This is a genomic window from Burkholderiales bacterium, assembly GCA_036262035.1.
GTDB lineage: Bacteria > Pseudomonadota > Gammaproteobacteria > Burkholderiales > SG8-41 > JAQGMV01.
In genome coordinates this window covers 395825-506144 of record DATAJS010000013.1, presented here as the reverse complement: position 1 = coordinate 506144, position 110320 = coordinate 395825, and the positions used below count along the sequence as shown (strand labels likewise).

Here is a 110320-nt window from a genome sequence, read left to right as displayed (position 1 = left end):
CGCCGCGAATCCCATGCTGGTGGCGATCCTCGCGCGGCAGACGCGCAAGGCGCGCATCCTGAGCCTCGGCACACTGGTCACGCTGCGTCCGGACCCGGTGCGCATCGCCGAGGAATACGCCACGGCCGATGTGATCAGCCGCGGGCGCCTCGAGATCGGCTTCGTGAAATCCGGCGGCAGCGAGTCGGCGTCGAGCAACGTGAGCATGATCGACAACGGCGAGCGCTATTGGGAAGCGATCGATCTCATCTCCAAAGCGCTGACCTCGCACGACGCGCCGTTCAGCTGGGAAGGCAGGCACTTCACCCACCGGCACGTGAACGTCTGGCCGCCGTGCTACCAGCGGCCGCTGCCGCGCATGTGGTCGGCCACGGGTGACGCGTCGACGTCCGCCGACGTGGGCCGCCGCGGCATGGTGCACACGCTGGTGCTGCGCGGGCCCGAAGGCACGCGCGCGGCGTTCGCGGCGAACCGCCGCGCGCGTGCGGAGGCCGGATTGCCGCCTTCGACGACCGACCGCTTCAGTTACGCGGCGCTGGTGGCGGTGGGCGAAACGGAAGACGAAGGGTTGCGCCTCGGCGACAAGCTCCTGTGGTTCCTCAACACCAGCATGAAGTCGGCGCCGCAGTTCAACAAGTTCCTGGCCGGCGTCGCACCGCCGCAGGCCGCGCCGATGATCTACCGCACCAAGCCAAAGGCCGACACGAACGCCGAAGCGCAGCAGGCGGCCAGCGCCATGAAGCCGTCGGTCGGGGGCGCGCTGATCGGCATGACCGCCGAACGAGCGATCGCGCAGGGCATCCTGTTCGCGGGCACGCCCGACAGCGTCTACAAACAGATCATGGATCTCTACGACTTCGTCGGCGGTTACGGCCACCTCGTGATGATCGGCCGCTCGGGCTTCATGACCCACGCCGAGACCGAAAAGAGCCTTGGGCTCTTCGCCCGCGAGGTGCTGCCGAGGCTGAAGGAGATTGCTGCGGTGCAGGCGGGTTTAGATCAGCGCTGGTCGCGCGGTCCTGTCAGGAAATAACCGAGCAGCCGGTCAATATCACAGCTATGATTCCTGAACGCGCCGTCCGAAGCGGTGCAAATGCTCCAGGCGTGTGCAGACCAACGTAGTCGCACAGCGAGGTCCTCATGGCGCAGGTCGTTCTGAGGGAGCTCAACAAGAAGTACGACGAGGTGCACGCCGTCCGGGACGTCAACCTGACGATCCGTGACAAGGAGTTCACCGTACTCGTCGGGCCGTCGGGCTGCGGCAAGACCACGACGCTGCGCATGGTCGCGGGTCTCGAGGAGATCACCTCCGGCGAGATCGTCATCGGCGACCGGGTCGTCAACGACCTGCCTCCCAAGGACCGGGACATCGCCATGGTGTTCCAGAATTACGCGCTCTACCCGCACATGAGCGTGGCCGACAACATGGCTTTCGGCCTGAAGATGCGCAAGTTTCCCAAGCCTGAGATCCACAAGCGCGTCCAGGAGGCCGCCGAGATCCTCGGCATCCAGGAGCTGCTCGCGCGCAAGCCTCGCCAGCTTTCCGGCGGGCAGCGCCAGCGCGTCGCCGTCGGCCGCGCCATCGTGCGACACCCGCAGGTGTTCCTGTTCGACGAGCCGCTGTCGAACCTCGACGCGAAGCTGCGCGTGCAGATGCGCGTCGAGCTGAAGCGCCTTCACCAGCGTCTCGAGACCACGGCGATCTACGTCACCCACGACCAGGTCGAGGCGATGACGCTCGGGAGTCGGGTCGTGGTCATGAAGGACGGCTTCGTGCAGCAGGTGGGCGAGCCCATGGACATCTACGCGAAGCCTCAGAACAGGTTCGTCGCGGGCTTCATCGGCTCGCCGGCCATGAACTTCATCCCGGTCACGCTGACCGACGGCACCGGCGAGCTCTTCGCCGACGCCGGCGGCATCCGGATCAAGGTGCCCGCCGCAAGCCGGCAGAGCCTGATGCCCTACACGAGCCGGACTGTCACGCTGGGCGTACGCCCGGAGGACCTTCGCGTCGGCGCGAGCTCCGATTCCTCGGAGCTCTCGTTCGAGAGCGTGGTCGAGGTCGTCGAGCCGCTCGGCTCCGAAATCCTGCTCGACACGAGGGCCGCCGGACAGCAGATCGTCGCCCGCGTCGAGCCCACGGTGAGGACGCAGCCGCACGAGAAGATCCGCCTGTCATTCATCCCCGACCGCATCCACTTCTTCGACGCCAGGACCGAAGCCGTCATCAAGTAGTTTCGACCCGAGGAGGAGCGCATGGACAAGATCAGTCGCCGCCGCTTCCTGACTACGACCGGCGGGCTCGTCGGCATACTCGCGACGGGCATCCCGCCCGCGTTCGGCCAGAAGCGCCAGATTTCCTACCTTTGCTGGAACAATTTCGCCCCCGCCTCGGACAAGAAGCTGGCGCAGATCGGCCAGCGCTTCACCAAGGACACCGGCATCGGGATTCGAATCGACCATATCGCGGCTCCGCAGCAGGCCGCGAAGTACGCGTCCGAGGTGCAGACACAGGCGGGACACGACGTCGTCGAGATGCGCATGCACTTCCCGTGGCTCTACGAGCCGCAGCTCGTGGACGTGTCCGACGTGGCGAGGGAGATGGAGAAGAAATACGGACCGGCGGTCGCGTCGGCCAAAGAGACCGCCATGGTCAAGGGGATCTGGCGCGCGGTGCCGCAGTATCGAACCTTCTTCGTGGCCGCCTATCGGGAGGATCTCTTCAAGAAGGCCGGGCTCAAGGTTCCCGACACCTGGGACGATCTCTACACGGTCGGCGTGCAGCTGAAGAAGATGGGGCACCCGGTCGGCATCCCCATCAGCCAGAACTACGACTCGATCTCCACGGCGGGACCCGTGCTCTGGTCTTTCGGGGGCAGGGAGGTCGAGAAGGACGGCAAGACCGTCGCCATCGACGGCGTGCACACGGTCAGGATGCTCGAGTGGTACAAGAAGATGTTTCGCGATTGCATGGAGCCCGAGGTGCTCTCGTGGGACGACGCCAGCAACAACCAGTCGCTCCAGCAAGGCAAGGCGGGATGGATCCACAACCCGGTCAGCGCCTACATCGTCGCCCGCAACTCCAAGCTCCCCAGTGCAGAGGGCATCAATCACCACAGGAGCCTGGCCGGGCCCGACGGCGTGCGTCACGAGACCGACGTGCCGCGCCACATCGGCATCTGGAAGTTCTCGAAGAACGTCGAGCCGGCCAAGGAATGGATCCGCTATCTGCTCGGCAAGCGCGAGGTCTACGACGAGTACATCATGTCGGGTGACGCGTTCAACCTTCCGGCGTACACGAACCTGCTCGATCATCCGGTGCTCAAGACCGATCCGAAGTTCGCCGCGCTCAGGCAGGAAGGCGTTCAGTTCCATTGCTACGGCTGGCCCGCGCCCGCGAGCGACAAGGTCCAGCTCATCACCAATTCGTTCATCCTGCCGAACATGGTCGCCAAGGCGGTCACCGGCACGTCCACCAGGGATGCCATCGCCTGGGGCGCGAACGAAATGAAGAAGATCCTGGAGAAGAAGTAAGGAGCGCAACCTCATGGCGAGCGCACACGCAGGCGTCATCGCCGCGACCCCCCGGCCGCGATTCGGATTGCGGGTGGGGGAGTGGCTCAATCGCGAGGGCGTCCTCGGCCCCATGTTCGTGGCGCCGGCCCTGCTGCTCCTGCTCGTGCTCGTCGCCTATCCGTTCTGCATGGCGGTCTACTTCTCGTTGTCCGACGCCTTCATCGGACGGCCCACCGAGTTCACCGGGATCAGGAACTTCGTGAACCTCTGGGAGAGCGATGCCTTCCGCCAGACTTTCCAGAACGCCTTTGTCTTTACCGGCATCTCGGTCGGTTTCAAGCTCGTGATGGGTATCGCGCTCGCCCTGCTGCTGAGCCAGCAGCTCTGGTTCAAGCGGTGGATCCGGGGCGCGGTGCTCCTGCCCTGGGTCATCCCCACGGCGCTGTCCACGCTCGGCTGGTGGTGGATGTTCAACTCGCTCTACAGCGTGGTGAACTGGACCGGCATCGCGCTCGACTTCATGGATGCGCCCGGACCGAACTGGCTCGGACAGAAGTACCACGCCATGGCGGCCGTGATCGTCGTGAACATCTGGCGCGGGCTTCCCTTCTTCGCGATCACGATCCTCGCGGGGTTGCTGGCGATTCCCAAGGAACTTTACGAGGCGGCGGAGGCTGACGGCGCCGGTCCGGTGAGGCGGTTCTGGCACATCACGCTGCCGCTGCTCAAGCCCGTGCTCGGCATCGTGATCCTGTTCTCGACGATCTTCACGTTCAGCGAGTTCAACATCGTCTACGTGCTCACCCACGGCGGCCCGATCAACTCGACCCATCTCTTCGCCACCCTCTCGCGCCAGGTGGGCCTGGAGACGGGGCGGATCGGCGAGGGCGCGGCCATCTCGCTCTATCTCTTCCCCGTGCTCATGTTCGTGGTGTGGGCGCAGTTGAGGTCAGTGCGGCGGGAGGTCCTGTAATGGCGAGCGTGGCGAAGCGGCGACACTGGAAGAAATTGGGCATCCATCTGCTGCTCGTGCCGTTCCTGCTGTTCGCGCTCTTTCCGTTCTATCACATGGCGACGACGTCGCTGAAGTCGGACCGCGAGCTGTACGACCGGACCGCGGTACCTCTCGTCATCCGGCAGGGGGTCACCTTCGATCACTACAAAAAGCTGCTGACCGAAAGCGAGTTCGTGACGTGGGCCAAGAACAGCCTGCTCGTCACTTTTCTGGCCACGACGCTGTCGCTCGTCATCGGGACGGTGGCTGCGTACGCGCTCGCGCGGCTCACGTTCATCGGCGTGGGCGGCCTCGGGACGGCGATTTTCGTCACCTATCTGGTGCCGACATCGCTCCTGTTCCTGCCCCTTGCGCAGGTGGTGAACTGGCTCGGGCTCGGCGACTCCAAGTGGGCGCTCGTGGTCACCTATCCGACTTTCCTCGTGCCGTTCTGCACCTGGCTCCTCATCGGCTACTTCCGCACCGTGCCGAAGGAAGTGGAGGAGTGCGCGCTCGTCGACGGCTGCACGCGCATCCAGGCGCTCTGGCACATCATCCTTCCCATCGCCGTGCCGGGGCTCGTGTGTGCGGCGCTGTTCGCCTTCACGCTATCCTGGAACGAGTTCATCTACGCGTTGACCTTCACCTCGTCCTCGGAGGAGATCACCGCGAGCGTCGGCGTGACCCAGGAGCTGATCCGCGGCGACATCTACTACTGGGGACAGCTCATGGCGGGGGCGATGCTCGGCTCCATTCCCATCGTCATCCTCTACGTCTTCTTCCTCGACTACTACGTCTCGGGGCTCACCGCCGGCGCGGTCAAAGGCTGACGGGCAGCGCACGGTTGGGCAGGCCCGTCTTTCAACGCCGAGGGATCGTCGAAGGATTCTTCGGCCCGCCGTGGAGCATGAGGCATCGCAGGGCGCTGTTCCGGTTTGGCGCGCAGCGGGGGATGAACACCTATCTCTACGCGCCCAAGGACGATCCGTATCACCGCGAGCGCTGGAGAGAGCCGTATCCGCGCGCCGAATGGCGATCGCTGCTGAAGCTCATCCGCGCCGCGCAGGACCATCGCATCGATTTCGTCTACGGATTCCATCCGGGCAAGGGCCTGCCGTTCTGCGCGTCGCAGCCCGTAGAGATCCTGCTCGACAAGGCGGCGCGCTTCTACGACGCAGGCGTCAGGACCTTCGCGGTTCTTTTCGACGACATCCCTTCACGTCTCGTGCACGCGGAAGATCGCAAGCATTACAAAGGGAGCCTCGCGCGGGCGCAGGGGCTGTGGCTGGCAAAGATCCTCGAGCGCCAGCCGGCATCGTGGAAAAACGTGGAGTGGTGGATCTGCCCCTCGCGCTACACCGACGATCCGCGGCTTGCGCGCGCGTTCGGAACCTTCGAGCCGTGCTTCTGGGAGACGCTCGGCAAGCACTTGCCTCGGGAGGTCTCATGTGTCTGGACCGGTCCGGCCATCGTGCCGCGCACGATCTCGCTCGCTCACGCGCGCGAGGCCGCGCGGCGGCTGCGGCATCCGCTGATCCTCTGGGACAACTACCCCGTCAACGATTGCGCGATGAGCGACGAGATGCACCTCGCGCCGCTGACCGGCCGAGACCCTAGGCTGCCCGAGGTCGTTTACGGCTATCTCAACAATCCGCTGGTGCAGGAGCGCTTGAGCCTGCTGCCGCTCGCCACCTGCTTCGACTATGCGGCGCGCCCGGCCGCATACGATCCCGACGCAAGTTGGGAGGAAGCGGCCGCTAGGCTGTTCGGCGCGAGCGCGGTGCCTCACTGGCGCGCGATCGTGGATTTCTGCGAGCGGATGATGCGCGCGAAGCGCAGCACACGCTCCGCGCCTTTGGCGCCGGGAAAGCTGCGCGCCCTGCAAGACGCGTATCGTTACCTGTTACGGCATCGGGGTCGCCGTTGGCTCGAAGAATTTCGCCCATGGCTCGCGCGACTCGAAGCCGAGCTTCGACTCACGGGAGGATGACGATGTATGCCTTGGTGGTTCCGCTCAGGGTAAAACCCGAAATGCGCGAGAAATTCCTGGCCGCCGCGCACGACGATTCGACGTGCTCGGTGCGCGACGAGCCGGGGTGCATGCGCTTCGACGTGCTGCAGGACAACAGCGATCCGAACCGGTTCTTCTTCTACGAGGTCTACCGCGACGAGGCCGCGGTGGAAGCGCATCGCGCGAGCGCGCATTACGCGCGCTGGCGCGCCGTCGCGTCGGAGGTCCTGGCCGAGCCGACCACCGCCAGCCGCTGCACCACGCTGTTCCCGAAGGACTACGAGTAGCCGCTTGGCCGGCAGCGGCGCTACGTTGCATCATAGCGGCAGGCAGTGCACCCCAGGGGAGGAGAGCACATGAGCCGAGTTCTTCTACGGGCCGGTTTCGCCGCCGCCGCGGCTTTGCTGGCCAGCGCATCGCCCGCGCAGACGTATCCGGCGAAGCCGGTGCGCGTGATCGTTCCGGCCTCACCCGGAGATAGTTGCGACATCCTCACGCGTCTCATCGGGCAGAAGGTTGCCGAGCGCCTGGGGCAGGCGTTCACCGCGGACAACCGTCCGGGCGCCAGCGGCATGCTCGGCCTGCAGCTCATCGCGCAGGCGCCGCCGGACGGTTACACCATCGGGTGCGGGCAGGGCGGCAACATGGTGATCGTGCCGCTCGCCTATGCGAAGGTACCCTACGACACGTTCAGGGATTTCGCGCCGATCCAGCTGACCGTATCGAACTTCCTGGCGCTGGTCGTGCACCCCAGCGTTCCGTTCAGGAACGTGAACGACCTCGTCGCGTATGCGAAAGCCAATCCGAAAAAGGTGGCGTTCGCGACCAACGGCGAAGGCGCGTTCATTCACTTTTCGGTCGAGCTGCTGCGCACGATGGGCGGATTCACCTACCTGCACGTGCCCTACAAGGCGGTGTCCGCGATCGCGACCGACATCATCAGCGGACAGGTCGATGCCACGATCTCGTCGTTCATCTCGCTGTACCCCTACGTCACGTCGGGACGGCTGCGTCTGCTTGCGATAGGGCGTGCCACGCGCTCGCCGAAATATCCCGATTACCCGACGATCTCGGAGACGCTGCCGGGCTACGAGAACGGCGGATGGTTCGGCTTCATCGCGCCGGCGAAGATGCCGAAAGAGCAGATCGCGCTCCTCAACCGCGAGATGAATCGCGCGATGAAGCTCCCCGACGTCGCCGAGAAGCTCGACACGCTCGGGCTCGAAGTGCACACCGAGTCTCCCGAGTACTTCAGCGACGTGCTCCGGCGCGACTTCGACAAATGGGGCAAGGTCGCGCGGGATATCGGGTTCAAACCGCGATAAAGGAGAAAGCCATGCGTGTGCTGAAGATCGACGATCTGCCGCAACAACCGATGGGCACGGCCACGGCGATCGACGGCTGGACGGGCGGCGAAGTGAAGCGCACGCGGCAGGAGCTCATCGCCGACGCGCAGTCGGACAACTTCCGCTGCAACGTGGTGAATTTCAGCGCCGGCGCGACGACCGGCTGGCACGCGCACGACTCGGACCAGATCCTCGTCGTGACCGCGGGCCGCGGCATCGTCGCCAACGAGACCGAGCAGCGCGAGATCACCGTCGGCGACGTAGTGCACATCAAGGCGGGAGAGCGCCACTGGCACGGCGCGAAGGCCGATACGACGCTCTCTCACATCACGGTGACAAGCTCGGGCGCGAGCTCGAAGCGCTGAGCACGCGGTCTACGCCGCCGGCAGCCTGAATCCCTGCCGCGCGACCAGCTTCCATCCGGCGTCCTGCTTTTGCCAGAGCTGCAGGGCGCCGATGCGCGTGGTCGACTGCTTGCCGTCGAGCTCCGATTCGCCCAGGTAGATGTGGCGCGCGATGGCAACGTTGCCGACGACGGCCACTTTCAGCTCGGGAAACGCGAGCGACTTCTGCGTCTGCTTGCGGTTCATCACGCCGTTGATGAATTGCTCCTTGGTCTCCACGCGTCCGTCCGAATGGCCGTAGCTGATCTGTGACGCGGCGACCTGGTCCAGCTTCGCCTTGTCCTGCTGCAGGATGCCCTGCCGCAGCGCTTCGATGCTCTGGGCGACAGCCGCTTCGTCCGAGCCCTGGGCGTCGGCGGGAGTTTTGAACAAGAGACCGGAAGCGCCGAAAGCCAATGCGCTTGCAACCGCGAAATCGCGACGAGAGACGTTCATGGTTCCCTCCTTGACGGGTTGAACGGCGGCGAACGTTATTGTGGGCGGGCGGCTCTACAATGCGCCGGAGTCGCACGGCCGGCAAGGCGCCGCGCGCTTCAATCGCCCTCGCCCAGCCGCGCGTAGATATCCCCCGAATTCGCTTCCATCGGCAGGCCGGCGAGCCAGCGTTCGATCGTCGCGGCGCCGACCCAGCCCGGGTATACGAACGTCTGGCTCTCGCCGAGCGCGGCGTTGAAGCGGCCGGCGCCGAGCGCCCGACACCGCGCGATGCACTCTGCGGCGACGTCGCGCTGGATCGTCGTGAATTCGAACGACAGCGCCGGCAGCGTCTGCGTCAGGCCTTGCAGCGTCTCGGCTTCGAAGCCTTCGACGTCGATCTTGGCGAACGCCGGGACCCCGTGCCGGGCGACGAGCTCATCGAGCGTGGTCATCGGCACCTCGACGGTTCGGGTCCACGCCTGTCCCTGCCAGCCGGGTGCGCCGTCGGCGGCGCGTATGAACGCGGCCGACGCGGTCGACACCGTCGGGTTGTCGAGGTTGAGGTTGAGCGTCACCGCGCCGGGCTCGCGCCCGAGCGCCACGGGTTCGATAGTCACCGCGGAATCGCGGCCGTACATGAGCCTCAACGTCGTGACCAGCGCCGGCTGTGGCTCGATCGCGACCACGCGCGCGCCCAGCCGGCGAAACGCGGCGACGCGGTCGCCGACGTGCGCGCCGGCGTCGAACACGAGGTCGCCGGGGCGCACGAAGCGTGCGTAGAGCCTGTCCATGGCGGCGTGGCGCGCTCGATCGCCGTAGTAGATGCGCAACGAGCGCAGCACTCCGCATGCGGTGCGCAGCCCCGCGATCACGCCTCGTCTCTCTGCATCGACAGGATCACTTCGCCTCGCGACAGGTTAGTATCGTAGCGCCATGACGTTACGACAGCTCCGCGCCCTCCAGGAAGTGGTGAAGCAGGGCCTGCGCATCTCCGCCGCGGCGGAGGCGCTGCACACTTCGCAGCCCGGCGTGAGCCGCCAGATTCTCGAGCTCGAGCAGGAGCTCGGCGTCAGCATCTTCGTGCGCAAGCGGGGACGGCTGGTATCGGTGACCGAGGCGGGCGTAGCGCTGCTCGGCGTCGCCGGGCGCATGCTCGACGACGCGGCGAGCCTGCGCACGATCGCGAGCGAATACAGCAGCAAGGACACCGGCCAGCTTTCGATCGCCACCACGCACACTCACGCGTGCTACACGCTGCCCCGGGTAATCCAGCAGTTCTCCGCGGCGTACCCGCGCGTGCAGCTGAGCCTGCGCGAAGGCACGCCCGCGCAGTGCTGCGAGATCGTCGCGACCGCCGGCGCCGACCTCGCCATCGTCACGCAGACGGCCGAAGCGTTCGAGAGCCTCGCCACGCTGCCTGCGTATCGGCTTCCGCGGTGCCTGGTGCTGCCGGTCCGGCACCCGCTGCTCGGGGACGAGAAGCTCACACTGGAAAAGATCGCGCGCTATCCGCTGATCACCTACGACAGCACGTTCAGCAGCCGGCGCAGCGTCGACCGCGCGTTCGCGGCCCGCCGCCTGACCCCCGACATCGTGCTGCGCGCGATCGACGCCGACGTGAGCAAGAAGTATGTCGCGCTGGGACTCGGCGTCGCGATCCTGCCCGCCATCGCCTATGACCCCAAGGTCGATACCGCGCTGCGCGCGCTCGACGTCGATCACCTCTTCGAGCAGGGCCTGGTCAATGTGTGCCTGCGCAAGGGGAGCTATGTGCGCGAGTTCATCTACGCCTTCATCACGATGTTCGCCCCGCACCTCACGCGGCGCGTGGTTTCGCGGAGCCTGCGGTCACTCGAGCCTGCCCTATCGTCCGCGCACGACGTGCCGGTCGCGGATTTCTCGGGAAAGCCGAAAGCGCGGCGCGCCGCCACGCGCACGAAGCGCTAGCCGCGTACGTGCCCGGGTGCTTCCCGCGCCTTTGCCCTAGCGCCCCTTGAACCGGGGTTTGCGCTTTTCCCTGAATGCGGTCACCGCCTCCTGGTGGTCGGCGCCGATGTTCGTGAGGGCTTCGTAGGCGAGCGACGCATCCATCATCGAATGCGCGAGCTGCCGCAGCGGGATGTTCATGGCGGTCTTCGTCCATTTGATCGCCTTGGTCGCGCCGCGCGCCAGCTTCTCGGCGAACGCGTTCACTTTCGCGTCGAGCTGATCGCGCGGCACCGCATAGTTGATGAGGCCGAGGCGCTCGGCTTCCTTTGCGTCCAGGAGATCGCCCGTCAGCAGGTATTCCCTGGCCTTGGCGTAGCCGATGAGCTGCGGCCAGATCACCGCGCCGCCGTCGCCGGCGACGTAGCCCATCTTCACGTGCGGATCGCTGAAGCGCGCGTCGTCGACCGCGATCATGATGTCGCACATGAGGGCGAGGGTGGCCGCGAGCCCGATGCAGTCGCCGTTGATGCGCGCGATGACGGGTTTCTCGAGCTCGAGCAGCCCGAAGATCATCTGCTTCATCTCGAGATTCTTGCGGTTGAAGAGCTCGGGGTCGTCGATGCGCTTCTGCATCATCGGGATGTCGCCGCCCGCCGAGAACGTGTCGCCCGCGCCGGTGAGGATGACGACGTCGGTCTCGTGGTCGACCTGCACCCGGTACCACAGCCGCGAGAGCTCCTCGTGCAGCTCGTAGTGGATCGGATTCATGGGCGGCCGATTGAGCGTGATCGTGAGTATTCGATCACGGCGCTCGAACAGCATGTGCTTGTACGACGAGTAATCCATGCGATCCCCTGTATTCGTTACCCGAGGGCGCCGCTCGCCCGGAGCGCGTCGAAACCGGCGCCGTCGAGACCCAGCACTTCCTCGAGCACTTCCTGCGTGTGCTGGCCGAGGGTCGGCGGCGCACGGTCGGACTGCATCGGCTCGTCGCCGAACCGGATCGGGTTCGCGATACCCGGGACGGCGCCGGCCAGCGGATGCGGCAGCTCGACGCGCATGCCGCGCGCGACGACCTGCGGGTCTTCGAACACCTGCGCGATGTCGTTGATCGGCGCGCACGGCACCTGTGCGGCGTCGAGCGCTGCGAGCCAGTCGCGTACCGGCCGCGCCTCGAGCTTCTCGCCGATGATCCGCGCGAGCGCGTCCGCGTGCTGCACGCGCGCCTCGTTCGTGCGAAAGCGCGGATCGTCCGCGAGATCGGGAAGACCGATCGTCGAGGCCAGGCGCCTGAACTGCTGATCGTTCCCCACGATCAGCATGACATAACCGTCTTCGCACCTGAACGTGTCGCTCGGATACACCGTCGGCAGACGATTCCCACGGCGGGTCGGCACCTTTCCCGAGACGAGGTAGTTCATCGCGACCGCCGACAGCGCCGAGACCTGCACGTCGAGCAGCGAGAGGTCGAGGTGCTCGCCGCGCCCCGAATGCTCGCGGCGCGACAAGGCCGCCTGCACCGCGATCGTCGCGTACAGCGCGGTCATCGTGTCGGTGAGGGCGATGCCCACCCTGACAGGACCGGCGCCGGGCGCGCCGTCGGGCTGGCCGGTGATGCTCATGAGCCCTCCCATCGCCTGCACGATCGTGTCGTAACCGGGTCGTGCACTGTAGGGACCCGTCTGGCCGAAGCCCGTGATCGAGCAATAGACGAGCTTCGGATTGATCGCCGACAGGTCCGCATAGCCGAGACCGTATTTCTCCAGCGTGCCGACCTTGTAGTTCTCGATCAGGACATCGCTGGCTGCGGCGAGCTTGCGGATGAGCTCGCGTCCGGCAGGCGTGGCGAGATCGACCGTCACCGAGCGCTTGCCGCGATTGCACGAGAGATAGAACGCGGACTCGCGCGTGGGCTCGCCCTCCTGATCCGGGAGAAACGGCGGGCCCCACGCGCGGCTGTCGTCGCCGCTCACCGGCCGCTCGATCTTGATCACGTCGGCGCCGAGGTCGGCGAGGAGCTGGCCGCACAACGGACCGGCGAGAACTCGCGACATGTCGAGCACGCGGATGTCGCTCAGCGCGGCGGTCTTTTCGGGGTTGCGGTTCACAGGGCCGGGTTTCGGGTGAGAATCCCCAGTGTGACACGGGTTCCGGTGCACCAGTGGACGTTCCGTTGACTGGAACGTCGATCAAGAGCGGAGATGTGGGTGATGCGCGGTGTCGATCGTACGCTGGCGGTTTTCGAATGCTTCTCGGCAGCCTCGCCGAAGCTTTCGTTGCAGGAGATCTCGAATCGCATCGGGCTCGCGAAATCGACGACGCATCGCGTGGTGAGCAGCCTCGAAGCGAGCGGCTATCTCGTTCGCCTGCGGGATCAGCGTTACTGCCTGTCGCTCAAGTTCGCGCGGCTCGGCGGGATCGCACAGGACACACTCGACGTGCGCCAGGCGGCCCGGCCGTTCATGGAGGCGCTGGCGGACGCTTCGGGCGAGAGCGTGACGCTGTTCAGTCTCGAGAAGCAGGAGTTCGTCTGTCTCGACGTGGTGACGACGCCGGCGCCGCTGATGAGTCTCAACCGCCCCGGAGACCGGGCGCCCCTCGGCCTCGGCGCAGCCTCGCTCGTGCTGCTCGCGCATCTGCCGCAGGCGGAGCTGAAGGCGGTGCTGCCGGCGGTCGCGCGGCGCGTGAAGCACACGCAGCGCGACCTCGTCTCCATCCTCGCCAACGTGCGGCGCCAGCGCTACGCCGTCTCGCACGGCGGCAACATCCCCGGCATCAGCTCGCTCGGCGCGCCGGTCTCCGGCGCCGACGACGCCGTCCGGCTGAGCCTCAATATCGTGATGCCGACCGCGCGCGTGCAGGGGCGCGTCGCGCCGCTGCTCAGGCTGTTGCGTGAAGCCGCGAGCCAGGTCTCCAGCGGTCTGGGCGCCAGCGCTCCTAGGAACCTTTGAACTTCGGCCTGCGCTTCTCCCGGAAAGCGTTCACCGCTTCCTGGTGGTCGTGCGAGACGTTGGTGATCGTCTGGTAGGCGATCGCCGCGTCGATGATCGCGGGCGCCGCCTGCCGCAGCGGAATGTTGATGCAGGTCTTGGACCAGCGGATGGCCCTGGCCGCACCGTTGACGAGCTTGTTCGCGAAGTAATCGACTTTCTCGTCGAGCCGGTCCGCGGGCACCGCGTAATTGATCAAACCGATCTCGACCGCGCGCTTCGCGTCGAGCAGGTCGCCGGTCAGCAGGTACTCCTTGGCGCGCGCGTAGCCCACGAGCTGCGGCCAGATCAGCGCCGAGCCGTCGCCCGTCACGTAGCCCATTTTCACGTGCGGGTCGCCGATCCGAGCGGTATCCACCGCGACGGTGATGTCGCAGAAGAGCGCCAGCGTCGCGCCGAAGCCGACCGCGTCGCCGTTCATGCGGCAGATGAGCGGCTTCTCCAGCTCGAGCAGGCTCGAGATGATGCGTTTCATCTCGGCGTTCTTCGGCGTCATCAGCTCCGGATCGTCGATGCGGCTCTGCATCAGCGGAATGTCTCCGCCGGCCGAAAACGTGTGGCCGCTGCCGGTGACGATCGCGACGTCGCACCCGGGGTCGCCCTGGACCTCGTAGAACACCGACGCCATCTCACGATGCAGCGTGCGGCTCATCGTGTTCATCGGCGGGTTGTTCAGCGTCAGCACGAGCAGCCGTCCGCGCCGCTCGACCTCGATCTGTTCGTAGTCGTACATCGCTAATCCAGCTTGAGGCCGATCGCGCTCACGAGCTTCTTGTAACGCGCGAGGTCCTTCCTGAAGATCGCCGCGAACTCCTCGGGGCTGGCGGTCGTGCTCTCGTCGGCGCCGATGGTGTCGGTCAGCTTCGATCTGAGCGCAGGATCGCGCAGCACGGCGGCGATCTCCGAATGCAGCCTCTGGACGATCGCCGGCGGCGTGTCGGCGGGCGCGAAAAGGCCGATCCATGTGGACATCTCGAAACCGGGCAGGCCCGCTTCGGCCGTAGTGGGCACTTCGCGTATGGCCGGGAATCGCCGGGGCGCCGCGACCGCGAGCGCCCGCAGCCTGCCGCTCCTCACATGCGTGATGATCGTGCCGGTCGTGTCGAAGCTGACCGAAGTCTGGCCGGCGAGGAGGTCCGGGATCGCCTGCCCGGCGCCCTTGTAGGGGACGTGCAGCATCCTGACCGACGTCGCCAGCATGAACATCTCGCCGGCGACGTGCGGGGTGCTGCCGTTGCCCGCGGAAGGAAACGAGAGCTTGCCCGGCATCTGCTTCGCGAGCGCGATCAGCTCGGACAGCGATTTCACCGGCAGCGAAGGATGCACCGCGATGAGATTCGGAATCGACGCGAGCAGGGTTACCGGTGCGAAAGCTTTTTCGGCGTCGTAGGGCAGGTTGCTGTACATGAACGGCGCGATCGCGTTCGTGCTCACCGCGCCGGCGAGCAGGGTGTAACCGTCGCCGGCCGAACGGGCCACGACGTTTGCCGCCAGGGTGCCGGTCGCACCCGGGCGATTCTCGACGATGACCGATTGGCCCCAGCGCTCGCTCAGCCGCGTCGCCACGACTCGCGCGACGACGTCGTTGCCGCCGCTCGGCGGGAAGCCGACGAGCATGCGCACCGGCTTGGCCGGATACGATTGCGCCGACGCTAGCGGCACAGCGCAGATCGTCGCCAGCAACGCCGTGAGGCCATAACGCCCACGCCTCTGCTCGTTCATGAATCCTCCTCGTTGTTATCGCACTCTCGAAGCGAGTGTGGCATGCGAAGAGGCCGCAGGCTCGGGGTTCCGCTCACTGGAATGCATGTGCGCGTATTACGCGTACGCATACCCCTATTCGAAAAGCTTCTTGGAGTTCCGCGCCGCGCATCTCCTATCATCGCCGCTGCGTGTCACGCACCGAACAGCGGGCCTTTGAGGAGTTATCCGTGCGCGTCAAAAAATCAACTGCGCCGATCGGCGCCGAAATCTTCGACATCGACCTGTCCAACGGCCTGGACGATGCCGCGTACGAGGCCGCCGCCGCGGCGCTGCACGAGCACGAAGTGATCGTCTTCCGCGGGCAGAAGCTCACCGCGGCGCAGCAGATCGCCTTCAGCCGCCGCTTCGGCGACCTCGACGTGAACGTCCGCTCGGAGTTCAACAAGGACGGGCATCCCGAGGTCCTGATACTTTCGAACATCCAGAAGGACGGGAAGCCCATCGGCGTGGTGGATGCCGGCCGCTACTGGCACACCGACCTGTGCTATCTCAAGCGCCCGGCGCGGACGACGGTGCTGCACGCGCTCGAAGTGCCGATGAACGGGAGCGAGCCGCTGGGCGACACGCTCTTCTGCAGCGAGACGCGCGCGTACGACGCCCTGCCGGACGCGATGAAAGCGCGCATCGCGGATCTCAAGGCGGTGCACAGCTATCGCTATACCTACGAACAGAAGGCCAGGGACTTCAAGCTGCGGCCGGGACTCGGCGAGCGCGGCACCGACTGGCTGCCGCCCGATGTCGTGCACGACGTGGTGCGCCGCCACCCGGTCACGGGCAGGAAGTGCCTGTACGTGAACGAGGGCTACACGACACGCATCGTGGGACTGCCGAAAGAGGAGAGCGACGCGCTGCTGGCGCAACTCAAGGCGCACGCGACACAGCCGCAGTTTCAGTACACGCACAAATGGCAGGTCGGCGATCTGCTCATGTGGGACAACTGCGCGGTACAGCACAAGGCCGTTCCGAACTACGCGCTGCCGCAGCGGCGGCTGATCGAGCGCACGACGGTGCTCGGGCCGGCCGAGATCGGCACGCTCGCATGAAGCTGCGCCGTGCGCTGGGCGTGCTGCTTTGCGCGGCCGGCGGTTCGTGGGTGAGCGCGCACGCGCAGACCGCTGCGACAGGCTCGGGACAGGCCTATCCGGTGAAGACCGTCCGCGTCGTCGTCCCGTTCGCCGCGGGCGGCGGCACCGACAGTCTCGCGAGGGTGGTGGGACAGAAGCTCCAGGAGTCGCTCGGGCAATCGTTCGTCGTCGACAATCGGCCCGGTGCGGGCGGCACGATCGGCAGCGAGATCGCCGCGAGAGCCGCGGCAGACGGTTACACGCTGCTCGCGGTGAACGCGGGTCACGTCATCAACCCGCATCTCTACAAGAGCCTGCCCTACGACACGATCGCCAGCTTTGCGCCGGTCGCGCTGTGGGGCACGGCGTCATACGTGCTCGTCGTGCATCCTTCGCTGCCGGCGAAGTCGGTCAAGGAGCTGATCGCGCTCGCCAGGGCGCGGTCCGATCTCACGTTCGCATCGTCGGGCAACGCGAGCACCACGCACCTCGCCGCGGAGCTGTTCAACCACATGGCGAAGACGAAGATGACGCACGTGCCGTACAAGGGCGGCGGCCCGGCCAATACCGCGCTCGTGGCGGGTGAGGTGTCGTGCTATTTCGGCAGCATCGGCGGCTCGCTGCCGCACATCCGGTCGGGGCGGCTGCGCACGCTCGCAGTGACCGGCGGCAAGCGCTCGTCCGCGCTGCCCGGCGTGCCGACGATCGCGGAGTCGGGCCTGCCGGGCTACGACATCACCGGCTGGTTCGGCATGCTCGCGCCGGCGGGCACCCCGCAGGATGTGGTCGGCGCGCTGAACCGCGAGACGAACCGGGCGCTGCAACAGCCCGATGTGAAAAAGCGCCTGCTCGAAGCCGAGGGCGCGGACCCGGCGCCGCTGTCGCCGCACGAGCTCGCGCAGTTCATCGGTGCGGAGCTGAAGAAATACGCGCAGGTCGTGCGGACCTCCGGCGCGCGCGTGGACTGACGCGATGCGCCTCGCGATGTACAGGCCGAAGCACGAACGCGACAGCGGTTGGCGTGTCGGCGCCGTGGTCGATGAGGCCATGCTCGACCTACACGCCGCGGCGGCAGACATGGGCGTCGCGCTGCCTGCCAGCGTCCTGGATCTGCTGCGCGGCGGCGACGAAGCGCTGGCGCACGCGCGCCGGGTGTACGAGCGGGCACGGGCCGGCGATGCGCACCGGTTGCCGCTCGGTGCGTGCGTGCTCGACGCGCCGCTGCGCCCCGGCAAGCTCATCACCCTGGCGCGCAACTATCACGAGCACGTGGCGGAGCACGGGCTCACGCATACCGGCAAGGTGCCCTCGGCCTCGATCAAGGCGACCTCCTCGCTGACCGGGCCGTACGACGACATCGCACGGCCGGCGGCGGAGCGGGAGCTCGACTACGAAACCGAGCTCGCGGTCGTGATCGGGCGCCGCTGCAAGAACGTTCCGCAGTCGCGCGCCTACGACGTCATCGCGGGTTATACCGTCCTGAGCGACATCGTCGCGCGGCAGGTGCTGAAGATCGAGCGCGCCGCCGGCAACCAGTTCCTCGGCAAGATGTTCGATTCGTTCGGTCCGCTGGGACCGTGGCTCGTCACGAAAGACGAGATCGAAGACCCGATGAACCTCACGATCTCGACCCGAGTCAACGGCGAGCTGCGCCAGCACGGCAACACCGGCAGGATGATCTGGAAGATCCCGCAGCTCGTCGCGTATTTCTCGCAGGCGACGCTCGAGCCCGGCGACATCATTTCCACGGGCACGCCCGCCGGCGTCGCCGCGGGCCGCAAGCCGCACGAATCGCGGTGGTTCCTGCGTCCCGGCGACGTGATCGAATGCGAAGTGGAAGGCGTGGGGCGGCTGCGCAATCGGATCGTCGAAGACGACAGCGGACCGGCGAGCTGGGACTGGACGGCATGAGCTTTCGAGCAGGCGGCATGGGAAAACTATTCTGCGGCGCGGTGGCGCTGGTCGTGCTCGGTTCGCACGTCGTTACGGCGCATGCGCAAGCCGGAGCGCAATATCCTTCGCGCGCCATTCGCATGGTCGTGCCGTTTCCGCCGGGCGGGTCGGATACGGTGGCGCGCCTCGTCGCGCGCCGCATGAGCGATACGCTCGGCCAGCAGATCGTCATCGACAACCGGCCCGGGGCCGCGGGCGTGATCGGCACGCAGATCGTGTCGCAGGCCGCGCCGGACGGCTACACGCTGGTCTTCATCACCGCGTCGCTCACGATCACGCCGGCGACGACGAAGCTTCCGTACGATCTCACCAGGGATTTCTCCGCCGTAGCCCCGGTGGCGACGGGGCCGCTGGTGCTGGTGGTCCATCCCTCCGTGCCCGCGAAGAGCGTCGCCGAGCTCGTCGCGCTTTCGAAAGCGAAGCCCGACGCGCTGAACTACGCGTCGAGCGGCACCGGCAGCATCACGCACCTCGCCGCCGAGCTTTTTCGCTCGATGACGGGCGCCGCCATGACGCACGTTCCCTACAAGGGCACCGGGCCCGCGCAGAACGAGCTGCTGGCCGGCCGCGTGCAGGCCATGTTCGGCGTGCTCGCGCCGGCGCTGCCGCACGTGCAGGCGGGAAAGCTCCGCGCGCTCGGTGTAACGAGTGCGACACGCTCGAAGCTCGCGCCCAATGTGCCGACGATCTCCGAATCCGGCGTGAAAGGCTACGAAGCCGCGACGTGGTACGGCATCCTCGCACCGGCCCGCACGCCGGCGCCCGTCGTGCAGACCGTGGCGAAGCACGTGGCGATGGCCGTTGCGGACCCGGAGGTCTCCGACCGGCTCACGACGATCGGTTTCGAGCCGCTCGGGCCGATGTCGCCCTCGGCGTTCAAAGGCTACGTCGCGGCCGAGATCGCGAAGTGGTCGAAGCTCATCAAGCAGGCGGGTATCGAACTGCAGCAGTAACCAGTCTTCGCATTCAAGGAGAGTCCCGATGAAGATCACGCCGCTGGGCAATGTCATGGGCGCCGAGGTGACCGGGGTCGACCTGACCCGTCCGCTCGACAAGGCGGACCGCGATCGGTTGTACGAGGCTTTCGTCGAGCACCTGCTGCTCTGCGTGCGCGACCAGCGCTTCGGCGACGTCGGTGCGTTCCTCGATGCCGCGCGCCATTTCGGCACGCCCAAGGTGCAGCACATGGAGTCCTACCGCTCGGACCGGTATCCCGAGGCCGGCGTGGTATCGAGCGAAGATCGCGACGTGAAAGACGGCAAGCGCATCATCCGCGGCACGATGTTCCACACCGACGAGAGCTTCATCGCGGAGCCGCCCAAGGCGACGGTGCTCTACGCGGTCGACATTCCCGGCAAGGGCGGCGCTACGCGCTACGTGAACATGCGCATGGCGTACGAAACACTGGACGCGGACACGAAGGCGCAGGTCGACAAGCTGACGGCGGTCCACTACTACGGCAAGCAGCGCCCGGGCCGCAAAGTTCCCTCGCTCACCGACGAGCAGATGAAGAACACGCCGCCGGTGCGGCACCCCGTCGTGCGCACGATCGACGAAACCGGCGCGAAGGCGCTGTATGTCCACGAGACGATGACCGACTACATCGTGGACATGGAGCCCGCCGCCAGCGAGGCGCTGCTGCGGCGGCTCTACGACCACAGCACCAGCAACCCCGCGCTCCAGTATCACCACCAGTGGCGCACCGGCGACTTCGTCATCTGGGACGATCGCGCCACGCTGCACGCCGCGACCGCCGATTACGCCGAAAACGAGAAGCGCCTGCTCTATCGCACGATGATCAAGGGCGACGCCACGCACTGAACGCTGCGGGAGCAGCGGACGCCTCCGGCGTCAGACGTCCCGGAAAAACGATACGATTGCGGCTTTCATCGTTACGTCCGCGCGCCGTTCGATCGGCGGCGCGACGCATCCGGAGAACGCGCATGAAGATCACCCGGGTAGAACCCGTCCTCGTCCGCACGCCGCTGAAGCTCGACGACGCCCAGCCGCACGCCGGCGGATTGCCGAAGAGCGACGTGCACACCGTGCTCGTCAGAGTGGACACCGACGAAGGCGTGACCGGCTGGGGCGAGGCTTTCTCCAACGCCGGCTGGCAATCGACGGTCACCGCCGTCGCGCAATTGATCGCACCGCGCGTCGTCGGCAAGGACCCGTCGCACATCGCGCAGATCCAGGCCGACCTGCATCGCGGCCTCTACAACACCGGCCGCAGCGGCCCGACGGTGTTCGCGATCTCGGGTCTCGACATCGCGCTGTGGGACATCGCCGCCAAGCGCGCGGGGCTGCCGCTCTACAAGATGCTCGGCGGCAGCGCGCGCGAGAAGCTGCCGGGGTATGCAAGCCTGCTGCGCTATGGCGATGCCAAGGTCGTGGCGCGCAAGACCAAAGAGGCGATCGATCGCGGTTACCGCTACATCAAGCTGCACGAGAACAAGACCGACATCGTGCGCGCCGCGAAGGAAGTGTGCGGCGAAAAGGTGCCGCTGATGATCGATTGCTCGTGCCCGTGGACGGTGGACGAGGCGATAGCGATCGCGCACGAGTGGTCCGGTATGAAGCTCGCGTGGATCGAGGAGCCGATCTACCCGCCCGACGATCACGCCGGCCTCGCGCGGCTGCGCAACGCGAGCGTCACGCCGATCGCGGCGGGCGAGAACATCTCGAACTTCATGGAGTTCAAGCGCCTGTTCGAAGCCGGCGGCGTGGGCATCGCGCAGCCGAGCATCACCAAGATCGGCGGCGTGACCGAGATGCGCAAGATCTTCGCGCTCGGTGAAGCGAACGGAGTCGTCGTGGTGCCGCATTCGCCGTACTTCGGCCCGGGCCTGCTGGCGTCGATACACGTGTGCGCGGCGAGCGCGCGCGAGATCCCGATCGAGCGCTATTACTGCGATTTCACCGACAATCCCTTCGGCGATCAGATCATCCCGAAGGACGGCGACTTCGCCGTGCCGCAAGTGCCGGGGCTGGGACAGGACCCCGACCCGGACCTGGTCGAACGCATGCGCGTGAAGTAGCGATGAGCGGGGCGACGGGCGCACCGGACGCGAAGGAGCAGAGCTTCGCGTTCGTGCTCGTCAGCATGCTGGCGGGCCAGGCGTTCGGCACGATCGCCACCATGACGCTGCCCGCGCTCGCGCCGGCGGCGAGCGCGGACCTCGGAATCTCTTCTGCGCTGATCGGCTATCAGATCAGCCTCCTCGCGGGCGCGATGCTCGTCTCGCTGCTGCTCGGGGGGAACCTGAGCGTGCGCTGGGGCGCGTGCCGCGTGACGCAGACCGGCCTCGCGCTGTTGGCTGCGGGATGCCTGATTGCGACCGGGCCGCATGCCGCGTTTTTCTTCGCCTCCGCGATCTTCCTCGGCCTCGGCTACGGGCTGCTGAGTCCCGCAGCCTCGCATCTGCTCATGCGCTACACGCCGGCGCACCGGCGCAACGTGCTGTTCTCGCTGAAGCAGACCGGCGTGCCGATCGGCGGCATCGGCGTCTCGCTCATCGCGCCCGCGGTGGCCACGCTGTTCGGCTGGCGCTGGGCGCTCGCCGTCAGCGCGGCGATGCTGGCCGCGCTCATCGTGGTGCTTCAAACGAAGCGCGCGCGCTGGGACGACGATCGCACGCCTGACGCACCGGTGGTCGTCAACCCGCTGGAAGGCCTCACCACGATCTGGCGCCAGCGCGCGCTGCGCAATCTGGCCGTCGCGGGCGCTTTCCTCGTGATCCCGCAGATCGGGCTCACGACCTTCACCGTCGTGCTGTTCGTCGAAGAGGCGGGCTATTCGCTCATCGCGGCAGGGCTGGTGCTGACGGCCTCGCAAGTCGGCGGCGCCGCGGGACGCGTGTTCTGGGGCTGGATGGCCGACGTGACGCGAAGCTGCTACAGCGCGCTCGCCATTCTTTGCGGCGTGATGATCGCGGCCGCGCTCGCCTGTTACCTGGTCACGCCGGCGTGGCCGCTGCCGCTCGCGTGCCTCGTCTTCTTCGTCTTCGGCTCGACCGCGAGCGGCTGGAACGGCGCCTTCATGGCGGAAGTCGCGCGGCTGGTCCCGTCGAAGCTCGTCAGCCGCACGACCGCCGGGGCGCTGTTTTATGTGAACATCGGCAAGATGGTGGGGCCGCTCGTCGTCGCCAACGCGTACGCCTGGTCGGGGCGCTATGCCGTCGCGTTCGCCGGCCTCTCGGTCGTAACCGCCGCGGCTCTGGCCTGCCTGCTCACCGCGCAGGCGCGCAGCGTAGTCATCGTAAGCACAACGAAATGAAAGGAAGCAGCACATGAATCTCGATCTCAAGGGGAAATCGGTATTGGTCACCGGCGGCAATCGCGGCGTCGGGCTCGGCATCGCGCTCGCGTTCGCGGAGGAAGGCGCGAACGTCGCCATCTGCGGCCGCGACAAGGCGGCGCTCGCCGAAGCCGAAGCGAAGATCGCCGCGAAGGGCGTGAAGGCGAAAGCGGTCGCGGTCGATCTCTTCACCGCCGAGGGCTGTCTCGCCGCGGTGCAGGCGGCGGTCGATGCGTTCGGCGGTCTCGACGTGCTCGTCAACAACGCGTCGACCTCGGTCAGCGGCAACATCGAGACGCTCGACGACAACGGCCTCATGGAACGGCTGCAAGGCAAGACGCTGGCGTACATGCGCTGCTGCCGCGCCGCGCTTCCGCACCTGCGCAAATCGGGCCGCGGCCGCGTGATCTGCATCGCCGGCACCGCCTCGCGCAATGCAGGCGCCACCGCGCTGCCCAGCGCGCTCGGGAACTCGTCGATCACGGCTTTCGTCAAGCAGTTCAGCACGACCGTGGCGTCGCAAGGCATCACGGCGAACACCGTGCACCCGCCGTTCACCAAGACCGATCGCTATCCGAAGCGCCTCGCGGCGCGCGCGAAGGAGCTCGGTGTGAGCGAAGCCGAGGCCGAGAAGAGCTTCGTCAAGCAGTTCCCCATCGGCCGCCTGATCGAGCCCAAGGACATCGCGCCGCTGGTGCTCTTCCTCGCCTCGCCGCATGCGGCGGCGATCACGGGACAGGTGATCGCGGTCGACGGCGGTTCCACGCCTGGGATCTATTACTGAGGCGAGTCGTGCCGTCCGCATCGTGGGAAGCGAGCTGACGCAGGTCCACGCGTATGTCATCCTAGCCCTGACAACGATGAGTCAACCGCAGGGTTGAACCCATTGCCCGGCTGTAAAGGTGCTAACAACAATCAGCAGGGAGGATCTGACGTGAAGCTCAGTCCGTTCCTGGCGGCGGCGACCGTCACTCTCGTCGTGACACTCGCCACCGACGCTTCGCAAGGCGCCGCGCAAGAGGAAGTCCTGATGCCGGAGGTCAACGTGCGCGGCCAGCCCGCGCTGCACCCGCACCACCCGCAGGACCCCACCTACTCGTCGCCGCCGATCGGCTGCGCCGAAGTCGTCACGCCCAGTGCCCCCGTCGCGGGGTTCGCCTTCGCGAATGCGGCGCGTGCGAAAGAAGGCACACCGGTCATCCCCGATTTGAACAACCCGTCGAGCGCGTCGGATTTCGGGAGAAGGCGCGCGTACGAACAACATCCCGCGACGCCTCCCGGTCGAGAAGGAAAACCCGGATGCGGCCTATGAGTCTGCAGGTCCGATCCCGAACCCCGATGAAGCGCATTGCGCTCGTTGCCGGAGCGACGATCGCCATCGGGATGACGTCAGCGCTCGCCGCGACCCGAGGCACGCCGCAGGAAGAGGTCCTGATGCCGGAGGTCAGCGTGCGTGGCCAGGCCGTGGACCGGCAGCACCCGCAGGACGGCATCTACGCGGAGCGTCCGCTCGGCTGCGTGGAAGTCGTGACGCCGAGCGGGACGACGGGCAGCGAAGTAGGCGGCTACTTCCTGGCGCGGAACGCTCCCGAAGGCATTCCGGTCATACCCAGCCTGAACGACCCGACCAGCGCGTCCGACAATCACCAGCGCGGCACGGCGGTCTATCACCAGTCGGAGAAGACGCCCGTCGGCCAGGAAGGAAAGCCCGGATGCAACCGGTAACCACGACGTCGCTTCCGCTGTAGTCCGGATTCACGCGGAGCCATGGCTGCGGTGTCCCGCGCGCGTTTCCCCACCGACTGGCGCACTGCCGGACGTTCGTCGAAATGGGCCAGCATAGCGATCGTCGTCGCGCTGCATATCGCGCTCGTCGCAGCGCTGCTGCAATTCGCGTCGGTGCGTACCGCGATCATCGCGGCAGCGCCGATCATGACCACGCTGATCACGCCGCCGAAGAAAGTGGAGCCGCCGCCGAAGCCGCCGCCTCCGCCGCCCAGGCCCCAGGTGCGGCACAAGCCGACGCCCGCGCCGCAGCCGCCGATCATCGCGGCGCAGCCCGAAGCACCGCCGACGACCTTTACCGCGCCGCCGCCACTGCCAGTGCCCGTGCCGCTGCCGCCGATCGAGGCGCCGGTGGCCCCGGTCGCCGTCGCCCCGCCGCCCGCTCCACCGGCCCCTGTGATTCCGCCCAGCTTCAACGCGGCCTATCTGAACAATCCGGGGCCGGAATATCCGCTGGTGTCCCGTCAGATGGGCGAGGAGGGCCGAGTCATCCTGCGCGTGTTCGTGAACGAGAATGGGTTGCCCGAGCAAGTGCAGGTGCGCACCTCCAGCGGTTTCACCCGTCTCGACACCACCGCGCAGGACACGGTGCGCCGCTGGAAATTCACGCCGGCGCGCCGCGGCGATACACCGGTCGGTGCGTGGGTTCTCGTGCCGATGACGTTCAAGCTGGGCAACTGAGCGCGGCCCGCGGAATCGCTAGCGCGTCACAATCTCTCTTGCCGCCGACCTCGCTCTCGCGGCGGCATCGCGCGCCATCGTGTCACAGAGACCGGTATACGCTTCGGGATCGATGAGCGCGTCGATCTCGGCGCGCGACAGGTGATCGGTCACGCGCTTGTCCGCTGCGAGCGTTGCGGAGAACGACTTGCCTTCGACGAACGCGGCTTGCGCGGCGTCGTAGACGCGTCGTGCGCGTGCTGCCGCCCGATCCTCTTGCCGAGCGTGAGCATCACCGCTTCGGCCATGATGAGACCGCCGGAGAGCTCCAGGTTGGCGCGCATGCGCTCGGGATGGAGCGTGAGGCCCTTCACGATCTCCGCGAGCCGCACGAGCATGTCGCCGGTTGCGATGCACGCGCGCGACTCCGCCGATTTCATGATCACGCTGCTGGTGCGGTCGGCCTCGTGCTCGGCCTGCATGCCTTCGAGCGCGAGCGGCACGATCGAGCGGATCTCGGCCGCGGCCGCAATGACGTCCTGGCACAGCTTGGGATTGCGCTTCTGCGGCATCGTCGAGCTGCCGACGGTGCCGGGCGGCACGGGCTCCTCGACTTCGCCGTACTCGGTCTTCATGAGCGTGTAGATCTCGCGCCCGATCTTGCCGCACGTCGCGGCGAGCAGGCCGAGGAGGCAGACGTTCTCGGCGATGTGGTCGTAGATCACGCGCGAAGGCACCGCCATCGGCTGCATCCCGAGCTGCTTCGCCATGCCCGCCGCCACCTTCTGCCCGTCTTCGCCGAACGACGCATACGTTCCCGCGCCGCCGCCGAGCATCGCGACGAAGATGCGCGGCGCGGCCTGCCGCATGCGCTCGACGTGGCGCAGCAGCTCGTCGATCCAGCCCGCGACCTTGAAGCCGAACGTCGCCGGCACTGCGTGCTGGCCGTGCGTGCGACCCGGCATCGCCATCTCCGCGCCGCGCTCGGCAAGATCCGCCATCGAGGCGAGCGTCTCGCCGATGAGGCGCAGGAAGATCGCGTGCGCCTGCCGCAGCACGACGAGATCGCCGGTCTGCGTGATGTTCTGCGTCGTCGCGCTCCAGTGCACCCAGCCGCCGTGCGGCTCGCCGACCACGCGCGACAGCTCCCAGACGAGCGGGACGATGGTATGACCGGTGCGCGCGAAGCCTTCCATGACGCGCGCGCGGTCCATGAGCTCGAACTTCGCGCTGCGCGTGATCGCTGCTGCGGCTTCCTTGGGGATGATGCCGAGCTCGGCTTGCGCGCGCGCGAGCGCCGCTTCGACGTCGAGCCACGATTGCCAGCGGTTCTCTTGTTTGTAGAGTGCGCGGATCCCCGGGTCGCGCACGCGCGCGGCGGTGGGGCTGTCGTCGTGGGAGGCGGTGGCCATGGGATGTTTTCTCCTTAGCGGCGAACGTCAGGATGGATTCCGGATCACCTCCGCCTGGCGGCGGGTCCGGAATGACGAATCAGCCGGTCTGCTTCATCGCGCCCGCCAATCGATCCAGCGTCGCGAGCGTCTTGTCCTTGTCCTCCGCGGCGATCGAGAAGACGACGCGCTCGATGCCGGCGTCGCGATAGCGTTGCAACGTATCGGGCTTCGCCGGCGGATTGAACGCGGTGATCGGAATCGACTCGCGACCTGCGGCTTTCGCCATCTCGCGAAACGCGGGCAAATGCATGAGGACGTCGTTCTCGCCGTACGCGGGACGCAGCGCGTGCGGCATCCACGCATCGCCGAACGCGAGGGCGCGCCGCGCGCCGTGCGGCCACTCGCCGCCGACGAGGACCGGCAGCGGCTTCTGCACCGGCTTGGGCCACGTCATCATCGGTCCGAACTTCACGTGCGCGCCGTCGAACTCGGGCTTGGTTTTGCTCCAGATCTCGCGCATCGCCTGGACGCGCTCTTCCATCAGCTTGAAGCGGCCTTTGAAATCGGTCGTGCCGTGGTTGGCCATCTCGTCTTCGTTCCAGCCGGCGCCGATGCCGAAGAGAAAACGGCCGTCGGAGATCCGGTCGAGGCTCGCCACCGACTTCGCGGTCTGGATGGGATCGCGCTGCACGACGAGGCAGATGCCCGTCCCCACCTTGAGCGTCTTCGTCGCCGTCGCGGCTGCGGCCAGCGTCACGAAAGGATCCATGACGTCGTAGTACTCCTTCGGCAGCTCGCCGCCTTTGGGATATGCCGACTTGCGGGTCAACGGAATGTGGCTGTGCTCCGGCGCCCACAGGCTTTCGAAGCCGCGCGCCTCGAGCGCCGTGCCCATGTCGACGGGCGAGATCGAATAGTCGGTGAAGAAGATCGCGACGCCGTATTTCATGTGGGTTCACCTCCGCCGGTTGCGCCATGTAACCTTACGATAAGTCGTGACGGGAGAAAAAGATGAGATTCCTCGCCGTGATCGTCCTCGGTCTCGTGCTCGCAGCGCCGGCCTTCGCCAACCCCGCGCTCCATGGCACCTGGTCCGCCGCGGTCGACGGCCAGCCGCTGACCGTCACCTTCGAGCCCAACGGCACCGGCACGGTCAACGGCAAGCCCATGAAGTGGCAGACCCTGATGAGGCTGCTGCTCGTCCAGCAGCAGGGCGCCGATGTCGTCAGCTATTCGTTCGATGCCAGGCCCGACAGCCTGACGGTCTCGGGCGGCGACCTCCCGGGCATCGTGACGATGACGCGCGGCACCGCGGCGGCCGAGGCGGCGGCCAAAATGGCCAAGGCGACACCTCAGGCTTCCGCCCAGGGCTCGTCCGGCGGCGGTGGCCAGGATCTCGTCGGGCGCTGGTGCAAGGGCAGCAACTTCACCGCCAACTCGGGCGGCGGCTCCTCGCGCATGACGTGCATCGACCTGCGCGCCGACGGCACCTACACCTACCAGAGCCAGGGCAGCATGAGCGCGAACGCGCCGGGCATGTGGGGCGGCACCAGCTCTCAGTCCGCCGACTCCGGCCGCTGGAGCGTCGCCGGCAACCGCATCACCGCCCAGTCGCGCAGCGGCCAGACGAACAGCTATACGCTCGAGAAGCGCAACAACCCCAAGAACAGGCGCGACCCGATGATCTGCCTCGACGGCGACTGCTATACGACGTACTACAACCGGCCGCCGTGGTGAGACCGCACAACGAATCCCGACACGGAGCTTCCGCCATGCTGCCTGCCGAGTACGACGTCACCGGAAAAGTGGTTTTGATCACCGGCGCGGGCCGGGGCATCGGGAAAGGCATCGCGCAGGTGCTCGCGCACGCCGGCGCCGATATCGCGCTGAACGCGCTCACGCCGAAATACGTCGAGCCGCTCACCGCCGAGATCGCCCGATCGTCGGGCCGGCGGGTCGAGCCGATCGTGGCCGACGTGACGAAGCCCGACACCGTGCGTGCCGCGGTCGACGCGGTTCTGGCGAAGTTCGGCCGCATCGACGTGCTGGTGAACGCGCTCGGCGATTCGATCCGCAAGCCGCTGGTGACGCTGCCCGACAAGAGCGAATCGCAGGCGGCTTCGGACGACGAGCTGAAGTTCGTCATCGATATCAACCTCACCGAAGCGATACTCTGCACGCGCGAAGTGGGAAAGCACATGCTCGAGCGGCGCAGCGGCAAGGTGATCAGCATCTCCTCGTGGACCGCGAGCAAAGGCGGCGGCGAGCTCGTCCTCTACACCGCCGCGAAGACCGCGCTGGTCGGTTTCACACGGGCGCAGGCGCTCGAATGGGCGCCGTACGGCGTGCAGGTCAACGCGATCGCGCCGGGACTCTTCCCGGACCCGGTGACCTCGGGCGAAAAGCGCGCGCAGGAAAGTGCCGAGCGCGCGAAGCGCACCGTGCCGCTGAAGCGTCACGGCGAACTGCGCGAAGTGGGATTGCTCGCGCTCTATCTCGCGTCGGGCGCGTCCGACTACATGACCGGCCAGACGATCGTGCTCGACGGCGGCCTGAGTCTTTGACGGCCGTCGCCAAACGACGTGTCATCGCGAGGCTCGCGAAGCGAGCCGTGGCGATCCCGTGGCGCACGGGTTAGGCCGAGCGCCCCGAGATTGCTTCGTCGCCGCGTGCGCGGCTCCTCGCAATGACCCGTACGTTCAATCGGGCGAGATGTTCAAGGGCCTGGCCGACGCTATCGCCGACGCGTTTCATCGCGGCGTGCTGCGGCGCCGCCTCGCCGGCGATCAAGCCGCTGCCGCTCGCGAACGGCGGCAGCACGCGAACGGGCTTCACCGGATACGGCGTCTGCGCCATGGCGGCGCCGGCGACGAGCAGACAGAACAACGCGGCGGGCGCCCTGATCACGTTCAGCTCACTTCCGCTGTTTGCGGGACGCTCTGCGCGGCGAAGATCGAGCGATAGCCGACCTGGTCCCAGCGCGGCGGCAATCGGGCTTCGTAAGGCTCCCAATGAACGTGCAGCGGCTCCTGCCCGCGCACCAGCACGCCGGTCTTCTTCGTCGGCGACGGCGCGGGTGTGATCGGCAGCGTGTCGGCCGAGGAATACACGTTGAGGAGCAGCGGGCGCAGGCGCGGCGAATGGTTGACCGCCGACGCGTGCACGACGCGGCAGTGGATCAGCACCACCGTGCCGGCGGGCCCGCACATTTCGGCCACGCGATCGGTCTTCAGCGCCGCGACGTCGCGCGCCGAAAGCTGGCCGGTCCAGCGGCCGTCGTCGTCGAACTGTTCGAAGAGCGGGCCGCGATGCGTGCCGGGGAGCGCCACGAGCGGCCCCTGCTCGGAGGTGGTGTCGTCGAGATAGACGCCGAAGGTGAGCACGCTGAAGCTGGTGTGCGGCCACGCCGGGATGTCCTGGTGCCACTGCACCGCGTCGCCGCCGTCGGACCACTTGAAGTTGAGCTTGGAGCTGTGGAAGCGCAGGTCTGGGCCGAGCAGGTCCGCCACGAGATCGACGACGCCGGGATCCTGCGCGAACGCCCAGAGCTCGGGATGCTGGTCGACCGCCTTGCGCAGGCGCCGGATGTTCGGCTTCTCTTTGCTGTGATCGGGCGCGAGATCGAACTGATCGTCGGAAGCCGACAGGGCGCGCGACTCCTCGATCTTGGCGTCGACCACCGCACGCAGCCGCGCCAGCCAGGCGGTGCCGACGTAACCGGGCACGACCAGGAAGCCGTCCTCGAAGTAGCGCTCGCGCGAGCGCTGGTCGAGAACCAGCGGGCGTCGCTCCAGCACGCGTTCGGCCTTCATCGCGAACCTCCCGTGCGTTTCCGCGCAGCATACGGCCGCCGGGCGTATCGTGCTAGTTTCACGCGTGCAGGAGCCGATCAACCCGGTAGACGCCCGCACTTCGAATCCCGGTCCCCCCATTCGAGGAGGCGAAATGAAATGCCCCATCGGCGTCGTCAGCGTGCTACCCCTGTGCGCGCTTCTTGCGCACGGCAGCGCGGCACTGGGTCAATCGTATCCGTCCAAACCGGTACGCTTCCTCTCCGGCCAGCCGCCGGGCGGAGCGACCGATTTCTTCGCGCGCATGGTGGCGCAAGAGCTGATGAAGACCTGGAAACAACCGGTCATCGTCGAGCATCGTCCCGGCGTGTCCGGTTCGCTCGCGGTGGATCAAACCGTCAAAGCGCCGCCGGACGGGTACACGCTCGTATTCGCCACCTCGGGACAGATCGCGATCAATCCGCATCTGCTGAAGCTCAACTACGACCCGCTCGTCGATCTCGCGCCGGCGGCGTTTCTCGTGCACACCTGCATGCTGCTGGTGACGCATCCTTCGGTTCCCGTCCGATCGGCGCGCGACTTGATCGCGCTCGCGAAAGCTCAGCCCGGGAAGCTCAACTTCGGTTCAGGCGGCAATGGCGCAGCCTCACACCTCGCCTCGGAGCTGTTCATGTCGCTCACGGGCACACGCATGACGCACATCCCGTTCAAAGGCGCGGGCCCGGCCGCCCTCGCGGTTTCCACCGGCGACGTCGATCTCTCGTTCGGGTCGGTACCCGCCACGATGGGCGCAGCGAAAGCGGGACGGGCACGCGCCCTCGCGGTATCGACCAAGAATCGGACACAGGCCTGGCCCGATCTGCCGACGCTCGCCGAATCCGGCGTGCCCGGGTACGACATGTCGAACTGGTACGCCTTCTTCGGGCCGCCCGCGCTGCCGAAGGAGATCGTCGTCCGCCTTCATACCGATATCGGGCGTATTGCCGCCCAACCGGAGTTTCAGGAACGCCTGGTACGCGAGGGTGGGGCGCACGAAGCGATGACGCTCGAACGCTTCGGCCAGTTCATGCGCAGCGAAAACGCCCGCTGGGGGAAAGTCATACGCGAGCGCAACATACGCGCGCAGTGACTATGCCTGCCGGCCGTTGCCGCCGACGATTGCAGTGCGCACCACGCTGGTAAGCCTTCCACGATGAACGATGTCGGATCTGGACTCGATCAGGGCGCCTTCGCAGGGAGCCATCAACCAGGCTGACACCGCGCTCGTCATCCAATCGGCGGACAACGCCGCTTCCGCCGTGGCCAGCCCGAGGCCCATCGTCACGCCGCCCTGTACGTGGCCGACGCGGTTGCTCACTTGCGGGCCGTTCTTCAGGCGGCCCGCCGCGCCGTCCGCATGCGCTTGGGCGTCGAGCCGATGCCGGGAACGCCGGACGCGCTGCGCGACCGGATCGTCTCGGAGACCGAGCGCTGGCGCAAGGTGATCAAGGCGGCGGGAATTACCGCGGAGGTCGCTCAGTAGCAACTGCTACCATAAGCGACACCAATAACCGCGGGGAGTAACGCATGATCACCGACGCACAGGTTCACATCTGGAACGCGAACACGCCCGAGGATCCGTGGGACCCGAAAGGGAATAACCACCTGCCCGATCCCATGCCCGCCGAGCGCATGCTCGGGCTGATGGACGACGCCGGCATCGACCGCGCGGTCATCTCGCCGGCCGGCGTCGCGCCCAATCGCAGCCCGGCGTGCGCGCAGGCCGCCGCCGCCAAATATCCCAAGCGCTTTCGGGTGATGGCGTGGTTCGTGCCCTCGCTGCCCGAGCAATTCAAGCTGCTGCCGCGCTGGCTGGAGCAGCCCGGCGTGTGCAGCCTGCGCCTGTCGATGAACGAAGCCGAGCACCAGAAGCTGTTCGCCGAAGGCGCGTTCGAGCCGGTGTGGAAAGCGTGCATCGACCAGGACATGGCGGTGGCCGTGTGGACCCGCGCGGGTCCCGCGCTGATGGAGCCGGTGCTGCAGAAGTATCCGAACCTCAGATTCATCGTCGACCACTTCGCGTGGGCCGTGCCGGGAGAGGCGCGCGAGAGCAAGGTGAAGGCGATGGAAGCGCTCGCGCGCTTTCCCAACGTGACCGTGAAAGTGTCGTCGCTGCCGCTGGTGTCGGGCAGCGCGCCGCCCGAATACGAGGACCTGCACCCGCTGATCAAGCGCGTGCACGCGGCGTACGGCGCCGAGCGCCTGATGTGGGCGTCCGACCAGACCCAGACGATGGGCAAGGCGCGCGGCACCTATACCGAGAACGCCGACATCATCCGCAAGTACGCCGCGGCGTACCTGCCGGCGGCCGACATACAGCAGATGATGCACGGCACGGCGAGCAGGGTGTTCAAGTGGCCGGTGGAGTAAGTTGATCGGTGTTTCACCCGGCGAGCTGCTCGTTCTCGCACTCGCCATCCTCGCGGGTGGCGTCGTCGCAGGACTGCTCGCCGGCCTGTTCGGAGTCGGCGGCGGTGTGGTGGTCGTGCCGGTGCTCTACGAGGTGTTCCGGCTGCTCGAGGTTCCGGACGCGGTGCACATGCAGCTTTGCATCGGCACCTCGCTCGCGATCATGGTGCCGACCAACATCCGCTCGTATCGCGCGCATCGCGCGAGCGGCGCGGTGCTCGAGCACGTCGTGCGGCAATGGACGCCGGGCGTCGTCGTCGGCATTGCGGTCGGCTCGGTCATCGCGACCGTGGCGCCGTCGTCGGTCTTCAAGATCGCGTTCACGGTCATGGCCGCGATCATCGCCGGCAAGCTCTTGTTCGGCCGCGAATCGTGGCGGCTCGGCGACGAGCTGCCGGCGCATCCGCTCGCGCGGCTCTACGGGCTCGCGGTCGGGCTGATGGCCTCGCTCACCGGCGTGAGCGGCGGCTCGCTGTGCACCATGGTGCTCACGCTGTACGGCAAGTCGATACACCAGGCCGTGGCGACCTCCGCCGGCATCGTGGTGCCGATCGCGATCGCCGGCACGCTCGGCTACATCGCCGCCGGCCTGCCGCACCAGTCGAGCCTGCCCCCGTTCTCGCTCGGCTTCGTGTCGCTGATCGGGTTCGCGCTGATGGCGCCGGTGGCGAGCTTCACCGCGTCATACGGCGCGAGGCTGGCGCACGTTGTGCCGCGACGCGGGCTCGAAGTCGCGTTCGGATTGTTCCTGCTCGCCGCATCGCTGCGGTTGTTGGCGAGCCTTCTCTGACGCCGTCGGTTACACTGTCCCCGCAGGTCATTCACACCGTGCGGCGCTCTTTCAGGGAGGTGCGTGATGCGGGGACGATGGCAGGCATTGTGCGGCGCAGTGGCTGCTGCGGCCGCAATCCACCCGGGCGGTTCGTTCGCCCAGACCTATCCCGGTAAACCCGTCCGCTACGTCATCCCGTTCGACGCCGGCTCCTCGCCGGACATCGTGGGCCGCACCATCGGCGAGCGCCTGACGCGGCTGTGGGGCCAGCAGGTCGTCGTCGACAACCGCGTCGGCGCCGCCGGAACGCTGGGCTCCGCGTTCGTCGCGAAAGCGGCGCCCGACGGCTACACGCTGCTCCAGGCCAACATCGCGTCGAACGCGATCTCGGTGTCGCTCTACGCGAAGATGCCTTACGACCAGTTGCGCGACTTCGCGCCGATCACGCGCATCGGCATGACGCCCAACGTCATCATGGTGCACCCGTCGACGCCGTTCAGGACGGTGCGGCAGATGGTCGATTACGCGAAGGCCCATCCCGGCAAGCTCAGCTACTCCGCCTCGCTGCCCGGCACTTCGCCGCACCTGACGATCGAGTTGCTGAAGCTGCAGCTGAAATTCGACATCGTCTACATCCCGTACAAGCTCGGCGCCCAGGCGGTGACCGACACCATCGGCGGCCAGGTGCCGATCAACATCTCGAACGGGCCGCTCTCTACGGGGCCGGTGCAGTCCGGCCGGCTGCGCGCGCTCGCGGTCACCAGCGCGCAACGTCTGCCGCTGCTGCCGGACGTGCCGACGATGAAGGAATCCGGGGTGCCCAACTTCGAGGTCACCTCGTGGTACGGCCTGATGGCGCCCGCGGGCACGCCCGCGGCGATCCTCGACAAGATCAACGCCGACATGCAGGTCGCGCTGCACTCGCCGGAGGTCGAGAAGCGCATGCAGGATGTCTCGATGCCGCCGTCGCCGACGACGCGGCAGGAGTTCGATCAGTTCGTGCGCAACGAGATCGCGCGCTGGGCGCGCGTGATCAAGGAGGCGGGGATACCGCAGCAGTGAGCGGGCGCGCACGAGGTCGTCACTCGCTCAGCCCCTTCGCGACCTTGTCGATGCCGGCCTGCGCGCACTTTTCGTCCGCCGCTCCGCCGCCCTTGGCGCCCGGCGTTCCCGAGATGCCGATCGCGCCGACGACCGTGTTGCCGGCCCTGATCGGCAGGCCGCCGGCCGCGGTCGTGATGTTCGGAAGATGCAGCGGGCCGGCGCTCGTGGGGCTCTTCGCGGCGCGGCTGCCGTATTCGGCCGACGGCATCCCGTAGGTCAGCGCGGTATAGGCTTTGCGAAAGCTGTGCTCGCTGCTGTGCAGGTTCGCTCCGTCGTCCCGCAGCACGACCTTCGTGCGGGCGGCATGATCGATCACGGTGATCGTCACGGGCACGCCGTGCGGGCGGCAAGCGGCGAGCGCCGCCGTCGCGATCTCCAGCGCGCCGTCGAGCGAGAGTGTGCGTTCGGTCACCAGGGTCGCGCCGTGAGCGCAAGGGACGAGCGCGAGACCCGCCAGGACCACGATCGATTTCAGGTGCTTCACAGTGCCTCCCCTGTGTTGGAAGTGCGCGGCTAGCTCCCGTGAAACGCGTCCCACTTCCTCGCGGCGACGGCGAGCGCGGGCTCGATATCCTCTTCGAGCAGATAGCGGTCGCGCACCAGCGTCTGCGCCGCGGCACGCACGCGCGCGAGGTAATCCTCTTTCGAGGCGTAGCGCTCGTCGATCGACTTGCGCGGATCGCCGCTCGCCTCGCGCTCCGCTCGCGTGCGCATGAAAGGCAGGGTGGTGCCGAACAACGGCGCGCCCGAAGTCATGAGACCGCCTTGCCCCATCTCTTCGTGGCGCACGTTCCATCCGGTGTAGGTCGCGAGCGGCACCGCGACGTCCGGTAAGCGGACGCCGGCGACTTCGTTGCAGTCCTCGTCCATCGCCGATACGAGCGTCGGATAGGCGCCGCTTTCCACCGGCGGATAGCGGACGACGCCGGCGCGCGCGTGCGGACCGAAATCCATGCGCAGCCGCATGGGCAGGTGAGAAAGCCACGCCGAGCCGGGGATCCGCGTGTACGAAGACTTCAGCGACTCGCGGCTCACCGCGGTACCGTCTGCGATCCGCGGCACGCGGCTGGGTGGCGCAACGACGCCTTCGCGCACCCACAGATCGAGGGCGGTGAGCGCTGCGCGCATCGCGGGCCGATAGTCCAGCGTGTTCAACGGCTGCTTCGCGAGGAACCCGTCGGGATTGCGGTTCGACAGCGGCAGCGCGCCGGGTCCGTGCTGCGCGCCCGAGAGATAATAGGTGCGAACGTCCTGCGGCGGCTCGATATCGCGTCGGCCGTCGACCGTGGTGTGTCCGAGCGATGCGCCGCTCCACCAGTATTCCATGCCCGAATTGGTCGCGATGAATTTTGGCATCGAGCCGTCGGCACGCGAGCGGTCGAGGAGACCGCGGTTGTCGTCGAGCGCTGCGTCAGGCGTCGCTTCGTACGCGAAAGGATAGGTATTCCCCGGCGCACGCAGGATGTTGGTGCTGGGCTGACCGAAACGGATGTTGAACTCGCCGCGGCGCGAGCTGCCGGTGTTGGCGAGCAGACCGTCGAAGGCGATGCGGCCCGCTTCGTCGCGATTCAGGCCCCAATAGAGAAACTCGCGCAGCCAGCGGCCGTTCATGCTCTGGCCATAGCCGTAGGCGTAATCGATGGCGCCCGCGAGCGGATTGCCTTCCGCCGTCGTGCCGTGCCTGAGAAAGCTCGCGGCGTCTCGATATGCGAGAAACGCCAGACCGACGATCGGCGCACCGAGCGCGGTGTAGGTGAGCTCGTAGACTTTGCCGGGCTCGAAACCGCCTTCGAGCCAGACGTGATCGGCGCTCGGCTCGACGCCTTCGCCGCCCCGCCTGGCGAAGCGCCAGCGCCTGCGCGCGATGACGGTCGGCTCGCCGTCCTGATGGTCGCGCACCGTGAGCACTGCGTTCGTGTCGCTGATGTCGGCCGTCGGGTAGGGCTTGTGACCCGCATCCGAGAGAAGCTGGTGCTGCACGCGCTTGTTGGGCCACCACTGCACGAAGCTCTGCCCGCGCACGCGCTGCCCGTTCTCGATCGCCTCGGGATACCACGCGCGCATGCGCTCGGGCGACTCCGGCGGATCCCACTGCACGCCGATCGACAGCACGCTGTAACCGTTGCGGAACAGGAATCCGTTGCCGACGTCGATGTCCGGATTGCCGTCGGTGCGGCGCGGCGCGCTGTTGAACGTCGGCACCGCGGTGAGGTTCCCGCGATTGATCGAGTCGATCAGCACACGGCCGCGCGGCTCGGGATCCGACGGCTTCAGCAGATGGAATTGCGCGCGGTGCTCGACGAGCCCGTCGCGGTTCGTCGGCGCGAGGTTCAGGTCGCAGATCGTCGCGTTACCCGGATGCTTCGGGTTCGAGGCGAAATGCAGCACGCCGGTGAGGTATTCGTAAGCGCCGCTCGCGCCGAACGATCGTCCTCCGGCAAGCGGCCCGCGGGCCTCGATCTCCACTCGTGTGACAGGCATGGGTTACTCCGGAACGCCGATGACGACGACGACGGCATAGTCCTGCTTCTCGCAGCCTTCGACCGGAGGCATCGCTCCGCCTGGGGCGACCGGGAACGCCGTCTCCGGTATGTTGGCCGGAAAGCACGAGGGATCGCTCATCGGCGTGTAGCGCGCCGCGCGGCAGGGCAGGTGCGTCACGTCGTGCAGCGTCGCATGATCGTCGAGCGTCCACCGGCTGTCTCCGTTAGCGTCGGCAGGATGTATGGTCAGCACGGCCGTCACGTCGCGGTCTCCCGTGACCAGGTACTTACCGGGAGGGACCGGAAACAGCGGCGGCTCCATGATCAGGCCGTGTTCCTCCACCCACCAGTGCGGCCCGTCGAGCTTCCATCCTGCCGGCGCGAGTCCGCCGGCCTGCTTCAACCGTTCGAAGCTGTGCAGGCGCACGCCTCTGGGACCCGGGTCGACGGGCCACAGACCCCACGTTTGCGCGCCGCTCCCCGAGCTCGCGTCCGGACTGCCCAGAGCCGCGATGAATTGCGGCGAAATGCGCTTGAACTTCATGCCCTATTTGACCACGCGCAGAGGTGCGTCGGGCGCTATGATGTCCTGCCCCACACGCGGGAGGTCGCCATGGCAGAGATCCTGGGCATCGGTGCAACGCACTATCCGCCGGGGATGGTCCCGGACGAACACAAGGCCTGGCCGCTCGCGCGCATGCTGCACACCGATCCGCGCATCCCGGAGCGTATGCGCGATCCGGCGAACTGGCCGGAGCCGATGCGCGCCGAGTGGGGCGACGACGAAGGCGTCACCTCGCACAAGGCGCACCGCGCGCGCGTGCTGAGCGCCTTCCGCAAGATCCGCGAGGAGATCGACGCGTTCCGTCCCGACTTCATCGTGATGTGGGGCGACGACCAGTACGAGAACTTCCGCGAGGACATCATCCCGCCGTTCTGCGTGCTCGCGTACGAAGAGCTCAAGTACCAGCCGTACAAGCGCCTGCGCGGGAAGCCCAATATCTGGGACGAGCCCGCCGACAAGACGTTCATCCAGCCCGGTCACCACAAGGCCGGACGCTATCTCGCGCGACGGCTGCTCGAGGAAGGCATCGACATGTCGTATGCCTACAAGCCGCTGCACGAGGACGGCCTGGGACACGCCTTCGCGAACACGCTGCTCTATCTCGACCTCGACCGTAAAGGTTTCGACGTCCCGGTCGTGCCGGTCGCGGTGAATTGCTACGGAAGCTCGGTCATTCGCAATCGCGGCGGCGGCGCGCGCTTTTCCGACGAGCCCGATCCGCCGTCCCCGTCGCCCAAGCGCTGCTTCGAGATGGGGCAGGCGACCGCGCGCGTGCTGAAAGACAGCCCGTGGCGCGTCGTGCTCATGGCCTCGTCGAGCTGGTCGCACGGCTTTCTCACCGAGAAGCACTACTTCATGTACCCCGATCTCGAAGCCGACCGCGTGATGCTCGACCACCTTCGCGCCGGCAAATATCTCGCGTGGCGCGATACGCCGCTCGCCCGCATGGAAGACGCCGGCCAGCAGGAGGTGCTCAACTGGACCTGCCTCGCCGGTGCGATGCACGAGCTCGATTACAAATCGCAGATCGTCGACTGGGTCGAGACGATGACGTTCAATGCACCCAAGTGCCTCGCGGTGTTCAGGCCGGGCCGCTGACCGGAGAGGATCTGAGCGGCTTTTCGACATCGCTCGTGCTGCTGGCGGCGCTGCTCGCGCTCGCGGCGGGCGCTGCGCCGGCGGCGGCGCCGGCCAAGCTTGCGCACGTCGACGACCTAAAGGACAAGCGCGTCGGCGCGCTGCTCGGCTCGGCCCACGTCGACTACGTCCGGAAGACCTGGCCGCGCGCGACGCTCCTCCAGTACAGCTCGCCCGCCGACCTCCTGCTCGCGGTGAAGACCGGCAAGGTCGACGCCGCGTTGAGCGATGCCGAAGCGCTGCGCGAGATCCTGCGGCAGGACGATACGCTCGGCACGCTCGGAGAAACCCTGTTCTCCTTTCCCGAAGGCGTGGGCTTCGCCAGGGAGAACGACGCCCTGCGGACCGAGTTCAACCGCTTCCTCGCGGAGCTGAAAGCGAGCGGCGTGCACGCCGACATGGTCGGGCGCTGGATGGAGGGCAACGTGACCGACATGCCGGTCCTTCGCAACGCCGGCACCGGCCGCGAGCTGGTGGTCGGCATCAGCGACGGCACGCTGCCTTACGCGGCAGTCAAGGACGGCCGCCTGATCGGCTTCGAGATCGAGCTCGCCGAGCGTTTCGGCGCGGCGCTCGGCCGAAAAGTCCGCTTCTCCATGATCGACTTCAGCGGGCTCATCGCAGCCGCCGCGACCCGCAAGGTGGACATGATCGTGAGCGCGCTCTTCATCACCGAGGAGCGCCGGCGGAACATCGCCTTCTCCGATCCGTACTACGAAGAAGGCACGAGAGTCTTCGCCCTCAGGACGAAGCTCGCGGCCTACGACGGGCCCGGCGCGAGCCCGCCCGCATCGTTCCTCGCGCGCGCGGCGGCGAGCTTCCGGAACAACGTCATCCACGAGCAGCGCTACCTCCTGTTGTGGGACGGGCTCAAGGCGACGGTGATCATCTCGGTCTTCGCGACGCTCTTCGGCACGCTGCTCGGGGCGCTGGTCTGCTGGATGCGTATGTCGAAGCAGCGTTTCATCTGCGTGCCGGCGCGCGCCTTCATCGGCGTCGTCCGCGGCACCCCGCTGCTCGTCCTGCTGATGCTCATCTTCTATGTCGCGTTCGCCGACATCGACATCGACCCGCTGCTCGTCGCCGTCATCGCCTTCGCGCTCAATTTCGGCGCTTATTCGGCCGAGATCTTCAGGAGCGGTGTCGAGGGCGTCGACCGGGGACAGACCGAAGCCGCCGTCGCGATGGGCTTCGCCAGGTGGGGGACGTTCCTCCACGTCGTGCTGCCGCAGACGGTGCGCCGCATCCTGCCGGTGTACAAGGGCGAGATCATCTCGCTCGTCAAGATGACCTCGATCGTGGGCTACATCGCGGTGCAGGATCTCACCAAGGCGAGCGACATCATCCGCAGCCGTACCTTCGACGCGTTCTTCCCGCTCGTCATGGTGGCGGTGCTCTACTTCGCGCTCGCGTGGCTGCTCGTGCTGGGGCTCGACTGGCTCGAGCGCGCCACCGACCGCCGCCAGCGGCGCAGACAGGCGGCGCCGGCGTGATCCGCGTCGAGCATCTGTCGAAGCGCTACGGCGATCTCACCGTGCTGAAGGACGTCACCACCGAGATTCGCAAAGGCGAAGTGGTCGCCATCATCGGTCCGTCGGGCACCGGCAAGAGCACCTTCCTGCGCTGCCTGAACGGCCTCGAACGCCCGAGCGGCGGCGCCATCCACGTGGACGGCGTCGATCTCCTCGACAAGAGGACCGACGCCGCGAAAGTGCGCCGGAAGATGAACATGGTGTTCCAGTCGTTCAACCTCTTCGCGCACCTGACTGCGCTGGAGAACCTCACGCTGGCGCCGGTGACGCTGAAAGGCATCGCGAAGCGCGAGGCCGAGGCGAAGGCGCTCGAGCTGCTGCGGCTGGTGGGCGTCGCGGAGAAAGCCGATCTCTACCCCGACGAGCTGTCGGGCGGCCAGCAGCAGCGCGTCGCCATCGCGCGCTGTCTCGCCATGGACCCAGAAGTGATCCTGTTCGACGAACCGACCTCCGCGCTCGATCCGACGATGGTGAGCGAAGTGCTGTCGGTGATCCGCCGGCTCGCCGGCGGCGGCATGACCATGGCGATCGTCACCCACGAGATGGCGTTCGCACGCGACGTGTCGAACCGCGTGCTCTATATGGACGAAGGGGAGATCTACGAGGAAGGCACGCCGGAACAGATCTTCGACAACCCGCGGCGCGAGAAGACGCGCGCGTTCGTGAATCGCATACGCACCTACAGATGCCGCATCGACTCGCCCGATTTCGACTTTTACTCGATGAATGCCCGTATCGACGCTTTTTGCGAGCGGCACATCCGGCGCACGACGCGGCACGACCTCCTGCTCGCCGTCGAGGAGCTCATCAACATCCACATGCCCGACCTGCGCGAGGTTCCGCTCGACCTGACCGTCTCGTATTCGGAGGAGACGCAGGAGCTCGACGTGATCTGCGAGCGTGACGGCGACCGGGGCAATCCCCTCGACAGCGACCGGCTGCCGGACGATCTAGGATCGACCATCGTGAAGCACCTCGCGAAGTCGATCGACTACGCTGCCGCGAACGGGAAGAGCCGCCTCTCGGTGCGCATCGGAAAACACAGCGATCGGAGGCGGACAGAGTGAACCGGAATCGTGCTAGCGTTACCTGATTCCCGTGAAAGGCTCATCTCATGAAAGGTGTCGTCGTCTGTCCCCAACCCCGTGCCGCGGATGTCGGCGCGGCCATCCTCGCCAAAGGCGGCAACGCTTTCGACGCCGCGATCGCCACCGCCTTCTCGCAGATGGTGAGCGATCCGTTCATGTGCGGCATCGGCGGCATGGGCACGTTGCATTACTACCGCGCCGATGAGGGTCGCAGCGGCATGGTCGACTTCTACAACCGCGCGGGATCGAAAGTCCGCCCGGACATGTGGCAGCACGATCTCAAGGGCCGCACCGAGATCTCGGGTTACAGCCTCTTCGACGATTACCGCAGCGAGATCGGCTACACCTCGATCATGACGCCCGGCACGCCCGCGGGCTTCGGCCTTTTCCACGAGAAGCATTGCAGCCTGCCGTGGGCCGACCTGCTCGCGCCGGCGATCGCGCAGGCCGAGGAAGGCATCACGGTGACGCCGCATTTCACCGGCGTGTGGACGCGCTATCGCCAGCCGGGAATCCCCGACGGCTACACGCGGCTCACCAAGACGAAGGAGTGCGCGCGCGTGTACCTGCATCCCGAAGATCGCTTCTACGAAGTCGGCGAAGTCATGCGCCTGCCCGATTACGCGCGCACGCTCGGGCGCATCGCGCGCGGCGGCTGGCGCGAGTTCCATCACGGTGCGCTCGGCGATGAGATCGCCGCGGACCTCCAGAAGAACGGCTCGTATGTGACGCGCGAAGACATCGCGGGCTTCGAGCCTGAATTCTCCGAGCCGCTCGAAGGCTCGTATCGCGGCTATACGGTGCGATCCAACCCGCCGCCGGGCAGCGGCGCGACGCTGATCCAGATGCTGCAGATCCTCGAGCACTTCGACCTCGGCAAGCTCGACCACGGCTCGGCGCGGCACATCGATCTCGTCGCGCGCGCGATGGCGGCCGCGCACGTCGATCGCAACGAATACCTGGGCGATCCGCGCTTCGCCGACGTGCCGACCGCGATGCTGATCTCGAAGGAGCGCGCCGCGTACTGGGCGGAAAAGATCAAGCGCGGCGAGTTCCTGGGCGACGAGAAGCAGGCGCCGCCGGGATGCACCACGCATATCTGCACCATGGACAGCGCCGGCAACGCGGTGACGCTCACGCACACCCTCGGCACCGCGTCGGGCGTCGTCACGCCCGGGCTGGGCTTCAACTACAACAACTCGATGAAGCTCTTCGACCCGATCCCGGGCCGCAAGAACTCGATGGCCCCCGGCAAGGCGCGCACCACCGGCATGGTGCCGACGATGCTGCTCAAAGACGGCAAGCCGGTGCTGATCGCGGGCGCGCCGGGCGGCAGCGTGATCATCAGCGCGACGCTGCAGGCGATCCTCAACGTGATCGATTTCGGGATGTCGCCGGTGGAAGCGGTGACGGTCCCGCGCATCCACTGCGAAGGGAAGGGCATCCAGGCCGAAGCGACGATCCAGGGCGCGGTCGTCGCTGGCTTGCGCGCGATGGGCCACAAGGTGGTGCACAGCCCGCACAGCTTCGAGCCGATGATGTCGCGCGCGCACGTGATCTCGACGCTCGGCGGAAAGATGCGCGGCGGCGCCGATCCGCGCGGTGGGGCGGGTGTCGGCTACGCGTGGTGACGCGCTGAATCGATTCTCAAGGCTCTCCGAAGGCGCTGACGGCGTTGTCCCATAGGATCTTGCGCATCAGCCCGGCGTTCACTTCTTTCCAGCCCAGGGCGAGGTCGACCGACTCGGGGAAGCGCGACTCGGGATGGGGATAGTCGGTGCTGAACATGAGCAGGTGATCGCCGAGGAACTCCGAGACCATCTTGACCATCCTGCCGCCTTCGTGAAGGACGATCGAGGCGAAGAAGCGCCCGCCGGTGGTGTACTCGAGCATGGTGTGTTTCAGCCCTTCGGCCACGAAACCCATGTACTTCGCCTGGTCCTCCATGCGCACCGCCCAGAAAGGGATCCAGCCGAAGCCTGACTCGAGCACGGCAAAGCGCAGGTTGGGATAGCGATCGAGTAGGCCGGCGCCGAAGAAGGCGCCCATCGCCCGCATCGCGCCCCAGGGATGCGAGGCGCTGCGGCCCAGGAACGGATTGCGCCACAGGTCGCGATAGCCCGGATAGCCTTCGGCGAAGCTGTGGTGGATGTAGCACAGCCCCTCTTCATCCATCGCGCGCCACAGCGGATGCAGATCGGGATGATCGAGCGGGTAGTCGATCGGCAGGTTCACGTACACGCCCACGGCCCACTTCGATCCGCTCCAGCGCTTCACCTCCTGCACCGCCTCTTCGACGTCTCTCGCGTTCACGCCGATCATCGACTTGAGACGCCGCGGGTACTTGCCGGTTCGCAGCGGCGAGGCCGCGTTCACCGAGAACACGATGGAGTCGTTGAAGAGCGAAGCGATCGGCGTGAAATCGGTGTAGTCGAACGGATTGGTGCCCAGGATGTGGCCGCTGAGCAGCGACGTCCCCGCCACCATCAGGGTGTGCCCGTCGCCCGGCCGCTGGCTGACGTAGCCGTAGGCGACACTGCCGCCGGCGCCGGCCTTGTTCACCACCGCGATCGGCACGTTCGTAAGCTTGTTCGCGACGAGGAGCCGCTCCACGGTGCGCGCGGTGAGGTCCTGGCTGCCGCCCGCCGCGAAACCGACGACGAGCTCGACACTGCGCCGGGGCATCCAGCCCTGGGCCGCGGTCGAGGCCGCGAAGCCGGACAGCGCCAGTGCAACCAGGGTGCGCCCGTGTCGCATGTCGTGGATGCTATCCGAGCGCGAAAAAGAAAAGCTCCCGCGGCTGACCGCGGGAGCTTCTGTGCCGGGCCCGGCTCGACGCCGGCGCTTTGGCTGCTTCCGGGCTACTTCTGCTGCTTGTCTTTCGCGTGGGACTTGCCTTCCTGCTCCGCCTTCTCCATCTCGCGCGCTTCCTGCTGGTTCTTCGGCTTCGCTTTCTGCGCCGCCTCGTCTACCTTGCCGGACTCGATGAAATTCTTCGTCCGCTCGTTGTAGTCGGCCGTCGCTTTGTAGTTGCCTTCGCCGTGTTCCTTGTCCTTCGGGTTCATTGCGCATCTCCTTGAGATCGACCGTGACTTCGCAGCAAACGGCATGCCGGTGGGCTGGAGCTGGTAACGTAGCGACTGCGCGTTCACGCAACCGAGCCGGAAAGGAGGCGCCATGCCGTTCTACGAGAGAGGTAACGTCCGCATCGCGTACGAGGAAGCCGGGAAGGGGTTCCCGCTGCTGGTCATCGCCGGCGGCGGACTGAACTCCACGATCGCGTGGGCGAAGAACAACGCGCCGTTCAACGCCATGACCGAGCTCAGCAACGAGTATCGCGTCATCGTCACGGACTTGCGCAATGCGGTCGGCGGGCAGTCGACCGGTCCGCTCGAAGTCGACCGGCCGTGGGACTCGTACGTCGACGACCTGCTCGGCCTGATGGATCACCTCGGCATCAAACGCTTCATGGCGCTGGGCTACTGCATCGGCGCGCCGTACATCTGGGGCATGGTGAAGCGCGCGCCGGACCGGATCGTCGCCGCCGTGCCGGCGCAGCCCGTCGGCTGGAACAAGGAACACCCGCTGTACATGCGCGAGCTCAGCATGAAGAGCTGGGCGCCCGAGCTCATGAAGCGCGACCCCAAGGTCACGCCCGACATGATCGAGAAGTTCCTGGTCAGGATGTTTCCCAATCCCGACTGGCTGTTCACCGTGGACAAAGACTTCGTCCGCAAATGCCAGACGCCGATGCTGGTCCTGCTCGACAGCAGCCCCGGGCACCCGTACGACGTGGCGTACGAAACCGCGATGCTCGCGCCGAGATCGGAGCTCGGTCCCTACCCGTGGAAGGAACCCAAAGAGCTGATCCCGATCGCGGTGCGCCAGGTGCGCTCGTTCCTGCGCGCGCATCGTCCGGAAGCGTAGAGATCATGGGATTCCTGTCCGCACGCGTCGCGCGCGCCCGACTGACCGCCTCTGCGGCGGCGACACAGCGCGTGCGCGAGCTGCGCGCGGCCGGCGTGGACATCGTGGCGCTCACGCAAGGCGAGCCCGACTTCAACACGCCCGATCACGTCATCGAAGCCGCGTATCGCGCGATGCACGCGGGCCAGACGCACTACACGCCGGTCGACGGAACGCCCGAGCTGAAGGCGGCGATCGTCGAGAAATTCCGCCGCGAGAACGGGATCGAATGCCGTCCGGAGAACGTCTCCGTCGGCGCCGGCGGCAAGCAGATCCTCTACAACGCGCTGATGTCGACCCTCGATCCCGGCGACGAAGTGCTGATCCCGGCGCCGTCGTGGATCGCGTATGCGGACCTCGCGCAATTCGCGGAGGGCGTGCCGCGCATCCTGCCCACGCGCCCCGAAGACGGTTTCAAGCTGCGTGCCGAGGATCTCGAGCGCGCGATCACCTCGCGCTCGAAGTGGCTGATGCTCAACTCGCCTTCGAACCCGACCGGGGCGGTCTACTCGGAAGCGGAGTATCGCGATCTCGCTGCGGTACTCGAGCGCCATCCCGGGATCTGGATCATCAGCGACGAGATCTACGAGCACATCCGCTACGACAGCGCGCCGTGCGTGTCGTTTGCCACGGTGGCGCCGCAGCTCGCGGCCCGCACGCTGACGGTGAACGGCCTCTCGAAGTCCTTCGCGATGACCGGCTGGCGGCTGGGATACGCGTGCGGCGCCGCCGAGCTGATCGGGGCGATGCGGCGCATGCAGGGGCAGAGCACGCTCAACCCGTCATCGGTCAGCCAGGCGGCGGGGGTGGCGGCGCTGACCGGCCCGATGGACATCGTGGTCGAGCGCTGCGCGGAGTTCCGGCGGCGACGCGACTTCATCGTGCCGCGCCTGTCCGCCATCCGCGGACTGCGCTGCACTGCGCCGCAAGGCGCGTTCTACGTCTACGTGTCCTGCGAGGACTGGCTCGGCCGGCGCACGCCCGAGGGACGCGTGCTCGAGAGCGATGGCGACGTCACCGATTACCTGCTGTCGCAGGGCATCGCGGTTCCCAACGGCGAGGGCTACGGACTCTCTCCCTACTTTCGGGTCTCGTTCGCCAGCGCGATGGGCAACCTGGAAGAAGCCTGCCGCCGGATCGAGGCGGCTGCGCAGCGGATCATGTAAGCGTCGCGCGCAGTCGCTGCTCGGACGATCCCGGCCCGCCGTCTTCGGGAACGAGCGGCGCGGTGAGCCTGCCGCCCTCGAGATACAGACCCATCGGACGGCCGCGCGCATCGAGCCCGGTGTAGTTGTCGAGCACCGGCGGCAGCGCGGGACCGTCGTCGCACGACAGCCACAGGCGCAGCAGGTGGCGCCTCGCCTCGGGCTGCGCATGATCCTCGTAGTGGGTGCGTGAATGAAAGAGGTAATGGTTGCAGACGAATTGAAGGTCGCCGACCTCGAGCTCCATATCGAGGTGAAGCTCCGGGCTTTCCGCCAGCGCATCGAGAAAGTCCATCGCCTCGGTGAGCGCCGCTGAGATGCGAGGCACTTCTTCGAAGCGTTGCGCCTTGCGTATGGCGCTGCGCACGTACGAAGCGATCATGAGGCCCTGGTGCGGGTTGAAGACCGGCAGCGTGTACCACGGTCCCTTGCCGGGCGGGATCTCGCCGCGGCGATCGCGATAGGTCACGCCCATCAATACGCGCACCAGGTCCGGGCGCCGTTCCAGCATCTCGTTGTAAAGGGTCGTCGAGCTCACCAGGCTGCTCAGGCCGCCCGACTTCGCGGTGCGCACACAGAGCAGGCCGACGAGATCGGCGCCGTCGGTGTGATAGGGCAGGCGGACGTTGGTCTGGTATCCGCGGGACGTCGGCTGGCTGTAATCGAAACCCAGGTCGGTGACGTGCCCCAGCGCGTGCCCGGCGGCATTCTGCGATACCGCCCGCCCGAGGTGCGCCCCGATGCCGAAATAGCCGATGGCGCGCTGGCGCGCGGTGAGCCCGTCCGAAGGGAAGCCGCGCAGCAGGCTGAAACCCCGTCCTCGCAGCAGATCTTCGCGGACGCGGCGCAGCGTGCCGCCGAGCCGCGGCAGCGGAAACGCTTCAGGCCCGATGTCGGTCACGTCCAGGCCGCGCGCCTCCACCGCCGCGATCGCGGCGAGCAGCTCCGCCGACTCGTCGGCTGACAACACGTATGTCCACTCTTCGGGGCGGCGCGCCAGTTCCGGGCCGTACCACGCCTGCGGCGTGCTCATTCGATGCAGCGGCCGGTCGGCGGGAACGGGCTCGATGGGGACGGACTCGAACGTTTGTTGCATCGCTGCTGACCTCGTGCGGGATGTGGAGTATATGAGGGGCGTCGGATCACGATGATACGACGCTGGAGGAGGCACGACATGGGAACGCACTGGAACCAACCGCCGGGAGGAGTGCCATGAGCAAGCCCGTGATCCGCATCGCGCCGAACAACCAGGTGTTCGACCTTCCGGTCATCGTCGCCATCGAGGAAGGGCTGTTCGAAGCCGCCGGCCTCGACGTCAGTTTCAGCGCGACGCATGCCGACCGCGAACGGGATGCCGTCGGCCAACCCGTCATGAGCCGTTTGAAGGAGCAGATGTTCGATTGCGGCTCGGCGGACAGTTACAACGTCTGCGAATGGGCGAGCATCGACCGCCTGGAGCGGGGCGCGCGCAGCGGGAACATCGCCGCGTTGCGCGCAGCGATCGCCGCGCAGGCGATCCTCACGTTCGACGAGCGGCTCCAGACCGCGCGCGACCTGGCCGACGTGCCGATCGTGGTGCAGGAGCTCACGGGCTCGCATTACACCACGCTGCAAATGCTCGAGAGCGCGGTCGGCGCCGATCATGTCCGCATCGAGCACGGCGGCCTGCCGCAGATGCGCTGGGGCGCGCTGAAGGACGGCAGCGCCCGCGCGATCACGGTCATGGAGCCTTTCATCAGCCTCGGGCTGAAAGCCGGCGCGCATATCATCGCCGCCTCGTTCTATCGCGGCGGCGAGGTGATCGCGGCCGATCTCACGCCCGAGCAGCGCAAGGCGTACTACGACGCGGAGAACCGGGCGGTCGACCTGATCAACGGCGATTTCTACAAGTACGCCCACCACGTGACCGCGCATGCCAGGGGCGAGCTCGCACCCCGCGAGCTCGGGCGCGCGTTCGTGCGCTACAAGCACGTGGACTACTACGATCCGGCGCTCTTCAACCGCGCCTACGCGTGGATGAAAGCGCGCGGGCTGAGCGACGGCCGCAGCGAGCACTCGGCGCTGGTCGGCTGATCGAGCTCAGAACTCGACCTTGATGCCGGACGCCTTCACGACTTTCGTCCACTTGCCGATCTCGTTCGCGACGAATGCGCGGAATTGATCGGGCGTGCTGCCGATCGGCTCCGCGCCGTCGGCGAGGAAGCGCTCGCGGATCGACGGCTCGCGCACGACCTTGACGGCTTCGTCGTGCAGCCGCGCGATGACGGCTTTCGGCGTGCGCGCGGGCGCGTGGATGCCGAACCACGCCACCGCGATCACGCCGGGTATGCCGGACTCTACGACCGTCGGCACTTCGGGAAAGGCGGGCGAGCGCTTTTCGGTCGTCATCGCGATGAGGCGCACCCTGTTCGACTTCACGTAGGGAACCACCGACTGCAGCGTCGGGAACATGAGCTGGAACTGGCCCCCGAGCAGATCGGCGAACGCCGGCCCCGCGCCCTTGTAAGGGACGTGCAGCATCTTGATGTGCGCCTGGACCATGAGCAGCTCGCCGGCCATGTGCACCGGCGTGCCGACGCCGCCCGAGCCGAAGTTGAGCGCGCCCGGTTTCGCCTTGGCCAGCTCCACGAGCTCCTTGACCGAGCTCGCCGCCACCGAAGGGTGAACCACGAGCGCAACCGGAACGCTGGTGATCTGCGTGACCGGCGCAAAATCGCGCAGCGCGTCGTACGGCAGCTTGGGATAGAGCCCGGGCACGATGCCGAACGTGGTGTCGCTCATGAGCAGCGTGTAACCGTCGGGCGTCGCCTTGGCCGCGAGGTTGGTGCCGAGCGTGGATCCCGCGCCGGAACGGTTGTCGATGACGACCTGCTTGCCGAGGCGTTCGGAGAGCATGGGCACGATCTGCCGCGCGGTCACGTCGGTGCCGCCGCCGGGCGGATACGAGACGATGAGGCGCATCGGGCGGTCGGGGTATTCGGCGCAGGCGAGATTCATCAGGCACAGCGCCGACAACAGCATCAGGAGTATTCGCATCGCGGCCCCTCCGTTTTCTCGATCGTGTCGGGATTGCTTCGTCACAGCGTTCCTCGCGATGACCACAGCGATGTCAGCGCGAGGCGCGGGCGGGCGACGTGGCGATCCTGTGGCGCACGGGGTCGCTAATCCGCCTTCACATCCGCCGCCTTGATGAGCCGCCCCGCTTTTTCGGCGTCGGCTTTCATCACCGCGGCGAATCTCTCGGGTGTCGTCGGCGCCGGGTCGGCGCCCAGCCCCAGAAGTTTCTCGCGCACGTCGGGCTGGCCGAGGATGCGCAGGACCTCGGCATTCAGCCGGTCGACGATCGGGCGCGGGGTGCCCGCCGGCGCCATGAGCCCATACCAGTTGTTGAACTCGTAGCCCGGAAGCGTCTCGCCGATGGTCGGCACGTCGGGCAGCACCTGCGCGCGCCGTGTGTTGGTGACCGCGAGCACCTTGAGCTTCCCCGCTTTGATGTGCGGCAGGGTCACCGGCGCGCCGGTAAAGAGCATTTCGATCTGGCCGCCCAGGAGATCGGTCACCGCCGGGCTGCCGCTCTTGTACGGCACGTGCACGATGTCGATCTTCGCCGTCATCTTCAGCAGCTCGCCGCACAACTGGTAGACGCTGCTGCCGGACGCGAAGTTGAGCTGGCCCGGCCGCGATCGGGCGAGCACGATGAGCTCGCGAATATTCTTCGCCGGCAGCGACGGATGCGCGACCAGCACGCTCGCGACGTTGGCGATCATCGTGATGGGCGCGACGTCCCGCACCGGATCCCAGGTCATCCGGCTGTACAGGAACTGATTCATCGTATGCGTGCTCATCGAGCCGAAGAGCAGCGTGTAACCGTCGGCAGGCGCCTTGACCGCGACTTCGGAGCCGATGTTGCCGCTCGCACCGCCGCGGTTGTCGACTAGGATCTGCTGCCCCGAAGCTTCGCCCAGCTTCTGGCCCAAGATGCGCGCGAGGATGTCGGTCGTCCCGCCCGCGGCCCACGGCACGATCATGCGTATGGGTTTTGCGGGATAGCTTTGCGCGCTCGCAGCGGACGAGAGCGCGAGCGATGTGAAGAGCGCTGCCGCGAGGAATCCACGCATCGACGAATTGCGTACGGCCTCAGTGATGACGCTATACTTTTTCGTTTGGGATGCACATCATGAAAGCACCCGGTGACTGCCGCAATCTAGAGGACGTGCGCGCAGCCGTCAATGCGATCGACCGCGACCTCGTCAAGCTGCTCGGCAAGCGCGCGAAGTACGCGATGGCCGCGCTGCGCTTCAAGACCGATTTGAGCGAGATCGCCGTGCCGGCGCATCGCAAGCGACTCTTTGCGCAGCGCCGCGAGTGGGCCGCCGCGCAGGGTGTGAACCAGAAGATGGTCCAGGCAATCTTTCAGGCGATCGTCGACGAGTCCAGGCGGCTGCATCTCGCGGGTTTTCGCGCGAGGCGCAAAACGTCCTAATGCTTCGCAATGAACCCGAGGACGATGCGATTGAACGCTTCAGGGTCTTCCCAGTATGACGAGTGACCGGTTTCGGGGATGACGGCCGATTCCGCCTTGCTCATGCGAGCCGTGAACATGCGCAGCACCGAAGGCGGCATGTAGAGATCGGCGTCGCCGGCTATCAGGAGGGTCGGCACTGCGAGCGCTTCGAGCTTCGCCCAGGTGACGGCTCTTTCGGGCTTCAGCGTAAATCGCGCCTCGGCCTCGGCCGCGCTCGACACGGGTGCGCTGTCGACCGGGGACTTGCGCCGGGATACGGCCAGCCATCGCGCCGCGCCGGCCGGGTTCGCTGCCCGGTAAGAGGGACCGAGCTCGCGGAAATCCACGGGCAGCGCTTCGAATTGCGGCGACGGGCGGATGCGTTTGCCCATCTCGACATAGTCCTCGTCGGTCACGTTGCCGTGACTGTTGGCGATGACGAGACTGCGCACTTTCTGCGGATAGGCCAGAACGTACTGGAACGCGGTACCGCCGCCGAGCGCCGTGCCCAGGAGATGGAAGCGGTCGAGGGCGAGCCGGGTCACCAGCGCATGGATCTGATCCGACCAGTCGCGCGCGCCGGATTTCCTGTCGGCGCCCCGGTAGTCGATCGCGATGAAGCGGTAGCCGGCTGCCAGGAAGGCGGGAATCTGATGCTCCCACGTCATGCTGTTGCCGGACGCCGCGTGGAGGAACACCATCGGCACGCCGTTGCCGCCCGAGTCCCGATAGAACACCGGTCCGGTCGAGACCTCTACAACGGCATCGACGACCCGCCCTTCAGCCGCCGGACGATCGTTCCGCGTCATACAAAAGCTCCGAAGGGGATGAAAGCAGTATACGGTTTCCCGCGCTATTTGATCTGCCGCGCGCGCGGCATCAGCCACGCCAGAATCACCATACCCAGCGCACCGGCGATGCCCATCGCCGCCACGGCGCCGCGCGAGCCGAGCGCCGCGGCGAGCAGGCCGATCAGCACGCTGCCCGCGGTGGAGAGCATCTGGCTCATGTTGAACAGCGCCATGGTGCGGCCGCGATAGGCCGGCGGCGAGTGCGTTTGCACGACGGTGTGCACCAGCGCGTTGGCGTGGACATGGCAGAGTCCGGTCACGGTCATCGCGACGATGGCGAGCCAGTACCACGGTGAGACGGCGAACACCACGAGCGCCAGGCCGTACACGATCGACGCGTCGATCATGACCTTGCCTCGCGTGAGCCGGTGACCTGCGAACGCGATGGTGGCCGCGCTCATCAGTGCGCCGACGCCCATCGCGGCCAGCATGAAACCCTGTCCTTCGGCGCCCACCTTGAGCAGGTCCCGCGCGAACACCGGAAGCAGCGTGACGAACGGGAACATCAGGGCGCACACGATCGTCGTGGTGAGTATCCCCGCGCGCACGTTCTGGTTGTGCCAGGAAAACTTCCAGCCCTCGACGATGCTGCGTGCGAACGATTCCTGCCGCGCCGTCATGGCCTTGCCGTCGGCATGCGCATGCGGGGCGAGCTGCGCCGTCCAGACCACCGCGATGAACAGGCAGGCGGCCTGCACCGCGAACGCGCCGCCGGTGTCCACCATCGCGATGATCGCGCCCGCCAGCGCCGGCCCGAGGAGCCGCGACCCGTTGAAGATCAGCGCGGTGACGCCGATGGCGTTGGTCAGCATTTCGAGCGGGACGGTGTCGGTCACGATCGCCGAGCGCGCAGGCTGCTGGATCGCCTGCATCACGCCGGTCGCCACCGCGATCGCATAGACGTGCCAGGGCACGACATGGCCGCTGAATATCAGCAGTGCCAGAACCGCGAACGACAGGCCCTGCATCGCCTGTGAGACGAGCAGCAAGTTCTTGCGCGAATAGCGGTCGGCGGCGGTGCCGGCGAGCGGCGAGATCAGCAGCGTCGGGATGAACTGGATGCCGCGCACCAGTCCGAGCTGCACGACCGAGTCGGTGAGCTGGTAGATCAGCCATCCGCGGGAGAGCTCGTCCATCCACATCCCGATGTTGCCGAACACCTGGCTGCCGCAAATCAGGCGGAACTCACGGTAGCGCAGAGCCTTGAATGCGCGATGGGTGCGGATGGTCGAGAAGAAGGAATTCATTGCCGGGCGCAGTCTACAGCACGATGCTATCGTCGAGATCTTCCGCGGACGGAGGCAGTGACGTGAACGAGCGCGACTTCACCATCGAGCGAGGCGGCAAGGCGATTCCCGGCGTGGTCTGGCAGCCGGCCGAAGCCGCCGGTGCGCAGCCGCTGGTGCTCATGGGCCACGGCGGCAGCGGCCACAAGCGCAGCGCCAAGATGCTGCGCATGGCCGAGATCTTCACCGGTTACGGCTGGTGGGCCGCGGCCATCGACGGACCGGTGCACGGCGCGCGAGGTCCGGTCACCGACGCGTCGCATCCGGCTTATCGCGCGATGTGGACGCGCCCGAACGTGGTGCAGGACATGATCGACGACTGGACGGCGGTCCTCGATGCGCTGACGGCGCTGGACGGCATCGACAGGACCCGCATCGGCTATTGGGGCGTGTCCATGGGCACGATGTTCGGGCTGCCGTATGTCGCGAGCGATGCGCGCATCCGCGCCGCGGTCCTCGGCAAGGCGGGCATGCGGGGGAGCAGCGTCACGCGCAGCGGCATCGACCGGCACTTCAGGGCCTACGCCGGGCGCGTCACGGTGCCGGTGTTGTTCACCGTCCAGTGGGACGACGAGCGCTTCGACCGTGACGGCCAGTTCGAGCTGTACGAATCCCTGGGCTCGACCGATAAGCGCCTGCACGCCTGGCCCGGGCTACACGCCGACGACGGACCCGAGGCGCTCGAGGCGAGCGCCGCTTTTCTGCATCGCTACCTGAGCTAGCGCCGGCTTGCGGCGTGCTGCGGCACCACCGGTGCGGCGATCGGAACACCGCGGCAGCGCACGACCCAATACGCGACGAAGAGCCCGACCGCGACGCATGCGGCCGCGGCCAGCATGCGGTCCGGATGCAACAGCACCACCAGCGCGCACGCCGCAAGTACTGCGCGCAACGCGAGATCGAGCACCCGCACGACCGAGAACCGGGCCTGGATGCTGAAGGTGATACCGATGGTGGCGGTCAGCAGAAGCACCAGCGCGCCGAGCTGCGCCCAGCCGGGCTCGAGCACCAGCTCCGGCCGCGTGAAGACCCCCGCCATCAGCACGAACAGCGAGACGCAGACCTGGATCGCCCGAAAGAGCGTCTGCATGAACGGCGCGTCCGCGATCTTCGCGGTCACGGCGGCGGCGACCGAGGTGGGCGGCGTCAGCTCGCCCCAGACGGCGAGAAAGAAACAGAAGAAGTGCACCACCCACGGGTTGACGCCGACCTTGATCATCGGCGGCACGATGACGAGCGCGGTGATGATGTAGGTCGGGGCCGGCGGAAGCCCGGTGCCCAGCAGCGCGCCGAAGAAGAACGCCATGATCGCCATCGCGGCGAGGTTCACGCCCGCGGCGTCGATCATCAGGGCGCCGACCTTGGTCGGGACGCCGGTGATCACGAACGCGCCCGTCATGATCGAAAGCGTCGCGAGCAGCAGCGTCAGGTCCGAGGTCATGCTCGCGAAATGATCGACGGTGCGCCCGAGCGGCGCGATCAGCGAGCGCCACGAGAGGCCTTGCGTGCGCGCCGTGACGGTCACGTGGGCGACGATCAGCCCGGCCGACACCGCGACGAACATGTACAGCGCCGCGAACATCGGAGCGAGGTGCAGCGTCGCCATCAGGCTGACCAGGCCGGCCACGACGACCACGAAAGCGGCCATGTTGAACCAGTCCGCGGTGCGCATCGGCTCGACGGACAACACGCCGAGGCGCGCGCTGTAACGCGTCGACAGGAGGTACACCGAAACGCTGACGCCGGCGTAGTAGACGAGCGCCGGCGCGTAGCCGCGCGCGACGACGTCGAAATAGCTCACCCCGAGAAATTCCGCCATGAGAAAGGCGGAGATGCCCATCACCGGCGGCATCAGTTGACCGCCGAGCGAGGAAGCCGTCTCGATGGAGGCGGCTATCGTGCGCGGCATGCCGGCGCCGATCATGGCCGGAATCGTCGCCGAGCCGACCGTGATGGCATTCGCCGCTCCGCTTCCGCTCACCGTGCCGACCGCCATCGAGCCCAGCACCGCCGACTGCGGCAGCGCGTGCGGCGAGCGCACGGCGATCAGCTTCGAGGCCCTGAGGATCGATTCCACGCAGCCGAACGCGCGCAGCACCGAGAGCACCAGGATGAACGAGCCGATCAGCGTCAGCGCGAGCTGCGGCAGGCTCGAGTACACGCCCGTCGTCATCTCGAGGCTCATCGCGGTCACCACGCGCTCCCACGTCAGACCCGGGTGATTGAACATCCCCGGCACGTGTCTGCCGTACACGGCATAGAGCACGAGGACCAGGTTCAGGATGCACAGCTCGCGATAGCGCTGCCACGCATAGATCGTCACCAGCGCGACCATGAGCGCGCCGAACACGAGGTCGGTGCCGTTCCAGATGCCGGCCCGCACCGTGCCGATCTCCTCGTACTGCCAGTTCATGTACGCGGCGATCGCGATGCACGTGACGGCGTACAAGAGCGCGATGCCGTACTGGACGGCAGCGGGCAGCTTCGCATGGAACTCGTTCTTGCGCAGCGCGTCGAGCGTATAGAGCACGAACGCCACGGGGACCAGCGTGTTCGCGAGCAGCACCGGCCCGCCCTCGGCGGACCAGTAGTAGTAGAAAAGATAGAGGAAGAAAAACGTCGCGGTGACGTAATAGATCCAGTCCACGGCAACACGCCGCGGCGCAGGATGGGCAGCCGGATCGCTCATGGCAAGCTCATACGAAGGAAAAAGGCGCCGGGCGCGCGCGCCCGGCGCAGGTGTCGCCGCTGCGGCTATTTCTTCGCCACGCGCGAATCCCACTTGGCGTCCCAGACGCCTTTCTCGCGCATGTATTTCGCCAGCCCGGGATGGATCGGCACCAGGTTCGCCGCCGCCGTCACGCCGCGCTTCTGGAATCCGGGCATGTCCTTCGCGATCTGCGAGAAGCTCTTGTCGGCCTTGACCAGCTCGCCGAGGTTCTTCTCGATGGTCTTCAGCATCTGGTAGACGTCGTCTTCCGGCACCTCGAGCCCGACGTGGAAGCCGTAGTAGAACGGCAGCAGGACCACCTTGTCGGAGTGAACGTCGCGGCCGAAGACCTGCGGCTTCTCTTCGAGAACGGCGAAGCCCGCCTTCCTGAGCGTGGCGATCTCGTCGGGGCTGGGATTGAGCGCTGCCCAGTCGGTGGCGAGCGAGGCCTCGGTGATCCAGGGCGGCACCGAAGCCTCGCCGTTGCTGTAGAGACCGAACCCGTCGATGCGGCCGCTCTCCAGCAGCGATCCGGCCGCGCTCAGATCGACCTGGCGATACTCGTACTTGATGCCGAGCGCCTCGAACGCGCGCTCGAGCTGGGCGCGGGTGTCCCAGGGCGGCAGGCCGGTGAAGAACGGCTTGCCGGCGATATCGTGCCAGCTCTTGAACTTCGCCCGATTGCGCGCGTGGACCGCGAGCCCCATTTCGACGGTGTAGGTCCAGAACGACTGCACCGGCTGGCGCTTCATGCTCGCCTTGAAGCCCTTGAAGCGCTTGGTGTCGTTGGCAAGCTCGTAGAAGGCGATGTCGGCGCCGTAATAGCCTTCGAACTGGCCGGTTGCGTAGCCTTTCACCGAGACGACTGCGCCGGGGGTGGGCTGAACCGTGAAGCGATACTTCGGCATCTCCCGGTTCAGGAGATTGGCGAGCGGAACGAGGGCCTTGTGACCCGCCGAGCCGACCGCCGAAGTACCCCAGGGGATTTCCTTGACCTGCTGAGAAAAGACCGCGGTGCTCCAGACCATCATGAGCGCTGCGGACAGTACCGCCATTGCACGCTGCAACATGTCGGACCTCCTCGTCGATCACGGAGGCTCTGCGGCCCTCCTGGCGGCCAGTGTAATACATTACGTATCGCAACCGGGAGATGCCGATGAAAGCGATCTGGCTTGCGTTGTTGTGCTGCGGGAGCGCATGCATCGCGGCGGAGAGACCGGAACCGGCCGACGGCTTTCCTTCGAAGCCCATCCGCTGGGTCGTGCCCTTCACGCCCGGCGCGTCGACCGACCTCATCGCGCGCACGATCGGCCAGCGCCTCACCGAGATCTGGGGCCGGCAGGTGATCGTCGACAATCGCCCCGGCGCGGGCGGCGCGATCGGCGCCGAGATCGTCGCGCGTGCGGCGCCCGACGGCTACACGGTGCTGCTCGCGACCGTCGGGCCGAACATCGGCAATACGCTGCTCCTGAAGAAGCCGGCGTATCGCGTGGAAGATTTCGCGTACGTCGCCATCGCGGCCGACAATCCCATGGTCCTCGTCGTCAATCAGTCCTTCCCGGCGAAAACGACGAGCGAGTTCGTCGATTACGTGAAGGCGCACCCCGGCAAGGTCAACTGGGCTTCCGCCGGGGTGAACAGCACGCCGCACATCAGCATGGCGATCTTCGAAGCGGCCACCGGTGTTGCGCTCGTGCACGTTCCCTACAAGGGCGGAGCGCTGGCCATGATCGACGTCGTCAGCGGCCAGGTCGCGGGCATCCTCACCTCGGTTGCGACCGCCGAGACCCAGATTCGCCAGGGACGCGTGCGCGTGCTCGGCGTGGCAGGACCGAAACGCCAGCCGGCGATCCCCGACGTGCCGACGTTCGCGGAAGTCGGCATCAGGGACGCCGAATCGCCGAATTTCTACGGCATGGCCGTGCCGGCGCGCACGCCGCGCGCGACCGTGCGCAAGCTCAACGCGGGCGTGAACGATTCACTCGCGCAGCCCGACGTGCGCAAGCGTCTCGGCGATCTCGGCATGGACATCGTCGGCGGCTCGCCGGAGGACGCCGCGAAGTACGTGACGACGCAGGTCGAGCGCGTGCGCGGCTTGATCAAGGCCGGCGTGCTGACGCCGCAGTAGCTCGAGGAGACGCAAGCGATGGCGACGTTCGTGCTGGTCCACGGTGCGTATCAGGGGGGCTGGATCTGGAAACCGGTCGTCGACCGCCTGCGCGCGGCAGGGCATGTCGCGTATGCGCCCACGCTCGACGGGTGCGGCGAACGGCGGCACGCGGTGCGGCCCGGCATCACAGTGGCCACGCACGCTCAGGAGATCGCCGACTTCCTCTTCTACGAAGACCTGCGCGACATCGTGCTCGCAGGCACGAGCTCGGGCGGCATGGTGATCGTGAAAGCGGCGGAGCTGGCGCGCGAGCGTATCGCCCGCCTGAGCTTCGTCGATGCGCTTGCGCTGCTGCCCGGCGAGCGCGTGGACGCGATCACGAACCGGGCGACGCCGCGGGAAGTCGACGAGGTCACCACCGCGCCCTCGCGCGCGGACGCCGAAGGCCGCATGTTCAAGGATCTCGAGCCGTCGGTGCGCGCCTGGGCGCTCGACCGCATCACGCCGCACCCGATCGCGGCGCTCGAAGCGCCGATGGTGCCGACGAGCTTCTGGGACCAGCAGTGGCCGGCGTCCGTCATCCGCTGCACGCAAGCCCTGAATCCGCCCGAGGCGCATCAGCGCCGTATCGCGCAGGAGCTCGATGCGTCGTACCGCGAGATCGACACCGGCCACTACCCGATGCTGAGCGCGCCGGACGACCTCACGAAGCTGCTGCTCGAATAAAGCGTCGCTATGCGGCCAGCGCGACGTGTCGGGGCGGCTCAGCTTCTGAAGAACCCGGCGGCGCTGCATGCCGACGGCGTATTCGGTTACGATCGGGAGTTTGATCACAGGGGGAATACACATGTCCAAGGTCGAGTCGACGCCCGAGATGGCATCGAAGATGTACGCAGCGATGGAAGCGCGCCTGGCGATCGTTCGCAAGCGCCTCAACCAGCCACTCACGCTCGCCGACAAGATCCTCTTCGGTCATCTCGACGATCCCCGGAACCAGCCGCTCGAGCCGGGTAAGGCGACGCTCTTTCTGCGTCCCGACCGCGTCGTCCTCCAGGACGTGCTCGGCCAGAGCGCTTTCCTCCAGTTCATGCAGACGCGCCGCGCCTCCGTGGCGGTGCCGACGAGCGTCCATTGCGACCACCTGATCCAGGCGCGCACGGGTGCGACGTCCGACCTGAAGGAATCGATCGCCGAGAACAGCGAGATCTACGATTTCCTCAAGTCCGCGGCGGCGAAATTCGGCGCCGGCTTCTGGGGACCGGGCGCGGGCATCATCCACCAGGTCGTCATCGAGCAGTACGCTTTCCCCGCCCACATGATCATCGGCACGGACTCGCACACTCCGAACGCGGGCGGCGCCGGCGCGTGTGCGGTCGGCGTCGGCGGCGCGGACGCGGTCGAGACGATGGCGGGGCTGCCGTGGGAGCTTCTGCACCCGCGCCGCGTCGCCGTCTACCTCACCGGCAAGCTCTCGGGCTGGACCGCGCCCAAGGACGTCATCCTGTGGGTCGCCGGCCAGCTCACCGTGTCGGGCGGCACCAACTCGATCATCGAATACATCGGCCCCGGCGCGCGCACGATCAGCGCCACGGGCAAGGCGACGATCTGCAACATGGGCGCGGAAGTCGGCGCCACGACCTCGCTCTTCCCGTACGACGAGAAGATGGCCGCCTACCTGCACGCGACCAACCGCGGCGCGCTGGTGCCCATCGTCGAGAAGAACAAGCACCTCCTCGAGCCCGACGCGGAAGTGGAAGCGAGCCCCGAGAAGTACTACGAGCGCGTGCTCAAGCTCGATCTCTCCACGCTCGAGCCGTACATCGTCGGGCCGCACTCGCCCGATCGCGCCCGCCCGCTGTCGAAGCTCAAAGAGGAGCTCGTCGACCCGAAGAACGCCTTCGTCGACACGATCTCCCAGGTGCTGATCGGCAGCTGCACCAACTCGTCGTACGAAGACATGAGCCGCGCCGCCGACGTCGCGAGCCAGGCGCACGCGCACGGGCTCACGCCGGCCGCGTCGCTGATGGTCACGCCCGGCTCGGAGCAGGTGCGCGCGACGATCGAGCGTGACGGCCAGATGGCCGCGCTCAAGGAGGCGGGCGCCGTCGTGCTGGCGAACGCCTGCGGTCCCTGCATCGGACAGTGGCGCCGCACCGATCCCGTGGCGGACAAGCCGAACTCGATCGTCACGTCGTACAACCGCAACTTCCCCGGACGCAACGACGAGCGCACCGGCACGATGAACTTCATCGCGAGCCCGGAGATCGCCGTCGCGCTGTCGCTCGCGGGCAGGCTCTCGTTCGATCCGCAGACCGATACGCTCACCGGGAAGGACGGGAAGCCTTTCAAGCTGAACGCGCCGGGCGTCGCGCCCGAAGTGCCGGCGAAGGGCTTCACGCCCGGCGTTCCCGCCTACGTCGAGCCACCCGCGGACAGCAGCAACCTCAAGATCGAGATCCCCGCGAACAGCGAACGCCTCCAGGCGATCGAGCCGTGGGCCGAATGGAACGGGCTGGACATCGGCAGTGCGCCGGTGCTCATGAAGACCAAGGGCAAGACGACGACCGACGATATTTCCCCGGCCGGCTCGTGGCTGCGCTACCGCGGACACCTCGGCAAGTTCAGCGACAACCTGTTGCTCACCGCGGTCAACGCCTACGACGGCAAGCGCGGCACGACGATCGACGTGCTGTCGGGTCAGCGCGACCAGAAGATCCCGGTGGTGGCCCGCAACTACAAGGCGCAGGGGCTCACCTGGGTCATCGTCGGCGATTCGAACTACGGTGAAGGCTCGAGCCGCGAGCACGCGGCGCTGATCCCGCGTCTGCTCGGCGGGTCCGCGGTCATCGCGCGCAGCTTCGCGCGCATACACGAGTCGAACCTGAAGAAGCAGGGCTTGCTCGCGCTGACGTTCAGCGATCCGGCGGACTACGACAAGATCCGCGAAGGCGACCGCGTATCGCTGACCGGTCTCTCGGACCTGACGCCGGGCAAGCCCGTCACGTGCCAGGTCGAGCACGCCGACGGCACGACCACGCTGCTGGCGCTGAAGCACACGTTCACGGCTTCGCAGATCGAGTGGTTCAGGAAGGGCTCGGCGCTGAACACGATGCAGCACTGAGAACGAGGAGAGGGCGCGCCGCCGTTTCAGCCCAGATCGGCGATACGCGGCGCGACCTCTTCGGCGAGCAGCCGCAGGCTTTCGTGATCCCAGGCGGGATCGTCCGAATCGGCCGTCACGCAGAGCAGGGTGCCGAAGCCGCCGGTCGTTTCGTACAGCGCGCGGATCTTGTCGGCGCACTCCTGCGGGTCTCCCACGATCCACAGGTTCTCCATCAGATAGTCGACGTCGACGGCGTCATCGGCCATCGACGGATCGACCTTCATGATCTGCATCTGGAGGGTGCCGGCGCGGCTCGGCCGTTGATGCACGTCGTAATTGCGGCCGAGCACGGCGCGCGCGCGCTCGCGCGCTATCGCGGGTGTGGGCCCGACGAAGATGTCGCGGGCGATTCTCCAGTCGCTGCGATTCGGCGTCAGGCCCGCGCTCTTCGCGCCCTCCACCACGGTCTCCCAGTGCCCCGGCAGGAACGCACTCGACAACAGCGAGCTCGACATCGGCGACCATCCGCGCGCGCCCGCGACTTTCAGCGAACCCGATCGCGGCGTGCTCGCGGCGACTGCGATCGGCGGATGCGGCAACTGCATCGGCTTCATGTGCAGCCCGCGTTCGGTCACGGGATTGAATTGCGGCGCCTCGATGCGGAAAAAATCGCCCCGATGCGAGTACGAGCTGTCGCTACGCCAAAGCCCGAGCACCACCTCGAGCGCTTCGAATGAGCGGCCGCGCGCCTCGGCCGGGTCGAGTCCCATCAGTTTCATGTCGGTCGGGATCCCGCCGAGCCCGATCCCCCAGTTGAAGCGCCCGCGCGCCAGGTGATCGAGCATCGCCACCCGATGGGCGAGATAGACCGGCTCGTGCATGGCGAGCAGGGTGACCCCGGTGCCGAAACGGATCCGTTCGGTCAACGCCAGCGCTTTGGCGATCAACAGATCGGGTGACGGCGCGTTCTCCCATTTCTCGGTGAAGTGCTCACCGAGCCACGCTTCGGCGAACCCCAGCTTGTCGGCCAGCACCAGCTGCTCGATATCGCGGTCGTAGCAATCGGCGATCGCGCGATAGGACGGATGCAAAGGCATCATGAACAGGCCGAGGCGCATGCTTGAAGCTGTCTAAAGCACGCCGTCGGCTTTGAGCGCGTCGAGCTGCGCCGCATCGACGCCGAGCCAGTCCTGAAGCACCGCGGCGGTGTCCTGCCCCAATGCCGGCGAGCCTTTGATGCGCACCATCTTGCCGTCGACGCTCACCGGCCACGTCGCCATCTTGTACTCGCCGTTGTGGTGCTTCACGGTCTGCATGAAGCCGCGCTCGACGAAGCTCGGCTCGTTCTGCAGCTCCAGCGTGTCGAACACCGCACCGGCCGGCACGCTGACTGCGATCAGCTTCTCCATCGCCTCGCGCTTCTCGTACCGGCTCGTCCATTCGCCGATGATCGCATCGAGCTCCTTCTCGTTCTGGGCCCGTGCCTCGCCGGTGGCAAAGCGCGGATCGGTGCTCAGCTCCTCGCGCCCGATCAGCTTCGCCAGCCGCGTGAAGTGCTCGGGGTTCGCGCGGCTGCAGGTGATGTAGACGTAGTCGTTCGGCCCGCCGCCCCTGGTCGGGAAGATGCCGGTGGGTGCGTTGTTGCCGCCGCCCGGCTTGGCGCCGTTGCGCGGCGTCGGTTTGCCGGTGCGCGCCATGTTCGAGAAACACGTGCGCATGTAGTGGATCATCGCGTCCTGCATCGCGACCTGAAGCCGGCGCCCCTGGCCGGTGCGGTTGCGCTCGATGAGCGCGCCGAGAATCGTCGCGCCCATCAGCATGCCGGTGCCGGTGTCGCCGAAGGAGAGCCCCGGCTTGACCGGCGGGCGGCCGGGCTCGCCGGTCACGCTGATCGGGCCGCCGGCGGCCTGCGCGATCATGTCGAAGGCGAGTCCCGCCTCGTGCGGGCTGCCGCTCGCGAATCCCTTGATCTGGCAGTAGACGATGCGCGGATTGATCTTCTTCACCGACTCGTAGTCCAGGCCGAGCCGCTCGATCGTGCCGGGCGCCATGTTCTCGGTGACGATGTCGGCTTTCGCGATCATGTCCCTGACGAGCTGGAGCCCGCGCGCGGACTTCAGGTTGATCGCGATCGACTTCTTGTTGACGTTGAACTGATAGAAATACCAGGGGTCGTCGTCGGGCTTGCCGGGGCGGAGCCGCCGGCCGGGATCGCCGCGCCCCGGGTTCTCGATCTTGACCACCTCGGCGCCGAACCAGGCCAGCATCTCGCTGCAGGTCGTGCCCGCTTCGAACTGGGTGAAATCGACGACTTTGATGCCCTGAAGGAAATTGAGATCCTGCGTGTTCTCGCTCATTGGTGCTCCTCTCGAGAAATGCAGCGGCGGGACGGATAGCGTGCACCGGATCGGGCGCGCCGGCAACGCCTGGGCTCTACTGCCGCGGATCAGCGGGAGGATTCACCTGAGCCGCCTGAGCGCACGTCGTTCAGACGGCGTGCACTCTCGAGCTTCTGCAATTCATCAAGCCGGTTGAACACGGCATGGGTTGCGCGCAAAACTCCGCGCGGGCGCGGCGACTGCGCTTCCGCGAGCATGCGGTCGAGTAACCTGCCTCGATGCCACGCTTCGCAGGGTTCGAGAATGAATTCGAAACGATCCTGAGCGCCGATGATCCGTGTCATGGCGGAAATTGTGCTGGGGCAGACGCCGTCGAGGACAGGATTTCCAAAGGCGCGGCAGGTCTATCCGACCGGCCAGCGCTCGCGGCGCCAGCCCATGTCCCAGAACATCCACTCGTAACGGCTCGTCGTCGTGAAGTGGCGGCGCATCGCAATGCGCTCGGTCTCTCCGACACTCGCGGCGACCTCGTTCATGGCATCGAGCACCGCGCGCACGATGCTGCCGAACTCGTCGGAGCCGTAGGTGCCGATCCAGCGGGCATACAACGTATTCGGCGAGCCCGCTTTTGTGAGCGTCTTGCCGACCTCCCAGTAGATCCAGTAGCACGGCAGCAGCGCGGCGAGCGCCTCGTGGAAAGGCCGGCCGTGTGCCACCGCGAGCAGGTAGTGCGTGTATGCAAGCGACGTGGGCGCGAGCGGTGTGTTGAAGACGTCTTCGGGCGTGAGCCCGAATTCCTGGAAGAAGCCTTCGTGCAGCGTGCGCTCCACGCGCAACGCGCCGGCCGCGTGGTCGCTCAGCATCACGATCCAGTCGTCCTTGGGCGCGTGCGCCGCGGCGATCGCCAGCGAGCGCGCGAACTCGCGCAGATAGAGCGCGTCCTGCACGGCATAGAACTCGAACGACTCGAGCGGCAGTGAGCCGTCGGTCAGGCCGGCGATGAACGGGTGGCGCAAGATCGCGGCATAGATCGGCTCGATCGACTGCCAGAGCTTGTCGGTGAATACAGGCACGTCATTCCCGCGAATGCGGGAATCCAGGTCAGCGGACGTCGTCGACGGGGCAGGCCCGTCATTCCCGCGACGGCGGGAATCCATTTTGTCTTTCGAGCTTTCGGAACTCATCCGGTCCTCTGCCAGAAATGATCCAACACCGCCACCTCCCCGCGCCCAGGACGATACGCATGCCTCAACGCCCCATGCACATAGTCGGTAGCGGCTTCGCAGGCCTCGGGCAACGCCTTGCCGAGACACAGATTCGCCGCAATCGCCGACGCAAGCGTGCAGCCGGTGCCGTGGCCCTCGACGTCGATACGTTCGTGTCTGAATTGTCTGCTCGTGCTCGAGTCGCGATAACGATCGACCATTCCGTTGCTGCTCTTCAGGTGACCGCCTTTCAGCAGCAACGCCTGCGTGCCCAACGCCCGCAATGCGTCCAGCGCTGCTTCAGCATCTGCGTCGTCGTTTATCGGCTTGCCGAGCAGCAACTCCGCCTCCGGTATGTTGGGCGTGAGGATTGTCGCCAGCGGAAACAGTCGCGTGCGCAGCGCATCGAGCGCGTCCGGCTCGAGCAGCCGCGCGCCGCTGGTCGCCACCATGACAGGATCGAGCACGACAAAGGCGGACCGGTGCCGCCCGAGCGCATCGGCGACCGCATCGATCACTTCCCTGTTGGCGAGCATCCCCAGCTTGACCGCGCCGATACGAAAATCACCGAAACACGCATCGATCTGCTCGCGCAGGAAAGCCACCGGCGGCACGTGCACTGCCGCCACGCCGCGCGTGTGCTGGGCGGTGAGCGCGGCAATCGCGGAAAGGCCGTGCAGGCCGTGCGCGGCGAAGGTCTTGAGATCGGCTTGAATGCCGGCACCGCCGCCGGAGTCGGAGCCGGCGATGGTTAGAACAGTGAGCGGACGGGGGTCGGGGAAAGACATCACTCCACCTGCGTATCTATGGGCGATCATAACGCGAGCGCAAACCGCTGATGCTTGAGAGGGCTCCCATGCACATCCCGGCACAAGGAGACATCTGGTGCCGACTACAGAAGCTGTTCAGAGACGCGTCACAACCATCGCGACGGTCTGTCGAATTCTTATGGAAGACTCTGACGCGTTTCCGCGGATGTTCGTGGCGGACTGACCATTAGGAGCAGGGGCAAGTCAAACTCAAACCCGCGGTGCTGTAACTGCTGAGTAAGTAGCGGGCAGGGGTCTGGACCACGGGCATGTGAAAGCCGGTCGTTTAATGGCTGAATTTGGGCTCGCAATCCGTGATTAGACGGTATTAGAATCAATTACTTACACTCTATTGTGAGCTGGCGTAAAAAAGGCGTCTCTCTTAAGCCACTCATCTCGTATGGAAGCGTTGGCGCAACCGACGGACTCAGGATCTCAGGCTACAATTATTGCTTTTGCGGGTTTGGTCGGCGCGGACCGCCGCACTTCTTACTAAGAGGATGAATGAGCTGGACTGCTGAAAAATTTTCCGGCAACGTCGTCATCGTCGGTGATTTCAATCCAGCCGTATTTTCTCCCGCTTGGCTCGAGCGTAACCAGTTGATTGGCGAAGCCGACGCGCGTACTGCGGTCGAGGACGACGACCTTGTTGTAAGCCGTAGGGCGACGCAAATTAAAACTGATGCATTCACGCTGCAGGTTATGCCCGGAAAATTGATTGTTCAGAGCGAGCCATTGACCCCGGTAGTCCGCGATCTCGCAGTCGGCTCACTTCTGCTGCTTTCACATACGCCTGTACGCGCTCTCGGCCTGAATTACATGGCGCATTACAAGCTTCGCAGCTGCCGGGAGAGAACGAGCCACACCAGCCTACCTTTCGCGACATTATCAGGCAGCGCTCCTCAGAAGAGAGCGATGAGCTGGAAACGTTGACGATCATATTGCGGAGATAGCTCTCGAATGGGTGAATCCGCAAGATGGCGACCTCGTCGTCCCCGGCGCCGTTTTTCTATTGGACGCTGTACAAGGAAACGAAGCGCGGCACAATTCGAAACGCGCAAGAGCTTCGCTTCCGACGCGTTCCGAATTGGACGAAGCGAGAGGTTGAGCAGATCTTCAACCGCGCAGATGAAGCATTGGAGCGCGGGCGGGTGAAGAACAAATTAGCCGACTAAACACCGTCGTGGGTCATGCGTGATTACGGAGCGGCACCCGAAGCACACGAAATTGAGGTAACTGTATTCGGCCCCGGTTACGGCGAGGCAATAGCGGTTCATCTTGGCAGCGGCCAGTGGATGCTCGTCGATTCCTGCGAGCCACTCGACACAAAGATCCCAGCGTCTCTCGAATATCTTTGCGCAATCGGCGCGCCGGCCGACGCCGTCCGGGTCATTGTTGCCTCACACTGGCATGACGATCACGTCAGAGGGCTCTCAAAGCTACTTGACGCATATCCTCAGGCAGATCTTTTTATCTCGAGCGTATTTAGCGATCGCGAAGCTTTGGCTTTTGTCGAAGGTAATGGCGGCCCCATAGCTCCGAGCCTTACGCGAGGCACAAAGGAACTCGCGGCTGCCATTGGCAAGACACGGAATTTCTATTTCGCCGATCAGCGGACGATTGTCTTCGAGGAGACGCTATGTGGGCGAAGCGTGCGCGTTCTCGCGCTTGCGCCGAATGCCGCCGCGCAGGCCGTAGCGCTAACACATTTTGCTACGTATGTGCCGATCGCTAACGCACCTGTTATGCACGCGCCGGAATTGAAGCCTAATATCGAGGCGATTGTTCTGCACGTGGAATTCGGCGAGGAAGCAGTGCTTCTCGGCTCGGATCTGGAAGACTACCCGCAATGTGGATGGGCCGCTTTAGTTTCGAACGCGTGGTGTCTACAAAGACGTCGGGCATCTGCTTACAAGGTTGCTCATCACGGTTCTAAGACCGGAAACCACGTTGGAATTTGGTCACACCTAGTGCAACAGCAGCCGGTGGCGGTTCTGACACCATTCGTTAAGGGTTCTGTCAGCTTGCCCACCGCTGATGATCGGACTCGTGTGAGATCGGACGCTGAGGCGGTCTATATCACTTCCACATCGAGCCGCCGCGCGCGTATCGCAACTGACCAGTTGCGACGCATGCGCGCAATTGCTGACAAGATAACGCCGGTGAACTCTGGATTCGGCGCAGTCCGACTACGCAAGCAGCACGGCTCCGCGGGATGGCGGGTGGAACTCTTTGAGGATGCGCGGATGCTTTAGCGCTTCCGCCATCAAGTTGGCTCGCAAGCCATTCTAGGGACGCTACTACGCGTTGGGCTACGCGAGAGACGGATCCGCAATCGATACTAGCGCTGGTTCACTGAACCCCGCTTCTAGTCCCCTGGCGCTTGCGCGACTAGGTCAATCTCCGACGCCATCAGCCCTCTCGTAAATCGCTCCACCTCCGCATCGGCCGGCATCAATACGGCTTCCACACCAGAAAGGTAGGATACCTTCAGCGCCATCGTCTACGCGCGCGCCACGCCACTGCCACGACACGGTTTAAAGCGGTACGGGTCCGCGTAGATGCGGTTGGTCGTCGCGAGCTCGTCCGCTCGTAAGCGTCGAAGTACTACGCACGTATCCGGGAATGAAATTGGTCTGGTTGTGCGGTGCGTTACCACGCACCCTACGAGAACGTGCGGTAGGGTAGAAACTATCGCCCCACCAATTCGAGCGTGACCACCTCGAACGGCCCCAACGCGATCTGCGTTTCCTCTCCCGCACGAAACGCCCACCGAACATTCCGATCCCACGGGCTCGTGGCATCGAATTGCCGCGGTGATCCGGCCGGCAGCTCGAGCGCCGCCGCCACATCGATCGCGATGGACTGCGGCCGATCGCTTGGATTGCGCAGCGTCACGATCCCCTTCTTCGGCGACCACGACGCCCAGCCGTAAGGCTCGAGGCGCGACGGGTCGCCGCCGATCCAATGGGTGTCGACCAGCGTCTCCGCATTCGTCCGCGACCATTTCGCGGCTTCGGCGATCGCGTCCCAGTTCTCTCGCGAGAGCAGCGATGGCGTGATGTACATCTCCTGTAGCTGCGTCCCGGTTCCGAAGTAGGAACGAACCTCCGACCGGAAATCGTTCCCGGGATCGGTGTTCAGGTTCTTGACGTGCCGCGCGCAGATCAGTCCGTGCAGCATGACCGAGTTGAGCGGGAACAGCGCACCCGCTTTCACGACACGCTGATACGTGTCGGCATCCCGATAGGTGATCCAGCGTTGACGGCTCGTGCCGACGCCGGCGAAGCCGTGATCCTCTCCCCCGCGCCAGATCGAATCCGCGTAGCGCAGCCAGAACGGCGACGGATAGGTGCCCACCGTGAGATTCACGTAGAGATCCGGGCTCGAAGCGCGCAGCTCGCGGATCAGGTGTATCGCGGCGTCGAAATCGCTGTCGAACGGGCTGCCCGGCGCGGTGCTCGCCGCGTCTCCGGTGCCGTCGAGCTTGAACTGGTTCACGCCGTACTTGCGGATCATTTCGACGCACGTGTCGCGAAAGCGCTTGTAATAGACCGGCCCCGACAGCGCGAATCCGCGCTCGTTGGTCTCGAAGCCCAGCGCGCGTCCATACGCGAGGCGTTGCTCCTTCTGTTTGTTGTAGCCGCCCCACGGCGACATCCACACGCCCGGGGCCGCGCCGTACTTGCGCGTCGCGTCGCGGACTTTGCTGAACCCGTTCGGGAACCCCGAATGAAAGCGCCACAACGTGGTGGGATCGTCCCATCCGTCGTCGAAGAGGAACGAATCGAGCGTGACGCCGCGCTTGTCGTGCAGCTCCCTTCCGAACGCGTTCACCGCCGCCAGCGCGTCGCGCTCGCTGAATTGCGATGCGAACCCGATGTCGTACCACGTGTTGTAGTGCAGGAACGTTCGGTACCGGTGCGCCCGCTCCCGCTCGATGTACGCCAGGAAATCGCGCCGCAACTGACCCGTCCGTGTCACACCCACGACGGAGCTCAGCTCCAGCGTCGTCCCCGGTCGCAGCGGCAGCGTCCTCGCCATGCGACAGCGCACCCGATCGCCGTCGACACCGTTGTTCGCGAGCGGATGCTCGAACGCGAAGTACGACTCTTCGTTCACGACGATCGGCGACCCGCGCACCGTCCCCGAAACACGCGCCTGTGGTGCGTTGAAGTCGAACAGCGAGATCTCACGCAGCGCGACGTCGCCCTTCAGCGCACGCAGGGAGAACTCCTGCCGCAGGTACTTCGCGTCGTCGTGGAGCGTCGCGCGCCAGACAACCTCTATTCTCCCGTCGGGATCGCGCAGCGTCGCCGAGACTTCCGACCGCGACACACGCGGATCGCCGGCGATCCGGAACGCGCTCGCGGGAATCGGCGACGGCGCATTCAGCGTGAAAAGCTCCGCCGGGACGGGAAGACTCGCTCCACGCAGCCTATTCTTGAGCGTGGATGGCTTGATCGTGTTGTCGGCGATCGTCCACGTCGCGGCGATCGACTCGTTGCTCAGCGTGAGCTCGCGTCCCGTTCCCCCGAGAGGCATGGCGGCGACGCCCAACGCGAACCGACCACTGCGATCGAGAAACTCCCGTCGTGACACCATCAAAGCCTCATGGCGGGCGATCCCGCTCGCGTCGTGAAGAACTCGCTGTGGGCGGCCGGACCCGGAAAGCGGCGCGCGTATTCCTCGGCCCACGTCTCGCGAAACGACTCGGCGCGCTCGGCCGGCACCAGCGCCCACACGCTTCCGCCGAATCCCGCGCCGAAAGCGGACGCGGCGACCGCCCCGCGCGCACGTGCGTCGCGAACCAGCCACATCGTCTCAGGGACCTGGTTGCGCAGCAATCGCTCGGCCGCATCAAACGAGCGATCGACGATCTGTCCGAGCCGAACGAGATCGCCCGCTGCGAGGGCATCGCCTGCGGCGGGAATCAGCTCGGTGCTCTCGAGGACGAATTGCGTGAACCGATCGCGCAGCGGGACATCGATGCCATGCAGAGTTTGCTCGACGGCATCCGGCCCGGACGCCAGGAGATCGCCCAGCGTCACATCGTTGCGACCCGAGATCGCTCGCCACCGCTCGGCGATGCGCTGTGCCGACCGGGACAGCTCGTTGTACTGCTCGCGAACCGCGCCGATCTTCTCGGCGACGACACCGCTCGAGGCAATCACGAACGCGTGATCGTGCGGCAACGGCACCTCGCGCTCGAAGCGCACCGGACAGAACGAGTATTGGACGAGGGCGTTCGGCCGGGCGCACAGGATCGCGGTGTGATCTTCGCTTCCGCCGAACGTGCCGACGCCGCTGTCGCCGGCAAAGTCGCCGAACGCGTAGCCGCTCTCGACGGCGCCCAGGTAGGCGGCGAGCCGCTCCATGGGCTCGAGCGCCAGCGCATTGACATGAGCCAGCACCAGGAACGTTGCGACCACCAGTGCGCTCGAGCTGCTCACGCCGGCCGCGATCGGCAGGTCGCTCGCGAAGGCGATATCCGCTCCTCGAAGATCGCCGCCGAAGTCGCGGGCGATCCGGCGGGCGACCGTGACGGGATAGGTCGACCAGTGGCCGGGCGGCGCACTCGCGCTCGCGTCGATCGAGGAGTCCACGACGTCATCCGGTCGCGCCGCGTCGACGATGCGCAGCCGGCGGTCCGCACGCTTCGTAACGACGATACCGATTCCGCGCTCGACGGCACACAGCAGGCTCCGTCCGCCGGCGTAATCGGTGTGCTTGCCGAGAAACTCGATGCGCCCGGGTACCCAGAACGCCGCGTCGGGCGAAGCGGCAAGCGCGTCGCGCGCACACGCGTAAACGGTCTCGATCAGAGCTCCACCTTCACCGTTTGGAGGCGCGCAGCAACGGTCGGCACATCGGCGCGGTGCGACAGGTCGAGCACGGTCGCGTCGGCGGATACCATATGAAAGGAAATCCCAAGCTGCTCCATCGCATACCCGATCGCGGCCGGCAGCTCGTACTCGCCCCGCTTTGATACCGGCACCTCGCGGCATGCGCGAAACATGTCCGACGTGAAACGCCAGCAGTTCATGCTCACGCGATCGCCGGGCTTCGATGAGGCCGGCTTTTCGACGATACGCTCGAGCCTGCCGTCCTCGGTCACGTCGAGGATCGCGTACTTCGCGATCCGGTCCGCGGGGACGTCGGCCGTTCGCAAAAGCCCCTCGCGGGTGAACGCGACACCGGCGCAGCCATCGGCCAATCGCAACCTCCGAAGCACCTCGGTCGGATAGTAGTTGTCGCCGTTCAACACGACGAACGGCTCGCCGCCGGCGTAGTCCTCGACCGGCAGCACGGCATCCGCCGTTCCCTTCGCCTCCTGCTGGACGGCGAACGCCACCCGAATTCGCGACGGCGCATGCTTCGTGTAGTGATCGCGTATCGTCGCATCGTCCGGCGCGACGACGATGCACACCTCCCTGAATCCGGCGTCGGCCAGTCCGCTGAGCACGTAGTCCAGGAAAGGACGGTCGACCGGAATCATCGCCTTGACGCCCGTGTCGGCCGCGCGCGCTTGATCCGGCGCGAGAGCGGCGGCGCCGTCCGGCGCACGCATGCGCGTCCCGAGTCCGCGCGCGAGGACGACCGCCTTGGTGCACTCGCCCGACCACAGCCGCTGTACGACGCGCACCAGCACGACGCCGCTCACCACGAACACCGCGATCCACAGCATCGCCTGCGTGGTATGGCCGTAGATCAGGCTCCCGGTGCCGAACAGCCCCGCGTAGACGAACGTCACGCCGGCGGTCCATCCCAGCAGCATCTGGGGCAGGCTGTCCGACGACGGCGGCAGGTTCGTCGCGGCACGGATCGCATTCCAGCCGGGCCCGGCAGGGCGCGTTCGTTCATAGAAGCGAACGAGCGTCGCGCGATCGGCGGGCTCGGTAAGCAGGGTGACCGTCACCCACACGATCGTGGTCAGTCCAACCGTGATCAGGAGCGGCCACGGGTCCTGGATCACGACGCCGGCCTTCTTCGCGACGAAGAACCCGAGCGCGACGGCGAACGACGACACCATCGCGGAGATCTCGCTCCACGCGTTGATCCGCCACCAGAACCAGCGGAGGAGGTAGATCAACCCCGTCCCGGCGCCGACCGATAACAGAAGCTGGAATGCCTCGCTCGCCGTCGAGAGCGCGAGCGTGAAGAAACCGCAGGCCACCATGAGCAGCGCCGTCAGGCTGCGCGACACCCACAGGTAATGGCGCTCCGACCGGCCGGGCTTCAGGAAACGCTGGTAGAAATCGATGACGAGGTACGACGCGCCCCAGTTCAGATGCGTCTCCATCGTCGACCGATACGCCGCGAAGAGCGATGCGATCAGGAGCCCCTTCATGCCGACCGGGAGCAGGGTCAGCATCGCCGGGTAGGCGAGATCGTTTCCCATCAGCGACGCGTCCACGTGCGGCAGGGCGCGCTGGATGTCGTCCAGCGTCGGAAAGACGAGCATCGAGCACAGCGCCACGATGATCCACGGCCACGGTCGGAGCGCGTAATGCGCGACGTTGAACCAGAGCGTCGCGCCGAGCGCGTGACGCTCGTTCTTCGACGCGAGGATGCGCTGCGCGACGTAGCTTCCGCCGCCGGGCTCCGAGCCCGGGTACCACACCGACCACCACTGCACCGTGAGCGGAATGACGAGCACCATCAGCACGAGCGAGGTGTCGTCGAAGTCCGGAAGGAGCGACAACGTCTTCGGGTCGGTCTTCGTAAGCAAGCCCGAAAGCCCGCCGACCGCCGGATGGTCGAGCGCCACATATGCCGCGACGATGACTCCGACCATCGCCAGCACGAACTGCACGAGGTCGGTCCACATGACGCCCCAGAGTCCCGAGACCGCCGCAAACAGCACACACGCCGTTCCGGCGATGGCGATCGTCTCCAGACGGTCCCACCCCAGCATCACGTTCGCGATCTTGACGGCGGCGAGCGTTACCAGCGCCATGATCATGATGTTGAAGAAGAGACCGAGATACACCGCACGAAAGCCGCGCACGATCGCCGCGGGCTTGCCGGAATAGCGAAGCTCGTAGAACTCGAGATCGGTGAGCACGCGCGAGCGCCGCCACAACTGCGCGTAGAAGAACACCGTCGCCATGCCGGTGAGCAGGAACGCCCACCACACCCAGTTGTACGAGACGCCGTGCGTGCGCACGAAGTCGGTCACCAGGTTCGGCGTATCGGTGCTGAACGTCGTCGCGACCATCGACGTCCCCACCAGCCACCACGGCGCCGATTGTCCCGAAGCGAAGAACTCCTTCGTGCTCGAGCCCGCCCGCCTGAGATAGAACAGCGCGGGCAGGTAGCAGAGCACGAGGCTGACGACGACGACGATCCAGTCGAGGCGCTGCATGGGGGATAGGAAACCGGGGTCTGACCCCAAAGCAGCCGGGGTCAGACCCCACCTCCGCTCATTGCTTCTTGACGCGCAGCATCCGCCCGCCGGGGCTGGTGATGAAGATCTCGCCGAAGACGACGTCGACCGAGATCTTGCCGGCCTTCTCCTGCTCGAGCAGCTTCGCCCGGCGGTCGGCTTTCAGGATGTCGATGCCGTGCGCTTTCGAGATGGTCGCGTACACGGCATCGATGTCGGCGTCGGAAAGGTCTGATATGGGCATGGCGCGTTTTCCTGGAAGTTGGATCGAGTCGTGGCCGGGGCCGATCATGGTATGGTGACACACAGTCTCTGAAAACTCCCCGAAGCGCACAAGAAAGGCGAGACATGGCGGAAAGCGGACTCTACGTTTACGTGTCGCAGCAGGATGCGAAGCAGATATCGGTCTACCGCATGAACCCGAGCGGAGAGCTGAACAAGGTTCAGGACGTCTCCGTCGCCGGCAAGGCGATGCCGATGGCCGTGAGCCCGGATCGCCGGTTCCTGTTCATCGCGCTGCGCACCGAGCCGTACTCGATCGCGAGCTTCGCGATCGACGGCGCGAACGGGACGTTGACCCACCTCGGGAACGCGCCCGCGCCGAACAGCGCGCCTTACATCAGCACCGACCGCACGGGCCGGTTCCTGCTCGGCGCGTATAACCCGGAATCGGAGAAAGAGGGCCGCCGCACCGGGTGGATCAGCGTAGCCGCGATCGGTCCGCACGGTCACGTGCAGCCGCCGCATCAGGTCATACGCACGCCGCCCAAGACCCATTCGATCCTGCCGGACCCGTCGAACCGTTTCGCATTCGTCGCGAGCTGCGACGGGGACGCGATGGTGCGCTACGCGTTCGACGCCGCGACCGGGCTCTTCGATCCCGATCCGCTCCCGCCGGTGCACGTCCAGCCCAAGGCAGGGCCGCGCCATTTCGTGTTCCATCCGAATTACCGTTTCATGTACCTGCTGAACGAATACGACGGCTCGCTCTATACCTACGGCTACGACGCACGCACCGGCGCCTTGACCGAGCTCCAGGTCTCGAGCACCGTGCCGCCGGAGTTCGAGAAGGGGCGCATCGTGCGCGCCGCCGACATTCATTTGACGCCGGACGGCAAGTGGCTGTACGCCTCGGGGCGGCACCCGTTGACGCTCGCCATCTTCCGCGTCGATGCAGTGACGGGGCACGTGACGCCGGCCGGTCATGTCCCGGTGGCCAAAGAGCCGCGCGGCTTCAACATCGATCCGTTCGGACGGTATCTCGTCGCGGCGGGTCAGCAAACGAACAGCCTGAGCTCGTATCGGATCGATCCGGAAACCGGCGCGCTCACCAAGCTCGCGGATTACCCGACCGGAGCTGGACCGAACTGGATCGAGTTCGTCAGGCTGCCGTAAGTCCCTTTGATTCGAGGGAGGTGATGCGATGACGGAACAAAAGCCGCGCCGGGCGCACGTCGTTGCCGGCGGTTTTCCGGTCGGCTCCAGCGCCGGGCACGACCACGACCACGCGCGCCTGCGGTTGCTCGGGCTGCTGGCCGAACAGGACGTTCAGGCGTCGGTCGCCAGCGACTTCGAGGACGTCGAGAAGTGGCTGCCGGTCAGCCGGCTGCTGATCACGTACGTCGCCGGCCCCTATCCGAATGCCGCGCAGTGCGACGCGATCCGGACCTGGATGGAAGGCGGCGGACACTGGCTGGGCCTGCACGGCACGAGCGGCGGCCGCGCGCAGAAGGTGGAAGGCGTGCGCCAGCGCCGCACGGTCAAGACCGAGCATCACGCGCTGCTCGGGAGCTTCTTCCTCACGCATCCGGCGCTGTGCAAGTTCCGCGTCGACGTGAAAGACGCCGATCACCCGCTGACCCAGGGGCTCGGCGGATCGTTCGAGATCGAGGACGAGCCCTATTTCATCGAGCTCCAGGACCCGGGATCGATGCGGATATTGCTCACCGCCGACTACGGCGGGAAGGCCGTCTCGCAAAGTGTCGGTCCGCTCTACGGCGCCGATACTTCGCTGCAGCCCGACGGCAGGACGCGCGTACTCGGCTACACGCGCGACGTCGGCGCGGGCGGCGTGGCCTATTTCGCGCTCGGCCATTGCCACAATCCCGCCTCGCGCGAAGGCCGGACCCCCGGCGCGTCGGACACGCTCCCCGCGACATTCCGCGCACCGTGGGAGAGCGACGCGTTCAACCGGCTTCTGCGCAACGGGATCGCGTGGGGCATGGCATAGCAGCTTCACTTGGGGGGAGGGGAACATGGACGCATACGCAGCGCGCCAGTCTCTTCGAGCCGTCGGGTTGTTCGTGAGCCTGTGGGGAATCGGCATTCTCGCGAACGATTCCGGTGCGCAGACCTACCCGAATCGCCCGATCCGCTGGATCGTTCCCTACATCGCGGGCTCGTCGCCGGATGTGGTGGGGCGGATCGTCAGTCCGAAGATCTCGGAGCGGCTCGGTCAGAGCGTGGTCATCGACAATCGCGGCGGCGCTAACAGCATCATCGGCACCGAGCTGGCCGTCAGAGCGCCGGCGGATGGCTATACGGTGTTGCTCGGCGCGACTGCGCTAGCGATCAACCCGAGCATGTACAAGCTCTCGTACGACGCCGCGAAGAGCTTTACGCCGGTCACGCAGACCGTCGCAGTCCACTTCCTGCTCGTGGTGCATCCGTCGCTGCCGGTGAAGACGACGGCCGATTTCATCACCTTCGCAAAAGCGCGTTCGGGCCAGCTGACCTACGGCTCGGCGGGTACCGGTTCGCCGGGTCACCTTGCGGGTGAGCTGCTCCAGAAACAGACCGGCATCAAGCTCCTGTACGTCTCGTACAAAGGCGGCCCGCAGGCGATGGCCGATCTGATCGGGGGACAGATTCAGATGCAGTTCGACGTCATCGCGACGTCGCTGCCTCACATCAAAGCAGGCAAGACCCGCGCGCTCGCGGTGTCGAGCGCGCAGCGTTCGACGATTCTGCCCGACATGCCGACCGTCGCCGAGACCGTGCCGGGATTCAATATGGTGGGGTGGCAGGGCTTTCTGGTCCCGACGGGCACGCCGAGCGAGATCATTCAACGGCTCCATCGCGAGATCGCCGCGGTGTTCGCTTTGCCGGAGGTGCGCCAGCGGATGTTCGAGCTGGGCTACGAAACGGTGGCAAGCTCGCCTCAAGAGTTTGCGGAGTTCATGCGCACCAACACGGCGCAGTTCGCGAAAATAATTTCGGGTGCAGGCATCCGACCCGAATAACACAACCGACAAGACGTCTGCGTGGCGCGGTCGAGTTCGGGTTCATGCCGGGGAGCCACGCGCTGCTCGCGTTGAATGTCATTGCGAGGAGCGCAAGCGACGAAGCAATCCCGGAGCGTCCGCTGCGTGCGCCACGAGATCGCCACGTCGCTTCGCTCCTCGCGATGACTTGATCGAGATACCCTAATGCAAAGGAGAGCACATGCTGATCGTCGATGCGCAGATCCACCTCTGGAATGCAGGTAACCCGACCAGCCCCTGGCACCGGCAGGTGCCACACTATTTGAAGGACGAAGCGCTCGCCGAAATGAAGGCCGGCGGGGTCGATGCGGCGATCCTCACGCCGCACATGCCGTGGGATCCCAACGCGAACGAGCTCTGTATCGAAGCGGCGCGTCAGCACCCCGACAAGTTCGCCATCCTCGGCAACTTCGCGCTCGACAAGCCGGAGAGCCGCGGGCTCATCGACACGTGGAAGCAACGTCCGGGGATGCTCGGCCTGCGGTTCACGTTCAACGAACCGCATCAGCGCACGTGGCTGACCGACGGCACCGTCGATTGGCTCTGGCCGGCGGCGGAGAAGGCGGGCCTGCCGATCGCACTGATGGCCGCGCGTTTCCTGCCGAAGGTCGCCGAGGTGGCGGAACGGCATCCGAACCTGAAGCTCATCCTCGATCATCTGGGCCGACCCAGCGGGCCCCCGCCGAATCCGGAGCGGTGGGCGAATCTCGAGGAAGTGCTGGCGCTCGCGAAATATCCCAACGTCGCCATGAAGGCCACAGGCGCGCCCAGCTACTCCGACGAGCCGTACCCGTTCCGCGATATCCACGACAAGCTGCACCGGCTCTACGACGCGTTCGGCCCCGAGCGCTGGTTCTGGGGCACCGACATCACGCGCATGCCGTGCCCGTGGCGCGAGTGCGTGACGCTGTTCACCGAAGAGCTGCCGTGGCTGCACGGGCGCGACCTCGAGCTCGTCATGGGCCGCGGCATTTGCAACTGGATCGGATGGAAGCGATGAAAGTCGCGCTCGTGTGATGGCCGAGAACGATTGGCGCGAGACCAACCGCGCGCTGTGGGACGAGCGCGTCGCCGTTCACCCGGCGCCCGGCGGCTATGACATCGAGACGCTCGACTTCATAAGGCGCTCGTGAGCCCGCGAGCGGCTGTGGTTCTCGGCGCATCGGGATCGGTCGGGAACGCGCTGATCGAGGAGCTGCTTCGCAACGGGTCGTTCAACCAAATCGTGACCCTGGTGCGTCGTTCGCAGCCCGATCAGGTCGCGATGGCGCGCGATGCGCGCGTCGAGCTGCGCGAGACGCTCGTTCCCGCGATGGATCCGGCCGGCCTGGAAGCCGCGACCAGAGAGGCTATCCGTTCGCTCGAAGGCGACGTCGTCGGGTTGAGCGTGTTGGGCGTCGGAGCCGGTACCGCAAAGCTCACGATCGACGAGCATCGCGCGGTCGACGTGCAATTGAACGCGGGCTTTGCGCGAGGGCTTAAGGCATCGGGGCGAGTGCAGCACCTGGCGTTCATGTCCGCCGTCGGCGCCGATCCCGCCGCGTCGGCGACCGGATCGGGCGCCGCGGGCATGCCGCGCTACGCGCGTGTGAAAGGCGAGGCCGAGGAAGCCGTGAAAGAGAGCGGTCCGGCCGTCGTGAGCATCTTTCGTCCGGCGATGATCCTCGGATCGCAGCACACACCGTGGCTGCTCGCGAAAGTGCTGCCTCTGTTCTCGTTCATGACGCCCGCGAAATACAAATCGATCACGGTCGGGCAGATCGCGAAGGCGATGGTCGCGGCGTCACTGAATACGCCGGCCAAATCGGATGTCTACCATTACCCTGAGATGATGGCGTTGAGCGGCAGATAGCCGCGCCGGGTTCAGCGGGCCGCCAGTCCGGTGACGACCAGGACCAGCGCGACCGCTACCGCGAGCCAGCAGCCGAAGGCGATGAGCAGCGGCGCGCCCCAGGGCTTGCGCGGATAGTCGTCACCCCAGCGCTCCTTGACGAACGTCGCCTGCGGCTTCTGCGACGCAAAATACCCGACCATGAGATAGACGAAGCCGATCAGGCCGACGACCAGGGCCGGCACCATTATGACGATGCTCACGACGAGCCAGATCCGGGCGCTGCGCACCTTGTCGTCCGCCCCGATCTCCCGCCAGTTCTTGAGCAGCAGGACGGAGCCGAATACGGGCGTGAAGAGCAGACTCCACAGCCCCGCCGAGTTCGGGTTCCACAGCGCCGGGGCTCGCTCGCTTTCGCGGGCGTCGACGCTGGCGGTGGGCGGTGCATACGGATTCAGGCTGCTCATGTCTTCGTGCCCGTTACTCATGGTTCGTTTTTAGTTCAGAGGTTTCTTGCCCTGGTACTCCAGCACGTAGAGCCCGCCCTTTGCGCGATCGGCGGCGTAGATGATCGAGCGGTCGTCGACGAACACGTCGCTGATCCGGGAGCCGCGCTGGCCCGTCGGTGTTTCCGGCAGGAAAGCCGCGATCTCTTCGGGCCGATAGGGATCCGAGATGTCGTAAGCGCGCACGCCCGCGCTGAACCACGTGGACACCACCGTGTTCTGGAGCTTGGCGCTGCCCGGCTCGGGCTCGTTCTCGTGAATGTTGTGCGCGCCGATGCGGCCGCCTTCGGTGTGCAGCCTGCCGAAATCCTGCGGCGTGGGCAGGCTCGAGATGATCACCGGATTCGTTTCCAGCCGCGCGTCCACGATCCAGCAGCGCTTCGGCCAGTCGACGCCCTCGTCGCCGGTCGCTTCGTCGGTGACCACGAGCAGCTCGCGCTCGAACAGCGGCAGCACCGTGTGCGTGAACCCGGGGAAGGGCGGATGGTAGTCGAGCCGGCTGATGAGCTTAGGATGCCCCTTGTCCGCGATGTCGAGGATCACGATCCCGGCGTCGATGTAGCCGATGTAGGCGCGGTCCGGCCGCTCGGGATAGCACAGCGTGTGATGCGGCCGCATGCCGAAATGGATCGCCGGCGGCACGTGATGCTCCAGCGGCGGCGCGTCGTCGCCCTTGCGCTGGCCGGGGATCCACCAGCGCCCGACCTCGATCGGCTTCGACGGATTCGCGAGGTCGATGATCTGGTAGAACTGATTGTCGTCCTTGTGGTTCGGCTCGAAATCCGGATGCGACGCGCAGATATGCGCGTAGCGGCCGTCCATGAACGAGAGGTAGTGCACGCCGACCGAGTGATTGTCCGCGCCCGACAGGTCGTAGAACGCGATCTCGCGCGGCTCGGCCGGCTTCGAGATGTCGTAGACCTGGAAGCCCGCGGGCTTGCCGCCCGGGTCGTAGGCCTGGTAGGCCATCAGCAGCAGGTCGCCGCGCATCGCGAGCGAGTTGCCGCGCACTCGCGCGTGAGGCAGCGGCAGTTGCCAGAGCATCTTCGGTTCGGTCGGCTCGGTGACGTCGAAGATCGAGAACGCCGCCGGCCCGTGCTCGTGGGCGATGTACATGTAGCGCCGGCCGTCCTTGATCTTCATCGCCATGCCTTCGCCGAGGTTCGGCGCGCCGCCGGCGGTGTGCTGCGCGAGGAGCTTGAGGTTGTAGGCCAGTCGCACGGTCATCGATGTTCTCCGTTGTTGGCGTTCGACACGACCAGGCGTGTCTGGCGGAAAGTCTTATCGCAGCTTTGACCTTCGCATCTTACGCGCCGGGCGCGGGCGTAGTTTACTGCACCGTCTTCGTCGATCGGACCGAAGCCGCCGGGAGGCGCGCGACGAGATGGGCGCGGTTCTTCAATGAGGCCGGCGGCAAGATGCAGCAATGACCATGACGCCTTGGATCGTCACGACCAGGACTATGAAGAAGGTCGCTGTATTCGGTGGGCCCGGGGCCGGCAAGTCGACCTTGGCCAAAAAGCTCGCAGCGATAACGCAGCTGCCGCTATATCCACTGGACATGATCGAGTACGCATCCGGTGGCCGCGAAGTCCCCCATGAGGAATATCTGCGGACGCATGCCGATCTGCTGAAACGCGATCGGTGGATCATCGACGGTTTCGGCTGCGTGCCTTCGGCTTGGGAGCGCTTCGCGGCGGCTGACACTTTGATTTACATCGACCTGCCGCTCGTCACTCATTACACGTGGGTGACCAAACGCCTCGTCCAGAGCCTGTTCGTCAGTCCGGAAGGGTGGCCTGAAGGGAGCCCTGTGTGGAGCAGCACCATGGGCTGTTACCGCAAGATCCTGCTGTGCCATCGGCACCTGACTCCGAGATATCGACAGCTTGTCGCCGAGGCCCCACCTTCGAAGCAGGTTCATCATCTAAGGTCACCCGCTCAGATAAGAGCGTTCCTGGCGAGCGCGCGGCAGTCGGCGATTGAGGGAAAGCAGCTCTAGCTATCGCCCAGGGCCGCGAGCAGCGCGTGTATCCTCGGCTCGGGCTTCCAGTAGTTCGGGCCCTTCAGGAACTTGCCGTTCGCATCGTAGATCGGATTGCCGTCAGCGCCGAGCTTGCTCTCGTTGCTGTCCATGATGATGTCGAGCACCGCCTCGAGCGGTATGCCGTACTTGAGCGCTTCGGAGCGGCAGTAGACGATGATGTCGCCCAGCAGGTCCGCGATCGCGACAGCCGTTTCGAGCGCGGGCGCGCCCTTCTCGGTCGCCGCGATGATGTCGTCGATCTCGTGCACTTCGTCCATGAGCGTCGCCTTGAACTTGCGAAGGCGATCGGCGGTGTCGGCCGGCAGCGTCGGCTTTTCGTGCGCCGGCAGGCGATACATCGCGTTCATGGCTTTGATGCGGCGTGCGAAGCTTGCGGTGGTCATGGGCCCCCTCACTTTTGTCGTGGGGTACACTTTCGCATGAAATTGGACGAGACATTGAAGGCGCTCATCCGCACGCGGCTCGCGTCTTTCGACGTGCTGCGGGCGGACCCGGGCGCGCATCGGCGGGCGGCGGTCGCGGTTCCGGTCATCGAGGAGGGCACGGGCGCGCATTACAAAGGCGTCGCGACTCCTTCCGGCTGGAGCGACGCGGCGGCGCTGCTGCTCACGCGCAGGCCGCTCACGCTGCGCGACCATGCGGGGCAATGGGCGTTGCCCGGCGGGCGCATCGACGGCGGCGAGACGGCCGAAGAAGCCGCGTTGCGCGAGCTGCGCGAGGAAGTCGGTCTCGAGCTCGCGCCCGACGACGTGCTCGGTTACCTCGACGACTATGCGACGCGCTCGGGCTTCGTGATCACGCCGATCGTGGTGTGGGCGGGACGGGCGGATGCGCTCGTGCCGAACCCCGACGAGGTCTCGAGCATCCATCGCATTCCGGTGCAGGAGTTCATGCGCGAGGACGCGCCGATGCTGGACCCGGGCGAAGACCCGGCGCGGCCCGTGATGCGCATGCCCGTCGGCGACGGCTGGATCGCGGCGCCGACGGCGGCGATCCTCTACCAGTTCCGTGAGCTGTGCATCGCCGGGCGGGCGACGCGGGTCGCGCATTTCGACCAGCCGCGCTTTGCGTGGCGTTAGCTCGCAGCTTCACTTCCGACGGATGCCGATCGAGCGGCGGATTTCCGGCGGGGGCGCACGTAGCGAATGCGCTTCGTGCAGGGCTTGGAGGCGCGCAAGCGTGTCTTCCGGCCAGGTTGTGCTGCGCCGGGTTTTCATGTCGATACAGATCGAGATCGATTCAGAGGTGGCTGCCAGCCAGCGCTCGCGCGCGTGGAGCATCGTCATGAAGTAATGAATCCGCTTCGCATCGCAGTCGATCACCTGGAACGTGAAATCCAGCGGGTCGCCTTCGCGCACCTCGTGCTGATAGGTGACATGATTTTCCAGGGCGAAGGAACTCCGCCCGGTCGTTTTCATGCCGAAGGAGCCCAGGCCAAGCATCTCCCACGGGAGGTCGAGCGCCTGGTCGAAGATCACGGCGTAGTAGCCGATATTCATGTGCTGGTTGCGATCGATGTACGCCGGCGGCACGAAGAAGCCGTCGTAGTGAATGCCGTCGATCGCCTGCACGATGTCGGAAGGAACAGGTGGTTTCAATTTCCTATCACCCTCGTGGTCCCCACGTCACGCCGAAGTCGGCCCGCTCCACCACCTGACCGGTAAAGCTCGCGGCGGTCTGCCGCGCCAGCCAGACCGCGGCAGGGATGATCGCGTCGGGCTGCGCCATGGGGATGTGCCCCGTACCCGGCCAATCGCCGCGGCGGTTCATCCAGGTGTCGACCCGTCCCGGGCTGAGCACGTTGACGGCGATGCCGGCGGGACGGACTTCTTCTGCGAGGTTGAGGAACGTGCGTTCCAGCGCGGCCTTGCTCATCGAGTAGCCCACCCGCCCCGGACGGTAACCGCGCGCCGCCCCTGAACCGATGCAGAAGATGGAACCGGAGCGTTGCGCGAGCATGCCGGGCAGCGCGTATTTGCACAGCAGGAGCGGAGCGCGCACGTTGACTGCGAGACAACGGTCGAGCAGGTCGACGTCCAGATCGACGACCGGCGACTCGCAGTCGATGCCGGCGTTGTTCACCAGGATATCGATGCGTCCGAAGCGCTCGAGGGTGGCCTCCACCAGACGGCGGATATCGTCGGCTCGCGTCACGTCGCACGCGATGCCGACGGCCGTGCCGCCCTGGTCCTGAATCATCCTGGCCGTGTCGTGTATGGTGCCTGCGGCATATCGGGTGAATTCGGTGTTGGTCGACGGTTCGACCTCCGTACGCGATGCCGCCACGACCTTGGCGCCCTGCGCTGCGAAGCCGAGGCACATCGCTCGCCCGATGCCCCGGCTGCCGCCGGTGACGAGCGCCACTTTGTCATGCAGTGTCATAGTCATCTTTCCACTACCACGAACCGGTATTGGGCATGCTGCTCCACGGCTCGGCCGGCGGCAGCGCGGCGCCGGATTGCAGGAGCTCGATGGAGATGCCGTCCGGCGTGCGGATGAAGGCCATGCGGCCGTCGCGCGGAGGGCGGTTGATCGTCACGCCGTGGGCGATGAAGGCGTTGCAGGTGTCGTAGATGTTGTCCACGGCGTACGCGAGATGCCCGAAGTTGCGGCCGCCCGGGTAAGGCTGGGCATCCCAGTTGTAGGTGAGCTCCACCTGAGCCGCTTCGTCACCGGGCGCGGCGAGGAACACGTTGGTGTAGCGGCCTTTCTCGTCCGGACGGCGGCGGATCTCGCGCAAGCCGAGCACCTCGAAGAAGGCGATGGTGTCCTCGAGCGAGCTGACGCGGATCATGGTGTGCAGGTATTTGGTCATGACATGTCCTCGGGGCAGGGGGCGGTGCACGCATGTTCGCACGACCCGAATTTCCGTGGTCTGGAAAGCGCGAAATGCGTGTGCTACGGTTGACCGCAACGACTCGGAGGTGAGCCATGAGCTACGTCCCGACGCTTCAGCGCACCGCAGGACAGCCGGAGCCCATCGCGGCGAACGGCGGCCTGTCGTACATGTCGTTCGAACGTGACGGCGACGGGGGAACCGCCCGGGCGCTTCAGGACGCGCTCGCCCAGATCGCCGACGGCGAGAACCAGCGCGTTGCCGACAGGATCCACAGCGCGCCGCCGGGCGCCCCGATCGAGACCCAGTGGGGTCTCGGGTTCCGGACGAACGCCGAGTGCATGGACCACATGCGCAGGAACAACCTCCTCGAGGCGCCCGAAGGCGGCTTTGCGGTGCCGCTGCCGTATACGGTCCACGAGCGGCACACCTATACCGTCGTCCCGTCCAACGCCATCTGGCGCGATCCGGCACGTCCCGAAGTCGCGGAGCTTCTGCGTCAGAACGAGAAGAACAACAAGCGCCGCGACCTCTGGTTCCCTCAGGTGATGCGCGACGCGCGACGCATCGGCGAATACTATCCCGGCCTTTCGCCGACCAGCGCCGAATGCATGGACCGGCTCGGTGTCTCGCTCGCGCATCTCGAGTCGAAGTGCTCGAACTTCTACGATTCGGCGGAGGTGGAGCGCGTGTACTACCCCGAGATCGAGAAGCTCCTCCTCGAGTTCTTCCCGGACGCGACCGATGCGCTGGTCTACAACCACGACGTCTTCGACAAGGATTACACGGGCGACCGCACGGAGAACCAGGACAGGAGGAATCCGGGGGTGAACGCGCGTTATTCGACGCTCGTGCACAACGATCTCAACGACAACAGCGGCCGCGTGCGCTGCCGCGAGCTGCTCACCAGGAACCTGCGCAACTTCGGCCGCGAGCAGCACTACACCGAAGCGGAGGCCGACGAGAAGATGTCGCGGCGGTTCGTATCGATCAATCTCGCCAAGCCGATGGAGACGGTCGGTCAGTTTCCCTTCGTGCTCTGCGCGTGGCCCTCGTTCGCCGACCAGCCGTACATCACCAACTACCGCATTTACGACGACCGCGTCGGCGAGACCACCCGTTTCACCTATCGCCCCGACCACGAGTGGTACTGGTTTCCCCAGCAGAAGCCGAACGAGGTCTCGATGCTGAAGTGCTACGACTCGGTGACCGACGGCTCAGTCTCGCGCTGGTCTTTCCACACCGCGTGCATCGACCCGACCGCGCCCGCCGACGCTCGCAATCGCAGGAACTGCGTGGTCCGGGCTTTCGTGTTTTTCTAGGACGACAGGAGCGGACGGCGGAGGTTCGAGCGCGTACCCGCGGCGGCGCGGACCCTGCGCCACAGCTTGTCGTGCAGCGGAAGGAGGAGCACGTTGCAGATGGGCTCGACCACGGCGGCGACGCCGCCGACGGTGGCGGAGCCGGTCATGGCGTACATGACGCCGAACGCGACGGTCATATGCAAGCCGACCTGGCTTGCGCCTTGTGCAACGGTGAGCATGATCGTGGTCCTGTGATAGAAGCGAGTATGTTAAGGCGCGCGCCGCGAACGATCCAATTGAATGATCTGAACGGCGGGATAGCGGACCTCTATCGATGAGCACGCACCGTGCGGCGTGGATCGTGGGCGTAGTGCTGTTGGCGGTCCTCTCGCCGCGCGGAGCCCCGGCGCAGAATGCACCGGTTACGATCGGGCCGATGACCCTCGCCGTGCCGGCGGCCTGGACGCCGGTCCCCAACGCGGTCTCCGGGCTTGTCCAGTACAACGTACCCACGCGCTCGGCGTCCGGGCAGGCGGTCGTCAGCCTCACCGCCGCGCCCCATGGCGGCGCTACCCTTGCGGCCGGCCATCAGGCGCTGTGGGCCAATCTCGTGCGCAACACCGGAACGCCGCAGGAGCAGCGCAGCGGCCAGTCCGGCCGCTTCGTCTGGTCGGAGATGCGTGTCGTCGACGCCCGCAACGCGCAGCAATGGCACCGCATGTACAGCACGCAGGAGGGCAGCGTTCACGTGCTCGTGAGTATCGCAGCGGACGCAGCAGCAGCGTTTGCGTCGACGCTGGCCGCGGTGGAACCGATGCTGGCCGGCGCCCGCTTCGGCGCGCCGGCGACTGCTGCCGCTGCGCCGGTCGCGGCGCCCGCTGCGACGTCTGTCGGAAGCGTCCCGATCGTCGAAGCGCACGTGCACGTCGACATCCGCGCCGTCACGGCCACTTCCAACGTGCTGACCGATCACATCCTCTTCTTCGGCAACGGTATCGTCGCGCGCGAAGGCGTCATCACCGGCCCGCGCGAGTGTTACGCGCTGTACGACGTGCGTCAGCTCGCCAGGCTGCCGTTCAACTACGGGCGCTGGCGCGAGGACAAAGGCGCGGGCATCGTGCAGATCCAATGGCAGGAGGGACCGCCCTGGACGCTGAAACGCGAGGCAGGCCGGCTGAGCCTCGGCGGCAAACGGCTGCTCGTGCTACGGCCGCTCGACGGCCTGCGTCTGGACGGGGTGTACGAGTATCGGCCGGTCGGCAGCCCGCCGTCCTCGATCGAGCTTCGGCCGGACGGCCGCTTCGAAGCCGTGAACCTCGCCGAACGGATGGGCTGTCCGACCCAGGCGCGGCCCGGCGCACTGGCCGGCGCGGGCCAGTATGAAGTCCGCGCATGGACCTTGATCCTCCGCTTCGCGGGAGGCCAGGTCACGCCGCTGCCGCTGCACGTCGAAGCGGGCGAAGACCTGCGCCAGGTCCAGCGGTTCGGGCTCAACGGGCACGAGTTCGTGCGGCGGCGCTAGATGAACATCCTCCGACTCCCGGACCTGGGCAGCGGCAGCGGTGAGGCCGAGGTGGTGGTCTGGCTCAAGGCCGTGGGCGAGCGCATCGTAGTGGGTGAGCCGGTGCTGGAGGTGCAGTCCGACAAGGCGAACGTCGAGGTGACAGCGACTGTCTCGGGCACCCTGGCGCGCGTGCTGGCGCAAGAAGGGCAGATCCTCAGGCCGGGCGATCCTCTGGCAGAGATCGCCGAGGCGTGACAGCGCTCCCGATACTTCCGCTGGCGGAGGCGCAAGGCTTGAGCGAAGGCCTGCGCCTCTACGGCTGGATGGCGCTCTCACGCGCGCTCGACGAAGTCCTGTGCGCCGCCAATCCGCGCTGGTTCCCGAGCGCCGGAGAAGAAGCCACGATGGTCGGTGCGTTCTGCGATCTGCGTGCGGACGACGCCATCGCTGCGCACTACCGCGACCCGTTGGTGATCTACATGATGCGCGGCGCGGAGATGGCGCGGCTCGCGGCGCAAGTCCTGGGAAAGGTCGGCGGCTACAACAAAGGCCGCTCGGTGCCGTTCACCGGTCCCGTGGATCTGCACATCGTTCCGTGGGTCGCAGGCGATCTCGGCACCAGTCTCGGAATCGCGACCGGCGCGGCGCTCGCTTTCCAGCAGGAGGGATCGGACCGCATCTGCGTGTGCAGCTTCGGCGACGGCACGGCCAATCGCGGCGACTTCCACGAGAACCTGAATCTCGCGGCAAGCTGGCGGCTGCCCATCGTCTACGTCTGCCAGCACAACGGCTGGGCCATCTCGCAGCCTGCGTCGGACTATCTACCGGCTCCAGTGGCGCATCGCGCAGCCGGATACGGCATGCCTGGCGTCGAAGTCGACGGCAACGATCTCGACGCCGTGCGCCGTGTTACCACAGAGGCAATCAAGCGAGCGCGTGAGGGTAAAGGACCGAGCCTGATCGAAGCGCGCACGTGGCGCGCCAAAGGGCATTGGGCCGCGGACCCACAGGACTATCGGGGAATCCACGCGGACATGCCCATGGCGGATCCGCTCGTCCGATACGGCGATCAACTGATCCAGCGAGGCGAAGCATCCGCGAGCGACCTGGAGAGATTGTGTGATGCCGCGCGCGCCACAGTCATGTCGATGCTCGCGACGGTGAAGGCGTTACCGGACACCGGTGAAGCGGAGCTGGGTCTGGACGAGATCCATCCATGAGCGCCGAGCCGAGCCCGCGGCTGACTCACATGGAAGCGATCGTCGAAGCGATCGCGGAGGCGATGCGCGATGATCCGCGCGTCTTCTACATCGGTCAGGATGTCGGCGCCATGGGCGGATCCATGCAGGGCACCAAGGGTCTGCTGGAAGAATTCGGCCCGACACGGATCCGCGAGGCGCCCATATCGGAGTCCGCCATGGTGGGCGCCGCACTGGGCGCGGCGCTCTTCGGCCGGCGGCCCATCGTCGAGATCAGCTTCGGCGAATTCCTGCCCGCGGCCATGAACCAGCTCATCAATCAGGCGCCCAATCTCCATTACATGACCGGCGGCGCCGCGCGCGTTCCCGTCGTCGTACGCACTCGCGTGGGTGACGGCCCTTACGGCGGGCACCCCCAGGATTACTCCGCGTGGTTCGCGCACGTGCCGGGATGGAAAGTCGTCATGCCCGCCACGCCGGCGGACGCGAAGGGAATGATGACGGCGGCGATCCGCGACGACGGTCCGGTGCTGTTCTTCGAGGCGATGAGCCTCTCTCACGCCGCGCGCGCACCCGTGCCCCGCGACGCTTACGAAACGTCGATCGGCAAGGCGCGCATCGCGCGCGAGGGTCGCGACGCGACGGTGGTCGCGGTGGGCAGCTCGGTTCCACTGGCTCTGCGCGCTGCCGATGAGTTGGCTCAAGAGGGCATCGAGCTCGAGATCCTCGATCTGCGCACGCTGCGTCCGCTCGATCGCGACGCCATCGTCGCGTCCGTGCGTCGCACGCGCCGGCTGATCACCGTGCACGAGGCGTGGGTCGCCGGAGGGATCGGCGCGGAGGTGGCGGCGTGTGTCGCGGAGGAAGCGCCCGAGCTCTTGCTTGCGCCGGTCGTGCGCATCGGCGCCGCGCCGGTGCCGGTGCCCAGCGGCAAGGTGCGTCCCCACGCGCTGCCCAACGTGCGCCACATCGTCGATGCCGCCCGCCGCGTGATGGCGAGCACCCGCGCATGACGGATAGGGTCAACGGCGTGCCGGTCGCACGGCGCATACCGCTGCGCGGCATACAGCGCGTGGTGGCCAACCGCACCCTCGCGGGCATTCAATCCACCGCGCATGTCACAGCGATGGCGGAAGTGGATGCCGAAGCAGCGTTGGCATACGCGCGAGAGCTGCGCGGTTCAATTCCTGGCTTGACGCTCACCCATCTACTGATCAAGGCAGCGGCCGCCTGCCTGCGCAAACATCCACGCCTCAACGCGACGATCGAGGACGACACTGTGATCGAGTACGCCGAGGTGAACGTTGCCGTCGCGCTGTCACTTCCCTCGGACGATCTCTTCGCGGTGGTGATGAAGCGCGCCGACGAGCGCTCGCTGGCTGAGATCGTGACGCAGCTACAGACGCTGCAGCAACGAGTGGAGGCGGGCGCCCTCTCCAAGGAGGATGTTCAGGGCGCAACATTCACCCTGAGCAATTACGGCATGCTGCGCACCGTGACCTGGGCGACACCGGTGCTCACGCCGGGGCAGGCTGCCGTACTCGGCATCGGCCGAGCCGCACCGCGGATGGCGGTGGATGAAGCGGCTCCCCAAGGCTGGAGCGTGCGGCGCGTGCTCCCGATCTCGCTTACTTACGACCACCGCATCGTGAACGGCGTCCCGGCGGGCCGCTTCCTGGACGATCTGGTGGAGGTGCTTCGGCAATGATGGTTATCGCCCACAGGGGTGCCTCGTCCTACGCGCCCGAAAATACTCTGGCGGCTTTCGATCTGGCTCTCGAGATGGGCGCGCGTCACATCGAGCTGGATGTGGCCCTGACCAGCGACAGCCACACCGTCGTCATCCATGACGACAAGGTGGACCGGACCACGAATGGCAGCGGACTGGTGACGAGCCATACGCTGGCAGCGCTGCGGGCGCTCGATGCGGGGTCGTGGTTCGGACCGCAATTCGAAGGCGAACGGATTCCCCTATTCGATGAGGTGCTCGCTCGATACAAGGGACGGGCACACGTACATACCGAGATCAAGGGAAAGTCCGAGTCTCTCTCGCAGCGAACGGTCGACCTGATACGCAAGCACGGCATGGAGCAAGAGGTCACCGTAACCTCGTTCCAGAGCGTGCGGCTCGAGGAGACGCGTGCGTATGCGCCCGAGTTGCCGATGGGCTGGCTGGTGAGAGAGGTCAACGACTCGATCATCGCGCAGGCGCACGCCATCGGCGTCACCCAGTTTTGTCCGCGAGCCGACACCGTGACGCCGGAGTTGGTCGATCGCCTTCATGCCGATGGCTTCGTCGTGCGCGCCTGGGGCGTCGCCACCGAAGAACTCATGCAACGTCTCGTGCAGGCCGGCGTCGATGGCATGACCGTGAACTTCCCCGACAAGCTGATCGCGTATCTGGAAGCCCACGACTGCGTTTGGGAGTGAACCGCGGCTTTCAAGCCGCCGTGCGCCCGTTGCTGGTCAGAAAGCGCTCGATATCGTCGGCGAACACGCGCTCGGAGTCGTCCTGCGGCGCATAACCGATCACCTGCCGCGCGTTGGCGATGCTCCAGCATGAGCGCGTATTGTCGGACACGCCGTAGAAGCAGTGCCACGGCACGCCGTCGGCGTTGCGGATGTCGGGCGTGTCGATCGACTTCATGTAGAGCTGCTGCAGGTCGCGCTCGCTGATGTAACCCGCCAGATCGCGCTTGTAGCTGGTCTGGTTGCTCGCGAGCTTCGCGCCGTCGACCGCGCGCGGGACGACGATGCGGATGTGGATGCTCTCGACCGGCCTGCCGAAACGGCCGGTGGCGAAGATGAAGCCGAGATTCTCGTAGGCGATCTTCGCCCAGCCGTAGAAGTTGTCCGACAGCGGATAGGTCGTGTGATCGCACGAATGCATGCGGCCGTCGTGCAGCTTGGTTTCGTACCAGTCGGTGGCGTGGTTCGAGCTCGCGGTGACGACGCGCGTGACGCCTTCTTCCTGGGCGAGGCGAAACACGTGATAAGCCATGTCGATCGAATCGCGCTCGACGTAGTAACCGTCCAGATCGCCCGGCGGCCGGTCCTCGAGCCACTGCCGCGGTGCGCCGGTATTCACGCCCGGGCGAGTGCTGCGCGTGTTGTGAACGATCGCATCGACGCCCTTGAAGTGCTCGCGGTAGCTGTCGATGTCGGGATTGACGAGGTCGACCTCGATGATGTCGTCGATGTCGTCCGGCTTCTTGCGGTCGAGCAGCACGAGGTCGTAGCGCTCGCGGAACACGGGCAGGAGCTGGCGCGAGAGATAGCCGGCTGCGCCGGTGATGAGGACACGTTTGCGGGCCATTTCAATTCACCTCGCGCGGCATCTTGGCGTCGATCGCCACCTTGCGCCATTTCACGATCTCATCGCGGACGAACCTGCGCACTTCCGCGGTCGACTTCACATCCACTTCGACGCCCGTGGCGGTCAGGATTTTCAGCGTCTCGGGGGAGCGCATGTAGGCGGCGGTCTCCGTATACAACCTGTCGACGATCGCTTTCGGGGTCCCGGGCGTGATGGCCAGCGTGTACCAGTTGGACGCATCGAAGCCCTTCACGCCGAGCTCGTCCAGCGTCGGCAGGTCGGGGAGCATGGCGCTGCGCTTCAAGGTGCCCATTGCGAGCGGCTTCAACTTGCCGGACTTGAAATGCGGTTGGGAAGGCAGGATGGGCGCGATGCTCGCGTGCGTCTGACCGCCGATGACATCGACAAGCGCCGGGGCCGTGCCCTTGTACAACACGATGTTGAGCTGCGTACCCGACAGCGTTTGCAACAGCCCGGTGGCGAAGTACTGGAATCCGCCCGAAGTGCTGAAGATGACCTGACCCGGCCTGGCTTTGGCGACGGCGAACAACGCTTTCGCCGAATCGACCTGCAGCGACGGACCCACCGACAGCACGGTCGGCCCCGAGCCGAGCCCGATGATGAACTCGACCGCTGTCTGCGGATCGTAGGGCAGCTTGCGAACGGCGGGATTCATGGCGTATGCGGCGGACAGGACGATCAGGGTATGCCCGTCCGGATTCGCCTTCATGACGTATTCGGTGCCGATGGCGCCGTCGGCGCCCGGCCGGTTGTCCACGATGAAGGTCTGGCCGAGCCGCGCGCCGAGGTCGGTGGCGATCATGCGCCCCAGGATGTCGTTGGTGCCGCCGGGTGCGAACGGCACGATCAGCCGTACCGGTTTGGTGGGATAAGTCGATCCTTCCGGTGCGGCCGCGCCGTGCGCCGACACATAAAGAGACAGCCCCGCGAGCGCCAGGGCAACACGAATGCCACGTAGCAATCTCATCTGCTGCTCCTCCTGCTTCGGTTGTTGACCTTAGAGGCGGGCCGGAATACTTTCGACGGCACAGCACGATCGAAACCACAACGGAGGAAGCCATCATGGCGAAGTCGGTTGGTGTTGTCACGCGGCTGTCGGCTGCTGCGCTCGCGGCAAGCCTATCCGGAACGGCCGTCGCCCAGTCGTACCCGACCAAACCGATCGAGCTCGTGTCGCCGACTTCGCCCGGCAGCGGCACCGACATCTATGCCCGCGCGCTCGCGGACATCGTCCTGAGGAACAAGCTGCTGCCCCAGCCGTTCGTCGTGCAGAACCGCACGGGCGGCGGGGGCCTCATCGCCTACAACTACTTCCAGACCAAGCGGGGCGATCCCTACGTCATGCTCGCTGCGACCGGGACGATCGCCATCATGGCGGCGCGGGCCGACGTGAACATCGGACTCGAGAACTACACGCCGCTCGCGCTCTTCGCCGTCGATCCGCAGACCATCATGGTGAACGCGGACCTGCCGTACAGGACGTTGAAGAACCTGGCCGAAGCGGCGCGCAAGGCGCCCGACACCATCGTCGGCGCCATCACCAACCCGCTCGGCTCGGGGCGCATCGTCATCCACGAGCTGGAGAAGCTCGCGCCGGGCGCGAAGTTCAAGTTCGTCACGTTCAAGGGCGGCGGCGAAGCGCTGTTGTCGGTCGCGGGCGGTCATACGCATTTCACCACCGAGAACCTGAGCGAAGGCCTGGCGCTGCTGGAAGCGAAGAAAGTGCGCGCGCTCGCGATCACCTCGCTCAAGCGCATGCCGCAGTTGCCGGACCTGCCGACTGCGACGGAGGCGGGATACAAGATCGACGAGGGAACCATCCGCGGCTTCGTCCTCCCGGCGGGGGTGCCGAAGGAGACCGCTGCGATGATGGAGGGCGTGTTGAAGCGCGCGTACGAGTCGCCGCAATGGAAGGAGCATGCGCGCAAGTACTATTACGAGGACCGTTACCTCGCGAGCGCGGAGTACTTGAAATTCCTCCACGAGCGCGTGGGAAAGTACAAGGCGTTCTTCGCCGCGGTCGGTGCGCCCGGAAAGTCTGAAAAGTGATGCTCAGCCGCCGACCTTCACCCCCGCCAGCTGCTCGTACACCTTGACGAGCGACGAGCCGTCTTCCTTGCTGAATCCGGCGGCGCGCCCCATCTGGTAGACCTGCTGCGACACGTTGGCGAGAAAGAGCGGTACGCCCAGCCGCTTGGCGAAAGCGGTTTCGAGCTCCTGGTCCTTGAAGGAGATGTCGAGCGTGCCGCCCGGCGTGAAGTTGCGTGCGATGATCCGCGGCACGCGGTTCTGGAACTGCACGCTGTTGCCGGTGCTCGCGCTCACGACCTCGTAGATCTTCTTCGCATCCAGGCCGGCTTTCGCGCCGAGCACTCATGCAGATGACGATGTCACGCGGTTGCGCGTTGCGGACGAAACGTTGTCGCCGAAGATCACTGCTTCGGCCTGATCGGCGGTTTCGACCAGGCAGATCGTGCGCCTGCACTCGGCGGCGGCCGCCGCCGGCGTATCCACGACGCGCGCGCCTGCCGCGGCCAACGGCGCGACCCGGGCCGGGTCGATGTCGTGGACGATCACCTCGAAGCCTGCCTTGACGAGGTTCAACGCCATCGGCCCGCCCATGGCGCCGACGCCGACGAATCCGACTTTTCCGGTCATGACGATCTCCTCTCGCGTTCGAACGGTGCGGCGTATTGTGAACGGATTCCGTCATCGGACAACACCACAGGCAAGCTGCGGATACGCGTTTGATAAGCTACCGACAGCGGCGGCGCGCCGGGCGCGCCATCCATTCAACGGAGGAAGATATCGTGCCGAATGTCAACGGACCTCTCTATTACGAGCGCATGGGCCGTACGGGCCCGGTGATGGCCTTCGTTCATCCCAACCCGATGGACCAGTCGTGCTGGATCTACCAGATGGCGCGGTTCTCGACATGGTTCCGCTGCGTGGCGATCGACATTCCGGGTTACGGGCGCTCTCCCGCCGGGACTGCGGAAATGTCGCGCTTCGACATGGCGCAGGCGCTGTGGGAGGCGCTGGACGAGAGCTGTCCGGGCGAGCCTGCGGTGCTCGTCGGCTGCTCCGTCGGCTCTTCCCTCGTGCCGCACATGTACAAGCTCAGGCCCAGGCAGACCAGGGCGATGATCGTCTGCGGGACCGGTTATCGCGGGCCCGAAGAGGTGTCGCCGCACATCCAGTTCTACAAGGACAACGGTCTTCGCTATCGCTGGGATTTCACCTTCAAGGATTTCAGCGCTGCGTTCAACGCTACGCCGATGGCTTCGTATTTCGCGACGCTCTTCACCGAACGGGATGCCTACGCCGACCTGCCGACCATCCTCACGCAACTGGCCGCGCCTCGGCCCTCGGAAGAATTCTTTCGCACGATCGATTGCCCGACGATCATTCTTTCGGGCAGCGAAGACGGCGCGCATCCAGGCGCGTTCAAGCTCCAGAAGCTCATCCCCGGCTGCGAGATGAAGACCCTGCACGGCGCCGGGCACGCCTGCCAGCTCGAGCAACCGTGGCTCTTCGATCAATACATGATCGAATTCCTGAAGAAGCACGCGCTGTTTCCGGCCGGATAGAGGCGAGAGACCTTGAAAACCATCGGACAGTTCTGGGACGATTCGATCGTCCCTGCGATCACCGAATACATCCGCATCCCGGCCAAGTCGCCGCATTTCGATCGCGACTGGCAGAAGCACGGTTACATCGAAGCGGCGTTGCAGCTCGCGATGGAGTGGTGCGAGACGAATCCGCTCGAGGGCATGAAGCTCGAAGTGGTGCGCCTCGAAGGCCGCACGCCGGTGCTGTTCGTGGAAGTCGAGGGCGACACGTCCGAAACCGTCCTGATCTACGGCCACCTCGACAAGCAGCCCGAGATGGTCGGATGGCATGACGGCTTTGGGCCGTGGGAGCCGCGCATGGTCGACGGCAAGCTCTACGGGCGAGGCGGCGCGGATGATGGCTATGCGGTGTTCTGTGCCTTCGCCGCGCTGAAGGCGCTGCAGGAAGAAGGCCGCCCGCACGCGCGCTGCGTGATTCTCATCGAGTGCTGCGAGGAGAGCGGCAGCTACGACCTGCCGGCGTACCTCGATCATCTCTCCGCACGGATTCGAAAACCCGATTTCGTCGTCGGCCTCGACTCGGGCTGCGGCAACTACGCGCAGCTCTGGGGAACGACCTCGCTGCGGGGCTTACTGAACGGCGTGTTGACGGTCGAGGTGCTGACCGAGGGCGTCCACTCCGGCGATGCGAGCGGCGTCGTGCCCACGAGCTTTCGCATCGCCCGCGCGCTGATCGATCGCATCGACAACGTCAGGACCGGTGTGGTGAAGGAGAAAGCTTTCCACGCTGCGATCCCGACGCAGAGAGTGGAGCAGGCGAAGCGTGCCGCGGCGGTGCTGCGAGACGAGATCTGGCGCAAGTTCCCGTTCGCCGGCAATACCCGCCCGATGCACAAGAGCCGCTCGGAGCTGGTGCTGAACCGCACCTGGCGCCCGATGCTCGCCGTTACCGGTGCGGACGGCCTGCCCGCGCCGGCCAACGCCGGTAACGTGCTGCGGCCGAAGACTCAGCTCGTCCTTTCGCTGCGCCTGCCGCCGACGGTCGATGCGGCGGGCGCCGGAGAGAAGATGAAGCGGCTCCTCGAGGACAATCCGCCCTACGGGGCGAAGGTCAGCTACGAGTACGGCCAGGCCGCCAGCGGCTGGCACTCGCCGCAGCTCGCGGGCTGGCTGGAAGAGTCCGTCGACGCCGCTTCGAGGAAGCACTACGGACGGCCGGCGATGTGGATGGGCGAAGGCGGCACCATTCCGTTCATGGCGATGCTCGGGGTGAAATTCCCGCAGGCGCAGTTCCTCATCACCGGGGTGCTCGGCCCGCATTCCAACGCCCATGGCCCGAACGAGTTTCTGCACATCGCGTATGCAAAGAAGCTGACAGCGTGCGTGGCGGACGTGCTCGGCGCGCACGCTGCGCGCTGAGCACGAATCGAACAGCACGGTCGTGTCCGCGGCTGACCGCTCCGCGGTTACCCGCGCGCGCCGATCTTGTCCTGCGTCCTGGTCGCGAAATCGCCGGCGTCGTGGCGCTCGTGCAATTGCTCTTCGGGTGACCCGCTGGTGCGGTTGACCATGCGCCCGCGCTTGACGGCGGGACGCTCGCCGATCTCTTTCGTCCAGCGCGCCACGTTCTTGTATTCGTGCGTCTGCAGGAACTTGCGCGGGTCGTCGTAGGAAGCGCCGTTCATCATGCCGTTGCCGTACCACGGCCAGATCGCCATATCGGCGATCGTGTATTCGTCGCCGGCGACGTATCGATTGTCCGCAAGCTGCCGGTCGAGCACGTCGAGCAGGCGCTTCACTTCCATGGCAAAACGGTCGATGGCGTATTTGATCTTCACCGGCGCGTAGGCATAGAAATGCCCGAAGCCGCCGCCGACGTAGGGCGTCGACCCCATCTGCCAGAACAGCCAGTTCAGCGCTTCGGTGCGCTTGCCGTGGTCCTTCGGCAGGAAGGCGCCGAACTTTTCCGCGAGGTAGAGCAGGATCGCGCCGGATTCGAACACCCGTTGCGGCGTCGGCCCGCTGTAGTCCATCAGCGCCGGGATCTTGGAATTCGGGTTCACGCCGACGAATCCGCTGCCGAACTGGTCGCCCTTGCCGATGCGGATCAGCCAGGCGTCGTATTCGGCTCCGCTATGGCCGGCGGCCAGCAACTCCTCCAGCATGATCGTCACTTTGACGCCGTTGGGCGTCCCTTGTGAGTAAAGCTGAAGCGGATGCTTGCCGCGCGGCAGCTCCTTGTCGTGCGTCGCGCCCGCGATGGGACGATTGGTGCTGCTGTAGCGCCAGTCGGGGCTGTCGCTCTTTTCCCAGACCCAGACTTCCGGCGGCGTGTATTGAGTGGTGTCGGTCATGTTGGCTCTCGCGTGTCGACCGGTTGGCCGAATGCGTAGAGTAGATCACTTCAGGGCCGAACTACGAGCTTGCGCCCCGCACCCTCACCCGGATAGACGCGGCGATTCGCGCCCGGATAAGCGTAGCCGTTGATGAAGACGCGGCGGGCGTGCCTCGAACGATTGGGCTTGCTGCCGTGCACCGTGTAAGGTCCCAGGAAAAGCACCGACCCCGGCTCCATCAACAGCGGCAGCGATCGTCCGTCGAAGACCGCATCCAGCGGAGAATGGTGTTCCTTCAGGAATTGATGGCCCTCGCGGCCGCTGCCCGGAACCACCAGCACGGGTCCGTTCTCCTCGTTCATCTCGTCGACCGCCATGAGCGTCTGCACGAAGCTGCCGCGGCCGTTGACGTCCGACCACAGGTCGGTGCCGTAGCGGCGATGGTCGCTGTCCTGGTGCCAGCCGAACCCCACGCCGTCGGCGGGCAGCTTGAAATGGGCCTGGCAGATGAGCTGGTCCATCTCAAAGCTGCCGAGGAGCTGGCTCGAAGGCACCGTGAGCCGCTCGTCGGCGCCGTACTTCAGCAGGATCGGCTCCGCCGCCCCGCACCAGACGATGCGGTTGATCCTGTGATTGTTGACGACGAAGTACGCGCCTTCGATCATCTGCGGCGCGGTCAGCTTGATCGCCGTCTCGCGCAGCCGATCGAAGGCTGCGCCGATCTCGCGGATCTCGGTCTCGCGAAAGACGCCGGGCAATACGACATACCCTGCGTCGTAGAATTCGTCGATGTGGGATTGGGTCAATCGAAGCATGACGTATGGGTTACGAAATAAAGGAGCCGCCTTGAAGATCGCTGTCATACACGATTACTCAGATGCATTGCGCAAAACGCGTGCCTACGAAAAGCTGAAGGGCCACGAGGTCGTGGTCCATACCGACGCCTACACCCATCCCGACCGGGTCGTGGAGCAGGTGGCGGGCTGCGATGCGCTGGTGCTCACGCAGCAGCGCGTGCCGCTCACGCGCGCGGTGATCGAGAAGCTGCCGCAGCTCAGGTTCATCAGCCAGACCGGCGGCAACGTCTATCACATCGACGTCGCGGCCTGCAGCGAGCACGGCATCGCGATCTCCGCGCCGACCCGCGGCGGGGGGCATGACAAGAATCCGTATTCCAGCACCGGCGAGCTGGCGTGGGGCCTCATCCTCGCGTCGCTGCGCCACATTCCCTTCGAGGTCGAGCGCTTGAAGCAGGGACACTGGCAGTCGACCTCGGGCACGCGCTTGTACGGCAAGACGCTGGGCATCTACGCGTTCGGGCACATCGGGGCGGCGGTGGCGCGCGTCGGCAAGGCGTTCGGCATGAACGTGGTGTGCTGGGGCCGCGAGGGCTCGCTCGCCCGCGCGAAGGCCGAAGGCTTCGCGGTCGCGACCAGCCGCGAAGCGTTCTTCGAGAGCGCCGACGTGCTGAGCCTGCATCTCATCGGCGGCAAGGAAACGCGCGGCATCGTGACCGCCGCCGATCTCGCGCGCATGAAGCCGACGGCGCTGCTCGTGAATACCAGCCGCGCGCCGATCATCGCGGAGGGCGCGCTGGTCGAGGCGCTGAAGAAGGGCCGGCCCGGTTTCGCGGCGATCGACGTCTACGAGAGCGAGCCGGTCGTCGGCGCCGACCATCCGCTGCTGAAGCTACCGAACGTGATCTGCACGCCGCACCTCGGCTACTGCGAGGACGACCAGTACGAAAGCATCTACGGCGGTGCGGTCAAGCGGCTGCTCGCGTACGCCGAAGGCAAGCCGATCGACGTGATCAATCCGGAAGCGCTGAACAAGGGATGAAGGTCGTATGTTCGCTGCTGATCGCGCTGGCGGTGATGCTGGCGGCCTGCGGCGACGAGGTTCCGAAGCTGCCGAAGCTCGCGACGACCGACGTCGTCGTCGCGTTCGGCGACAGCCTCACCTACGGCACCGGGGCCGACGAAAGCGAGAGCTATCCGGCGGTGCTCGGCCAGTTGATCGGACGCACCGTGGTGCGCGCCGGTGTGCCCGGCGAGACGACCGCGCAGGGCCTCGCGCGGCTGCCGGAGGTGGTCGACGAATATAAACCCCGGCTCGTCATCGTGTGCCTGGGCGGTAACGACATGCTGCGCCAGGTGCGGGACGCCGAGATCGCGCAGAACCTTCGCAGCATCATCAAGACGCTGCAGGACAAGCAGATCGTCGTCGTGCTCATCGGCGTGCCGAAACCGGCGCTCATCACGAGCGCCCCGGTGTTCTACGCGGATCTCGCGAAAGAGCTCGCCATACCCTACGAGGGCAAGGTCTTGGCGAGCGTGCTCCAGTCGAACGAGACGAAATCGGATCCGATACACCCCAACGCCAGGGGTTATCGCCGCATGGCCGAGGCGATCGCGCAGCTCCTCGAGAACGCCGGGGCGATCTGATCCGCTAACGCGGCGTCGTGTGCTTGCGGATGAATGCCTTCATGCGGTTCAGCGCCTGCGCGGCATACGGCGCATCGGGCTTCCCGGTCATGAAGCCGTGGTCGGCGCCTTCGTAGAGCTGCAGCTCGGCCTGCCCGCCGGCCTTGTTGTAGTCGGCGACGAAGCTGCGCATGAGCTCCACCGGCACCCACTCGTCCTTGTCGCCGCCGAACACAAGCGCAGGCGGCAGCGCGCATTTCTCGCCGCGCTTGAGCATCGTCGGCGGCGCCGCCTCGGCGTGCGCCTCTTCGGTCAGCCAGAACGTGTTGTGTTTTTTCACCAGCTCGTCGTCGCCGCCCTTCTTCGCGAGGTTGTAGCGCAGCAGCGGGTCGAGCACGCCCCAGCCCGAGATCACCCAGGCCTGCGTCGCATCGACGCCTGCCGGGCCCGGCAGGACCGTGTAACGCGGATCGGTCGGCCGCATCGCGGCGAGCAGGACCTGATGCCCTCCGCTCGAGGTGCCGAACGAGCCGACCCATTCCGGTCGGCTGCCGAACGAGCCCGCATTCGCCTTCAGCCAGCGGATGCCGAGGTTGATGTCCTGGATCGAGCCGGGATGAGGCGCCACCGGCGGCATGCGAAAGTCGATCGATGCGACCAAGATGCCGCTTGTCGCCAGCGCCTTCGCCATGAAGTCGTTGTCCGTGCGGTCCTTGCTGGTCCAGGCGCCGCCGTGCACCTGCAATGCGGCCGGGAACGGCGTCGTCGTTCCCTGCGGCCGGTAGAGGCGGGCAAGCATGCCCGGCTGGTATTCGACGTCCTCGATGGTGATGGCGTGGCTGATCGTATCGGGCATGGTGTCCTCTCTCCAGTTGACTACATCCGCACGATGCCGACATCGTTGTCGATGTCGACATGCGTGCCAAACGGTTTCGACAGGCGCTGGTAGCGTTCGAGAATTTCCTGCGCCACTTCGCCGTCGGCGAGCACCGGGCGTCCCTGCTGCCAGCGCGGCTTGCCGTAACCGACATCCACCGGGAATATCCGGATCTCTCTGAGCTTTCCGCTCTCGAATTTCACCCGGTGCATGCCGCTCTGCCAGTTGTGCGGCGTCACGCCTTGGCCCTTGGTGGGTGTGCCCGCTTTACCCGGGCCCACGCCCTCATAGCCCGCGCGCTTATCGTAGAAATCCGCCGGCGTGCTGTTCCAGGGGAGTCCCTGATGACTGTAATGCTCCTGCGGCTCCAGCAGCACCGTATCGTTCTGCAGGATGAAGTCGCCGAGCCCGTAGAAGATCGGGCGTCCCTTGTAGATCTCGATCCCGCGGTCCTGATGCGGGCCCGTGCCGACAAGAACGTCGGCGCCGGCGTCCACCATCGCATGGAACATGGCGATGGCGTGCTCCTGCGGCTCGTCACCGGGAATGTCCTGGTTGTGCATCGCTACGACGACCCATTGCGCCATGCGCCGGGCGTCCTGGATGCGCTCGAGCATGCCGTCGAGATCGGGCTTGAACGGCACGATCCGCCGCTCGATCTTGTCGCCCAGCGTGAGCTTGAGATAGTTGTGCGGCGGATTGGAGAATCCCGTGAGATGGATTTCGGTGGCCGTATCGGGCGGTGACTGGTGGCCGTGCGGGCGATGCTCCTGCGACTTGTGCAGCATCCCGAGCTGGGCGCCGATACGCTGCATGTGCTCGAACGTCGCCTTGTCGACGGTGTATTCGGTGCAGTGACGCAGCAGGTTGGCCCCGGGCCGGCCCTGGAAGTCGCGGCGCTGATCGGCTGCGCGGCCCCACGGGAACAGCGTGGTGGTGCCGGAGAGCAGCGCGATGCGTCCCTTCGCGGTTTCGAGATACGCGGGTGCGCGCGCTTCGGCGAGATTGCGGCCGGTGCCCGCATGCACCACGCCGTACTTGTTCAGGTTCTCGATGTTCCTGAGGATGCCGCCTTCGCCGAAGTCGATCGAATGGTTGTGGGCGGTGGACATCATCTGGAATCCCATCCACTGCAGGTCGGCGATGAACTTGGGATCGCAGCGCATGAACGTGCCGGAGCGTTTGTCGGTCGGCGCGTGCTCGTAGTCGTGGAAGAGCATCTCGAGGTGCACGTAACGCACGTCGGCTGCGCGTATGTGCTCCACCAGCTCGAGATAGCGCGGCTCGGTGTACATGCTGAGGCCCTGGCTGATCAGCGCCTCCCCGGCAAGCGCGATGTCGATATCGTTCTTTTCCGAGGCGTACAGAGTGCGTTCGTAGTTGCGTTTCGAGTCCATGAGCTCCCCCGTAGACAAGTCAGGCGCGACGACCGACACTTGAGCCATGACTACAGTGTCCCACGTTCCCGTTCCACCCGTACTCGAAGCCGCACGCCGGCTTGCCCCGATGGTTCGGGAGCACGCTGCCGAGATCGACGCGGCTCGCGAGCTCCCGAAACCGGTCTTCAACGCGCTCGCCGACGCCGGCCTGTATCTCATGTGCGTGCCGCGCGCCGTCGGCGGGCTGGAGATCGACTTTCCGACCTATCTGGAGGTCATCCACGAGATCGGCAAAGCCGACGCCAGCACCGCGTGGACCATCAGCCAGGGCGCGAACTGGTCGACGTATTCGGCCCGCATGTCACGCGAAGCGGCGCGCGAGATCTGGATCGACACGCCGCGCAGCGCGGTCTCGAACACTCCGGCCGCCACTGCCAGGGCCATCGTTGTGCCGGGAGGCTTCCGCGTCACCGGGCGCCAGCCGTTCAGCACCGGGATCATGCATGCGTCGTGGATAGCGTCCCACGCCCAGGTGATCGAAAACGGCGAGGTGCGTCTCAGGAACGGCAGGCCCGAATCGCGCTGGTGCCTCATTCCCCGCGCGGAAGTCGAGGTCATCGACGCGTGGCACACCAAAGGCATGCGCGGCACCGGGACGAACAGCTTCGAGGTGAAGGACGCCTTCGTGCCCGAGGCGCGAACGGTGTTTTACACCGGCGCACCGATCGTGAGCCCCGGCCCACGCTACAAGATCCCGATCACGCTGGGGTTCGGCGCCGGCGACGGCATGGTGGCGCTGGGTGTCGCGCGCAACTGCATCGATGCCTTCTTCGAGGTGGCCGGCTCGAAGGCGCCACGCAACATGACAGGCCTGCTGCGCGATCAGGCGATCTCGCAGATGGCCGTCGGCAAGGCCGAGGCGGCTTTAGGCTCCGGGCGCGCTTATCTCATGCAGGTGGCGCGCGAGGTGTGGGACGAGGCGACGTCGGATGCGCCGGCGCTGAGCCTCGACGTCCGCACCAAGCTGCGCCTGGCGTCTACTCACGCAATCCATCTGGCCTCGAAGATCGTCCATAGCCTCTACCAACTGTGCGGCGCGACCGTCGTTTTCGACGGCCACGTGCTCCAGCGCCTGATGGCGGACATGAACGTGATCACCCAGCACAGCCAGGCGCGCCTCGCCCATTACGAGATCGTGGGCAAGCATCGCCTGGGGCTCGAGGTCGACGAATCGCGGCTATAGCTTGAGCAGGCGCGCCGGGTTGTCGCAGAGGATCGCCGTGCGCTCCTCGTGAGTCAGGCCGGGGATCGACTCGACGAAGTCGACCGGCTTCATGACCGCCATGCCCTGCGGGAAATCGGTGCCCGTGACGATGCGATCGACGCCGACGAGATCGATGAGGTAGCGCATCATCACCGCGTCGTGCGTGATGAGGTCGTAGTGGAAGCGGCGCAGGTACTCGCGCACCGGTTTGCCTCTCATGTGCGAGAGCTCGGGACTCAGCCGGATTCCCGCTTCGAGGCGCCCGATCAGCCACGGGAACGTTCCTCCGGCGTGAGGCAGGAACACTTCCAGCTTCGGAAATGCATCGAGCACGCCGCCGCACACCAGGCTCATCGCGGCGTAACCGGCTTCCTGCGGATTGCCGACGACGTTGAGCATGAAGTGGTCCTTCATGCGCTCGGCGCCCGTCGGGTAGAGGTTGGTCAGAAAGAGCGGCAGGTCGAGCGCTTCGGCGCGCTCGTAGATCGGCCAGAACGCCTGCTCGTGAAGATTCCTGCCGTTGATGTGCTCGGCGATGAACACCGCGCGCATGCACGGGTGTTTCGCCATGCGGTCCAGCTCCTCGCACGAGAGCTTCACGTCCTGCATGGGCAGGACGATCGTGCCGTAGAAGCGATCCGGATACCGGCGGTGAGCTTCGACGCACGCGTCGTTGTGAGCGGCCGCGAGCTCGAGGCCGAAGCCCGGCGGCGCCCAGTACATCAGCGGGTTCGTCATCGACAGCGCGTACGTATCGCACTTGCGATCGTCCATGTCCGCGATGATGTCCTCGAGGTTCGTCATCTTCCGGCGCATCGTCGATTTCTGGGTGCAGCCCGGCACCGATTCGACGACGGGGTTGCCGTGCTCGTCCTCGCCCATCACCGCCCCGTTGGCCGGGCCTCTCTTGATCATCAGTTCGACGAACTCGCGCGGATACCAGTGCACGTGCGCGTCGATGACTCGGGGATAGGGACTCTGCATGGCGTGCGTCCTTCTGCGCGATCCGGGGGTGCATCGCTGCTAGCATATCGCTAAGATCGGTATTCCGACCGAACCAGCTCGTAAGGGATCGAGATGGACACTGCAGCGGCGGCGACCGGAAATGTCGAGGTTTCACGGCGTCTGGATTTCGATGCCGTTGTGATCGGTGCAGGCGTTACAGGGCTCTATCTGCTCTACCGTCTGCGCGAGCTCGGACTCAAGGTGCGCACGTTCGAGGCCGGCAGCGGGGTCGGCGGCACCTGGTACTGGAACCGCTACCCCGGCGCGCGCTTCGATTCCGAAAGCTGGACTTACGGGTATTCGTTCTCGCAGAAGCTGCTCGATACGTGGGACTGGGGCGAGCATTTCGCCGGCCAGCCCGAGACCGAGCGCTATCTCAATCATGTCGCGGACATGTTCGATCTGCGCCGCGACATCCAGCTCAACAGTCGCGTCAGCGCCGCCCGCTATCGTGAAGACACCCGAAGCTGGGAGATCGTGCTTGAAAATGGCACCCGCCATACGACGCGCTTTCTGCTCGCTGCGATTGGCGTGCTCTCGGCGGCGACGATGCCGAGCAACATCCCCGGTATCGACTCGTTCAAAGGCCGGTCCTGCCACACCCACCACTGGCCGAAGGAAGGCATCGATTTCGCCGGAAAACGCGTCGCGATCATCGGCACCGGCGCAACCGCCGTGCAGGCGATCCAGGAGATCGCGAAGACCGCGGGTCGGCTGACCGTTTTCCAACGCAACGCGAACTGGTGCGTGCCGCAGCACAACGGCCGGATCTCCAAAGAGGAGATGCGCGACATACGCGCCCGCTATCCCGAAATCCTCGCGCTGTGCCGCATGACGCCGAGCTGCTACGTCCATGGCCCGGACCCGCGCGCGACGCTCGAAGCGACGCCGGAGGAACGCGCGGCGCTCTGGGAAAAGCGCTATGGCTCGCCGGGCTTCGGCTTGTGGCAGGGGAATTTCTACGACTTCCTGACCGACCGCGCCGCCAACGCGCTCGCCAGCGAATTCATCGCGAACAAGATTCGCAGCCGCGTGCACGACCCGGTCGTCGCCGAAAGGCTGATCCCGAAGAACCACGGCCTGGGCACGCGCCGGCCGCCGCTCGAGAACGGCTACTACGAGGTCTTCAATCAGCCCAATGTCGAGCTCGTCGACATCAACGAGACCCCGATCGAGCGGGTGACGGCGGCCGGCCTCAAGACCAGCCGCCAGGAATACGAGCTCGACATCATCATCTACGCGACCGGCTTCGACGCCATCACCGGCGCCTTCGACCGCATCGACATCCGGGGCGTCGACGACGTGCGCCTGAAAGAGGTCTGGGCCAACGGGCCGCAGACCTATCTCGGCGTCTTCGTCCAGGGCTTTCCGAACATGCTGATGGCGATGGGGCCGCATGGCGGGCTCGGCAACTACACGCGCACCGCGGAATACAGCGTCGAGTGGGTGACCGGCGTCATACGGTACGCGTCGCAGCGCGGGCTCACCCGGATCGAAGCCACTGCCGCCGGTGTCAGCGAATGGACCGAGCACGTGCTCGCGCTCGGTCAGGGGCAGCTCGTGAACGAGGTCGCCTCCTGGATGACCGGCGTCAACCGCAACGTCGAGGGCAAGCAAACGCCCAGGATCATGCGCTACAGCGGAGGACATCCGGCGTATCGGGAGCATTGCGACGCCGTCGCAGCGGGAGGCTATCGCCAGCTCGCGCTGGCTTAGGTCGGCGAAAGATGGTCGAAAGATCGGTCTCGGAGCTCGAGGCGTCTCTCCGCCGCCTGCCTTACACCTACCGCATCCCGCCCTCGGCGCTCGATCAGCTTCTCGAGAGCTACGCCTCGCACACGCAGATCGAGGATGCCGCGCAGCGCGAGAACGCGCAGCGCAGCTTCCTGCTCGCCGCGATCCTCGGTTACACGCGGCCCGAGCTGGCGCTGAAGCCGGGGGAGGGCATGCAGGTGTCGGTCTTGATGCAGACCGCGCTCACGATGCCGATCAGGACCGGAAGCCTAGTCAGCACCGCGGCGCAGCGACGGCAGACACTGGACGAGTTGCTGGGCGAGATCGAGCAGGACACGTACGCGCCCGAGGATCGCGACTATTACCGCCGCCTGGCGCTGTCGCACTTCATCAGGGAACACGCTGCCGACCCGCGCATTCTGGAGGTCGAAGAACCGGGAAAGCCGATCGAGTACCTGAACGAAGACGAGCTGTGCTGCCCATGCTGCGGCGCCGAGGACGTCGACAACAGCCGGCGAATCTCGCCGCAATCGGGCAACTCGGGCGATTTCGTCACCTTTGCGTGCAGGCAGTGCGGCTACTGCGAGGACAACATGGACGGGGACACCGCGGCGGGGCAATGCGCCTGGGCGAAGAGGCGCAGATGAGCATCCGGGGAAACCCGTAAAGTCAAAATGGGTCCCGGATCTCTGTCCGCTGGCGCGGACGTCCGGGACGACGCGACAGCGCCGCGTCGGCTAATCCAGGCGTGCGCCGGATTCCTTCACCACCTTCGCGTAGCGCGCGCTTTCACGCTCGATGTAGGCGACGAACTCCGCCGGGGTGTTGACCACCGGCTCCACGCCGTACCCGAGGAATTTCCCGGCGAGATCCGGCTGCTTCACGACCGACACCACTTCGGCGTGGATGCGAGTGATGATCTCCCTGGTCGTTCCGGCCGGCACCATCACGCCGTTCCACGAGGTCGCCTCGACCCCGGGCGCGCCCGCTTCCGCGGTGGTCGGCACTTCCGGCAGCAGCGCGGAGCGCCTCGAGTTGGCAACCGCATAAGCCTTCAGCCGCTTCGACTTCAGGTGCGGCACGATCGGCGCGATCGTCGTCGACATGAACTGCACGTTGCCTGCGAGCAGGTCGGGAATCGCGCCCGAGATGCCTTTGTACGGGACGTGCACCATGTCGATCCCGGCCACGCTCTTCAGCATCTCCACCGCGAGCTGATTCGCGCTGCCGTTGCCGCTCGATGCATAGAGAATCTCGCCCGGACGCCGGCGCGCGAGCGTGACGACATCCTGGAGCGTGTTCGCCGGCAGAGAGGCGTGCGCGACGAAGACCTGCGGCAGGACCGCGACCAGCGTGACGGGCGCGAAATCCCTGAGCGGGTCATAGGGAAGCTTCTTCACGAGGCTCGCATTGATCGCGTGCGTCGTCGCGGTGCCGAGCAGCCACGTGTAACCATCGGCCGGCGCTTGCGCCGCGAGATGCGCGCCGATGACCGTGCCGCCGCCGCCGCGATTGTCGACGATGACTTGCTGCCCCAAGCTCTTCGAGAGTCTCTCGGCGATCGTCCGCGCGACGATGTCCGCGCCGCCGCCCGGCGGCAGCGGTACGATCCAGCGGATCGCGCGGTTGGGGTAGGAAGACGACTCGGCGCCGTGGGCAGTCGCTGCGGCGAATGTGACATACACGCTCGCCAATACGTGGACTGCGTGTCGCGGCACGCCGCCCGGTTTCTTTACAATCATCGCACCCCCATTGCACAAGGATCTTCCATGTCGCAATCGAACGCGCTCAGGCTCGCGGTACTTGCCGGCGACGGCGTAGGTCCGGAAATCACCGCCGCAACGGTCGAGATCCTTCAGGCGGCGGCGCAGCGCGCGAACCTTCCGCTCGATCTCGAAGAGCTGCCGGTCGGCTACAAATCGTACAACAAATGGAAGAGCACGCTCACCGAAGAGACCGTCCAGAAGCTGCGCGGCCACACCGGCTGGATACTCGGTCCGACGTTCGCGGGTGAATATCCGAAGGACGATCCGATCCGCGGACATCCTTCGGGTTATCTGCGCAAGAACTTCGGCCTCTTCGCGAACGTGCGACCCGTGAAAGCATGGCCGCAGTTGAGCCCGCTGATCGCCGATCTCGACGTGACGGTGATCCGCGAGAACACGCAGGGCTTCTATCCGGACCGCAACATGTTCTGGGGCTATGGCGAGTTCCTGCCGACCGCCGATGTCGGTATCTCGGTGCGCGTGGTCACGACCGCGGCGTGCGACCGCTTCGCGCGCTTCTCGCTCGAATACGCGACGGCGCTGGGGCACGAAACGCTGTCGATCCTGCACAAGCGCACCGCGTTGCCGCAGACCGAAGGGCTTTTCATCGGCGCGTTCGAGAAGCTGAAGGACGAGTTCCCGAAAGTGAAGACCGAGGTGGTGCGCGTGGACACGTTCAGCTCGTCGCTGCCGCGGGATTACAGGAAGTACAAGCTCGTCGCGACGACCAATCTCTTCGGCGACATCGCGTCCGACCAGGCGTCGGGCCTCGCCGGCGGTGTCGCGGTGGCGCCGTCGCTCAACGCCGGCACCGATCAGGCGATGGCACAGGCAGTGCACGGCACCGCGCCCGACATCGAGGGACAGAACCTCGCCAATCCCACGGCGCTCGCGCTGTCGACGGCGATGCTGCTGCGATGGTTCGACCAGAAGAAGCCCGATCAGCGCTGCCGCGATACCGCGGCGCACATCGAGCGCGGCATTCAGGGCGCGAGGGAGGCGGGGGCGCTCACGCGCGATCTCGGCGGCCGCACGTCCACGACCGATTTCACGCGCGCGGTCGTCAAGGCGATCGAAGCACAGTGATGGGCGCAGTGTTGCGCTACGCAGCGTGTCTGGCCGCAGCGCTGGGGTGCACGACGGCGGCGCATGGGCAAACCGCTTATCCGCTGAAGCCCATCCGACTGGTCGCGCCGTTCCCGCCGGGCGGCGGCACCGACTTTCTCGCGCGGCTTTTCGGGCAGAAGATGAGCGAGACGCTGAGCCAGCAGGTCGTCGTCGACAATCGCGGCGGCGCGGGCGGCACGATCGGAACGGACATCGTCGCGAAAGCGCCGCCGGACGGTTACACGATCATCCTGGTGAGCGCCAGCCACGCGATCAACCCGGGCTTGTATCCGAAGCTGCCTTACGACTCGATCCACGATTTCGCACCGATCACCCAGATCGCGACGTCGCCCGGCATACTCGTCGTGAATCCGTCGCTGCCGGTGAAAACGGTGAAGGAGCTGATTGCGCTGGCGCGCGCGAAGCCCGGCCAGATCAACTACGCGTCCGCGGGCAGCGGCACGCCGCCGCATCTCGCCGGCGAGCTTTTCAAGCTGATGGCGAAGATCGACATGGTGCACGTGCCGTACAAAGGCAACGCGCCGGCGTTCACCGACGTGATCGGCGGACAGGTATCGCTGATCTTTCCGACGATGCCTTCGGCGATGCCGTTCATCAAGTCGGGGAAGCTGCGGCCGATCGCGGTGACTTCCGCGAAGCGCTCGCCTGCGGCGCCCGACATCCCGACCATCGCCGAGTCCGGTCTGCCCGGTTACGAAGCGACGTCGTGGTACGGCATCCTCGCGCCCGGCCGCACGCCGCGAGAGATCGTCGCGAAGCTGCACGAGGTGCTGGTCTCGATCATCGGCGCGCCGGACATGAAGGACAAGCTCGCGGCACAGGGGCTCGACCCCGTCGGCAATACGCCGCAGCAATTCGCGGCGATGATCAAAGCCGAGATCGCGAAATGGCTGAAGGTCGTCAAGGCGTCCGGCGCGAAGCCCGAATGAACGAAAGGCAGAAGCCATGACTCTCGAGATCAGGAAGACGTCCGCGCCGCTGGGTCATGAGCTCGTCGGGATCGACCTCACGACGCTCGACGAGCGCGCGTTTCAGGAGCTCGATCACGCCTACCGGGAATACGGCGTCATCGTCGTTCGCCGGCAGAA

The 110320-nt window shown here is 66.2% G+C and carries 117 protein-coding genes and 1 pseudogene (2 of these 118 cut by a window edge); 68 read left to right on the top strand and 50 right to left on the bottom strand.

Annotation, left to right across the window (positions count from 1 at the left end):
- The 9 genes from VHP37_17925 to VHP37_17885 form a co-directional block, all read left to right on the top strand.
- Window positions 1-1033, top strand: the 3' portion of a protein-coding gene (locus VHP37_17925) for an LLM class flavin-dependent oxidoreductase (GenBank protein HEX2828238.1). It extends 218 nt beyond the left edge of the window; only the last 1033 of its 1251 coding nucleotides appear in the window; its start codon lies off the left edge, out of view; the stop codon is at window positions 1031-1033.
- A 107-nt stretch (window positions 1034-1140) separates the two neighbouring features.
- The gene (gene ugpC / locus VHP37_17920) at window positions 1141-2235 is read left to right on the top strand and encodes a sn-glycerol-3-phosphate ABC transporter ATP-binding protein UgpC (GenBank protein HEX2828237.1); all 1095 of its coding nucleotides are present in this window, start codon (window positions 1141-1143) and stop codon (window positions 2233-2235) included.
- Window positions 2236-2256: 21 nt separating this feature from the next.
- Window positions 2257-3534: an extracellular solute-binding protein gene (locus VHP37_17915; protein ID HEX2828236.1), complete on the top strand. Its 1278-nt coding sequence runs from the start codon at window positions 2257-2259 to the stop codon at window positions 3532-3534.
- A 13-nt stretch (window positions 3535-3547) separates the two neighbouring features.
- Window positions 3548-4489 carry a sugar ABC transporter permease gene (locus tag VHP37_17910; GenBank protein HEX2828235.1) on the top strand — a complete coding sequence of 314 codons (942 nt, stop codon included), beginning with the start codon at window positions 3548-3550 and terminating at the stop codon, window positions 4487-4489.
- Complete coding sequence (locus VHP37_17905; GenBank protein ID HEX2828234.1) at window positions 4489-5340, top strand: carbohydrate ABC transporter permease; 852 nt, start codon at window positions 4489-4491, stop codon at window positions 5338-5340. The genes VHP37_17910 and VHP37_17905 overlap by 1 nt, the downstream gene beginning before the upstream one ends.
- Before the next feature lie 14 nt (window positions 5341-5354).
- Entirely contained in the window at window positions 5355-6500 is a 1146-nt protein-coding gene (locus VHP37_17900) for a beta-N-acetylglucosaminidase domain-containing protein (protein HEX2828233.1), read from the top strand.
- The gene (locus VHP37_17895; GenBank protein HEX2828232.1) at window positions 6455-6808 is read left to right on the top strand and encodes a putative quinol monooxygenase; all 354 of its coding nucleotides are present in this window, start codon (window positions 6455-6457) and stop codon (window positions 6806-6808) included. The genes VHP37_17900 and VHP37_17895 overlap by 46 nt, the downstream gene beginning before the upstream one ends.
- 69 nt (window positions 6809-6877) lie before the next feature.
- Entirely contained in the window at window positions 6878-7846 is a 969-nt protein-coding gene (locus VHP37_17890) for a tripartite tricarboxylate transporter substrate binding protein (GenBank protein HEX2828231.1), read from the top strand.
- Window positions 7847-7857: 11 nt separating this feature from the next.
- The gene (locus tag VHP37_17885) at window positions 7858-8232 is read left to right on the top strand and encodes a cupin domain-containing protein (GenBank protein ID HEX2828230.1); all 375 of its coding nucleotides are present in this window, start codon (window positions 7858-7860) and stop codon (window positions 8230-8232) included.
- A gap of 9 nt (window positions 8233-8241) precedes the next feature.
- Here the strand turns inward: VHP37_17885 and VHP37_17880 are convergent, their stop codons facing one another.
- Entirely contained in the window at window positions 8242-8706 is a 465-nt protein-coding gene (locus VHP37_17880) for a nuclear transport factor 2 family protein (GenBank protein ID HEX2828229.1), read from the bottom strand.
- A 98-nt stretch (window positions 8707-8804) separates the two neighbouring features.
- Window positions 8805-9560: an FkbM family methyltransferase gene (locus VHP37_17875; protein HEX2828228.1), complete on the bottom strand. Its 756-nt coding sequence runs from the start codon at window positions 9558-9560 to the stop codon at window positions 8805-8807.
- A 61-nt stretch (window positions 9561-9621) separates the two neighbouring features.
- On the opposite strand from VHP37_17875, the gene VHP37_17870 reads away from it, so the two are divergent.
- Window positions 9622-10635 (top strand): LysR substrate-binding domain-containing protein, encoded by a 1014-nt coding sequence (locus VHP37_17870; GenBank protein ID HEX2828227.1) that lies wholly within the window; start codon window positions 9622-9624, stop codon window positions 10633-10635.
- A gap of 36 nt (window positions 10636-10671) precedes the next feature.
- On the opposite strand, the gene VHP37_17865 is transcribed toward VHP37_17870, so the two are convergent.
- On the bottom strand, window positions 10672-11463 hold the full coding sequence (locus VHP37_17865) for an enoyl-CoA hydratase-related protein (GenBank protein HEX2828226.1): 792 nt from the start codon (window positions 11461-11463) through the stop codon (window positions 10672-10674).
- A 17-nt stretch (window positions 11464-11480) separates the two neighbouring features.
- A complete protein-coding gene (locus VHP37_17860; GenBank protein HEX2828225.1) occupies window positions 11481-12725 on the bottom strand; it encodes a CoA transferase in 1245 nt (414 codons plus the stop codon).
- A 102-nt stretch (window positions 12726-12827) separates the two neighbouring features.
- Here VHP37_17860 and VHP37_17855 point away from each other — a divergent pair, with 102 nt between their 5' ends.
- Window positions 12828-13568 (top strand): IclR family transcriptional regulator, encoded by a 741-nt coding sequence (locus VHP37_17855; protein ID HEX2828224.1) that lies wholly within the window; start codon window positions 12828-12830, stop codon window positions 13566-13568.
- Here VHP37_17855 and VHP37_17850 read toward each other — a convergent pair.
- Together VHP37_17850 and VHP37_17845 are read right to left on the bottom strand one after the other, a co-directional pair.
- Window positions 13555-14340 (bottom strand): enoyl-CoA hydratase/isomerase family protein, encoded by a 786-nt coding sequence (locus tag VHP37_17850; protein HEX2828223.1) that lies wholly within the window; start codon window positions 14338-14340, stop codon window positions 13555-13557. The genes VHP37_17855 and VHP37_17850 overlap by 14 nt on opposite strands.
- Before the next feature lie 2 nt (window positions 14341-14342).
- Window positions 14343-15329 (bottom strand): tripartite tricarboxylate transporter substrate binding protein, encoded by a 987-nt coding sequence (locus VHP37_17845; protein ID HEX2828222.1) that lies wholly within the window; start codon window positions 15327-15329, stop codon window positions 14343-14345.
- A 209-nt stretch (window positions 15330-15538) separates the two neighbouring features.
- Between VHP37_17845 and VHP37_17840 the strand changes: the two genes are divergently transcribed.
- The 11 genes from VHP37_17840 (at window position 15539) to VHP37_17790 (ending at window position 25151) form a co-directional block, all read left to right on the top strand.
- Entirely contained in the window at window positions 15539-16414 is an 876-nt protein-coding gene (locus VHP37_17840; GenBank protein HEX2828221.1) for a TauD/TfdA family dioxygenase, read from the top strand.
- Window positions 16411-17403 carry a tripartite tricarboxylate transporter substrate binding protein gene (locus tag VHP37_17835; GenBank protein HEX2828220.1) on the top strand — a complete coding sequence of 331 codons (993 nt, stop codon included), beginning with the start codon at window positions 16411-16413 and terminating at the stop codon, window positions 17401-17403. The genes VHP37_17840 and VHP37_17835 overlap by 4 nt, the downstream gene beginning before the upstream one ends.
- Before the next feature lie 79 nt (window positions 17404-17482).
- Window positions 17483-18346 carry a fumarylacetoacetate hydrolase family protein gene (locus VHP37_17830; protein ID HEX2828219.1) on the top strand — a complete coding sequence of 288 codons (864 nt, stop codon included), beginning with the start codon at window positions 17483-17485 and terminating at the stop codon, window positions 18344-18346.
- 17 nt (window positions 18347-18363) lie between these two features.
- Window positions 18364-19341 carry a tripartite tricarboxylate transporter substrate binding protein gene (locus tag VHP37_17825; GenBank protein HEX2828218.1) on the top strand — a complete coding sequence of 326 codons (978 nt, stop codon included), beginning with the start codon at window positions 18364-18366 and terminating at the stop codon, window positions 19339-19341.
- 28 nt (window positions 19342-19369) lie between these two features.
- Window positions 19370-20209: a TauD/TfdA family dioxygenase gene (locus VHP37_17820; GenBank protein HEX2828217.1), complete on the top strand. Its 840-nt coding sequence runs from the start codon at window positions 19370-19372 to the stop codon at window positions 20207-20209.
- 122 nt (window positions 20210-20331) lie between these two features.
- Window positions 20332-21426, top strand: a complete 1095-nt coding sequence (locus VHP37_17815) for a mandelate racemase/muconate lactonizing enzyme family protein (GenBank protein ID HEX2828216.1) — start codon at window positions 20332-20334, stop codon at window positions 21424-21426.
- A 2-nt stretch (window positions 21427-21428) separates the two neighbouring features.
- Window positions 21429-22664 carry an MFS transporter gene (locus VHP37_17810; GenBank protein HEX2828215.1) on the top strand — a complete coding sequence of 412 codons (1236 nt, stop codon included), beginning with the start codon at window positions 21429-21431 and terminating at the stop codon, window positions 22662-22664.
- A 13-nt stretch (window positions 22665-22677) separates the two neighbouring features.
- A complete protein-coding gene (locus VHP37_17805; GenBank protein HEX2828214.1) occupies window positions 22678-23469 on the top strand; it encodes an SDR family oxidoreductase in 792 nt (263 codons plus the stop codon).
- A 150-nt stretch (window positions 23470-23619) separates the two neighbouring features.
- On the top strand, window positions 23620-23997 hold the full coding sequence (locus VHP37_17800) for a hypothetical protein (GenBank protein ID HEX2828213.1): 378 nt from the start codon (window positions 23620-23622) through the stop codon (window positions 23995-23997).
- A 26-nt stretch (window positions 23998-24023) separates the two neighbouring features.
- Window positions 24024-24410 (top strand): hypothetical protein, encoded by a 387-nt coding sequence (locus VHP37_17795; protein HEX2828212.1) that lies wholly within the window; start codon window positions 24024-24026, stop codon window positions 24408-24410.
- Window positions 24411-24452: 42 nt separating this feature from the next.
- Window positions 24453-25151, top strand: a complete 699-nt coding sequence (locus VHP37_17790; protein HEX2828211.1) for a TonB family protein — start codon at window positions 24453-24455, stop codon at window positions 25149-25151.
- A gap of 18 nt (window positions 25152-25169) precedes the next feature.
- Here the strand turns inward: VHP37_17790 and VHP37_17785 are convergent, their stop codons facing one another.
- The 3 genes and pseudogenes from VHP37_17785 to VHP37_17775 form a co-directional block, all read right to left on the bottom strand.
- On the bottom strand, window positions 25170-25547 hold the full coding sequence (locus VHP37_17785; GenBank protein HEX2828210.1) for a hypothetical protein: 378 nt from the start codon (window positions 25545-25547) through the stop codon (window positions 25170-25172).
- 107 nt (window positions 25548-25654) lie between these two features.
- Window positions 25655-26542: pseudogene (locus VHP37_17780) on the bottom strand (lyase family protein).
- Window positions 26543-26621: 79 nt separating this feature from the next.
- Window positions 26622-27473: an LLM class F420-dependent oxidoreductase gene (locus VHP37_17775; GenBank protein HEX2828209.1), complete on the bottom strand. Its 852-nt coding sequence runs from the start codon at window positions 27471-27473 to the stop codon at window positions 26622-26624.
- 62 nt (window positions 27474-27535) lie between these two features.
- On the opposite strand from VHP37_17775, the gene VHP37_17770 reads away from it, so the two are divergent.
- Both VHP37_17770 and VHP37_17765 read left to right on the top strand, forming a co-directional pair.
- Entirely contained in the window at window positions 27536-28261 is a 726-nt protein-coding gene (locus VHP37_17770) for a hypothetical protein (GenBank protein HEX2828208.1), read from the top strand.
- A 35-nt stretch (window positions 28262-28296) separates the two neighbouring features.
- Window positions 28297-29088 (top strand): SDR family oxidoreductase, encoded by a 792-nt coding sequence (locus tag VHP37_17765; GenBank protein ID HEX2828207.1) that lies wholly within the window; start codon window positions 28297-28299, stop codon window positions 29086-29088.
- Between the two features lie 70 nt (window positions 29089-29158).
- Here the strand turns inward: VHP37_17765 and VHP37_17760 are convergent, their stop codons facing one another.
- Window positions 29159-29431, bottom strand: a complete 273-nt coding sequence (locus tag VHP37_17760; protein ID HEX2828206.1) for a hypothetical protein — start codon at window positions 29429-29431, stop codon at window positions 29159-29161.
- Between the two features lie 2 nt (window positions 29432-29433).
- Window positions 29434-30336 (bottom strand): phytanoyl-CoA dioxygenase family protein, encoded by a 903-nt coding sequence (locus VHP37_17755; protein HEX2828205.1) that lies wholly within the window; start codon window positions 30334-30336, stop codon window positions 29434-29436.
- A gap of 133 nt (window positions 30337-30469) precedes the next feature.
- On the opposite strand from VHP37_17755, the gene VHP37_17750 reads away from it, so the two are divergent.
- Entirely contained in the window at window positions 30470-31444 is a 975-nt protein-coding gene (locus VHP37_17750) for a tripartite tricarboxylate transporter substrate binding protein (protein HEX2828204.1), read from the top strand.
- Here the strand turns inward: VHP37_17750 and VHP37_17745 are convergent, their stop codons facing one another.
- Entirely contained in the window at window positions 31445-31672 is a 228-nt protein-coding gene (locus VHP37_17745; GenBank protein HEX2828203.1) for a hypothetical protein, read from the bottom strand.
- Between the two features lie 39 nt (window positions 31673-31711).
- Between VHP37_17745 and VHP37_17740 the strand changes: the two genes are divergently transcribed.
- The 4 genes from VHP37_17740 to VHP37_17725 all read left to right on the top strand — a co-directional run bounded on the left by VHP37_17740 (window position 31712) and on the right by VHP37_17725 (window position 34597).
- Entirely contained in the window at window positions 31712-31837 is a 126-nt protein-coding gene (locus tag VHP37_17740; protein ID HEX2828202.1) for a hypothetical protein, read from the top strand.
- A 44-nt stretch (window positions 31838-31881) separates the two neighbouring features.
- A complete protein-coding gene (locus tag VHP37_17735; protein HEX2828201.1) occupies window positions 31882-32724 on the top strand; it encodes an amidohydrolase family protein in 843 nt (280 codons plus the stop codon).
- A 1-nt stretch (window position 32725) separates the two neighbouring features.
- Window positions 32726-33553 (top strand): sulfite exporter TauE/SafE family protein, encoded by an 828-nt coding sequence (locus tag VHP37_17730; GenBank protein HEX2828200.1) that lies wholly within the window; start codon window positions 32726-32728, stop codon window positions 33551-33553.
- A gap of 66 nt (window positions 33554-33619) precedes the next feature.
- Complete coding sequence (locus VHP37_17725; GenBank protein ID HEX2828199.1) at window positions 33620-34597, top strand: tripartite tricarboxylate transporter substrate binding protein; 978 nt, start codon at window positions 33620-33622, stop codon at window positions 34595-34597.
- A gap of 19 nt (window positions 34598-34616) precedes the next feature.
- Here the strand turns inward: VHP37_17725 and VHP37_17720 are convergent, their stop codons facing one another.
- Genes VHP37_17720 through VHP37_17710 form a run of 3 tightly spaced genes read right to left on the bottom strand, consistent with a single transcriptional unit; the run spans window position 34617 to window position 37666 of the window.
- Window positions 34617-35123, bottom strand: a complete 507-nt coding sequence (locus tag VHP37_17720; GenBank protein HEX2828198.1) for a heme-binding protein — start codon at window positions 35121-35123, stop codon at window positions 34617-34619.
- Between the two features lie 29 nt (window positions 35124-35152).
- A complete protein-coding gene (locus tag VHP37_17715; GenBank protein HEX2828197.1) occupies window positions 35153-37120 on the bottom strand; it encodes an alpha/beta hydrolase domain-containing protein in 1968 nt (655 codons plus the stop codon).
- A 3-nt stretch (window positions 37121-37123) separates the two neighbouring features.
- Window positions 37124-37666, bottom strand: coding sequence for a hypothetical protein (locus VHP37_17710; GenBank protein ID HEX2828196.1), 543 nt, complete (start codon window positions 37664-37666; stop codon window positions 37124-37126).
- A 69-nt stretch (window positions 37667-37735) separates the two neighbouring features.
- On the opposite strand from VHP37_17710, the gene VHP37_17705 reads away from it, so the two are divergent.
- Genes VHP37_17705 through ggt form a run of 4 tightly spaced genes read left to right on the top strand, consistent with a single transcriptional unit; the run spans window position 37736 to window position 43075 of the window.
- Window positions 37736-38785, top strand: coding sequence for a hypothetical protein (locus tag VHP37_17705; GenBank protein ID HEX2828195.1), 1050 nt, complete (start codon window positions 37736-37738; stop codon window positions 38783-38785).
- Entirely contained in the window at window positions 38755-40317 is a 1563-nt protein-coding gene (locus tag VHP37_17700; GenBank protein ID HEX2828194.1) for an ABC transporter substrate-binding protein/permease, read from the top strand. The genes VHP37_17705 and VHP37_17700 overlap by 31 nt, the downstream gene beginning before the upstream one ends.
- Window positions 40314-41423 (top strand): amino acid ABC transporter ATP-binding protein, encoded by a 1110-nt coding sequence (locus VHP37_17695; protein ID HEX2828193.1) that lies wholly within the window; start codon window positions 40314-40316, stop codon window positions 41421-41423. The genes VHP37_17700 and VHP37_17695 overlap by 4 nt, the downstream gene beginning before the upstream one ends.
- A gap of 47 nt (window positions 41424-41470) precedes the next feature.
- A complete protein-coding gene (gene ggt, locus VHP37_17690; GenBank protein ID HEX2828192.1) occupies window positions 41471-43075 on the top strand; it encodes a gamma-glutamyltransferase in 1605 nt (534 codons plus the stop codon).
- 16 nt (window positions 43076-43091) lie between these two features.
- Here ggt and VHP37_17685 read toward each other — a convergent pair whose 3' ends face one another.
- Window positions 43092-44201: a tripartite tricarboxylate transporter substrate-binding protein gene (locus VHP37_17685; GenBank protein ID HEX2828191.1), complete on the bottom strand. Its 1110-nt coding sequence runs from the start codon at window positions 44199-44201 to the stop codon at window positions 43092-43094.
- A gap of 104 nt (window positions 44202-44305) precedes the next feature.
- On the bottom strand, window positions 44306-44509 hold the full coding sequence (locus tag VHP37_17680) for a hypothetical protein (protein HEX2828190.1): 204 nt from the start codon (window positions 44507-44509) through the stop codon (window positions 44306-44308).
- A gap of 112 nt (window positions 44510-44621) precedes the next feature.
- Between VHP37_17680 and VHP37_17675 the strand changes: the two genes are divergently transcribed.
- Together VHP37_17675 and VHP37_17670 are read left to right on the top strand one after the other, a co-directional pair.
- Window positions 44622-45371, top strand: a complete 750-nt coding sequence (locus tag VHP37_17675) for an alpha/beta hydrolase (protein HEX2828189.1) — start codon at window positions 44622-44624, stop codon at window positions 45369-45371.
- A 5-nt stretch (window positions 45372-45376) separates the two neighbouring features.
- The gene (locus VHP37_17670; protein HEX2828188.1) at window positions 45377-46576 is read left to right on the top strand and encodes a pyridoxal phosphate-dependent aminotransferase; all 1200 of its coding nucleotides are present in this window, start codon (window positions 45377-45379) and stop codon (window positions 46574-46576) included.
- On the opposite strand, the gene VHP37_17665 is transcribed toward VHP37_17670, so the two are convergent.
- Window positions 46569-47711, bottom strand: a complete 1143-nt coding sequence (locus VHP37_17665; protein HEX2828187.1) for a TauD/TfdA family dioxygenase — start codon at window positions 47709-47711, stop codon at window positions 46569-46571. The two genes, VHP37_17670 and VHP37_17665, sit on opposite strands and share 8 nt — an antisense overlap.
- A 116-nt stretch (window positions 47712-47827) precedes the next feature.
- Here VHP37_17665 and VHP37_17660 point away from each other — a divergent pair, with 116 nt between their 5' ends.
- Window positions 47828-48688, top strand: a complete 861-nt coding sequence (locus tag VHP37_17660) for a hypothetical protein (GenBank protein ID HEX2828186.1) — start codon at window positions 47828-47830, stop codon at window positions 48686-48688.
- 6 nt (window positions 48689-48694) lie between these two features.
- On the opposite strand, the gene VHP37_17655 is transcribed toward VHP37_17660, so the two are convergent.
- Entirely contained in the window at window positions 48695-49651 is a 957-nt protein-coding gene (locus VHP37_17655) for a tripartite tricarboxylate transporter substrate binding protein (GenBank protein ID HEX2828185.1), read from the bottom strand.
- Between the two features lie 125 nt (window positions 49652-49776).
- A complete protein-coding gene (locus VHP37_17650; protein ID HEX2828184.1) occupies window positions 49777-50733 on the bottom strand; it encodes a tripartite tricarboxylate transporter substrate binding protein in 957 nt (318 codons plus the stop codon).
- A gap of 59 nt (window positions 50734-50792) precedes the next feature.
- Between VHP37_17650 and VHP37_17645 the strand changes: the two genes are divergently transcribed.
- The gene (locus VHP37_17645; GenBank protein HEX2828183.1) at window positions 50793-51098 is read left to right on the top strand and encodes a chorismate mutase; all 306 of its coding nucleotides are present in this window, start codon (window positions 50793-50795) and stop codon (window positions 51096-51098) included.
- On the opposite strand, the gene VHP37_17640 is transcribed toward VHP37_17645, so the two are convergent.
- Window positions 51095-51928 carry an alpha/beta hydrolase gene (locus tag VHP37_17640; GenBank protein HEX2828182.1) on the bottom strand — a complete coding sequence of 278 codons (834 nt, stop codon included), beginning with the start codon at window positions 51926-51928 and terminating at the stop codon, window positions 51095-51097. The two genes, VHP37_17645 and VHP37_17640, sit on opposite strands and share 4 nt — an antisense overlap.
- Before the next feature lie 44 nt (window positions 51929-51972).
- Window positions 51973-53217 (bottom strand): MFS transporter, encoded by a 1245-nt coding sequence (locus VHP37_17635; GenBank protein ID HEX2828181.1) that lies wholly within the window; start codon window positions 53215-53217, stop codon window positions 51973-51975.
- Between the two features lie 62 nt (window positions 53218-53279).
- Between VHP37_17635 and VHP37_17630 the strand changes: the two genes are divergently transcribed.
- Window positions 53280-53978 (top strand): hypothetical protein, encoded by a 699-nt coding sequence (locus tag VHP37_17630; protein ID HEX2828180.1) that lies wholly within the window; start codon window positions 53280-53282, stop codon window positions 53976-53978.
- Here the strand turns inward: VHP37_17630 and VHP37_17625 are convergent.
- On the bottom strand, window positions 53975-55945 hold the full coding sequence (locus VHP37_17625; protein ID HEX2828179.1) for a TRAP transporter fused permease subunit: 1971 nt from the start codon (window positions 55943-55945) through the stop codon (window positions 53975-53977). The two genes, VHP37_17630 and VHP37_17625, sit on opposite strands and share 4 nt — an antisense overlap.
- Before the next feature lie 65 nt (window positions 55946-56010).
- A complete protein-coding gene (locus tag VHP37_17620; GenBank protein HEX2828178.1) occupies window positions 56011-57036 on the bottom strand; it encodes a TAXI family TRAP transporter solute-binding subunit in 1026 nt (341 codons plus the stop codon).
- An 86-nt stretch (window positions 57037-57122) separates the two neighbouring features.
- On the opposite strand from VHP37_17620, the gene VHP37_17615 reads away from it, so the two are divergent.
- The 3 genes from VHP37_17615 (at window position 57123) to VHP37_17605 (ending at window position 61197) form a co-directional block, all read left to right on the top strand.
- Window positions 57123-58094 carry a tripartite tricarboxylate transporter substrate binding protein gene (locus tag VHP37_17615; protein HEX2828177.1) on the top strand — a complete coding sequence of 324 codons (972 nt, stop codon included), beginning with the start codon at window positions 57123-57125 and terminating at the stop codon, window positions 58092-58094.
- 18 nt (window positions 58095-58112) lie between these two features.
- Window positions 58113-58802, top strand: a complete 690-nt coding sequence (locus VHP37_17610) for an alpha/beta hydrolase (protein ID HEX2828176.1) — start codon at window positions 58113-58115, stop codon at window positions 58800-58802.
- 121 nt (window positions 58803-58923) lie between these two features.
- Window positions 58924-61197, top strand: coding sequence for an aconitate hydratase (locus VHP37_17605; GenBank protein HEX2828175.1), 2274 nt, complete (start codon window positions 58924-58926; stop codon window positions 61195-61197).
- Between the two features lie 26 nt (window positions 61198-61223).
- Here the strand turns inward: VHP37_17605 and VHP37_17600 are convergent, their stop codons facing one another.
- From VHP37_17600 to thiD, 5 genes are all read right to left on the bottom strand, one after another.
- On the bottom strand, window positions 61224-62297 hold the full coding sequence (locus tag VHP37_17600) for an LLM class flavin-dependent oxidoreductase (GenBank protein HEX2828174.1): 1074 nt from the start codon (window positions 62295-62297) through the stop codon (window positions 61224-61226).
- 12 nt (window positions 62298-62309) lie between these two features.
- Window positions 62310-63536 carry a CoA transferase gene (locus tag VHP37_17595; GenBank protein ID HEX2828173.1) on the bottom strand — a complete coding sequence of 409 codons (1227 nt, stop codon included), beginning with the start codon at window positions 63534-63536 and terminating at the stop codon, window positions 62310-62312.
- Between the two features lie 89 nt (window positions 63537-63625).
- Window positions 63626-63862: a hypothetical protein gene (locus VHP37_17590; protein ID HEX2828172.1), complete on the bottom strand. Its 237-nt coding sequence runs from the start codon at window positions 63860-63862 to the stop codon at window positions 63626-63628.
- Between the two features lie 60 nt (window positions 63863-63922).
- Complete coding sequence (tenA, locus tag VHP37_17585) at window positions 63923-64591, bottom strand: thiaminase II (protein HEX2828171.1); 669 nt, start codon at window positions 64589-64591, stop codon at window positions 63923-63925.
- 107 nt (window positions 64592-64698) lie between these two features.
- Window positions 64699-65511, bottom strand: coding sequence for a bifunctional hydroxymethylpyrimidine kinase/phosphomethylpyrimidine kinase (thiD, locus tag VHP37_17580; protein HEX2828170.1), 813 nt, complete (start codon window positions 65509-65511; stop codon window positions 64699-64701).
- 525 nt (window positions 65512-66036) lie between these two features.
- On the opposite strand from thiD, the gene VHP37_17575 reads away from it, so the two are divergent.
- Entirely contained in the window at window positions 66037-66465 is a 429-nt protein-coding gene (locus VHP37_17575; GenBank protein ID HEX2828169.1) for a hypothetical protein, read from the top strand.
- Window positions 66466-66722: 257 nt separating this feature from the next.
- Complete coding sequence (locus VHP37_17570; protein ID HEX2828168.1) at window positions 66723-67787, top strand: MBL fold metallo-hydrolase; 1065 nt, start codon at window positions 66723-66725, stop codon at window positions 67785-67787.
- Between the two features lie 436 nt (window positions 67788-68223).
- Here VHP37_17570 and VHP37_17565 read toward each other — a convergent pair whose 3' ends face one another.
- From VHP37_17565 to VHP37_17550, 4 genes are all read right to left on the bottom strand, one after another.
- Complete coding sequence (locus VHP37_17565) at window positions 68224-70077, bottom strand: enterotoxin (GenBank protein ID HEX2828167.1); 1854 nt, start codon at window positions 70075-70077, stop codon at window positions 68224-68226.
- A 59-nt stretch (window positions 70078-70136) separates the two neighbouring features.
- Complete coding sequence (locus VHP37_17560; protein HEX2828166.1) at window positions 70137-71138, bottom strand: hypothetical protein; 1002 nt, start codon at window positions 71136-71138, stop codon at window positions 70137-70139.
- A 215-nt stretch (window positions 71139-71353) separates the two neighbouring features.
- The gene (locus tag VHP37_17555) at window positions 71354-73900 is read right to left on the bottom strand and encodes a sugar phosphate nucleotidyltransferase (protein ID HEX2828165.1); all 2547 of its coding nucleotides are present in this window, start codon (window positions 73898-73900) and stop codon (window positions 71354-71356) included.
- Window positions 73901-73958: 58 nt separating this feature from the next.
- On the bottom strand, window positions 73959-74165 hold the full coding sequence (locus tag VHP37_17550) for a hypothetical protein (protein ID HEX2828164.1): 207 nt from the start codon (window positions 74163-74165) through the stop codon (window positions 73959-73961).
- A 104-nt stretch (window positions 74166-74269) separates the two neighbouring features.
- Here VHP37_17550 and VHP37_17545 point away from each other — a divergent pair, with 104 nt between their 5' ends.
- From VHP37_17545 to VHP37_17525, 5 genes are all read left to right on the top strand, one after another.
- The gene (locus VHP37_17545) at window positions 74270-75316 is read left to right on the top strand and encodes a beta-propeller fold lactonase family protein (GenBank protein HEX2828163.1); all 1047 of its coding nucleotides are present in this window, start codon (window positions 74270-74272) and stop codon (window positions 75314-75316) included.
- A gap of 28 nt (window positions 75317-75344) precedes the next feature.
- Window positions 75345-76151 (top strand): ThuA domain-containing protein, encoded by an 807-nt coding sequence (locus VHP37_17540; protein HEX2828162.1) that lies wholly within the window; start codon window positions 75345-75347, stop codon window positions 76149-76151.
- Window positions 76152-76176: 25 nt separating this feature from the next.
- Entirely contained in the window at window positions 76177-77163 is a 987-nt protein-coding gene (locus VHP37_17535; GenBank protein ID HEX2828161.1) for a tripartite tricarboxylate transporter substrate binding protein, read from the top strand.
- 202 nt (window positions 77164-77365) lie between these two features.
- Entirely contained in the window at window positions 77366-78184 is an 819-nt protein-coding gene (locus VHP37_17530) for an amidohydrolase family protein (GenBank protein ID HEX2828160.1), read from the top strand.
- A gap of 147 nt (window positions 78185-78331) precedes the next feature.
- Window positions 78332-79036, top strand: a complete 705-nt coding sequence (locus VHP37_17525; GenBank protein ID HEX2828159.1) for an NAD(P)H-binding protein — start codon at window positions 78332-78334, stop codon at window positions 79034-79036.
- A gap of 11 nt (window positions 79037-79047) precedes the next feature.
- On the opposite strand, the gene VHP37_17520 is transcribed toward VHP37_17525, so the two are convergent.
- Together VHP37_17520 and VHP37_17515 are read right to left on the bottom strand one after the other, a co-directional pair.
- The gene (locus VHP37_17520; GenBank protein ID HEX2828158.1) at window positions 79048-79503 is read right to left on the bottom strand and encodes a hypothetical protein; all 456 of its coding nucleotides are present in this window, start codon (window positions 79501-79503) and stop codon (window positions 79048-79050) included.
- Between the two features lie 9 nt (window positions 79504-79512).
- Window positions 79513-80748 carry a hypothetical protein gene (locus VHP37_17515; protein HEX2828157.1) on the bottom strand — a complete coding sequence of 412 codons (1236 nt, stop codon included), beginning with the start codon at window positions 80746-80748 and terminating at the stop codon, window positions 79513-79515.
- A 235-nt stretch (window positions 80749-80983) separates the two neighbouring features.
- On the opposite strand from VHP37_17515, the gene VHP37_17510 reads away from it, so the two are divergent.
- Window positions 80984-81523 (top strand): hypothetical protein, encoded by a 540-nt coding sequence (locus VHP37_17510; protein ID HEX2828156.1) that lies wholly within the window; start codon window positions 80984-80986, stop codon window positions 81521-81523.
- On the opposite strand, the gene VHP37_17505 is transcribed toward VHP37_17510, so the two are convergent.
- Window positions 81520-81951, bottom strand: a complete 432-nt coding sequence (locus tag VHP37_17505) for a pyrophosphatase (protein ID HEX2828155.1) — start codon at window positions 81949-81951, stop codon at window positions 81520-81522. The two genes, VHP37_17510 and VHP37_17505, sit on opposite strands and share 4 nt — an antisense overlap.
- A 36-nt stretch (window positions 81952-81987) precedes the next feature.
- Between VHP37_17505 and VHP37_17500 the strand changes: the two genes are divergently transcribed.
- Window positions 81988-82647, top strand: a complete 660-nt coding sequence (locus VHP37_17500; GenBank protein ID HEX2828154.1) for a CoA pyrophosphatase — start codon at window positions 81988-81990, stop codon at window positions 82645-82647.
- Between the two features lie 9 nt (window positions 82648-82656).
- Here VHP37_17500 and VHP37_17495 read toward each other — a convergent pair whose 3' ends face one another.
- Genes VHP37_17495 through VHP37_17485 form a run of 3 tightly spaced genes read right to left on the bottom strand, consistent with a single transcriptional unit; the run spans window position 82657 to window position 84383 of the window.
- The gene (locus VHP37_17495) at window positions 82657-83166 is read right to left on the bottom strand and encodes a thioesterase family protein (protein HEX2828153.1); all 510 of its coding nucleotides are present in this window, start codon (window positions 83164-83166) and stop codon (window positions 82657-82659) included.
- A 7-nt stretch (window positions 83167-83173) separates the two neighbouring features.
- Window positions 83174-83932 (bottom strand): SDR family oxidoreductase, encoded by a 759-nt coding sequence (locus VHP37_17490; protein ID HEX2828152.1) that lies wholly within the window; start codon window positions 83930-83932, stop codon window positions 83174-83176.
- A gap of 31 nt (window positions 83933-83963) precedes the next feature.
- A complete protein-coding gene (locus VHP37_17485; GenBank protein HEX2828151.1) occupies window positions 83964-84383 on the bottom strand; it encodes a VOC family protein in 420 nt (139 codons plus the stop codon).
- Between the two features lie 116 nt (window positions 84384-84499).
- On the opposite strand from VHP37_17485, the gene VHP37_17480 reads away from it, so the two are divergent.
- A complete protein-coding gene (locus VHP37_17480) occupies window positions 84500-85726 on the top strand; it encodes a CmcJ/NvfI family oxidoreductase (GenBank protein ID HEX2828150.1) in 1227 nt (408 codons plus the stop codon).
- Here VHP37_17480 and VHP37_17475 read toward each other — a convergent pair.
- On the bottom strand, window positions 85723-85947 hold the full coding sequence (locus VHP37_17475; protein ID HEX2828149.1) for a DUF2061 domain-containing protein: 225 nt from the start codon (window positions 85945-85947) through the stop codon (window positions 85723-85725). The two genes, VHP37_17480 and VHP37_17475, sit on opposite strands and share 4 nt — an antisense overlap.
- Window positions 85948-86042: 95 nt before the next feature.
- Here VHP37_17475 and VHP37_17470 point away from each other — a divergent pair, with 95 nt between their 5' ends.
- Genes VHP37_17470 through VHP37_17445 form a run of 6 tightly spaced genes read left to right on the top strand, consistent with a single transcriptional unit; the run spans window position 86043 to window position 90841 of the window.
- Window positions 86043-87230, top strand: a complete 1188-nt coding sequence (locus VHP37_17470) for a hypothetical protein (protein HEX2828148.1) — start codon at window positions 86043-86045, stop codon at window positions 87228-87230.
- On the top strand, window positions 87231-87467 hold the full coding sequence (locus tag VHP37_17465) for a biotin/lipoyl-containing protein (GenBank protein HEX2828147.1): 237 nt from the start codon (window positions 87231-87233) through the stop codon (window positions 87465-87467). It abuts the gene before it with no gap.
- A 38-nt stretch (window positions 87468-87505) separates the two neighbouring features.
- On the top strand, window positions 87506-88432 hold the full coding sequence (locus VHP37_17460; GenBank protein HEX2828146.1) for a thiamine pyrophosphate-dependent dehydrogenase E1 component subunit alpha: 927 nt from the start codon (window positions 87506-87508) through the stop codon (window positions 88430-88432).
- Window positions 88429-89424 (top strand): transketolase C-terminal domain-containing protein, encoded by a 996-nt coding sequence (locus VHP37_17455; GenBank protein ID HEX2828145.1) that lies wholly within the window; start codon window positions 88429-88431, stop codon window positions 89422-89424. Before VHP37_17460 ends, VHP37_17455 begins: the two co-directional genes overlap by 4 nt.
- A complete protein-coding gene (locus VHP37_17450) occupies window positions 89421-90119 on the top strand; it encodes a 2-oxo acid dehydrogenase subunit E2 (protein ID HEX2828144.1) in 699 nt (232 codons plus the stop codon). Before VHP37_17455 ends, VHP37_17450 begins: the two co-directional genes overlap by 4 nt.
- Window positions 90116-90841 carry a glycerophosphodiester phosphodiesterase family protein gene (locus VHP37_17445; protein ID HEX2828143.1) on the top strand — a complete coding sequence of 242 codons (726 nt, stop codon included), beginning with the start codon at window positions 90116-90118 and terminating at the stop codon, window positions 90839-90841. Before VHP37_17450 ends, VHP37_17445 begins: the two co-directional genes overlap by 4 nt.
- A gap of 10 nt (window positions 90842-90851) precedes the next feature.
- Here the strand turns inward: VHP37_17445 and VHP37_17440 are convergent, their stop codons facing one another.
- Together VHP37_17440 and VHP37_17435 are read right to left on the bottom strand one after the other, a co-directional pair.
- A complete protein-coding gene (locus VHP37_17440; protein HEX2828142.1) occupies window positions 90852-91727 on the bottom strand; it encodes an NAD(P)-dependent oxidoreductase in 876 nt (291 codons plus the stop codon).
- A 1-nt stretch (window position 91728) separates the two neighbouring features.
- Window positions 91729-92715: a tripartite tricarboxylate transporter substrate-binding protein gene (locus VHP37_17435; protein HEX2828141.1), complete on the bottom strand. Its 987-nt coding sequence runs from the start codon at window positions 92713-92715 to the stop codon at window positions 91729-91731.
- 95 nt (window positions 92716-92810) lie between these two features.
- Here VHP37_17435 and VHP37_17430 point away from each other — a divergent pair, with 95 nt between their 5' ends.
- On the top strand, window positions 92811-93797 hold the full coding sequence (locus tag VHP37_17430; GenBank protein HEX2828140.1) for a tripartite tricarboxylate transporter substrate binding protein: 987 nt from the start codon (window positions 92811-92813) through the stop codon (window positions 93795-93797).
- Between the two features lie 3 nt (window positions 93798-93800).
- On the opposite strand, the gene VHP37_17425 is transcribed toward VHP37_17430, so the two are convergent.
- A complete protein-coding gene (locus VHP37_17425) occupies window positions 93801-94121 on the bottom strand; it encodes an NAD-binding protein (protein ID HEX2828139.1) in 321 nt (106 codons plus the stop codon).
- A complete protein-coding gene (locus VHP37_17420) occupies window positions 94122-94406 on the bottom strand; it encodes an NAD(P)-binding domain-containing protein (GenBank protein ID HEX2828138.1) in 285 nt (94 codons plus the stop codon).
- 152 nt (window positions 94407-94558) lie between these two features.
- Here VHP37_17420 and VHP37_17415 point away from each other — a divergent pair, with 152 nt between their 5' ends.
- Both VHP37_17415 and VHP37_17410 read left to right on the top strand, forming a co-directional pair.
- On the top strand, window positions 94559-95338 hold the full coding sequence (locus VHP37_17415; GenBank protein HEX2828137.1) for an alpha/beta hydrolase: 780 nt from the start codon (window positions 94559-94561) through the stop codon (window positions 95336-95338).
- Window positions 95339-95350: 12 nt separating this feature from the next.
- Window positions 95351-96739 carry a M20 family metallopeptidase gene (locus VHP37_17410; protein ID HEX2828136.1) on the top strand — a complete coding sequence of 463 codons (1389 nt, stop codon included), beginning with the start codon at window positions 95351-95353 and terminating at the stop codon, window positions 96737-96739.
- 47 nt (window positions 96740-96786) lie between these two features.
- Here the strand turns inward: VHP37_17410 and yghU are convergent, their stop codons facing one another.
- Both yghU and VHP37_17400 read right to left on the bottom strand, forming a co-directional pair.
- Window positions 96787-97674, bottom strand: a complete 888-nt coding sequence (gene yghU, locus VHP37_17405; GenBank protein HEX2828135.1) for a glutathione-dependent disulfide-bond oxidoreductase — start codon at window positions 97672-97674, stop codon at window positions 96787-96789.
- 50 nt (window positions 97675-97724) lie between these two features.
- Entirely contained in the window at window positions 97725-98471 is a 747-nt protein-coding gene (locus VHP37_17400) for a phytanoyl-CoA dioxygenase family protein (protein ID HEX2828134.1), read from the bottom strand.
- 31 nt (window positions 98472-98502) lie between these two features.
- On the opposite strand from VHP37_17400, the gene VHP37_17395 reads away from it, so the two are divergent.
- Both VHP37_17395 and VHP37_17390 read left to right on the top strand, forming a co-directional pair.
- Window positions 98503-99495, top strand: a complete 993-nt coding sequence (locus VHP37_17395) for a D-2-hydroxyacid dehydrogenase family protein (GenBank protein ID HEX2828133.1) — start codon at window positions 98503-98505, stop codon at window positions 99493-99495.
- A complete protein-coding gene (locus VHP37_17390) occupies window positions 99492-100100 on the top strand; it encodes an arylesterase (GenBank protein HEX2828132.1) in 609 nt (202 codons plus the stop codon). Before VHP37_17395 ends, VHP37_17390 begins: the two co-directional genes overlap by 4 nt.
- Before the next feature lie 4 nt (window positions 100101-100104).
- Here the strand turns inward: VHP37_17390 and VHP37_17385 are convergent, their stop codons facing one another.
- Both VHP37_17385 and VHP37_17380 read right to left on the bottom strand, forming a co-directional pair.
- A complete protein-coding gene (locus tag VHP37_17385; GenBank protein ID HEX2828131.1) occupies window positions 100105-100935 on the bottom strand; it encodes an alpha/beta hydrolase in 831 nt (276 codons plus the stop codon).
- 20 nt (window positions 100936-100955) lie between these two features.
- A complete protein-coding gene (locus tag VHP37_17380; protein HEX2828130.1) occupies window positions 100956-102353 on the bottom strand; it encodes a CapA family protein in 1398 nt (465 codons plus the stop codon).
- Between the two features lie 109 nt (window positions 102354-102462).
- Here VHP37_17380 and VHP37_17375 point away from each other — a divergent pair, with 109 nt between their 5' ends.
- On the top strand, window positions 102463-103578 hold the full coding sequence (locus tag VHP37_17375; GenBank protein HEX2828129.1) for an acyl-CoA dehydrogenase family protein: 1116 nt from the start codon (window positions 102463-102465) through the stop codon (window positions 103576-103578).
- On the opposite strand, the gene VHP37_17370 is transcribed toward VHP37_17375, so the two are convergent.
- Entirely contained in the window at window positions 103573-104583 is a 1011-nt protein-coding gene (locus VHP37_17370; GenBank protein ID HEX2828128.1) for an amidohydrolase family protein, read from the bottom strand. The two genes, VHP37_17375 and VHP37_17370, sit on opposite strands and share 6 nt — an antisense overlap.
- 93 nt (window positions 104584-104676) lie before the next feature.
- Between VHP37_17370 and VHP37_17365 the strand changes: the two genes are divergently transcribed.
- Complete coding sequence (locus tag VHP37_17365) at window positions 104677-106320, top strand: NAD(P)/FAD-dependent oxidoreductase (GenBank protein HEX2828127.1); 1644 nt, start codon at window positions 104677-104679, stop codon at window positions 106318-106320.
- An 11-nt stretch (window positions 106321-106331) separates the two neighbouring features.
- Window positions 106332-106985: a hypothetical protein gene (locus VHP37_17360; protein ID HEX2828126.1), complete on the top strand. Its 654-nt coding sequence runs from the start codon at window positions 106332-106334 to the stop codon at window positions 106983-106985.
- Window positions 106986-107075: 90 nt separating this feature from the next.
- Here the strand turns inward: VHP37_17360 and VHP37_17355 are convergent, their stop codons facing one another.
- Window positions 107076-108023: a tripartite tricarboxylate transporter substrate binding protein gene (locus VHP37_17355; GenBank protein HEX2828125.1), complete on the bottom strand. Its 948-nt coding sequence runs from the start codon at window positions 108021-108023 to the stop codon at window positions 107076-107078.
- Window positions 108024-108107: 84 nt separating this feature from the next.
- Here VHP37_17355 and VHP37_17350 point away from each other — a divergent pair, with 84 nt between their 5' ends.
- The 3 genes in view from VHP37_17350 to VHP37_17340 are tightly spaced (at most 16 nt apart) and all read left to right on the top strand, a layout consistent with a single transcriptional unit that may run on beyond the window.
- Window positions 108108-109190 carry an isocitrate/isopropylmalate family dehydrogenase gene (locus VHP37_17350; protein HEX2828124.1) on the top strand — a complete coding sequence of 361 codons (1083 nt, stop codon included), beginning with the start codon at window positions 108108-108110 and terminating at the stop codon, window positions 109188-109190.
- Complete coding sequence (locus tag VHP37_17345; protein ID HEX2828123.1) at window positions 109190-110161, top strand: tripartite tricarboxylate transporter substrate binding protein; 972 nt, start codon at window positions 109190-109192, stop codon at window positions 110159-110161. The genes VHP37_17350 and VHP37_17345 overlap by 1 nt, the downstream gene beginning before the upstream one ends.
- A 16-nt stretch (window positions 110162-110177) precedes the next feature.
- Window positions 110178-110320 carry the beginning of a TauD/TfdA family dioxygenase gene (locus VHP37_17340; protein HEX2828122.1) on the top strand. 742 nt of this gene lie beyond the right edge of the window, so only the first 143 of its 885 coding nucleotides appear in the window; its start codon is at window positions 110178-110180; its stop codon lies beyond the right edge, outside the window.

What these genes read in the sequence shown, in the direction of transcription:
- ugpC (HEX2828237.1), top strand. Translation starts at nt 1,141, where the DNA reads ATGGCGCAGGTCGTTCTGAGGGAGCTCAACAAGAAGTACGACGAGGTG.
- VHP37_17915 (HEX2828236.1), top strand. Translation starts at nt 2,257, where the DNA reads ATGGACAAGATCAGTCGCCGCCGCTTCCTGACTACGACCGGCGGGCTC.
- VHP37_17910 (HEX2828235.1), top strand. Translation starts at nt 3,548, where the DNA reads ATGGCGAGCGCACACGCAGGCGTCATCGCCGCGACCCCCCGGCCGCGA.
- VHP37_17905 (HEX2828234.1), top strand. Translation starts at nt 4,489, where the DNA reads ATGGCGAGCGTGGCGAAGCGGCGACACTGGAAGAAATTGGGCATCCAT.
- VHP37_17895 (HEX2828232.1), top strand. Translation starts at nt 6,455, where the DNA reads ATGGCTCGCGCGACTCGAAGCCGAGCTTCGACTCACGGGAGGATGACG.
- VHP37_17890 (HEX2828231.1), top strand. Translation starts at nt 6,878, where the DNA reads ATGAGCCGAGTTCTTCTACGGGCCGGTTTCGCCGCCGCCGCGGCTTTG.
- VHP37_17885 (HEX2828230.1), top strand. Translation starts at nt 7,858, where the DNA reads ATGCGTGTGCTGAAGATCGACGATCTGCCGCAACAACCGATGGGCACG.
- VHP37_17880 (HEX2828229.1), bottom strand. Translation starts at nt 8,706, where the DNA reads ATGAACGTCTCTCGTCGCGATTTCGCGGTTGCAAGCGCATTGGCTTTC.
- VHP37_17870 (HEX2828227.1), top strand. Translation starts at nt 9,622, where the DNA reads ATGACGTTACGACAGCTCCGCGCCCTCCAGGAAGTGGTGAAGCAGGGC.
- VHP37_17865 (HEX2828226.1), bottom strand. Translation starts at nt 11,463, where the DNA reads ATGGATTACTCGTCGTACAAGCACATGCTGTTCGAGCGCCGTGATCGA.
- VHP37_17855 (HEX2828224.1), top strand. Translation starts at nt 12,828, where the DNA reads ATGCGCGGTGTCGATCGTACGCTGGCGGTTTTCGAATGCTTCTCGGCA.
- VHP37_17850 (HEX2828223.1), bottom strand. Translation starts at nt 14,340, where the DNA reads ATGTACGACTACGAACAGATCGAGGTCGAGCGGCGCGGACGGCTGCTC.
- VHP37_17845 (HEX2828222.1), bottom strand. Translation starts at nt 15,329, where the DNA reads ATGAACGAGCAGAGGCGTGGGCGTTATGGCCTCACGGCGTTGCTGGCG.
- VHP37_17835 (HEX2828220.1), top strand. Translation starts at nt 16,411, where the DNA reads ATGAAGCTGCGCCGTGCGCTGGGCGTGCTGCTTTGCGCGGCCGGCGGT.
- VHP37_17830 (HEX2828219.1), top strand. Translation starts at nt 17,483, where the DNA reads ATGCTCGACCTACACGCCGCGGCGGCAGACATGGGCGTCGCGCTGCCT.
- VHP37_17825 (HEX2828218.1), top strand. Translation starts at nt 18,364, where the DNA reads ATGGGAAAACTATTCTGCGGCGCGGTGGCGCTGGTCGTGCTCGGTTCG.
- VHP37_17820 (HEX2828217.1), top strand. Translation starts at nt 19,370, where the DNA reads ATGAAGATCACGCCGCTGGGCAATGTCATGGGCGCCGAGGTGACCGGG.
- VHP37_17815 (HEX2828216.1), top strand. Translation starts at nt 20,332, where the DNA reads ATGAAGATCACCCGGGTAGAACCCGTCCTCGTCCGCACGCCGCTGAAG.
- VHP37_17810 (HEX2828215.1), top strand. Translation starts at nt 21,429, where the DNA reads ATGAGCGGGGCGACGGGCGCACCGGACGCGAAGGAGCAGAGCTTCGCG.
- VHP37_17805 (HEX2828214.1), top strand. Translation starts at nt 22,678, where the DNA reads ATGAATCTCGATCTCAAGGGGAAATCGGTATTGGTCACCGGCGGCAAT.
- VHP37_17795 (HEX2828212.1), top strand. Translation starts at nt 24,024, where the DNA reads ATGAAGCGCATTGCGCTCGTTGCCGGAGCGACGATCGCCATCGGGATG.
- VHP37_17790 (HEX2828211.1), top strand. Translation starts at nt 24,453, where the DNA reads ATGGCTGCGGTGTCCCGCGCGCGTTTCCCCACCGACTGGCGCACTGCC.
- VHP37_17775 (HEX2828209.1), bottom strand. Translation starts at nt 27,473, where the DNA reads ATGAAATACGGCGTCGCGATCTTCTTCACCGACTATTCGATCTCGCCC.
- VHP37_17770 (HEX2828208.1), top strand. Translation starts at nt 27,536, where the DNA reads ATGAGATTCCTCGCCGTGATCGTCCTCGGTCTCGTGCTCGCAGCGCCG.
- VHP37_17765 (HEX2828207.1), top strand. Translation starts at nt 28,297, where the DNA reads ATGCTGCCTGCCGAGTACGACGTCACCGGAAAAGTGGTTTTGATCACC.
- VHP37_17755 (HEX2828205.1), bottom strand. Translation starts at nt 30,336, where the DNA reads ATGAAGGCCGAACGCGTGCTGGAGCGACGCCCGCTGGTTCTCGACCAG.
- VHP37_17750 (HEX2828204.1), top strand. Translation starts at nt 30,470, where the DNA reads ATGAAATGCCCCATCGGCGTCGTCAGCGTGCTACCCCTGTGCGCGCTT.
- VHP37_17740 (HEX2828202.1), top strand. Translation starts at nt 31,712, where the DNA reads ATGCGCTTGGGCGTCGAGCCGATGCCGGGAACGCCGGACGCGCTGCGC.
- VHP37_17735 (HEX2828201.1), top strand. Translation starts at nt 31,882, where the DNA reads ATGATCACCGACGCACAGGTTCACATCTGGAACGCGAACACGCCCGAG.
- VHP37_17725 (HEX2828199.1), top strand. Translation starts at nt 33,620, where the DNA reads ATGCGGGGACGATGGCAGGCATTGTGCGGCGCAGTGGCTGCTGCGGCC.
- VHP37_17715 (HEX2828197.1), bottom strand. Translation starts at nt 37,120, where the DNA reads ATGCCTGTCACACGAGTGGAGATCGAGGCCCGCGGGCCGCTTGCCGGA.
- VHP37_17710 (HEX2828196.1), bottom strand. Translation starts at nt 37,666, where the DNA reads ATGAAGTTCAAGCGCATTTCGCCGCAATTCATCGCGGCTCTGGGCAGT.
- VHP37_17705 (HEX2828195.1), top strand. Translation starts at nt 37,736, where the DNA reads ATGGCAGAGATCCTGGGCATCGGTGCAACGCACTATCCGCCGGGGATG.
- ggt (HEX2828192.1), top strand. Translation starts at nt 41,471, where the DNA reads ATGAAAGGTGTCGTCGTCTGTCCCCAACCCCGTGCCGCGGATGTCGGC.
- VHP37_17685 (HEX2828191.1), bottom strand. Translation starts at nt 44,201, where the DNA reads ATGCGACACGGGCGCACCCTGGTTGCACTGGCGCTGTCCGGCTTCGCG.
- VHP37_17680 (HEX2828190.1), bottom strand. Translation starts at nt 44,509, where the DNA reads ATGAACCCGAAGGACAAGGAACACGGCGAAGGCAACTACAAAGCGACG.
- VHP37_17675 (HEX2828189.1), top strand. Translation starts at nt 44,622, where the DNA reads ATGCCGTTCTACGAGAGAGGTAACGTCCGCATCGCGTACGAGGAAGCC.
- VHP37_17670 (HEX2828188.1), top strand. Translation starts at nt 45,377, where the DNA reads ATGGGATTCCTGTCCGCACGCGTCGCGCGCGCCCGACTGACCGCCTCT.
- VHP37_17665 (HEX2828187.1), bottom strand. Translation starts at nt 47,711, where the DNA reads ATGCAACAAACGTTCGAGTCCGTCCCCATCGAGCCCGTTCCCGCCGAC.
- VHP37_17660 (HEX2828186.1), top strand. Translation starts at nt 47,828, where the DNA reads ATGAGCAAGCCCGTGATCCGCATCGCGCCGAACAACCAGGTGTTCGAC.
- VHP37_17655 (HEX2828185.1), bottom strand. Translation starts at nt 49,651, where the DNA reads ATGCGAATACTCCTGATGCTGTTGTCGGCGCTGTGCCTGATGAATCTC.
- VHP37_17650 (HEX2828184.1), bottom strand. Translation starts at nt 50,733, where the DNA reads ATGCGTGGATTCCTCGCGGCAGCGCTCTTCACATCGCTCGCGCTCTCG.
- VHP37_17645 (HEX2828183.1), top strand. Translation starts at nt 50,793, where the DNA reads ATGAAAGCACCCGGTGACTGCCGCAATCTAGAGGACGTGCGCGCAGCC.
- VHP37_17640 (HEX2828182.1), bottom strand. Translation starts at nt 51,928, where the DNA reads ATGACGCGGAACGATCGTCCGGCGGCTGAAGGGCGGGTCGTCGATGCC.
- VHP37_17635 (HEX2828181.1), bottom strand. Translation starts at nt 53,217, where the DNA reads ATGAATTCCTTCTTCTCGACCATCCGCACCCATCGCGCATTCAAGGCT.
- VHP37_17625 (HEX2828179.1), bottom strand. Translation starts at nt 55,945, where the DNA reads ATGAGCGATCCGGCTGCCCATCCTGCGCCGCGGCGTGTTGCCGTGGAC.
- VHP37_17620 (HEX2828178.1), bottom strand. Translation starts at nt 57,036, where the DNA reads ATGTTGCAGCGTGCAATGGCGGTACTGTCCGCAGCGCTCATGATGGTC.
- VHP37_17615 (HEX2828177.1), top strand. Translation starts at nt 57,123, where the DNA reads ATGAAAGCGATCTGGCTTGCGTTGTTGTGCTGCGGGAGCGCATGCATC.
- VHP37_17610 (HEX2828176.1), top strand. Translation starts at nt 58,113, where the DNA reads ATGGCGACGTTCGTGCTGGTCCACGGTGCGTATCAGGGGGGCTGGATC.
- VHP37_17605 (HEX2828175.1), top strand. Translation starts at nt 58,924, where the DNA reads ATGTCCAAGGTCGAGTCGACGCCCGAGATGGCATCGAAGATGTACGCA.
- VHP37_17600 (HEX2828174.1), bottom strand. Translation starts at nt 62,297, where the DNA reads ATGCGCCTCGGCCTGTTCATGATGCCTTTGCATCCGTCCTATCGCGCG.
- VHP37_17595 (HEX2828173.1), bottom strand. Translation starts at nt 63,536, where the DNA reads ATGAGCGAGAACACGCAGGATCTCAATTTCCTTCAGGGCATCAAAGTC.
- VHP37_17590 (HEX2828172.1), bottom strand. Translation starts at nt 63,862, where the DNA reads ATGACACGGATCATCGGCGCTCAGGATCGTTTCGAATTCATTCTCGAA.
- thiD (HEX2828170.1), bottom strand. Translation starts at nt 65,511, where the DNA reads ATGTCTTTCCCCGACCCCCGTCCGCTCACTGTTCTAACCATCGCCGGC.
- VHP37_17575 (HEX2828169.1), top strand. Translation starts at nt 66,037, where the DNA reads ATGAGCTGGACTGCTGAAAAATTTTCCGGCAACGTCGTCATCGTCGGT.
- VHP37_17570 (HEX2828168.1), top strand. Translation starts at nt 66,723, where the DNA reads ATGCGTGATTACGGAGCGGCACCCGAAGCACACGAAATTGAGGTAACT.
- VHP37_17565 (HEX2828167.1), bottom strand. Translation starts at nt 70,077, where the DNA reads ATGCCTCTCGGGGGAACGGGACGCGAGCTCACGCTGAGCAACGAGTCG.
- VHP37_17555 (HEX2828165.1), bottom strand. Translation starts at nt 73,900, where the DNA reads ATGCAGCGCCTCGACTGGATCGTCGTCGTCGTCAGCCTCGTGCTCTGC.
- VHP37_17550 (HEX2828164.1), bottom strand. Translation starts at nt 74,165, where the DNA reads ATGCCCATATCAGACCTTTCCGACGCCGACATCGATGCCGTGTACGCG.
- VHP37_17545 (HEX2828163.1), top strand. Translation starts at nt 74,270, where the DNA reads ATGGCGGAAAGCGGACTCTACGTTTACGTGTCGCAGCAGGATGCGAAG.
- VHP37_17540 (HEX2828162.1), top strand. Translation starts at nt 75,345, where the DNA reads ATGACGGAACAAAAGCCGCGCCGGGCGCACGTCGTTGCCGGCGGTTTT.
- VHP37_17535 (HEX2828161.1), top strand. Translation starts at nt 76,177, where the DNA reads ATGGACGCATACGCAGCGCGCCAGTCTCTTCGAGCCGTCGGGTTGTTC.
- VHP37_17530 (HEX2828160.1), top strand. Translation starts at nt 77,366, where the DNA reads ATGCTGATCGTCGATGCGCAGATCCACCTCTGGAATGCAGGTAACCCG.
- VHP37_17520 (HEX2828158.1), bottom strand. Translation starts at nt 79,503, where the DNA reads ATGAGTAACGGGCACGAAGACATGAGCAGCCTGAATCCGTATGCACCG.
- VHP37_17515 (HEX2828157.1), bottom strand. Translation starts at nt 80,748, where the DNA reads ATGACCGTGCGACTGGCCTACAACCTCAAGCTCCTCGCGCAGCACACC.
- VHP37_17510 (HEX2828156.1), top strand. Translation starts at nt 80,984, where the DNA reads ATGAAGAAGGTCGCTGTATTCGGTGGGCCCGGGGCCGGCAAGTCGACC.
- VHP37_17505 (HEX2828155.1), bottom strand. Translation starts at nt 81,951, where the DNA reads ATGACCACCGCAAGCTTCGCACGCCGCATCAAAGCCATGAACGCGATG.
- VHP37_17500 (HEX2828154.1), top strand. Translation starts at nt 81,988, where the DNA reads ATGAAATTGGACGAGACATTGAAGGCGCTCATCCGCACGCGGCTCGCG.
- VHP37_17485 (HEX2828151.1), bottom strand. Translation starts at nt 84,383, where the DNA reads ATGACCAAATACCTGCACACCATGATCCGCGTCAGCTCGCTCGAGGAC.
- VHP37_17480 (HEX2828150.1), top strand. Translation starts at nt 84,500, where the DNA reads ATGAGCTACGTCCCGACGCTTCAGCGCACCGCAGGACAGCCGGAGCCC.
- VHP37_17475 (HEX2828149.1), bottom strand. Translation starts at nt 85,947, where the DNA reads ATGCTCACCGTTGCACAAGGCGCAAGCCAGGTCGGCTTGCATATGACC.
- VHP37_17470 (HEX2828148.1), top strand. Translation starts at nt 86,043, where the DNA reads ATGAGCACGCACCGTGCGGCGTGGATCGTGGGCGTAGTGCTGTTGGCG.
- VHP37_17465 (HEX2828147.1), top strand. Translation starts at nt 87,231, where the DNA reads ATGAACATCCTCCGACTCCCGGACCTGGGCAGCGGCAGCGGTGAGGCC.
- VHP37_17455 (HEX2828145.1), top strand. Translation starts at nt 88,429, where the DNA reads ATGAGCGCCGAGCCGAGCCCGCGGCTGACTCACATGGAAGCGATCGTC.
- VHP37_17450 (HEX2828144.1), top strand. Translation starts at nt 89,421, where the DNA reads ATGACGGATAGGGTCAACGGCGTGCCGGTCGCACGGCGCATACCGCTG.
- VHP37_17445 (HEX2828143.1), top strand. Translation starts at nt 90,116, where the DNA reads ATGATGGTTATCGCCCACAGGGGTGCCTCGTCCTACGCGCCCGAAAAT.
- VHP37_17440 (HEX2828142.1), bottom strand. Translation starts at nt 91,727, where the DNA reads ATGGCCCGCAAACGTGTCCTCATCACCGGCGCAGCCGGCTATCTCTCG.
- VHP37_17435 (HEX2828141.1), bottom strand. Translation starts at nt 92,715, where the DNA reads ATGAGATTGCTACGTGGCATTCGTGTTGCCCTGGCGCTCGCGGGGCTG.
- VHP37_17430 (HEX2828140.1), top strand. Translation starts at nt 92,811, where the DNA reads ATGGCGAAGTCGGTTGGTGTTGTCACGCGGCTGTCGGCTGCTGCGCTC.
- VHP37_17420 (HEX2828138.1), bottom strand. Translation starts at nt 94,406, where the DNA reads ATGACCGGAAAAGTCGGATTCGTCGGCGTCGGCGCCATGGGCGGGCCG.
- yghU (HEX2828135.1), bottom strand. Translation starts at nt 97,674, where the DNA reads ATGACCGACACCACTCAATACACGCCGCCGGAAGTCTGGGTCTGGGAA.
- VHP37_17400 (HEX2828134.1), bottom strand. Translation starts at nt 98,471, where the DNA reads ATGCTTCGATTGACCCAATCCCACATCGACGAATTCTACGACGCAGGG.
- VHP37_17390 (HEX2828132.1), top strand. Translation starts at nt 99,492, where the DNA reads ATGAAGGTCGTATGTTCGCTGCTGATCGCGCTGGCGGTGATGCTGGCG.
- VHP37_17385 (HEX2828131.1), bottom strand. Translation starts at nt 100,935, where the DNA reads ATGCCCGATACGATCAGCCACGCCATCACCATCGAGGACGTCGAATAC.
- VHP37_17380 (HEX2828130.1), bottom strand. Translation starts at nt 102,353, where the DNA reads ATGGACTCGAAACGCAACTACGAACGCACTCTGTACGCCTCGGAAAAG.
- VHP37_17375 (HEX2828129.1), top strand. Translation starts at nt 102,463, where the DNA reads ATGGTTCGGGAGCACGCTGCCGAGATCGACGCGGCTCGCGAGCTCCCG.
- VHP37_17370 (HEX2828128.1), bottom strand. Translation starts at nt 104,583, where the DNA reads ATGCAGAGTCCCTATCCCCGAGTCATCGACGCGCACGTGCACTGGTAT.
- VHP37_17365 (HEX2828127.1), top strand. Translation starts at nt 104,677, where the DNA reads ATGGACACTGCAGCGGCGGCGACCGGAAATGTCGAGGTTTCACGGCGT.
- VHP37_17360 (HEX2828126.1), top strand. Translation starts at nt 106,332, where the DNA reads ATGGTCGAAAGATCGGTCTCGGAGCTCGAGGCGTCTCTCCGCCGCCTG.
- VHP37_17350 (HEX2828124.1), top strand. Translation starts at nt 108,108, where the DNA reads ATGTCGCAATCGAACGCGCTCAGGCTCGCGGTACTTGCCGGCGACGGC.
- VHP37_17345 (HEX2828123.1), top strand. Translation starts at nt 109,190, where the DNA reads ATGGGCGCAGTGTTGCGCTACGCAGCGTGTCTGGCCGCAGCGCTGGGG.